Below are 113,367 nucleotides of genomic sequence, written 5' to 3' on the forward strand. Positions count from 1 at the left end.
GCCATCTCCACACAGTCGTCCCAGCGCCCCTCCAGCATGGCCTCGCGGAACTTCTTCGACCCGTTGGCGTTGGTACGCTCACCGATCGCCATGTACGCGGTGTCCTGACGGAACGGGACCGTCTGGTAGAGCGAGGCGGCACCCGGCTCGGGACGCGGGCTGCGCACGGCGGGCGTGACACCGTTGACCCGCTCGACCACCTGGCGCAGGTGCTCCGGGGTCGTACCGCAGCAGCCGCCGATCAGGGACAGGCCGTAGTCCCGTACGAAGGTCTCCTGGGCGTCGGCCAGGCCCTCGGCGTCGAGCGGGAAGTGGGCGCCGTCCTTCGTCAGGACCGGCAGACCGGCGTTCGGCATGCACAGCAGCGGGATGCGCGAGTGCCGGGTGAGGTAACGCAGGTGCTCGCTCATCTCGGCCGGGCCGGTCGAGCAGTTCAGGCCGATCATGTCGATGCCCAGCGGCTCCAGCGCGGTCAGCGCGGCACCGATCTCGGAACCCAGCAGCATGGTCCCGGTCGTCTCGAAGGCCATCGAGACCAGCAGCGGCACCCGGACGCCGGTCGCCTCCATCGCGCGGTGCGCGCCGAGGATCGAGGACTTCGTCTGCAGCAGGTCCTGGGTGGTCTCGACGATCAGCGCGTCGGCGCCGCCCGCGAGCAGGCCCTCGGCGTTGGCCTGGAAGCCGTCGCGCAGCGTGCCGTAGGAGACGTGGCCGAGGGTGGGCAGCTTCGTTCCCGGGCCGATCGAGCCCAGGACCCAGCGCTGGCGGCCGTCGCGGGCGCCGAACGCGTCGGCGACCTCGCGGGCGATCCGGGCCCCGGACTCGGAGAGCTCGTGGACGCGCTCCGCGATGTCGTACTCGGCCATCGCCGAGTGGTTCGCCCCGAAGGTGTTCGTCTCGACGCAGTCGACACCGACCTCGAAGTACGCCTCATGGACCGAGCGCACGATGTCGGGACGAGTGACGTTCAGGATCTCGTTGCAGCCCTCCAGCTGCTCGAAGTCCTCCAGCGTCGGGTCCTGCGCCTGAAGCATCGTGCCCATCGCACCGTCGGCGACCACGACACGGGTGGCGAGCGCTTCTCGGAGTGCGTCGGTTCGCCTGCGGCCCTCGGAGAGACCGGACGAAAGGGACGGGTTCGGCAACGAGGCCATGAAGGTGCTCCCTGGAGTGCGACGGCTGTCGGCTTTGCGCTTCCCATGGAAGGCGCACGCCGTCAGGGTAGCCCGGAGCACCGCGGATCAGTCGTGGGCGTCCACGAGCCGGACGGGCGTGGCGTGGGTGACGGCGCTGTGGAGACGGACGGAACGTGGGGCGACCACCCATTGGCGGGACCTCGGTGACGACCGGTAGTGTTCGGCATTACCGAACGGCAGCTGGCAGTCGCCGCCGGCGGTCCAAGGGGACGGAGGCAGCACGGCGATGGCACGGAACATCCAGTCGCTCGAACGGGCAGCGGCCATGCTGCGGCTGCTGGCGGGCGGCGAGCGACAGCTCGGCCTGTCGGACATCGCCTCCTCGCTGGGCCTGGCCAAGGGTACGGCCCACGGCATCCTGCGCACCCTCCAGCAGGAGGGGTTCGTCGAGCAGGACACGGCTTCCGGGCGCTACCAGCTGGGCGCCGAGCTGCTGCGCCTCGGCACCACCTATCTCGACGTGCACGAACTGCGGGCCCGCGCCCTGGTGTGGACCGACGACCTGGCCCGCTCCAGCGGCGAGAGCGTCTACCTGGGCGTGCTGCACCAGCAGGGCGTCCTGATCGTGCACCACGTCTTCCGGCCCGACGACAGCCGTCAGGTGCTGGAGGTGGGGGCTATGCAGCCGCTGCACTCCACAGCCCTGGGCAAGGTGCTGTCGGCGTACGACCCGGTGGCGCACAGCGAGGTCCTGGAGGTCGAGCGCAAGGCGTTCACCCCGCGGACGATCAGCGAACTGGACCAGTTCGAGGGTGTCCTGGACGTGACCCGCGCGCGGGGGTACGCGGACGACGTCGAGGAGACCTGGACGGGTGTCGCGTCGGTGGCCGCCCCGATCCACAACCGGCGGCGGATGCCGGTCGGCGCGGTGGGCATCACCGGGGCCGTGGAGCGGGTGTGCAAGGACGGTGAGCTGCGCCCGGACCTCATCGCCGCCGTACGGGACTGCGCCCGCGCGGTGTCGCGGGACCTGGGCGCCGGGCGGTTCTGACGCGAACACCGTTCGACGGGCCGCTCTGACGCGCACCCCGCTCGTCGGGCCGATCCGGGCGGCGCACACGACTCCTGGAGCCCTTCGGGGCGGGTCGGGAGTCCGCACCGGAAGAGGGCCGGGGTTCACAGGGTTCAAGGCCGGGAAGCCGCATGCTTCCCGGCCTTCGTCATGCCCTCGGACCAGCGACGACGCACCGATAGCACACAGCGATCAATAACGATCGTGTTTTCGATAACCCAACCCTTGACGAGTCGCCGACGCGAGAGCAAGACTCCCGTCCATCGGTCGACATTGTCGAACACCTACCGGTAATACGCGTTAGAGTGTGGCAATGCCAGGGCCGAGACCGCTCTCACTCCCCGAGAGCACGAACCACCGGTGGGACCCGGGGTTCGGCTTCCCCTGGACGAAGGACAAAGGAGTCGCGGGTGTCCAGCTCCGACATCTTCATCGGCGAGACCATCGGTACCGCCGTACTCATCCTGCTGGGCGGTGGCGTGTGCGCCGCCGTCACGCTGAAGGCCTCCAAGGCGCGGGGCGCCGGATGGCTCGCCATCGCCTTCGGGTGGGGCTTCGCGGTCATGACCGCGGTCTACATCTCGGCGCCGCTCTCCGGCGCGCACCTCAACCCGGCCGTGACACTCGCGCTCGCGATCAAGGACGACGACTACGGCAACCTCGCCACCTACTGGGGCGGGCAGCTGCTCGGCGCCATGATCGGCGCGGCGCTGGTCTGGGTCGTCTACTACGGCCAGTTCCTCGCGCACCTCACCGACCGCGAGATCGTCGGCGGTCCTGGTGCGCAGGCCACCAGGACCAAGGCCGTCGAGGCCCAGGAGACCGGCGCGGGCCCGGTGCTCGGCATCTTCTCCACCGGTCCCGAGATCCGGAACATCGCGCAGAACCTCGCCACCGAGATCATCGGCACCGTCGTCCTGATCCTCGCGATCCTCACGCAGGGCCTGAACGACAACGGCAACGGCCTGGGCACCCTGGGCGCCCTGATCACCGCCTTCGTCGTGGTGAGCATCGGTCTCTCGCTCGGCGGCCCCACCGGCTACGCGATCAACCCGGCCCGTGACCTCGGTCCGCGCATCGTGCACGCCCTGCTCCCCCTGCCCAACAAGGGTGGTTCGGACTGGAACTACGCCTGGATACCGGTCGTCGGTCCGCTCATCGGCGGCGCGATCGCGGCAGGCATATACAACGTCGCCTTCGCTTAGGAGCCCCCGCTCCAGCACGCTTGGAAGCCGCGCCCCAAGAGCCGCGAGCCGCACAGCACCGCTTTGAAGCACCGCGCCGTAAGCAGCCCCTTTCCGACGGACACCAGGAGCACACCGTGACCGACGCCCACACCGCCGGCCCCTTCATCGCCGCGATCGACCAGGGCACCACCTCGTCCCGCTGCATCGTCTTCGACCGCGACGGACGCATCGTCTCCGTCGACCAGAAGGAGCACGAGCAGATCTTCCCGAAGCCGGGCTGGGTCGAGCACGACGCCACCGAGATCTGGACCAACGTCCAGGAGGTCGTCGCCGGAGCCATCTCGAAGGCCGGCATCACCCGCGACGACATCAAGGCCATCGGCATCACCAACCAGCGTGAGACCACGCTGCTGTGGGACAAGAACACCGGCGAGCCTGTCCACAACGCCCTCGTCTGGCAGGACACCCGCACCGACGCCCTGTGCCGGGAACTCGGCCGCAACGTCGGCCAGGACCGCTTCCGCCGCGAGACCGGCCTGCCCCTCGCGTCGTACTTCGCCGGCCCGAAGGCCCGCTGGCTCCTCGACAACGTCGAGGGCCTGCGGGAGCGTGCCGAAGCGGGCGACATCCTCTTCGGCACCATGGACACCTGGGTCATCTGGAACCTGACCGGCGGTGTCGACGGCGGCAAGCACGTCACCGACGTCACCAACGCCTCCCGCACCATGCTGATGAACCTGCACACCCTGGCCTGGGACGAGAAGATCGCCGAGTCCATCGGCGTCCCGCTCGCGATGCTCCCCGAGATCCGCTCCTCCGCCGAGGTCTACGGCGAGGTCACCGGCGGCCCGCTCGGCGAGCTGCTCGGCGGCATCCCGGTCGCCTCCGCGCTCGGCGACCAGCAGGCGGCCCTGTTCGGCCAGACCTGTTTCTCCGAGGGCGAGGCCAAGTCCACGTACGGCACCGGCACCTTCATGCTGATGAACACCGGTGACAAGATCATCAACTCGTACTCGGGCCTGCTGACCACCGTCGGCTACCGGATCGGCGACCAGGAGCCGGTCTACGCCCTGGAAGGCTCCATCGCCGTCACCGGCTCACTGGTGCAGTGGATGCGCGACCAGATGGGCCTGATCAAGTCCGCCGCCGAGATCGAGACCCTCGCGTCCTCGGTCGAGGACAACGGCGGCGCGTACGTCGTGCCGGCCTTCTCCGGCCTGTTCGCCCCGTACTGGCGTCCCGACGCCCGCGGTGTGATCGCCGGCCTGACCCGGTACGTCACCAAGGCGCACATCGCGCGCGCCGTCCTGGAGGCCACCGCCTGGCAGACCCGTGAGATCAGCGACGCCATGACCAAGGACTCCGGCGTCGAGCTCACGGCGCTCAAGGTCGACGGCGGCATGACCTCCAACAACCTGCTGATGCAGACCCTGGCCGACGTCCTGGACGCCCCCGTGGTGCGCCCGATGGTCGCCGAGACCACCTGCCTCGGCGCCGCCTACGCCGCCGGCCTCGCCGTCGGCTTCTGGACCAACACCGAGGACCTGCGCGCCAACTGGCGCCGGGCCGCGGAATGGACCCCCAACATGGACGCGGACGTCCGCGACCGTGAGTACAAGAGCTGGCTCAAGGCCGTCGAACGGACCATGGGCTGGATCGAAGACGAGAACTGACGAGGAGTAAGAAACCGCAATGACCAGCCAGCCCACCCTGCAGTCCGTGCCTGCCCTCGGCACGCACCCGGCCTCCGGCTCCAACCCGAGCCGCGCCGAGGCCCGGGAGCAGCTCTCCAAGGCGACGTACGACCTCCTCGTCATCGGCGGCGGCATCCTGGGCATCTCCACCGCCTGGCACGCCGCGCAGTCCGGACTGCGGGTGGCGCTGGTCGACGCCGGCGACTTCGCCGGCGCCACCTCCTCCGCCTCCTCCAAGCTTCTCCACGGCGGTCTGCGCTACCTGCAGACCGGCGCGGTGAAGCTGGTGGCGGAGAACCACTTCGAGCGCCGTGCGGTCTCCCGCCAGGTGGCCCCCCACCTGGCGAACCCGCTCACGTTCTACCTCCCCGTGTACAAGGGCGGGCCGCACGGCGCGGCGAAGCTCGGAGCGGGCGTCTTCGCCTACTCCGCCCTGTCGGCCTTCGGCGACGGCGTGGGCCATCTGCTGAGCCCCTCGAAGGCCGCGCAGGACGTGCCCGAGCTGCGCACCGACAACCTCAAGGCCGTGGCCGTGTACGGCGACGACCAGATGAACGACTCCCGCATGGCCCTCATGACGGTCCGCGCGGCCGTCGAGTCCGGCGCCGCGGTCCTCAACCACGCCGAGGTCACGGGCCTGCGCTTCACCCGGGGCCGGGTGACGGGCGCGGAGCTGCGGGACCGGCTGTCCGGCGACGAGTTCGGCGTGAACGCCCGGCTCGTGCTGAACGCGACCGGCCCCTGGGTCGACCACCTGCGCAAGCTGGAGGATCCGAACGCGGCGCCCTCCATACGCCTGTCCAAGGGCGCGCACCTGGTCCTGAAGCGCACCTCCCCCTGGAAGGCCGCGCTGGCCACGCCGATCGACAAGTACCGCATCACCTTCGCGCTCCCGTGGGAGGACATGCTCCTGCTCGGTACCACCGACGAGGAGTACGAGGGCGACCCGGCGGACGTCTCGGTCACCGAGAAGGACACGGCCCAGATCCTCGACGAGGCCGCGTTCTCCATCCGCGACCAGCAGCTCTCGCGCGACCTGATCACCTACTCCTTCGCCGGTCTGCGGGTGCTGCCGGGCGGCCCCGGCAGCACGTCGAAGGCCAAGCGCGAGACGGTCGTCACGGAGGGCCGCGGCGGGATGCTGTCCGTCGCGGGCGGCAAGTGGACCACCTTCCGGCACATCGGCCGTACGGTCATGAAGAAGCTGGAGGCGCTGCCGGGCAGCCCGCTGGGCGAGGACTTCGAGCCGATCTCCGAGCTGCCGAGGAAGCTGCCGCTCCCCGGTGTCGCCAACCCGCGCGCGGTCGCGCACCGCCTGCTGGTGGACGGCCCGGCGCCCGGCCCCCGCATGGCCGCCGACACGGCCAGGCATCTGGCCACCCACTACGGCTCGCTCGCCTTCGACATCGCCCGGCTGGCCAACGAGAACCCGGCGCTCGGCGAGCGCGTCCACCCGGACGCCCCGGAGATCTGGGCGCAGGTCGTCTACGCCCGGGACAACGAGTGGGCCGAGACGGCGGACGACGTACTGCGGCGCCGTACGACGCTGACGATCCGCGGTCTCGCCACGGACGACGTGCGCGGCAAGGTGCAGGACCTGCTCGACGACAAGTAGGCGCGCACGGCCGGGTGAGGGGCGGCTCCCACGGGGGGTGCCGGCCCTCATCCCGTGTGCGGGCGCCGCGCGCTCGGTGGCCGCTTCCTCAGCGGCAACCCTCTCGGTTCCCCGGCGAGTTGACCGGGGACGGCCCGGACGCGCGGGCGGGGCGGGGTGACGGACACGCGTGTTTCCGGGTCCCCGATGGGGCAGTGATCCGTTCACTCCCCCGCGCAAGGGGGCTGCGGAGGTCCCCTCGGCACGCCGTAAGGTTGAGGCGTACGCGAGGGCACATCGGAAGGAGGCGCTGGGTGATCGAGCTGGAGGGGGTTCCCGAGCTGATCGACCCAGTCATGGTGGCCGCGTTCGAGGGCTGGAACGACGCCGGTGACGCCGCATCCGCCGCGGTCGCGCATCTGGATCGGGAATGGAAGGGCGAGGTGTTCGCGGCGCTGGACGCCGAGGACTACTACGACTTCCAGGTGAACCGTCCCACCGTGTGGCTGGACGGTGGCGTACGCAAGATCACCTGGCCGACCACACGTCTGTCGGTGGTCCGGATCGGCGGCGACAAACCGCGCGATCTCGTGCTGGTCCGGGGCATCGAGCCGTCGATGCGCTGGCGCTCGTTCTGCAACGAACTGCTCGGTTTCGCGCACGAACTGGGCGTGGAGCTGGTGGTGATCCTGGGCGCACTGCTCGGCGACACCCCGCACACCCGTCCGGTGCCGGTCAGCGGAGTCACCTCCGACTCGGACCTGGCCCGCACGATGGACCTGGAGGAGACCAAGTACGAGGGCCCCACGGGCATCGTCGGCGTCCTCCAGGAGGCGTGCACACACGCGGGCGTACCGGCCGTGTCGCTGTGGGCGGCCGTGCCGCACTACGTGTCGCAGCCGCCCAACCCGAAGGCGACGCTGGCACTGCTCAACCGCCTGGAGGACCTCATCGACCTGCGCATCCCACTGGGCGAGCTGCCCGAGGACTCGCGGGCCTGGCAGCTGGGCGTCGACCAGCTGGCCGCCGAGGACAGCGAGGTCGCCGAGTACGTGCAGACGCTGGAGGAGGCCCGGGACACCGCCGAGCTGCCGGAGGCGTCCGGCGAGGCGATCGCCCGCGAGTTCGAGCGTTATCTGCGCCGCAGGGACGGGGGCGGTCCGACAGCGGGGGCCGGCGGCCACGCGACGGAGGGCGGCGAGCCGGCCTCGTACCTCCGAGACACTCCCGGGGGCCGCACCCGGCCGCCGCTGACACAGCGCCCCGAGTCCGGCACCGGGCCCGACACCGGGTCGGACGAGCAGCCGGACGAGCCCGCCGACGGCACCGACACGGAGGCTCAGGACCGCGAGCCCGGCTCCAAGGGATCGAAGGGCCCCAAGGACTCTTCGGGTACGCCGAAGGACGCCTCGGCCTCGGGTACGCCGAAGGCACCGGGCGCGCCGGAGTCCGCGGGGACGCCGGATCCCTCGGACCCGGCGGATTCATCCGGTCCCTCGCATCCCTCCGACACATCGGACTCCTCCGAGGACTGAATTCCAGGACCTGGCCACGGGGACCGATTCAGGGGACCGGGCCACCCGGACCGATCCGGAAGGGGCGGCACGCTCGACGCGTGCCGCCCCTTCCGGCCGTCGGGGCCGACGTGGGACCCGGTCCACGACGCCCATCACGCCCACAGTGGTGCCGTCCGGTCGCACCCCCGGCCGTCAACGGCCGCTGTCGTCCCACCACATGACACCCGCCTCCGTAACCTTTGGCCTGAATTCGGCGTGACATCTCATTCAGGACGGATTGCACAGGTTGCCCAATTCAACTTGTCCTCAAACCAAGTTGGCGAAGACGGGGTGGACGGGACGCCGTGGGCGTGCCAGGTTGTGCCCCGAAGGCACCGCCCGGCAAAGGGACATGGCACTGGGCGCCGACCGGAGGACGGCGCACGGCACGACAACGACCCACGCATCGAACGGCACGGCACACGCATGGACCGGCACCCCCAGGGATCGAAGGGAGCGGTACGCGATGACCGACCAGGTACAGCCGGCGCAAGGCCCGGGAACTTCCGGGCCGGGGCCCGACGGAGCGGGATTCACCTACCGAGGAGCCGAGCAGGAGCTGATCGTCGTCGCACGTCCGGAGGCCCGGCTGCGCGCACGGGCCGAGGGCGTACGGTCGGCGGCGGGCGCGGACGTCTCGGCCCTCAACATGTTCCTCAGTGACGAACAGCTCGCCCTGGAGCCGCTGTTCGGCAGCGAGGAACGACTTCAGCAGTCCGCGGCGACGGGCACCGGGAGCGGGCCCGACCTCGCGCTCTTCTACCGGGTGCGCGGCGTGGAGAGCCGCGCCCAGGAACTGCGCGCGCGGATCGCCGCGCTGCCGGAGATCGACACGGCGTACGTGAAGCCCGGCGCCGTTCCCGCCACGCGGGGACCGGCACCGTGGACCGGCCAGAGCGACGACGACAGCCAGCGGCGGAAGGAAGGGGCGCCCGTCACCCCCGACTTCACCAGTCGGCAGGGTTACCTGCGCCCGGCGCCCGAGGGCGTCGACGCGTACTGGGCCTGGCAGCGTCCGGGAGGTTCGGGCCAGAACGTCACGGTGATCGATGTGGAGGGTGCCTGGCAGCTCGGGCACGAGGACCTTGCGTCGAAACTCGCCGGCGTCGTCGTCGGCACGCCTCACACGGACCTCGCCTGGCGCAACCACGGCACCGCCGTCATCGGCGTGATCGGTGGCGACCGCAACGAGCGCGGGATCACCGGGATCGTGCCGGACGCCGTGACCGCGGCCGCGTCCTTCCGGGGCATCGGAACGGCCGCCGCGATCCACGCGGCGGCGGAACGGCTGAGCCCCGGCGACCTCATCGTGGTCGAACTGCAGGCCCCGGGGCCCCGGTTCGACTTCGAGGAGCGCGACAGCCAGGCGGGCTACATCCCGCTCGAATGGTGGCCCGACAACTTCGCGGCCATCCAGTACGCGACCGCCCGGGGCATCCTCGTGGTGGCGGCCGCCGGCAACGGCGCCGAGTCGCTCGACGACGCGGTGTACGAACGCCGCCCCGCGGAGTTCCCCGAGTGGTGGCGCAACCCCTTCAACCCCTCCAACCAGTCCTCCGGGGCGATCCTGGTCGGCGCGGGCGCACCGCCGCCCGGCACGCACGGCCGCGACCACGGCCCGGACCGTTCACGGCTCGCGTTCTCCAACTACGGCGCCCGCGTGGACGCGCAGGGCTGGGGACGCGAGGTCACGACCACCGGCGGCTTCTGGGACCGGCCCGGCGATCTGCAGGGCGGCGCCGAGGAGATCGCCTGGTACACGGACACGTTCTCCGGGACCTCTTCCGCCTCCCCGGTGGTGGTCGGCGCCCTGGCCGCGCTGCAGGGCATGCTCAAGGCGGCCGGCCAGGAGCCGATGTCCTCGGAACGTGCGCGCGTCCTGCTGCGGGCCACGGGCTCCCCGCAGCAGGACGCGCCGGGCCGGCCCGCGTCCCAGCGGATCGGCAGCCGGCCGGACATCAAGGCGGCGGTCACCCGTCTGCTGCCGGAGGCGGTCGGCTCGGGCCAGGCGGAACGGTACTGGGACGAGCTGCTGCCGTATCCGCGCGAACTCCCGCCGAGGCTCCGGCTGTACGTGTCCGGGGCCTGGCGCAACCTGAACGACCCGTCCCCCGAGATGCGTCAGGCCGTGCACTCCGCCTTCGCGGGGGGACGGCCCGACGTACGGGTCTGGTTCTCGGACGACGAGATCGTCGGCCTGGTCGTCACGGGCTGAGGGTCTGGTCCTCCCGGACCGCAATGGACCACAACGGGCAGCGACAGACCGAAAAACGGAACGCAACCAACCATTGATGGAAGGTGGCACCCCGCATGAGCACGATCCCGCAGATGAGCCAGCAGGGACAGCAGCAGTACCCGAGCACATCGCCGTACCAGCAGCAGGGCATCGGCCAACAGCAGCCGTTCGGGCAGCAGCTGCCCGGTGCGCAGCAGATGCCGATCGGGCAGCAGACGCCGATCGGGCAGCAGACGCAGCAGCCGTTCGGCCAGCACGAGCTCGGCCAGCAGGCTGCGCAACACCCGCAGCAGCAGCTCGGCCAGCAGGCTCCGCAACAGCTGCAGCACCTGCAGCAGCAGCTCCAGCAGCTCGGCCAGCAGCAGCCGTTCCAGCAACTGCTCCAGCAACTCGGCGGTCAGCAGCAGCAGCACCAGCAGATCCAGCAGGGTGAACCGCTGATCCTGCAGAGCGCCGTCGAGACCCGGGCCCTGGCCATCGGCATGGCCCAGCACTTCCAGGACGTCGTCACCGCGCTCCCCGGCCAGCCGGGGGCCCTCTACCTGTTCATCGACAACGGCTGGCGCCGCCTGGTCGACCCCAACCAGGTGACCCGCGACATGGTCCAGAGGGCCTTCGCCTACGGGCAGCAGGTCCACGGGATCTACGACACCGGCACCGGTGCCGTCCAGTCCGTCATCGTGACCAGGTAGGAACGGGAGTTCCAGCGGCGTAGAGAGTGAGTGCCGGGCGGAGAACCTCCGCCCGGCACTCGTACGTCCCGCCGCTCAGGTGTCCCGCCGCCCGAGTGGAGCCCGCGGGACGGGGTATTACAGGGCGACCCCGAGGAGCGCGTCGACGGCCCGCGAGACGATGCCCGGGGCACCCTCGTCCGTGCCGCCGCTCTCGTGCTGGAGCGCGGCCCAGCGGTCGACCGCGGCGAGCGCGGCCGGTGCGTCGAGGTCCTCCGCGAGCGCCGCGCGGATCTCCTCGACGAGCGCGTCGGCGGACGGCCCGTCGGGCCGGGACACCGCGGCCCGCCAGTCCTCCAGGCGCGCGACGGCCTCTTCGAGGACGCCGTCCGTCCACTCCCAGTCGGACCGGTAGTGGTGGGCGAGCAGCGCGAGACGGATGGCGGCCGGGTCGACCCCGTCGCGCCGCAGCCGGGACACGAAGACGAGGTTGCCCTTGGACTTCGACATCTTCTCGCCGTGCAGCGCGACCATGCCGGCGTGGACGTACGCCTTGGCCATCGGGAACTCGCCGGTCAGCACCTGGGCGTGCGAGGCGCCCATCTCGTGGTGCGGGAAGGCGAGGTCGGAACCGCCGCCCTGGACGTCGAAGCCCATGCCCAGGTGGTCGAGGGCGATGGCGACGCACTCGATGTGCCAGCCGGGCCGGCCGCGGCCCAGTGAGCCGCCGTCCCAGCTCGGCTCACCCTCGCGGGCGGCCATCCACAGCATCGGGTCGAGGGGGTTCTTCTTGCCGGCCCGGTCCGGGTCGCCGCCGCGCTCCGCGGAGAGCAGGCGCATCGTCGCGGCGTCCAGGTTGGACACCTTGCCGAAGTCGGGGTCGGCCTCGACGGAGAAGTAGACATCGCCTTCGAGTTCGTACGCCGCTCCGGCGTCCCGCAGCCGCTCGACGAGCGGCACGATGCCGGGTATCGCCTCGACGGCGCCTATGTAGTGGCGGGGCGGCAGCATCCGCAGGGCGGTCATGTCCTCGCGGAAGAGGGCGGTCTCCTTCTCGGCGAGTCCCACCCAGTCGACGCCGTCGCGCTCGGCCCGCTCCAGCAGCGGGTCGTCGACGTCCGTCACGTTCTGGACATAGTGAACCTGCCGCTTGGTGTCGAGCCACACGCGCTGCACGAGGTCGAACGCGTTGTAGGTCGCCGCGTGTCCCATGTGGGTGGCGTCGTACGGCGTGATGCCGCACACGTAGATACGGGCGACGGGACCGGGGTCGAGGGTGACGAGCCCACCGGTCGCGGTGTCGTGGATCCGGAGGTCGCGGCCCTCACCAGGCAGGGCGGGGACCTCAGAAGCGGGCCAGGCATACATGTCATGAGACTAACCGGACGGGACTTCCGCATACGAACCGGGCACCACCGGATGGCCGGGAAGGCCCCCTTGCGCGGCTCCCACCCGGTGCGGACGGGCCGCCGGGCCGAATCGGGGGCCGCCGCGCCGCTACACCGGAGGCCAGGGAATCGCGGGCCATTCCCCGCTCGGTTCCGGGTGTCTGCCGGAGGCGAGCATCGCCCCGACCCGCGCGCGTGTGGCGTCGGTCTCGGCCACGGTGACCAGTTCGGCCAAGCGGGTGGCCAGTGGTGCGCCCGGCGCGAGAGCGTCGCGCAGGGAGGCGAGGACCTCCAGCGCCTCGGCCGTCAGCGGCTCCCCCGCCCAGCCCCACAGCAGCGTACGCAGCTTGTTCTCGGCGTTGAAGGTGACCCCGTGGTCGATCGCGTAGAGGCGGCCCTGCGGGGCGGGCAGCAGATGGCCGCCCTTGCGGTCGGCGTTGTTGATCACGGCGTCGAGGACGGCGAGCCGCCGCAGCCGGGCGTCGTCGGCGTGCACGAGCAGGGCCGTCTCGCCCTCGCCGACCTCGGCGAAGCCGATCGCCTTCCAGCCCTCGGCCGGTTCCTCGCCCTCGACGAGGGCGAGCAGTCCGTCCCCGTCGTTCCCGGCCGTCGCCTCGATCCACAGCTGGCACATGCCCTCGCCGTACGGCCCGTCACGCAGCACGGTGGTGGGAACCAGCCCCCATCCGGTCGCCTCGGAGACCTCGTACGCCGCGACCTCGCGCTGGGCGAGCGTGCCGTCGGGGAAGTCCCACAGCGGCCGCTCCCCGGCGACGGGTTTGTAGACGCAGAACGTCTCGCGGCCCTCGTACGACACGGAGCAGTAGAGCACCGCGTTCGAGGCCTCGCGGATCCGTCCGCGTACCTTCAGCTCGCCGAGGGCGAGCAGCTCGGCGGTCGTCACGCTCCGCGGCGGTATCCGTTCTGGCGCGGACATACGTGTCCTTCCGGGTCGAGCGGGAGGCTGCACAGCGGGCAGGGGGGCCGGCCGGCGTTGACGACGTCGAGTGCGCGCTTGGCGAAGGCCCTGGCCTGGGCGCCGGTCAGCCGGACCCGGAGCATCGGCGGGCCGTTCTCCTCGTCCTGGAGCAGCCGCTCCTCGGCCTCGGCGAGGTCCTCGTCGGACTCCGCCTCGACCTCCACGAGGGCCTGCGCCTCGACGATCATGCGCTGCTCGTCGCCGTCCCAGGCCAGCGCCATGGTGCCGACCCGGAACTCCTCCTCCACGGGCGTGTCGAGGGGCGCGGTGTCGGACACCTCGGTGGAGGCCATGGCCGGGACCGGTGCGCTGCCCCCGGTGCGGCGGACGACCTCGTCGAGCAACTCGTCCATCCGCTCGGCGAGCGCGGCGACCTGGGTCTTCTCCAGGGCAACACTCGTCACCCTGGGGCCGGAGGATGCCTGGAGGAAGAAGGTACGGCGTCCGGGCAACCCGACCGTACCGGCCACGAAACGGTCCGGGGGGTCGTAGAGGAACACCTGACGGGACACGTCCTGTCTCCATTGAATCGGCATGGGGCCGGCTGACCGCGGCGGCCCGCATCGGCTGAGAACGGGTTGACAACTACTGTGCTGGTTCGACCGCTTCACCCTACTGCGGCCGACGATCACGGTGCGCCCGCACCGCCCCCGACCGGAGCGTCGCCGCTCGGGGGTTCCTCGTGCGGCGCCAGGGACGCGAGATCACCGGTGTCCCCGAGACGCACGAGAAAGGGCCTCAGCCGGGTGTAACGGATCGCTGTGATGGAACACGGTTCGACAGAGATCCGCTGAAAGAGGTCGAGATGGAGTCCGAGTGCGTCGGCGACGAGCGACTTGATGATGTCGCCGTGCGAACACATGAGGTAGACGGCGTCGGCGCCGTGGTCGCGCTCCACGCGCGCGTTCCACTCGCGTACGGCCTCGGCGGCCCGGGTCTGCATGGCCCGCATCGATTCGCCGCCCGGGAACGCGGCCGCGGACGGATGTGCCTGGACGACGTCCATCAGGGGCTCGTCCTTGAGCTCGGCGAGCTTGCGGCCCGACCAGTCGCCGTAGTGGGCCTCCCCGATACGTTCCTCGGTGTGCGCCGGGACCTCGGGGCGGGCCTCCAACAGCGGCCGGACGGTCTCCTGGCAGCGCTGGAGCGGGCTCGTGACGATCTCGGCGATCGGCAGCCCCGCGAGCCGGCCGGGCAGGGCGGCGGCCTGCCGGGTGCCGCGCTCGTCGAGGGCGACGCCGGGCGTCCAGCCGGCGAGCAGTCCCGCGGTGTTGGCGGTGGAGCGTCCGTGCCGGACGAGGATCAGGGTGGGCATGCGGCCCAGCGTAAACGGACGGCCCGCGAAGCCGACGGGCCCTGTGGAAAGCGGTCCCCGCTGTGCGGCGGGACCCCATCGAAAGGAGAATGCGCTCCGTGATCGTCGACTGCGCCATCTACCGTGACGGCCGGCGGACGGAGGGCCCCGACGACCTCTCCGACGCCCTGGCGCGGTGCCGTGCCGGGGGCGACTCCTTCGTGTGGATCGGCCTCCACGAGCCCACGGAAAAGGAGTTCGACCTGGTCACGGAGGAGTTCGGGCTCCATCCGCTGGCGGTCGAGGACGCTCTCAAGGCCCATCAGCGCCCCAAGCTGGAGGTGTACGAGGACTCGCTCTTCGTGGTTCTCAAACCGGTGTCGTACGAGCCGGAGAGCGACACCGTCACGTCCGGTGAGGTCATGGTCTTCGTCGGCGACTCGTTCGTGGTGACCGTGCGGCACGGCGAGGAGTCGCCCCTCGCGTCGGTCCGGCGGCGTCTGGAGTCGGACCCCGAGATGCTGCGGCACGGGCCGACGGCGGTGCTCTACGCGATCGCGGACGCCGCGGTGGACCACTACCTGGAGGTGGCGACCGAGCTCGGCACCGACCTGGAGGAGTTGGAGGCGGAGGTCTTCTCGCCGCAGCTCGGCGGCTCGCGGAACACCGCGTCGCGGATCTACGCGTTCAAGCGGCAGGTGCAGGAGTTCCGCCGGGCGACGGTCCCGCTGGCGGTTCCGCTGACCCGGCTCTCGGGCTCGGGTCTCAAGGGAGCGGACGTGCCGTTCGTGGAGGGCAGGGCGCAGCCCTTCTTCCGCGACGTGAACGACCATCTGCTGCGGGTCAACGAGTCCGTGGAGGGCCTGGACCGGCTGGTTTCGGACATCCTCTCGGCGCATCTGGCGCAGATGAGCGTGCGGCAGAACGACGACATGCGGAAGATCTCCGCGTGGGCGGCCATGGCTGCGGTCCCCACGATGATCGCGGGGATCTACGGGATGAACTTCGACCACATGCCCGAGCTGCACTGGCTGTGGTCGTATCCGGCGGTGATCGTGTGCATGGTCGTCCTGGAGTTCGCGCTGTTCCGGCTCTTCAAGCGGCGGGGCTGGCTGTAGGCCCGCGTGCGGTTCAGGCGAATTCCGGTGCCGTCGTCACGGGGCCGTTCAGCGCGCCGCGCCGTTCGGGCATCTTCAGGGAGACCATCCGGCGCCAGCCCGCGGCCCGCTCGTACGCGTACACGGCGTGGATGCCCGCCACGAGGACGGTCGCCCTCGCCCCGGACCAGCCGAGGAGGCGCCCCATGTGGGCCATCACGGCGAGGCTGACGTCCCGGTAGACACGGATCTCGGCCAGGGCGCACTCGCGCAGGGCCCGCTGGATGGCGCGGCCGTGGCCTGCGTACGCGAGGCGCAGCAGTTCCTCGTGGCAGTAGGCGAGGTGGTTGTCCTCGTCGGCCGAGATCATCTTCACCGCGCGCCCGATATCAGGGTGGCCGGCGAAGTGCCGGCGCAGCAGGTCCATCTGCTCGGAGGCGCGCTGTTCGGTGACCCGGCTGTGGGCCAGATAGGTGAGGATGTCCGGCACGGTGAGCGGCTGGTCGCTCTTGAGCTTGTCGTGCGCCAGACCGATGCCGTGCCGCTCCAGGAGCCTCGTGTAGTCGGTGTCGGGCGGGACCTCGACGGGTTCGAGGCCGCGCTTCCTCATGAGGGCGTTGAAGATCCGCCCGTGCTTGTCCTCGTCGGCGCCGTGCCGGGCGATCTTGGGGGCGAGCCCGCGTTCGCCGACCGGGACCAGTGCGGCGATCCGGGCGTTCTCCCAGCCGCCCTGTGACTCCCCGCTGGCGGCGATGGAACAGAAGAGCCGGTACGACTCGTCGTTGCCGAGGATCTCCTGGAACAGACTCTTGGCGGACAGCATCATTGACACCCTCTCTGCAGAGTTGTGCAGAAAACGAGTCAAATAGGATGTTCGCGCCCCGGCAACCGATGTGTCGGACGAATCCGCCGAACGATGGACGACGAGGCGGGCCCCGGCGCGTAACCAAGGGGCCGTCGGCGCGTTGTTCCCCGTGACGGCCGTGGCGGGGAAGACCCCCGAGCCCCCACCACGGCCGCAGAACTTTCCCGGCGCCGTTCCGGCGTGGTTACGCGAGTCCGGCGCGCTCCAGGGCGTCGGAGCCGGCCCGCAGCGAGGCGATCCGGTCCTCCATCGTGAAGCCGGCGGGGGCCAGCGTGAGCGTGGTGACCCCGGCGGCGGCGTACGCCTTCATGCGGTCGGCGATGCGGTCCACCGAGCCGAGCAGCGTCGTCTGGTCGATCAGCGCGTGCGGGATGGCGGCGGCGGCGCCCTCCTTGTCGCCGGACAGGTACTTGTCCTGGATCTCCGCGGCTTCCTTCTCGTAGCCCATGCGCTGCGCGAGCTGGTTGTAGAAGTTCTGCTTGCGGCTTCCCATTCCGCCGACGTACAGCGCGGTGTACGGGCGGAACATGTCGGCGAGCGCGGGAACGTCCTTGTCGGCGCCGAGGGCGAGCGGAAGGGTCGGACACACGTCGAACCCCTCCATCGACTTCCCGGCCTTCTCGCGGCCCGCGCGCAGGTACTTGATCGCGGTGTCCTCGAGGTGCTCGGCGGAGGGGAAGATGAGCAGCGCGCCGTCCGCGATCTCGCCGGTCTGCTCCAGGTTCTTCGGGCCGATCGCGGCGATGTACAGCGGGATGTGCTCGCGCTCCGGGTGCACGGTCAGCTTGAGCGGCTTGCCCGGACCGCCCGGCAGCGGCAGGGTCCAGTGCTCGCCCTCGAACGACAGCCGCTCGCGCGTCATCGCCTTGCGCACGATCTCCACGTACTCGCGGGTGCGGGCCAGCGGCTTGTCGAACTTGACGCCGTACCAGCCCTCGGAGACCTGCGGCCCGGAGACACCGAGGCCGAGGCGGAAGCGGCCCCCCGACAGAGAGTCCAGCGTCGCTGCGGTCATCGCGGTCATCGCGGGCTGACGGGCCGGGATCTGGAAGATGGCCGAACCTACGTCGATGCGCTCGGTCTGGGCGGCGACCCAGCTGAGCACGGTGGCCGCGTCGGAGCCGTAGGCCTCGGCGGCCCAGCAGACGGCGTATCCGAGCCGGTCGGCCTCCTGGGCGACGGCGAGATTGTCCGCGTCCATTCCGGCGCCCCAGTAGCCGAGATTGATGCCGAGCTGCATGGCCGATTCCCCTTACCGATCAGTAACGTCCCTTGTGCCCGAGACCCTAGCGTGCGGGCGCCCCGGGCGGGGAGCGGCACGTTCGCGTTCTCGGCACGGGTGCGGAGGGCTGTCGCGCCGGCCGCCGCCGCCCTTCACCCACGACCGGCGCCGCCCCTCGCGCGGGCCCGCGTGCACGGGTGTCGGACCCCGGCCCGCGCCACCTGTCGTCACGTGCGGCGATCGGTGAGATTTCGGTTGTCCACAGGCCCCCACACGACCGGTGCCGGACAGTAATCTCGGCGTCCATGGAGCAGAGGCATCTCGGCCGTACCGGCCTGCGTGTTTCCCGGATCGGGCTCGGCACCCTCACGTGGGGGCGGGACACCGACGAGCATGACGCCGCGGACCTCTTGAAGACGTTCTGGGAAGCGGGCGGGACCCTCGTCGACACCGCGGACGTGTACGGGGACGGGGAGGCCGAGTACCTGCTCGGGCAGCTCATGGAGGGGCTCGTTCCGCGCCGGGACCTGGTCATCTCGACGAAGGCGGGGAGCGTACGCGACCCGGACCGCCGCTTCGACGGCTCGCGCAGTCATCTGCTGTCGGCCCTGGACGCCTCGCTCGCCCGCCTGGGCACGGACTACGTGGACCTGTGGCACGTCCACGCCTACGACCCCTGCACGCCGCTCGAAGAGACCCTCCAGGCTCTCGACCTGGCCGTCAGCAGCGGCCGCGCGCGCTACGCGGGCGTGTCCAACTTCTGCGGCTGGCAGCTCGCCAAGGCCGCCACCTGGCAGCTCGCGGCGCCCGGTATACGCACTCGGCTGGCCAGTACGCAGATGGAGTACTCCCTGCTCCAGCGCGGCATCGAGCGGGAGGTGCTGCCCGCAGCCCTCGACCTGGGCATCGGACTGCTGCCCTCCTCGCCGCTCGGGCGCGGCGTGCTCACCGGCAAGTACCGGGGCGGGACGCCGACCGACTCCCGGGGCGGCTCGGAGCACCTCGCGCCGTTCGTCGCGCCGTATCTCGACGACACGGCGAGCGGCATCGTGGAGGCGGTGACGACCGCGGCGGACGGGCTCGCGGTGACCGCGCTCCAGGTGGCGCTCGCCTGGGTCCGCGACCGGCCCGGGGTCGTCGCCCCCATCGTCGGCGCGCGCAACGCGCAGCAGCTCACGGCCGCGTTGTCAGTGGAGACCCTTAGTCTTCCTGACGAGATCTGCCGGGCGCTCGACGACGTGTCGGCCCCGGTGCACCACTATCCCGATCACGACTGGAGCACGCTGTGAGCACGGAGCCCGAGACCACGGAGGACGCGGAGCCGGGGACGCCGGGCGCGGACACGGCCGCCGACGCCCCGCAGACCACGGGCGAGGACGTGGACCACGCGGACACGCGCTCCGGAGACGGGGACGTCTCCGGGGGCGAGGGCACGGAGACGGGCGCTGACGCGGAGGCCGCCGACGGTACGCAGGCCGTCGCGGGGGCCGAAACCGCCGAGGGCGCCGCCCAGTTGTCCGAGGCCGCCGCCGAGCTGGCGGCCCAGCGTGTGGAGCGGGAGCGGATCGAGCGGCGGAAGGCCGAGAAGCAGGCGCCGATCGAGGCCGGGAGCAAGCTCAGCGGCTCGGCCGCGGACCTGCTCGCGGCGGTGCGGGCCGTGGAGAGCGGCGAGAAGCCCGTGGCCACCGCCTTCCGCGAACCGGAGCCCACACCGCGCAGGGCCGCGACCGAGCCCGTACGGCGGCCGCAGCCCGTGCCCGCACCGGCACCGGCCGCCGCGCCGGAGGCCGTCGGGGCCGTCCGTGCCGTGCTGGCCGGGGGCGGCGCCCCCGAAGCGCTCGCGGCACAGGTCGTCGCCGTCCTGGGCGAGGGCGCCGACGACCGGCTGCGCCAGGACCCCTGGCAGTTGCTGCGGGTCCCCGGAGTGCGGCCCGAGCAGGCCGACGGGTTCGCCCGGGCGCTGCTCGGCGCGGAGTGCGGCCCGGACGACGAGCGTCGTGGCATGGCACTGACCGTGTGGCTGCTGGAGCAGGCGGCCGTCGCCGGGCACACCGCGCTGGACGCCCCGGCCCTCACCGCAGCCCTCTCCCAGCGCTCGGTCCCGGACCCGGACGCCGCCGTGCAGGGCGCTCTCGCGGAGGGCGAGGCCCTGGTCTTCCAGGACGCGATGGACACGGCTCCCCCGGCCCCGGCGCCCGAGGACGACGCGGAGGAACCGCAGGAGCGCCCGGTGCGGATCCTGATCGGCCTGGAGCGGTACGCGCTGGCCGAGGAGAGCCTCGCCGACGGACTCGCCCGGGTGATGAACTCGGTGCCGAAGGAGGACGGTTCGGCCGCCGACTGGGAGCGGGCCGCGGCTGCGGCCCCCCGCTCCGCCGGGGAGCTGATCCGAGCGGTCGCCGCTCACGGTCTGGTGCTCCACACCGGTGGCGACGCCTCCCGGTCCGAGACGGCTGCGCTGCTGCACGCGATCCGTGGGCTCGGCCTGCGCGGCTGGGCCGCCACGCACACCGCGGACGGCCGCGACGGCTTCGCCGCCCGACTGGCCCGGCACGAATCGGCCGACGGCTCCGCGGACAGCCCCACGGACGGCGCGGCGACCGGTGTCGCCACCGTCGCCGGGCTGCTCTCCGGCACCGAGGGGCCGGGCCGGGACCCGGAGGGCGCCCTGGACCTGGACGTCCTGGTCGTCCTCGACGCACCGCAGCTCGACGTCGAGACGGCGGCGATGATCGCGGAGTCGCTGCCGGACGGGGCGCGCCTCGTGCTGAGCGGTGATCCGGCGGTGCTCTGGTCGGCGGGCCCCGGCCGGGTCTTCGCGGATCTGCTCGCCGCCCGCGCCTGCCCGCAGGTGGCCTCGCGGACGCCTGACCCGGGACCCATCGGCGAACTGGTCTCCGGGGTCGGCATCGGCGAGCTCAACCAGGTCGAGGCGCCCGGCAAGGAGGTCGTGATCGTCCCGGTGCGCGACGCAGGGGAAGCGGTGCACCGGACGGTTCAGCTGGTCGCGGACTCGGTGCCGCGCGCGATCGGCATCCCGGCCGAGCAGACGCAGGTGATCACCCCGGGGCACGGCGGCGCGGTGGGCACCCACGCGCTGAACATCGCGCTCAAGGAGCGGCTGAACCCCGGTCCGGGCCGTTTCGGCGGCTTCGACCCCGGCGACCGGATCGTCCACTCCCCCGCACCGGGTCGTACGCTGCCGGGCCGTGTGGTGAAGGCCGACGCCGAGGGGCTGCACCTGGAGTGCTCGGGCGTACCCGTCGTCGTACCGAAGGAGCGGGTCGAGCAGTCCGTGCGGCACGGCTGGGCGCTCACCGCGCACCAGGCGGTGGGCCTGCGCTGGCCCGCCGCGGTCGTGGTGCTCCCGGGCGACGCCGCGGCGGCCCTGACCCGGCCGTGGGTGTATACGGCCTTCGGGCGGGCCGAGCGTCACCTCTCCGTCGTGCACGGGGTGGAGCAGGCGCTGCCGCACGCGGTGGCGGAGGTTCCGCAGAAGCCGCGCACCACGCGGCTGCAGGCTCTGCTGAAGGCGCAGGCGCCGGCACCCGCCGCGGGCTGATCCGGCGCGGGGCCGGGTGGTCGCCGCGCTGTGCGACCGGTGCGCGGGAACAGGCGGGTGGGGGCCACCGTATTCCGGTGACCCCCACCCGTGTACGTCCTCGGTGCCGCGTCGGCCTCAGCGATCCGCGTCCAGCGGGTCCAGGGGGTCGGGCTCCCCGTCGGGACCGGGGTCGTCGTCCAGGTCGTCGTCCGACTCGTCGTCGAACACCGCGCTGACGTCGAAGCGGCAGACGACACGCTGCGGGTCGATCGACTCGAACGGTGCCTCCAGCCATTCACCGGGCTCGGCCGGTTCGTCCGCGGCGGTCACCCAGAGCGTGGAGTCGCCCTCCTCCAGCCCGAACTCCTTGTGCCGGGTCGCGATCTCGTCCGGCTCGAACTCTCCGAACAGGACCCCGAGCGCACCGTGAACAGTGCCGGCGGCCGCGTCGAAGCCCTCGGTGGCGGTGGCGCCGTCCTCCTCCACCGCCTCCACCCGCTGGGCCTGCGCCAGCAGTCGCTGCGGCTCCACCACCGCGTAGTCCCGGCGGATCACCACGCTCAGCGCGTTCGGCTCCTCTGGTCCGGTGTACGGAGGCAGCGTGTCGTCACTGCCGGGGATCTCGAAGGGCGTGACCTCGTCATAGCGGTCGTAGAGGAGCTCGTCGTACTCCTCGGCCGCCGCGGCGAGCTCGTTGAACGCCTCGTAGACGGCCGGGTCGTCATCGCCCGTCCTGCGCTCGACCGCGGCCAGGTGGCGGTCGAGCGCGGTCTTGACCGCCTCGGCGGCGGCACGTACCTCGGCAGCGGTGGGCTGCACAGCATCAGACATAGTGCAGACGCTATCCGTACAGGGCCTCTGCCCGCACAATAGATGCGATGCCGGAATACGAATTTGTCGACGTGTACGTACCTCGCGGGGTCTCCCGCAAGGAGACGACACGTCTGCTGACGGACCATGCGGAGTACGGACACTGGGAGTTGGACCGTCTGAGCCTGCTGCGTGACGGCAGCCGCAGAGTGCGGTTGCGTCGGCGGATCATCCGCCAGGTACGCGCCACGTGGTGACGGAAGGCCGCTGAACCGGCGCGGGCCCCGCCATCACGGGGCCCGCACCGTCGGCTACGCCGCGGGGGGCTGTGGAGTCTCGGCCACCCCACCGTGCCGCGCAGTGGTCACGCCTGCGCCGCGCCGCATCAGGCCACGTCCACGCTGTGGCGGGCGACGTCCGCGCCTTCACTCTCCGGTGTGATCACCGCATCGTCACCCCGCTACGCCGCCGAGCGCGCCCGGCGGTAGAGCACGGCGCCGGCCAGCAGCGCGGCGGCTCCCGCCGGCACGACCGCGCCGAGCGGAAGCCCATTGCCCGTATGGGCGAGCTGGGCCGCACCCTCCGAGGCGCCCCGCGCGACGGACGTCGAGCCCACGGGCCGGACCTGCGAGGCTCCACCGCGGTGCTTGCCGCCGCCCGAGGGAGCCGTGCCCGGCTGACCGGAGTGACCCGGGGTTCCCGGGTTGCCCGGCTGACCCGGGTGCCCGGGGGTTCCGGGGTGGCCGGGCGCACCGGGCATTCCAGGCTGACCGGGATGGCCCGGGTGGCCCGGCTGACCGGGATGGCCCGGGTGCTCGGAGTGACCCGGCTGACAAGGGTCGTCGGGGTGGCCCGGCCGACCTGGGTGCCCGGGGTGGCCCGGGTGGCCGGGCCGGGGCGTCTGGTGCCCGGTGGACGCTCCGTTCGCGCAGCTGTCGCCCGCCGCCGCGTTGCCGATCCCCACGACGTTCACGCTGTTGCCGCAGGCATTGACCGGGACATCGACCGGCGCCTGTACGTGGTTGCCGGAGCCCACCCCGGGCGAGTGAGCGGTGTGGCCGCCGGCCGATGAACCCCCGCCCGAGCGGGTCCCCCGGCCGCTGTGGCCGCCGTGGTTGACGCAGGTGTTGCCCATCGCCGGGTTGAGCAACCCGACGACGCTCACGGTGTTTCCGCAGACGTTGACCGGCACGTGCACCGGCGCCTGCACCGTGTTGCCCGACAGCACGCCGGGAGAGTTCGACGCGGAGCCGATCGCACCCGAGTCGGCGTGTGCGGAGACGCCGGTGACCGCGAGCACACCACTGGCCGCCGCCACTGTCATCAGGCCCTTGCGGGTGAACTGTCGCATAGCTGAATCCCTGCCTTCAGTCCTTGGGACGTGGACCATCAGTCCTTGGGACGTGGACCGTCCGGAACACGCGCACGCTCATGGACGTGGCGCGGAAAGCCGGTCGGCCCCGGAGCGCATGGCGCGCACTCCGGGGCCGACCAGCTCAGACCTTCACGAAGTGACCCTCATGAGGTGGCCCATGGGGTGCCCCCTCATGGGATGAGGCACGACGTCAGTCGTTGACGCAGGTGTTGCCGAAGGCGGGGTTCAGCAGCCCGATCACGGAGATCGTGTTGCCGCAAACGTTCACCGGGACGTGAACAGGCACCTGAATGACGTTGCCGGAGACGACACCCGGGGACTGCACGGCGGCACCCTGGGCACCCGAGTCGGCGACGGCCAGGCCCGCACCCGCGAGAACCAGACCACCAGTGGCAGCCGCGGCGGCGACGATCTTCTTGATCATTATTCCTCCTTGTAGGCAAATGCGATCCCAAGCAGCGGATCGCAACACCTGTAACGAGGAGGGAGTAGTAGAGCTATGGGCTTATGGTCACATTCACCCGTCCCGGGCGATCTCCGCACGCACGGGCGATTGTCGGCGTCAACACCCCGCAATCCACCCGTGCGGCGGCGGGGAAACCCATCGGCGGCGCGTCACGACAGCCCGTCCACCGCGCCTCACGACGCGTCGATGAATCGGTCCAGTACACGCACGCCGAACTGGAGAGCGTCCACCGGGACCCGCTCGTCGACTCCGTGGAACATGCCCGCGAAGTCCAGCTCCGGGGGCAGCTTCAGCGGGGCGAAGCCGAAGCAGCGGATGCCGAGATCGGCGAAGGACTTGGCGTCGGTGCCGGCCGAGAGCATGTACGGCACGGCGCGCGCGATCGGGTCCTCGGCCACGAGCGCGGTCTGCATGGCGTCGACGAGGGCGCCGTCGAAGCCGGTCTCCAGGGCCTTGTCCGCGTGCACGTCCTCGCGCTTCACCCGGGGACCGAGAATCCGGTCGAGGTCGGCGAGGAACTCCTCCTCGTAGCCCGGCAGATAGCGGCCGTCGACGTGCGCGGTGGCCTGACCCGGAATGACGTTGACCTTGTAACCGGCGCCCAGCTGGGTCGGGTTGGCGGTGTTCTGCAGGGAGGCGCCGATGAGCTTGGCGATGCCGCCGAGCCTGGCGAGCGTCTCGTCCATGTTCTCCGGGTCGAGCTCGGTGCCCAGCGCGTCGCCGAGTTCGTCGAGGAAGTGCCGCAGGGTCTTCGTCACGCGCACCGGGAACTTGTGCCGGCCGAGCCGCCCGACGGCCTCGGACAGTTCGGTGATCGCGTTGTCCTTGTGGATCATCGAACCGTGTCCGGCGGTGCCGTCGACGGTCAGCTTCATCCAGTGCATGCCCTTCTGCGCGGTCTCGACGAGGTACAGCCGCAGCTTCTCGTTGACCGTGAAGGAGAATCCGCCGACCTCGCCGATCGCCTCCGTGACGCCCTCGAAGAGCTCCGGGTGCTTGTCGACCAGATGCCGGGCACCGAACGTGCCGCCCGCCTCCTCGTCGGCGAGGAAGGCGAGGACGATGTCACGCGGAGGCTTGCGGCCGGTGCGCATCCGCTCCCGTACGACCGCCAGGGTCATGGCGTCCATGTCCTTCATGTCGACCGCGCCGCGGCCCCACACCATCCCGTCGGCGATCTCGCCGGAGAAGGGGTGATGGGTCCAGTCCACCGCGTTGGCCGGTACGACATCGGTGTGACCGTGGATGAGCAGCGCGGGCCGCGAGGGGTCCTCGCCCTCGATGCGGGCCACCGTGGAGGCGCGGCCCTTGTGCGACTCGAAGACGCGCGGCTCCAGTCCGACCTCGGCGAGCTTCTCGGCGACGTACTCCGCGGCCTTGCGCTCACCCGGGCCCGAGTGGTCGCCGTAGTTGCTGGTGTCGATCCGGATCAGCTCACGACAGAGGTCCACGACCTCGTCCTCGCCCGTGACGTTCCTGGTCGTGCCGCTCTCGCTCACGCTGCTTCCTCCCGCTGTCGCCGCTGGTGGTCCCCCTCATCCTCCCCCCGATCCCCTTCGCACCCCAAGGCCGGTCCCGGCCCGTCACACGCAGTTCACGCGACGACGGGGGGTGATCGAAGGCCCCCGAAAGCCTGGTAATGTTTCCTCTGTCGCCGCGAGGGAAACCCGCGCGACAAACACCTTGTCCGGGTGGCGGAATGGCAGACGCGCTAGCTTGAGGTGCTAGTGCCCTTTATCGGGCGTGGGGGTTCAAGTCCCCCCTCGGACACCAGCTGGGACCCCACTTCATGTGGGGTCTTTTGCGTATCCGGGCCGCGCCCGCATCCGTATCCGCCCTTCACGCGATCCCGGCCCCGGCCCTCCGCCAGGCGATCCGGAAATGTTTCGAAACTTTCGAAGAATCCACGGGCCGTCTTGATCTTGACGGGCGCACACCCGGCGACCTGTCGCCTCGACGGTGACCTCACACGCCCTCCCGTCAGGTGAAATGCCACTCCCGCCACCGTCGGCTCGGACGAATGTTTCGACTTCGACGTCGAAAGCATTGACAGTTGACAGGGCCAGATCAACACTGTTCGCGATTCACAGAGCACTGGTCCGGCCGTGTTGCGTGACGCCGACGCGCGGTCGCCGTCACTCCTGTTCCGCGACCCTCGCGAAGTCCTTCGCACAGCCCCTCGCACAGTCGTGTCACGTTGCCCGGCCCCCACCGGCCCCACGAGGACGAGGAGGAAACACGCACATGATCGACGCACCCGCACACCCGGCGAGCCGCAGCAGCGGTCGTTCAGGGGCGTTCCGTCACTTCAGGCTGCTCATCAGCGGCGTCTGCACCATGCTGCTGGTCACCGTGGCCGCGATGACCCTGCCCGGCACCGCCCAGGCCGACACGGTCGTCAGCTCGAACCAGACAGGCACCAACAACGGGTACTACTACTCGTTCTGGACCGACAGCCCCGGAACGGTGTCCATGAACCTGGGCTCCGGCGGCAACTACAGCACCTCGTGGAGCAACACCGGGAACTTCGTCGCCGGCAAGGGCTGGGCCAACGGCGGACGCAGGAGTGTCACCTACTCGGGGACCTTCAACCCGTCCGGGAACGGCTACCTGTCCCTCTACGGATGGACGTCGAACCCGCTCGTGGAGTACTACATCGTCGACAACTGGGGCACCTACCGGCCCACGGGGACGTTCAAGGGCACCGTCACCACCGACGGCGGCACGTACGACATCTACAAGACGACGCGGACCAACGCCCCCTCCGTCGAGGGAACGCGCACCTTCGACCAGTACTGGAGTGTCCGGCAGGCGAAGAGGACGGGTGGAACCATCACCACCGGCAACCACTTCGACGCCTGGGCCCGCGCCGGGATGAACCTGGGCAGCTTCAACTACTACATGATCCTCGCCACCGAGGGATACCAGAGCAGCGGGAACTCCAACATCACTCTGGGCGACAGCGGTTCGGGAGGTGGCTCCGGCGGTGGCGGTGGCGGTACCGGCGGCTGTGCCGCGGCCCTGTCCGCCGGCCAGCAGTGGAGCGACCGGTACAACCTCAACGTCGCGGTCACCGGCTCAAGCGCCTGGACCGTGACGATGAACGTGCCGTCCCCCGCGAAGATCCTCTCCACCTGGAACATCAGCGCGAGCTACCCGAGCGCCCAGGTCCTCACGGCCAAACCCAACGGCAGCGGGAACAACTTCGGCGTCACCATCCAGTCCAACGGCAACTGGACCTGGCCCACGGTCTCCTGCGCCACGAGCTGACCCCCGAACCCCCGAGACCGAAGGACCGCTTCACATGAGATCTCGCACGAGGTACGGACCACATCGCTCGTTACGCTCGCTGATCACCGGACTGGCCGTGGTCGCGACGGCCGCCGCGACCCCGCTCGCCCTCGACGCCGTACCGGCGCGGGCCGCCACCTGCAGCGGGTACGTCGGGCTCACCTTCGACGACGGGCCGTCCAGCACCACGCCCAACCTGCTCAACGCGCTCAAGCAGAACGGGCTGCGGGCCACGATGTTCAACGAGGGTCAGTACGCCGCGTCGAACCCCGCCCAGGTACGGGCCCAGGTCGACGCCGGCATGTGGGTGGGCAACCACAGTTACACCCACCCGCATCTGACCCAGCAGAGCCAGGCGCAGATCGACTCGGAGGTCTCCCGGACCCAGCAGGCCATCACCGCCGCCGGAGGCGGCACGCCGAAACTGTTCCGCCCGCCGTACGGGGAGACCAACGCGACGCTGAAGGCGGTCGAGGCCAAGTACGGCCTGACCGAGATCATCTGGGACGTCGACTCGCAGGACTGGAACGGCGCGAGCACCGACGCGATCGTCCAGGCCGCAGGGCGGCTCACCAACGGCCAGATCATCCTCATGCACGACTGGCCGGCCAACACGATCGCCGCGATCCCCCGCATCGCGCAGGGGCTCGCCGCGCGCGGCCTGTGCGCCGGGGCGATCTCTCCGCAGACCGGCCGCGCCGTGGCCCCCGACGGGGGCGGCACGGGTGGCGGCGGCGGCGGCGGGGGCGGCGGGTGCACCGCGACACTCTCCGCCGGCCAGCAGTGGAGCGACCGGTACAACCTCAACGTCGCGGTCACCGGCGCCGCCAACTGGACCGTGACGATGAACGTCCCCGCTCCCGAGAAGATCATCGCGACCTGGAACATCAGCGCGAGCTACCCCAGCGCCCAGGTCCTCACCGCCAGGCCCAACGGCAACGGCGACACCTTCGGCGTCACCGTTCAGACCAACGGCACCTGGACCTGGCCGACGGTCTCCTGCACCACGAGCTGACCCGGACGGAACACACCGAGGAACAGCGCACCCGTGGCGCGGCGGTCCGTGGCCGCCGCGCCGCCCGGCACCGCCTGCGAGCGAGGGCTCCGGTCATCGGACCGGGGCCCTCGCTCGGCGTGTTCGCGCTGTTACGGAAAGATGTGGGGCAGATCTCGTCACGCTGACATGTCCCCACGTCACAGCGCTGGAACCAGAGGTCCGGACACCCCCTGCGAGGGGTCTCGCATCGCTGATCTCCAGGTCCGAGGCTAGCGTCGTACTAAAATTGCAGGCTTGTTCGGAGCTGGACCGGAATATCCCCAGGCGTACCTGCGGGCCCACCGGCTCCCCGGAGTCTCCGGGAACAACACGTGAGGACCCGATGGCAGCCCTCCAGCAAGGCCCCGCACTCGCGTTGTCCGACGACGAGGTACGTGCGGAGCTCGGTGACCAGGCGCGGTTCTCCGCCGCTTCGGCCGCCTCGCCGCGCACGCTCGTCGACATCCTCGACGCCTCCGTACGGGCGTACCCCGAGGAGCCCGCTCTCGACGACGGCCGGCGCGCCCTCACCTACCGTGCCCTGGCCGCCGAGGTCGAGGTCGTGCGGTGGCGGCTCGCGGAGGCCGGGGTCGGGCTCGGCGACCGGGTCGGCGTGCGGGTCCCGTCCGGCACGAACGAGCTGTACGTGGCCATCCTGGGCGTCCTCGCGGCCGGTGCCGCCTATGTTCCGGTGGACGCCGAGGACCCCGACGAGCGGGCCGAGCTGGTCTTCGGCGAGGCCGAGGTGCGCGCGGTCATCGGGGCCGGGCACGAGCTGACCGTGCGCGGCCGCTCCGAGGTTCCCGCCGGACGGCCCGGCGTCGAGCACGACGCGTGGATCATCTTCACCTCCGGTTCCACCGGAAAGCCCAAGGGCGTGGCCGTGAGCCACCGCAGCGCCGCCGCCTTCGTCGACGCGGAGGCCGGCCTCTTCCTGTCCGAGGAGCCGATCGCCCCCGGCGACCGCGTCATGGCGGGCCTCTCCGTCGCCTTCGACGCCTCCTGCGAGGAGATGTGGCTGGCCTGGCGGTACGGGGCCTGTCTGGTACCCGTACCGCGCTCCCAGGTGCGCAGCGGCGCCGACCTCGGCCCCTGGCTGGTCGAGCAGGAGATCACCGTCGTCTCCACCGTGCCCACCCTGGCCGCCCTGTGGGAGCCCGAGACCCTCAACGAGGTCCGGCTGCTGATCTTCGGCGGCGAGGCCTGTCCGCCCGAGCTGACGCAGCGGCTGGTGACCGAGGGCCGGGAGGTCTGGAACACGTACGGGCCGACCGAGGCGACCGTCGTGGCCTGTGCCTCGCTGCTCACCGGCGACGAGCCGATCCGTATCGGGCTGCCGCTGAACGGCTGGGAGCTGGCGGTCGTCGACGAGGCGGGCGAGCTGGTGCCGATGGGCGGCAGCGGCCAGCTCGTGATCGGCGGGGTCGGGCTCGCCCGCTACCTCGACGCCGAGAAGGACGCCGAGAAGTACGCGCCGCTCGCGTCGCTGGGCTGGGAGCGGGCGTACCGCAGCGGTGACCTGGTCAAGGCCGAACCCGAGGGGCTCATCTTCCTCGGGCGGGCCGACGAGCAGATCAAGCTCGGCGGGCGCCGCATCGAACTCGGCGAGGTGGACGCGGCGCTCCAGGCACTTCCCGGTGTCGCGGGCGCCGCAGCGGCCGTGCGGACCGCGCGCGGCGGCAATCAGCTCCTCGTCGGCTACGTCGTCATCCAGGACGGCTGGGACCAGGCGGCCGCGGTCGAGAAGCTGCGCGCCGAACTTCCCGCCGCGCTGGTGCCGCTGATCGCGCCGGTCGAGGACCTGCCGACGCGGACGTCCGGCAAGGTCGACCGGAACGCGCTGCCCTGGCCGCTGGAGGGTCTGGAGACCGCCGGTGCCAAGGAGCAGCTGTACGGCACCGAGGCCTGGCTCGCCGAGCAGTGGAGCGAGGTGCTGGGCATCCCCGTCGGCGGCGCCGGCGACGACTTCTTCGCGATCGGCGGCAGCAGTCTCGCGGCCGCCCAGCTCACCACGCGGCTGCGTGCCCGCTACCCGAACGCAGCCGTGCTCGACATCTATCAGCAGCCCGTGCTGCGCAAGCTGGCCCGGCATCTGGAGAAGTCGGGCCAGGACGACGGTGGCGAGCGGATCATCGCGCCGGTCCCGCCGCGCGCCAAGCTGATCCAGCTCCTCGTGCTGATCCCGCTGTTCGGTCTGCTCGGGCTGCGCTGGACCGTTGCGCTGGCCGCGCTCGGCAACGTACTGCACTGGTTCGGTCCGTATCCGTGGGCGCCCAGCACCTCGTGGTGGCTGGTGGGCGCCGGTGCGCTCGTCCTCTACAGCCCGCCGGGACGGCTCGCCGTCGCCGCGGGCGGTGCGCGGCTGCTGCTGCGCGGGGTGAAGCCCGGCCGGTATCCGCGCGGAGGAAGCGTCCACCTGCGGCTCTGGACGGCCGAGCGGCTCGCCGGGTTCAGCGGCGCGGCCTCGCTGACCGGGTCGTGGCTGGAGCGGTACGGCCGTGCCCTGGGCGCCAGGATCGGCCCGGACGTGGATCTGCACTCGCTGCCGCCGGTGACCGGCATGCTCAAGCTGGGCCGGGGTGCCGCCGTCGAGTCCGAGGTGGACCTGTCGGGGTACTGGCTGGACGGTGACCGGCTGGAGATCGGCGCCGTGAAGGTGGGCGCCGGTGCCGTGGTCGGCACGCGCAGCATCCTCTTCCCGGGGGCCCGGGTCGGCAAGCGCGCCGAGGTGGCCCCGGGTTCCGCCGTGGTGGGGCAGATCCCGACCGGGCAGCGCTGGGCCGGCGCGCCGGCCGGCAAGCTCGGCAAGGCGAAGCGCGCGTGGCCCAAGGACCGGCCGCAGCGCGGCACGTACTGGCGGGCGATGTACGGCGCGACCGGGTTCGGGCTGAGCGCGCTGCCTGTACTGGCCGCCGTCGCCGCGCTGCTGGTGGCCCGGATGTTCGTGAGCGCGGACGCCGGGCTCGGTGCGGCGCTGCGCGGTGCCGGGATCGCCCTGGTGCCGGCGACGCTCGCCTTCGGTCTCGCGTACGCGCTGCTGCTCCTGGTCTCCGTGCGGCTGCTGAGCCTCGGGCTGCACGAGGGCACGCATCCCACGCACGGCCGGATCGGCTGGCAGGCCTGGACGGTCACGCAGCTGATGGACCGTTCCCGGGAGACGCTGTTCCCGCTGTACGCCGGACTGATCACGCCGATGTGGCTGCGGCTGCTGGGAATGCGCATCGGCCGGGGCGCCGAGGTGTCGACCGTGCTCGCGCTGCCGAGTCTGACGACGGTCGGCGAGGGCGCGTTCCTGGCCGACGACACGCTGACCGCGCCGTACGAGCTCGGTGGCGGCTGGATGCGGATCGGGCGGGCCGAGATCGGCCGCCGGGCGTTCCTCGGCAACTCGGGGATGACCGCTCCGGGGCGGAGTGTGCCGGACGGCGGTCTGGTCGGTGTGCTGTCGGCGACGCCGAAGAAGGCGAAGAAGGGCAGCTCGTATCTGGGGCTGCCGCCGATGAAGCTGCCGCGCGCGGCGCAGGGCGGCGACCAGAGCCGTACCTACGACCCGCCGGCCCGGCTGCTGTGGGCCCGCGCCCTGGTGGAGCTGTGCCGGCTGGTGCCGGTGTTCTGCTCGGCGGCGCTGGCCGTGCTGACGGTCGCCGCGCTGTGCGCGCTGGGGCCGTGGGCGTGGGCGTTCTCGGGGGCCGTGCTGCTCGCCGTGGGTGTGCTCGGCTGTCTGCTCTCCATCGTGGCGAAGTGGACGCTGGTCGGCCGGCACCGTGCCGGTGAGCATCCGCTGTGGAGCGGTTTCGTGTGGCGCAACGAACTGGCCGACACCTTCGTCGAGGTCGTCGCGGTGCCGTGGCTGGCGGGATCCGTGCCCGGGACGCCGCTGATGACCGCGTGGCTGCGGGGGCTCGGCGCCAGGATCGGCAGGGGCGCGTGGATCGAGAGCTACTGGCTGCCGGAGACCGACCTCGTGACGCTCGGGGACGCGACCACGGTCAACCGGGGCTGTGTGCTGCAGACCCACCTCTTCCACGACCGGATCTTGCGGACGGATACTGTGGTCCTCCGTGAGGGCGCCACCCTGGGTCCGGGCGGAATCGTCCTGCCCGGCAGCACCGTCGGGGCCCGTTCCACCCTGGGCCCCGCGTCGCTCGTGATGGCGGCGGAGTCCGTTCCCGACGACACCCGCTGGCTGGGCAATCCGATCGAGGCCTGGCGTTCGTAGCAGACTTGACCTGATCGGACACGAAGGGCGGTACAGCGGCACGTCGAGCACAGGGCAGGGAGCAGTCGCAGCAGTGAGCGTTCAGCAGACAGCGGGACCGGACCCCTATTTCCCGGCCAACGGAGATTCCCGTTACCGGGTGCACCGGTACGAGCTGGCGCTGGACTACCGCCCCGGCCCGAACCGGCTCTCCGGCACCGCGCGGATCAACGCCATAGCGGGCCGCTCCCCGCTGACCGAGTTCCAGCTCAACCTGGCCGACTTCCGGATCGGCCGGGTCCGTGTCGACGGCAAGGCGCCGCACTACACGCACCGGGGCGGCAGGCTGCGGGTCCGGCCGCCGAAGCCGATACGGTCCGGCGCCGCCTTCACCGTCGAGGTGCACTGGTCGGGCAACCCCAAGCCGGTGAGCAGTCCCTGGGGCGGGATCGGCTGGGAGGAGCTGGAGGACGGGGCGCTGGTGGCGAGCCAGCCGGTCGGCTCGCCGTCCTGGTACCCGTGCAACGACCGGCCGGCCGACAAGGCCGCGTACCAGATCTCGGTCACCACGCCCTCCGCGTACGCGGTGGTGGCGGGCGGGCGTCTGCTGACGCGGACGACGAAGGCGTCGACGACCACCTGGGTGTACGAACAGTCGGCGCCGACCTCCAGCTATCTGGTGGGCCTGTCGATCGGCAAGTACCAGACGGTGCTGCTCGGCGACCCGGGCCTCGGGGGCGTACCGCAGTCGGGGCATCTGCCCGCGCAGCTGCTCCCGGAGTTCTCCCGGGACTTCGCGCGGCAGCCCGCGATGATGGAGCTGTTCGAGGGCCTTTTCGGGCCGTACCCCTTCGGCGAGTACGCGGTGGTGGTGACCGAGGAGGAGCTCGACGTCCCGGTCGAGGCGCAGGGCCTTTCGCTGTTCGGCGCCAACCATCTGGACGGGGCGCGCGGTTCGGAGCGGCTGATCGCGCACGAGCTGGCGCACCAGTGGTTCGGCAACAGCGTGACGATCGCGGACTGGCGGCACATCTGGCTGAACGAGGGGCTCGCTAAGTACGCCGAGTGGCTGTGGTCGGAGCGCTCCGGCGGGCGCCCGGCGAGTCAGCTGGCCACCGCCGCGCACCGGAAGCTGTCCGCGCTGCCGCAAGTCCTGCTGCTGTCCGACCCGGGCCGCAAGCTGATGTTCGACGACCGGCTCTACGAGCGCGGCGGGCTCACGGTGCACGCGATCCGCTGCGCGATGGGCGACGAGGCCTTCTTCCGCATGCTGCGCGGCTGGGCGACCCTGCACCGGGGCGGCGCGGTCACCACGGCAGTCTTCACCTCGCACGTCTCGCGCTACGTGGCCGAGCCCCTGGACGACCTCTTCGATGCGTGGCTGTACGAGACGGCGCTGCCGCCGTTGCCCGCGCAGGCCCCGCCGCTGCCGGCCCCGCAGTTGCCGGCCCGGCCCACCTATCCGCCCACGAACGCGGACCCGGCGCGGGTCCGGGGAGAGTGACGCGATGACCAGCCGTTCCTGTCCTTGCGGGCTCGCCGAGCCGTACGCGCGCTGCTGCGGGCGCTTCCATCGGGGCGAGGCCGCGGCGCCGAGTGCCGAGGCGCTCATGCGGTCGCGCTACTGCGCCTTCGTCGAGGAGGACGAGGGGTACCTGCTGCGCACCTGGCATCCGCGCACGCGGCCGGCCCGGGTGGACTTCGACCCCGGGATGCGGTGGACCGGCCTGGAGATCCTGGACACGGGTCAGGGCTCGGCGTTCCACAGCACGGGGACCGTGACCTTCCGGGCCTCCTACCGGGGCGGCTCGCTGCACGAGCGGAGCCGGTTCGAGCGGGTGGACGGGGCCTGGGCGTACGTGGACGGGGAGTTCCTCGACTGACCGTCGCGTCAAGGTGCGGCGACCGTCAGGGGGCCAGGACGTCCAGTTCCTGGAGTGCGCCGGCCGTGATCTCGCGGGTGAGCCGCTCGGCGCGGGGCGCGTCGCCCTCGCGGACGGCCGCGGCGACCTTGACGTGCAGGGTGACGGCGGCGGGGTCGGGGTCCTCGAACATGACGTCGTGATGGGTGCGGCCTGACAGGACCTCCGCGACGACGTCGCCGAGGCGGGCGAACATCTCGTTGCCCGACGCGTCGAGGATCACCCGGTGGAAGGCGACGTCGTGGACGAGGTACGCCTCCAACCGCTGCCCGCGTGAGGTGGAGACCATGCCGAGCGCGCACTCGGTGAGCTGCGCGCACTGCTCGGCGGTGGCGTGCCTGGCGGCCAGCCCCGCGGCGACGGGTTCGATCGCCGAGCGCAGGACGGTGAGCGAACGCAGCTGGTGGGGACGGTCGGCGCCGGCCAGCCGCCAGCGGATGACCTGGGGGTCGTAGACGTTCCACTCGGACCTGGGGCGGACCGTCACGCCGACACGGCGACGGGACTCGACCAGGTACATGGACTCGAGTACCCGTACCGCCTCGCGCATCACTGAACGGGACACCTCGAAGCGCTGCGCGAGTTCGTCGGTGCGCAGCACGCTCCCCGGCGGGTAGTCGCCCGCCGTGATGGCCGGCCCGAGGGATTCCAGTACGTGTCCGTGCAGTCCCCGGCCCCGTGTGGTCATGAAGCCAGCGTACGAGCCCGACGTCACGAAGAAAAAGTCAGACTTATATGTCACAGGCTCTTGAATTAGTCGTACCTAATACGTTTCAGTGGCGTCGACATCAGATGTCGACGAGGACAGCGAGAGCCCGATGCAGCACAGTCCCATCCCCCATGTCGTCGTGGTCATGGGCGTCGCAGGTACCGGAAAGACCACCATCGGCCCGCTGCTCGCGGCTCGGCTCGGCGTTCCGTACGCCGAGGGCGACAACTTCCACCCGCGGGCCAACATCGCCAAGATGACGGCCGGGACACCGCTGACCGACGAGGACCGGTGGCCCTGGCTGGACGCCATCGGACGCTGGGCGCACGACCGGGCCGGGTTCGGCGGTGTGGTCAGCAGTTCGGCGCTCAAGCGCGGATACCGCGACCGGCTGCGGGCGGCGGCGCCCGGGGTCGTCTTCGTCCATCTCACCGGTGACCGCGCGCTCATCGAGGACCGGATGTCGCACCGCAAGGGGCACTTCATGCCCACGGCACTCCTGGACTCGCAGTTCGCCACGCTCCAGCCGCTGGCCGCGGACGAGGCCGGGGTCCAGGTGGATGTGTCCGGCGGCCCCACCGAGATCACCGAGCGGGCCGTGGCGGCGCTCGACGGCCTCGCCCCGCCCCAGCGGTAGCCGCCTCGCGGTGACGCCGTCCCCACGCGGTGCCGCCCGTCCGTCACCGCACCGAGCCGCTTTGCGCCGGGGCGCTGCCTTCACCACCCGTGCCTTCCGTCCGGAAGGCACTTCTTCGCGTACCACCTTCCCCGCGTCCGTTTCTCAAGCAAGGGAACAACCGTGACCAGACTCAGTGTCGAGATGCTGGCAGCGGACACCGTCGAACCGATCACCTCGGCGGGCCACGCTCAACTGGGCATAGCCGTGCTGGCGGGCATCGCCGTCATCGTCCTGCTCATCACCAGGTTCAAGCTGCACGCCTTCCTGGCCCTGACCATCGGCTCTCTGGCCCTCGGCGCGTTCGCCGGTGCCCCGCTCGACAAGGTCATCGTCAGCTTCACCACCGGACTCGGCTCGACCGTGGCCGGCGTGGGTGTCCTGATCGCCCTCGGCGCGATCCTCGGCAAACTGCTCGCCGACTCGGGAGGCGCCGACCAGATCGTCGACACGATCCTCGCCAAGGCGGGCGGGCGCGCCATGCCGTGGGCGATGGTGCTGATCGCCTCGGTGATCGGTCTGCCGCTGTTCTTCGAGGTCGGCATCGTGCTGCTGATCCCGGTGGTCCTGATGGTCGCCAAGCGCGGCAACTACTCGCTGATGCGCATCGGCATCCCGGCGCTCGCCGGTCTCTCGGTGATGCACGGTCTGATTCCGCCGCACCCCGGCCCGCTGGTCGCGATCGACGCGGTGCACGCGAACCTCGGCATCACCCTCGCCCTCGGTGTCCTGATCGCCGTCCCGACGGTGATCGTCGCCGGTCCGGTGTTCTCGCGGTACGCGGCCCGCTGGGTGGACGTCCAGGCCCCCGACCGCATGGTCCCGCAGCGCGCCTCGGAGGACCTGGAGAAGCGCCCGAGCTTCGGCGCGACCCTCGCCACCATGCTGCTGCCGGTGGTGCTGATGCTGGCCAAGGCACTGGTGGACATCGTCGTCGACGACCCGGCGAACATGACGCAGCGCGTCTTCGACGTCGTCGGAGCGCCTCTGATCGCCCTGCTCGCGGCCGTGATCGTGGGCATGTTCACCCTGGGCCGGGCGGCGGGCTTCACCAAGGACCGCATCTCGACGACCGTCGAGAAGTCCCTCGCGCCCATCGCCGGCATCCTGCTCATCGTCGGCGCGGGCGGCGGCTTCAAGCAGACACTGATCGACTCCGGCGTGGGCCGGATGATCCTGGAGATCTCGAAGGACTGGTCGATCCCCGCGCTGCTGCTGGCCTGGCTGATCGCGGTGGCGATCCGTCTGGCGACCGGTTCGGCGACCGTCGCCACCATCTCGGCGGCCGGTCTGGTCGCGCCCCTCGCGGCGGACATGTCGACCACGCACACCTCCCTGCTCGTCCTCGCGATCGGCGCGGGCTCACTCTTCTTCAGCCATGTCAACGACGCCGGCTTCTGGCTGGTGAAGGAGTACTTCGGCCTGAACGTCGGGCAGACCGTCAAGACCTGGTCAGTCATGGAGACGATCATCTCGGTGGTGGCCGGAGGACTGGTGCTGCTGCTGTCCCTGGTCATCTAGGGGGCGGTCGTCCAGGGCCGGACCAGCCGTGTCCGGCCAGGGCCGGACCGGATGTGATCGGGGCCCGACCGGCCGTGATCGGGGCCCGACCGGCCGTGGTCGGGCTGCGGGGAGGACCTTGTCGGGCTCTCCCCCGCAGCCCGGTCGTCGTCGTCAGCGCCTGCTCACGGCCGCCACAGCGGATGTTCGCGGTCGGCCCACCGCCTGCTCACCGATCCCGTGCGCAGCCCCCGCCGGGCCTCCGGGTCGCCCAGCGCCATGCCGACGTGGCCCGCGAGGACGATGCCGACGGTGAGGGCCAGCCAGTCGTGGACGAAGGTCGCCGAGGTGCGCCACATCAGCGGGGTGAGGTGGGTGAACCACATCAGCAGCCCCGTGCCCAGCATCACCAGCGTGGCCCCGGCGATCCAGGCGGCGTAGATCTTCTGTCCGGCGTTGAACTTGCCCGCCGGGCGCGACCGGTGGTCCTTGTCGCGGCGCAGCGCCGCCCTCAGCCACACCCGGTCGTGCGGGCCGAAACGGTTCAGGAAGCCCAGGTCGCGGCGGAACGCGCGGGAGGCCAGGCCTGCCAGGACCGGCACCGGAAGCATGACACCGGCCAGCTCGTGGACGCGGACGACCAGTTCGCGGCGGCCTACGAGTTCGGCGAACTGGGGGATGTAGAGGCAGGCGGCGGTGGCCACGCACACCCCCATCAGCAGGGCGGTGACCCGGTGCACCCAGTGCTCGGCCCGGGTGAAGCGCCGTACGTGGGAGGAGCGTTCGGACACGGCCGGGGTGTCCTCAACTCGTGGGTTCATCGTCGCGTCCGTTCGAACGGCCGACCCAGGCGTCGACGTCGTAGCCCCGGTTCTCCCAGTACCCGGGACGGACGTCCTCGGTGACGGTGATGCCGGAGAGCCACTTGGCGGATTTGTAGAAGTACATCGGCGCCACGTAGAGGCGGACGGGTCCGCCGTGGTTGTGGCCGACGGGCTTGTCCTGCATGCGCAGGGCCACCAGGACGTCCGGGCGGCGGGCCTGGCGCATGGTGAGGCTCTCCGTGTACGTCCCGTCGAAGCAGGTGAAGCGGATCGCCCCGGCCGAGTGGTGCACCCCGGCGGCGTCGAGGAGGTGGGACAGGCGTACGCCCTCGAAGGGAGTGCCGGGCACCCGCCAGCCGGTGACGCACTGGACGTCGTGCACCAGACGGGTCTGGGGCAGGGCGCGCAGGTCCGCGAGGGTGTAGCTGGTGGGGTGGTCGACCAGTCCGTCGACGGTGAGACGGTAGTTCGTCTCGTTCTTGTGGGGGACGGAGGAGGCCACCGAGTAGTAACGGAAGCCGCCGCCGTTGGGCAGCAGCCCCGTCAGACCGGTGGGGTCCTTCTCGGAGGCGCCGGCGAGGAAGGCTTCCATCCCGCGCTGGAGCGTGGGCGCGGTCAGTACGCCGAGGGCGCCGAGTCCGAGCGTGCCGAGCAGCACCCGGCGGCCGATGGGCCTGCCGCGCTCGGCGGGGTCCTCGTGCTCATCACGCTCTTCGCGTTCCCCGCTTGCGTCGCGTGCATCGCGTGCATCGCGTGCATCGCGTGCATCGCGTGCATCGCGTGCATCGCGTGCATCGCGTGCATCGCGTGCATCGCCTGCATCGGGAGCGTCGCGTGCGTCGGGAGCCAGTGGATCGGGGTGTTCCGGCTCGCGGGGCTCCGGCCGCTCCGGTTCACGCGACCTCGGTCGCTCCGGGTCCGGTTCCCCGGGCCTTTCAGTGTTCACCCCTTGATTCGAGCACCCGCGACCCCCAAAAAGCCAGCGGTGGCGGGTGCTCGTCAGCGTTCCGTCATCTCTTCCCGCGTACGGTCCGGGAACTTCGGCCCCGGAGAGGACGGCGGGGCCTCATCAGGAGGTCGACTCGGCCGCCTTGTCCAACTGGAACGCCTCGTTGCCGAGGCCGATCCGGGCGTGCGCCTCGGGCTTGCGGGAGCGCAGGACCAGACCCTGGACCAGTCCGACGGCCAGCGCGACCCCGATGACGGCGGGCAGCAGCACGTTCAGGACCGAGCCCGGCCCCGCGCCGACGAGCACGTCGAAGTCCTTGACCGTGTAGACCGCGATGACGAGCAGGGCTGTGCCCGCGATCGCGGAGGTGACCAGACGCCAGGACTGGGCGCGGGCCGCGCCGCGGCGGACGAAGAAGACGATGACCGAGGCCGAGGCGGCCGCCATCAGGAGGATGACGCCGAGCGCTCCGACGTTGCCGCCCCAGGTGAACAGCTGGAGCACGGGCGCGGTCGGGTCGCCCGTCGGCTTGTCGTCGGCCAGGGCGAACCCGCCGACCACGACGAGGGAGACGACGGTGTGCAGGAGTGAGCCGGTGCCGGGCGCGCCGCTGGACTCGGAGGTGCGGCCGAAGGCGCTGGGCAGCAGACCCTCGCGGCCCATGGCGAAGGCGTACCGCGCGACGACGTTGTGGAAGCTGAGCAGCGCCGCGAACATGCCGGTCACGAACAGCACGTGCAGGACGTCCGTGAAGGTGGAGCCGAGCCGCGACTCGGTGAGGAAGAACAGCAGCCCGGCGCTCTGCTTCTGGGACGCCGCCACGATGGCCGAGGGTCCGGTGGCGATGGTGAGCGCCCAGGAGCTGATCGCGAAGAAGACGGCGACGAAACCGATCGCCAGGAACATCACGCGCGGCACGAGGATGTGCGGGCGGCTGGTCTCCTCGGCGTACACCGGGGCCTGTTCGAAGCCGGTGAAGGCCGCGATGCAGAAGCACAGCGCGGTACCGACGCCCGCTCCCGTGAGCGTGTCCGGGTTGAACGCGTGCAGCGACAGGCCCGCCTTGGCGGGATCACCGACGGCGGCCACGTCGAAGACGACGACGAGCGCGACCTCGATGATCAGCAGTACGCCGAGCACCCAGGCGTTGACGTCGATCTTCAGCCAGGCCAGCGCGCCCACGACGAGCACGGCGGCCAACGCCGGTATCCACCAGACGACTTCGGTGTCGAGGTAGGTGGCGAACAGCCCGGAGACCTCGAAGCCGAAGAGGCCGTAGATACCGACCTGGAGCGCGCTGTAGGCGACCAGGGCGACCGCGGCGGCGCCGGCGCCCGGGGTGCCGCCGAGTCCGCGCGAGATGTACGCGTAGAAGGCGCCCGCGTTGTGGACGTGCCGGCTCATCTCGGCGTACCCGACGCTGAAGAGCACGAGGACGATGCCGAGGATGACGAAGAGCAGCGGCTGTCCGACGATGCCCATCACCGCGAATGTAGTGGGCATGACACCCGCAACCACCATGAGCGGGGCGGTCGCCGCGAGGACGGACAGCAGCAGACCCGCCGTGCCCAGCCGGCCGGCGCGCAGGGCCCGGTCCTGGCCCTTGAAGGTACTGATGCCGGCGCCGTCGGCGTCCGGTTCTCCCGTGCTCGACGTACTCGATGTGCTCGAACTGCCCGTCGTCATCGCGGGGTCGTCCTTTCGGATCGGTCTTCGGAGGCGTTCACACCGTGCCGAGCACGCTGTCGCGCGCGGCACGGAAGGCTTGGTACCCGTCGCGGTCCGGGTACGACCACGGAGCGGGGGTCGCGTGCTCCGCGACGCGGTGGAACAGTGCGGCGGCCTCGCCGTCCCGGCCCTCGCACACCTTGGCGTGGGCAAGGAAGTTGAGGTCGACGAGCCGGCGCGGATGGTCTCCGTGCTGCCACTCCAGCCACCGGTCGAAGGCGGCTTTCATCACCTGGCGGGCCCGGCGCCCGGCCCAGTGTCCGGAGGCGACCGGGTCGGCGGGCTCGCTCCCGGCTCCGGCGAGCACACGGAAGCGCTCGGCGTGCGCGACGACCGGAAGGATCGCGAGCGGCGAGTCGGCGGGCGCCTGTTCGGCCGACCAGTTGGCGAAGTCGTACACCTCGTGCAGGGGGTCCTGGCCCGCGGCGGCGCGGCGCTCGGCGAGCCGGGCCACCACGAGGTGGTGCGCGTGGTGATGGACGGCGTGCCGGTGGCGCACCTCGTCGAAGAGGCGGACCACCTCGTCCTCGGCGCCGAGGACGCGCTCCAGGAGGAGCAGACCGAGCCAGGGGGTGGGATCGTCGGGGGCGAGGCCCGCCGCCCGGTGGCAGGCCTCGCGGGCATCCTCCGGGCGTTCCTTGCCGTGCAGGGCTCGCTCCACGGTGGCGCAGCCGAGAAGCACGGCGGCGTCGGGGGACTCCGGTTCGGCCAGCTGCCAGTCGCGGGCCCAGGCGAGCGTCGCGGACTCCTGCGCGAGGACCGTGACGCGGTGCCCGCGGCGGTCCCAGTCGTCGCCCGTGGCGGCGAGCAGCGCGCGGACGTCGGTCCACCGCCCCTGGTTCAACGAGGTGCGTGCGGCGACGAGTTCGGCGTCGTCGAGAGCGGCGTCGAAGCCCTGGGACGCCCGCTTGCGGCCGCGACCCAGCGGAGGTGGGGGTGGTGACACCGCTGCTCAACCTCACATGCGCGGTTCGTCAAAGAGTGATCACGCACAGCAAAGCCGGAGCCACGGGTTCAAGTCAAGCTCCGGCCAAGTCGCTACACGTGTCAACTGCCTTTACTTGCGCCGTAGTTGACCGCACGTCGCCCCCGACGTCCTGAACGGCCGCCTTTCCCCCGTGACGTGAACAGCCATCTTGTCTCCACGACTCGAACGGCCGCGTTGCGTCGACGTGCCGAGCGGCCGCCCAGAACCGATGGCTTGAACAGCCTCCCTCTCACACGCCGAACGGCCGCCCAGGACCGATGCCTTGGGCGGCCGCCACGACCTCACGCACTCGACAACCGCCCCGGACCGGCGGCTCGGACGACTGCCTCGGGCTTGATCAGTCCACCGCCTCGGCCGCCGCCCGGCCCGCAGTCCGGCCGGAGAAGAGGCAGCCGCCGAGGAAGGTGCCCTCCAGCGACCGGTATCCATGGACTCCGCCGCCGCCGAATCCAGCGGCCTCACCGGCGGCGTACACACCCTCCAGCGGTTCGCCGCCCTCGGTCAGCACCCGCGAGGAGAGGTCCGTCTCCAGTCCGCCGAGGGTCTTGCGGGTCAGGATGTTGAGGCGCACCGCGATCAGCGGGCCGGCCTTGGGGTCGAGGATGCGGTGCATCGGCGCGGTGCGGATCAGCTTGTCGCCGAGGTAGTTGCGGGCCCCGCGGATGGACATGACCTGGAGGTCCTTGGTGAAGGGGTTGGCGATCTCCCGGTCGCGCGCGACGATCTCGTTGCGCAGTGCCGCCTCGTCGATGAGCGGCTTCTCGGTGAGCGCGTTCATCCCGCGCACCAGCGCGCCGAGGTCGTCCTCGACGACGAAGTCGACGCCGTTGTCCATGAACGCCTTGACCGGACCGGGCACATCGGCGCGGGCCCGCCCGATGACGCCCCTGATCGACTTGCCGGTCAGATCGGGGTTCTGCTCCGAACCGGAGAGCGCGAACTCCTTGCCGATGATCTTCTGGTCGAGCACGAACCAGGTGTAGTCGTACCCGGTGCGCATGATGTGTTCGAGGGTGCCGAGGGTGTCGAAGCCCGGGAAGAGCGGTACCGGAAGCCGGTTGCCGCGCGCGTCCAGCCAGAGGGAGGAGGGGCCCGGCAGGATGCGGATGCCGTGCTTGTCCCAGATGGGGTTCCAGTTCTGGATGCCCTCGGTGTAGTGCCACATGCGGTCGCGGTTGATCAGGCGGGCGCCGGCCTCCTCGGCGATCCCGAGCATGGCGCCGTCGACATGGGCCGGGACACCGGAGATCATCCGCTCGGGCGGGGTACCGAGCCGCTCGGGCCAGTTGGCGCGCACGAGGTCGTGATTGCCGCCGATGCCGCCGGAGGTGACGATCACGGCCTGGGCCCTGAGTTCGAAGGCGCCGGTGACCGTACGGCTGCTGGCCTGGCCGCGCTCGATGCCGGACGGCTCCAGGATCTCCCCGGTGACGGTGTCGACGGAGCCCGCGCTGCGGGACAGACCGGTGACCCGGTGGCGGAACCTCAGCTCGACCAGGCCGCGCGCGACCCCCTCCCGTACCCGTCGCTCGAAGGGGGCGACGAGACCGGGTCCGGTTCCCCAGGTGATGTGGAAGCGCGGCACGGAGTTGCCGTGCCCGTTGGCGTCGTAGCCGCCGCGCTCGGCCCAGCCCACGACGGGGAAGAAGCGCACGCCCTGCCGGTGCAGCCAGGGCCGCTTCTCGCCGGCCGCGAAGTCGACGTACGCCTCGGCCCACTGGCGCGGCCAGTGGTCCTCGGGCCGGTCGAAACCGGCCGTGCCCATCCAGTCCTGGAGGGCGAGCGCGTGGTTGTCCTTGATCCGCATACGGCGCTGCTCGGGCGAGTCGACGAAGAAGAGCCCGCCGAAGGACCAGTGCGCCTGGCCGCCGATCGACTGCTCGGGCTCCTGGTCGAGGAGGATCACCTTGCGGCCCGCGTCGACGAGCTCCGCGGTCGCCGCGAGCCCCGCGAGGCCCGCTCCGATGACGATCACATCTGCGTCGTAGGCCATGGGCCCGTCCTCTCGACATTCCGACTGGTCGGATCGGGCCCGCGCCAAAATGGCGCTTTGATGACATTTGTCACGAACCGATCGACAGCGTGCTGGTTGGTGAGACATTGGTGGTGGTCAGCCGTACGGCCGACCACCACTTGTTACTGATCGGTCAGATCCTCGGCAAGAAAGGTGACCGAGTCAACTGCCTGGTTCCTGGTACTCCCGGGGGCAGGCCTCCGGCTCATGGCACTACAGTCGGCGGGATACGCAACACTGGCCCGCCCCGACTCCCGATGTTTCGAGGTACCCAGCGTGTCGGTACTGGTTCTGGTCCTCGCCGTGAGCGCGGCCTGCTGTCTCGGCTTCGGCTTCGTGCTCCAGCAGAACGCCGCCTCGCACGCCCCGCTCAGCGACTTCCTCTCCCCCCGTCTGCTGCTCGACCTCATCCGGGTCCCGCGCTGGCTGGGCGGCATCGGGCTCATGGTGTGCGGCATGGTGCTCGGCGCGATCGCGCTCGGCAACGGCGAGGTCTCGCTGGTCGAACCTCTCCTCGCGACCAATCTGCTCTTCGCGCTCGCGCTCTCCCGGCATCAGACCAAACAGCCGCTCGGCAAACAGGGCTGGTCCGGGCTGCTGCTGCTCGCGGGCGGTGTCTCGGCGTTCATCGTGGCCGGGCAGCCGCAGGGCGGTGACGCCGTCAGCGACCCGCTGAGGCACTGGCTGATCATCGGGATCGTGGTGGGGCTCGCCCTGCTGCTCACCACCTACGCGAAACGGTCCCGGCTGAGCGCCGGACCCGTGCTGCTCGCCACCGCCGCCGGGCTGCTGTACGGCCTGCAGGACGCGCTCACCCGGGTCAGCGGCCAGCGGTTCAGCGCCGGCGGCTGGACCGAGCTGATCACCGGCTGGCAGCCGTACGCGGTGCTCGTCCTCGGCGTGACCGGTCTGATCCTCGTCCAGAGCGCCTTCGAGACCGCACCCCTGCGGATGTCGCTGCCCGCGCTCACCGCCGCCCAGCCGCTGGCCGGCATCGCCTGCGGCGTGGGCTTCCTCGGGGACCAGCTGCGCACCGACGCCGGCGCCCTGGCCTGGCAGGCGGCGGGGCTCGCGGGCGTCGTGGCGGGGATCGTCCTGCTGGGCATGCACCCGGCGATGCCCTCGGGCACGGCGGAACCGGAACGCTCGCGGGACCTTCAGCCGCACTGAGGAAGATCCCCGTCCTCGGACAGCGCACGCCGGATCCTGAACTGCTTGGATGGATCCATGAGCGCCGCTGACGAGATCCTCGACATCGTTGACGAGAACGACCAGGTCATCGGGCAGTCCCCGCGCGGGGAGGCCTACGCGCGCGGGCTGCGCCACCGGTGCGTGTTCATCGAGGCCCGGGACGCCGAGGGCCGGCTGTTCGTCCATCGGCGCACCCCGACCAAACTGGTGTTCCCCTCCTTCTACGACATGTTCGTCGGCGGAGTGGTCGGCGCGGGCGAGTCCTACGACGACGCCGCCCTCCGCGAGGCCGAGGAAGAGCTCGGCGTCTCCGGGCTCCCCCGGCCGACTCCCCTTTTCAAGTTCCTGTACGACGACGGGGCCGGGGCGACCTGGTGGTCGGCCGTGTACGAGGTCCGCTGCGAGCTTCCGGTGAACCCGCAGGTGGAGGAGGTGGCCTGGCACGCCTTCCTCACAGACGACGAGGTGGAACGGCGGCTGTCCGAGTGGACCTGGGTGCCGGACGGACTGGCGGGCTACGAGCGGCTCACCGACTACCGGGCGATGGACTGAGCGTCCGGGAGCGCCCCGAACGGAGACCGGCGGCACCGACGGCGTCCCGCTCCAGGCCCCCCGGTAGGGTCCTGGACGTGATCGAACTCGTGCGCAATGTCCGGTTGTGGTTCGCGCCGCAGGAGATCCGGGGCGAGGGCAAGACCCCGGACTACCGGTTCTCGCTGGCCAATGAGCGGACCTTTCTGGCCTGGCTGCGCACCGCGCTCGCACTGATCGGCGGGGGCTTCGCCGTGGACCAGTTCCTGCCGGACCTGCGCTGGGCCTGGCGGGCGGGCCTCGCCCTGGCGCTGCTGGCGGCGGGCGTGCTCTGCGCGCTGCGGGCCGTCAACCACTGGGTGCGCTGCGAGCGGGCGATGCGGCACGGCGAGGACCTGCCGGTGTCGCGCTTCCCGGCGCTGCTGGGCATCGTCGTCGCGGTCGTCGCGGTCGCGATGGTCGTCGTCGTGCTCGTCGGCTGGGCGGGATGACCACGCCCGCCCCGGAGGAACGGGACCCGGGCCTCCAGCCGGAACGTACGCGGCTGGCCTGGCGCCGTACGACCCTCTCCAGCACCGTCGTGGCCGTGCTCGCCGCGAAGGCGGCCCTGCACGACAGGGACTCGGCCGCCGGGATCGTGGCGTGCGCGTTCTGCTGCGTTCTCTGGCTGGCCTTCCTCGGCCTCGCCCACCGTCGCATCCGGACGCTGGCGGCCGCGGGCCCGGCGGGTCCGGCCACGCTCGCCCCGCGACAGGCGACGGCGACGGCCCTGTGCGCGGTGGCACTGGCGGTGTGCGCGGTCGCGTTGGTGTTCTAGGGCCGACCACTGCCGGGGTCGGCGCTCCGTCGGTGGCTGCGGTGGCACGGAGGCGACCGCGGCATCGGCGCGGTGGCATCGGCGGTTGTCGCGGTGGTACCGACGATTCGGCGGTGTCAGCGGCGTTCTCCGGGCACCCGGGCGCCACGCGCCCGGAATAGTCTGAATCAGGACAGTTCGCGGCGATAGCCTGAGTCGCCGCCTCACCCCGCATCGCACAGGGAACGCGCCATGCGGGCAACGCGTCACGCGGGGCACCCCACTTCACGCCACAGCCGAAGGTGAGCACGATGACCACCCTTCACCAGGAGCACCCCACCCACCAGCACGTCCACGGTCCGGACTGCGGTCACACCGAGGTGCGGCACGGCGACCACGTCGACTACGCGCACGACGGGCATCTGCACCGTGAGCACGAAGGCCACTGGGACGAGTGCGAGCCGAGCGGTCACGCGGCGCACGACCGGCACGCCCATCAGCACGGCGAGGGCTGCGGTCATCCCGCCGTGACGCACGGCGACCACGTCGACTATCTGCACGACGGCCACCGGCACGCCGAGCACGAAGGTCACTGGGACGACCACTGATCCCTCGGCACCCACCTCCCGGAACCGACGGCGTCTCCCCCGGGCTCGCGCGCCCCGGGGGAGACGCCGATCACGTTTCGCGCAGCCGCTGGACGACATACCGACTGGTCGGCATCATGGTCACGTCCCGTTCCCGTGTGCTGAGGAGCAATGATGAGCCCGGACCACCCGCCAGGTCTCGATCTCGACCGGTTGCGCGCCCTGCTCGACCATGAGCGGCCCGGACTGGTGAGCGGCCCGCTGACCGGCCGGCTGATCGAGGGCGGACGGTCGAACCTCACCTACGCGGTCTCCGACGGCACCGCCCGGTGGGTCGTACGACGGCCTCCGCTCGGCCATGTGCTGGCCACGGCGCACGACATGAAGCGCGAGCACCGGGTGATCAGCGCGCTGCACCCGACGGCCGTGCCGGTCCCGAACCCCGTGCTGCTGTGCGAGGACGACTCGGTGCTCGGCGCCCCGTTCTACGTCATGGAGTTCGTGGAGGGCACCCCCTTCCGCACGGCCGACCAGCTCGCCCCGCTCGGCCCGCAGCGCACCCGTGACGCGGTACTCGGCCTGGTCGACACACTGGTCGAACTGCACGCGGTGGATCCCGCCGAGGTGGGTCTCGCCGACTTCGGCCGCCCCGAAGGCTTCCTGGACCGGCAACTGCGCCGCTGGGGAAAGCAGTTGGACGCGTCCCGGAACCGCGAGCTGGCCGGCATCGACGAGCTGCACGCCGCCCTGGGACGCGAACTGCCCACTTCCCCCGCGCCGACCGTCGTCCACGGCGACTACCGGCTCGACAACGTACTGATCGGGCCCGACGACCGGATCAGGGCGATCCTGGACTGGGAGATGTCCACGCTCGGTGATCCGCTCACCGACCTGGGGCTGCTCGTCATGTACAGCACGCCCCTGGAGCTGCCCGACTCGCCCATCAGCACGACCGCTTCGGCCGCCGGGCACCCGGCGGCGGCCGAGCTCGTCGAGCGGTACGCCGCGCGCTCGGGGCGCGACGTCTCCGCGGTCTCCTGGTACACGGCGTTCGCCTGGTTCAAGCTCGCCGTGATCCTGGAGGGCATCCACTACCGCTACACCAAGGGCCAGACGGTCGGCGGCGGCTTCGACCGCATCGGCGAACTGGTCCCCGTCTTCATCGAGCACGGCCTGACCACCCTTCAGGAAGGCTGATCCGCCATGGACTTCGGATTCGACGCGCGCACCGAGGAGCTGCGCCAGAAGCTGCTCGCCTTCATGGACGAGTACGTCTATCCGGCGGAGGCCGTCGCGGAGGAGCAGCGCGCCCTGCTGGCCTCACCGTGGGACACGCCCGCCGTGGTGGGCGAGTTGAAGGCCGAGGCCCGCAGGCAGGGTCTGTGGAACCTCTTCCTGCCGGACTCCGAGTACGGCGCCGGGCTGACCAATCTCCAGTACGCGCCGCTCGCCGAAATCACCGGCCGCAGCCCACACTTGGCGCCCACCGCGCTGAACTGCGCGGCCCCCGACACCGGCAACATGGAGGTGCTCACCCAGTTCGGCGACGAGCGCCAGAAGAAGCAGTGGCTGGAGCCGCTGCTCGCCGGGGAGATCCGCTCCGCGTTCGCGATGACGGAGCCCGAGGTCGCCTCCTCCGACGCCACCAACATCACCACGCTCATCGAGCGGGACGGCGACACGTACGTCATCACGGGCCGCAAGTGGTACATCTCCGGAGCGATGAACCCCGACTGCAAGATCTTCATCGTGATGGGCAAGACGGACCCGGACGGCGCCGACATCCGCCGCCAGCAGTCGATGGTCCTGGTCCCGCGCGACACACCCGGCCTCGTCGTCCGGCGCGCGATGCAGGTGTACGGCTACGAGGACCACTCCCACGGCGGGCACGCGGAGGTCGTCTTCGACCACGTCCGGGTCCCGGCGAGCAACCTGATCGGCGAGGAGGGCGGCGGTTTCGCCATCGCGCAGGCGCGGCTCGGTCCGGGCCGGATCCACCACTGCATGCGGCTGATCGGCATGGCCGAACGGGCCATCGAGCTGATGTGCAGGCGGGCGGTGTCCCGTACCGCGTTCGGCAAGCCGCTGGCCCAGCAGGGCGTCGTCCAGAACTGGATCGCCGACGCGCGGGTCGCCGTCGAGCAGCTGCGTCTGCTGGTCCTGAAGACCGCCTGGATGATGGACACGGTCGGCAACAAGGGCGCCCACACGGAGATCCAGGCCATCAAGATCGCCACTCCGCGCGCGGTGGTCGACATCCTCGACAAGGCCGTCCAGCTCCACGGCGCGGGTGGCGTCAGCCAGGACTTCCCGCTGGCCGAACTGTGGGCCGCCGCGCGGACCCTGAAGCTCGCCGACGGGCCCGACGAGGTCCACCAGCGCTCACTGGCCCGCCAGGAGATCAAGAAGTACGTTTGATCAGCGCGTATGTGCGATGACAGGGCCGAGGCCCCACCGTTCGGTGGGGCCTCGGCGCGTTGCGGGTCCGGCCGCTACGGGCGCAGCGCGCGCAGCAGCAGGTCCGCCAGGTGGTCGGCGACCTGCTGGGGGGCGAGGGGGCCGTCGGGGCGGTACCACGTCGACAGGTGGTGCACCGAGCCGAAGTGGTAGTCGACGACCAGGTCGGCGGGGGTGGCCGTGGAGAAGACGCCCTTCTTCTGGCCCTCCTCGATCAGGGCGCGGAAGCGCTCGTGGTAGCGGCGCCGCTCGGAGCGCACCTGCTTGAGCTTCTCGGGGCCGAGGTGGTGCATCGACCGGAAGAAGATCGAGGCGTCGTCGAGGTTGTCGATGGTCGTGACGACCACGTCGGCCGCCGCCCTGCGCAGCCTCTCCTCCACCGGCGCGTCCGCGTCCGCGAACGCGTCCAGCCGTTCCTGCTGGAGGCGCAGCACGCGCGCGTAGACCTCGTGCAGGAGGTCGTCCTTGGAGCCGAAATAGTGGTAGAGCGCCCCTTTGGTGACGCCCGCCGCCTCGACGATCTCCTGCACCGAGGTGCGGTCGTAGCCCTGCTCGGCGAAGAGCCGGGTGGCGGCGGCAAGGAGCCGCTGCGGGACGGGCGTACCGTCACCGTCCGTCGTCCTGGGCACTGCCGCCACCAGCCTTCCGTGCGTTCACATCGACGACCCGTCGTCCGCGACGGGTCCTGGGGACCACTGACCGTCCCGGGAGCTACTGGGAGTCCCGGGACCGGGAACGCAGTTCCCGACGGAGGATCTTCCCACTCGCCGTCTTCGGCAGTTCGGGCAGGATCTCCACCTGCCGCGGATATTTGTAGGCGGCCAGTCTCTCCTTGCAGTACGCGGCCAGCGCGGCGGGGTCCTCGGAAGCACCCGGGCGCAGGCTGATGTACGCCATGACGGTCTCCCCGCGGTAGCCGTCGGGGATCCCCACGACGGCCGCCTCGCGGACCGCCGGGTGGGTGTACAGGACGTCCTCGACCTCGCGCGGCCACACCTTGAAGCCGGACGCGTTGATCATGTCCTTCTTCCGGTCGACCACGTAGAGCCAGCCGTTCTCGTCCATGAAGCCGATGTCGCCGGTGTGCAGCTCGCCGTCCGGGAACGTCTCGGCGGTCGCTTCGGGACGGCGCCAGTAGCCGGGCACGACCTGCGGACCGGTGACGAGGATCTCGCCCTGCGCTCCGAAGGGGACCTCCTCGCCCAGGTCGTCGACGATGCGTACGACCGATTCCGGGCCCGGCACGCCGACGGCCAGGGTCCCGGAGACCGGGTCCACCGGTGCCTCCAGACCCGGCGGCACGGAGGCGCACGGCGCGGTGCACTCGGTGAGCCCGTAGCCGTTGCGGATGTACGGCCCGAAGCCGGCCCGGAACTTCTCGACGAGCGCGGGCGGCAGCGGGGCGCCGCCGGAGGAGATGTTCAGGAAGGAGGAGAAGTGGTCCGGCGTGACCGCCGGGTGGGCGGCCAGCGCCATGAAGGCGGTCGAGGGACCCACCGTGTAGAGCGGCCGGTGCTCGGCGAAGGCGTCGAGGACCACCCCGGCCTCGAAGCGGTACGCGAGGACCAGTGTGCCCGCGCTGTTCACGCAGGCCGCGAGCTGGCAGACCATCCCGGTGATGTGGAACAGCGGCGCCAGCGCGAAGTACACGGGCGCCTCGGGCAGAGCGAGGCCGGTCCGCTGCCGCTCGGCGTTGTACATGATGTTGCCGTGCGTGTTGGTGGCTCCCTTGGGGGTGCCGCTGGTGCCCGAGGTGTAGCTGATCAGCGCGATGTCGGACGGGCCGAGGGCGCGGTCGCCGGGCGCCTTGTGCCCCTGCCGGGCGACGGCGAGGAGATCGTCCGCCGCCGCGTCCTGGGGCAGCCGCTCGAAGGCCAGCACGCGCGGGTCGTCGCGACTCTGGAGATCCCGTTCACAGGCCGTCAGGACGACCCGTACGGGCGAGTCGGCGGCGGTCTCGCGCAGATACGTGTCCCAGGCGCGGTCGGAGCAGACGAGGGCGCTGACCCCGGCGTCGTGCAGGACGTGCCGGACCTCGCCCGACTTGTACATCGGGTTGACCGGCACGACCGTCGCGCCGGCCTTCCAGGCGCCGAGCAGGGCGAGCACGAAGTGCGGGGAGTTCTGGAGCATGATCGCCACGCGGTCGCCCAGCCGCACACCGCCGGTGGCGAGGTGCCCGGCCACGGAGTCGCTCAGCTCGTCGACGTCGCGGTAGCTCAGCCGCCCGTCGAAGTAGGCGAGCGCGGTGCGGTCCGGGGTGTGCGCGACCGCATCCCGGAGGGCGTGCACCAGGGTGTCGGCGGGGCTCACCGGGCCGCGCTGCGCCTCGCTCAGGAGCGCCACCCAGGGCCGGTCGGCGTAGCGGGTCACTCGGCGGCCTCCCACTTCTGCTGGAGGTGGTTCATGTTCGTCATCCAGCGGTCGGGGCCGGCGGCCCGCGCCTGGTAGTACCCGGCGACCTCGGGGTGCGGCAGGATCAGGAAGCGGTCCTCCTCGATCCCCTTCATGAGCGCGTCGGCGACGGCCTCGGGCTCGATGGCGGTCGGCTGGAGCACCAGGTCACCGGCGCTGCCGGTGGCGTCGAGCATGTCGGTGCGCACGCCCTGCGGACAGATCGCGTGCACCTTCAGCCCGCGGTGACGGTACGTCAGCGACAGCCACTCGGCGAACGCGTACGCGCCGTGCTTGGTGACGCTGTACGGCGCGGCGCCGATCATGGTGAGCAGTCCGGCGGCCGAGACGGTCGAGACGAATCGGCCGTCGCCGCGCTCCAGCCAGTCCGGCAGCAGGGCCTCGGCGGCGCGCACGTGCGCCATCACGTTGACGTCCCAGGCCAGGGCCCATATGTTCTCGCCCGCCGCTTCCGAGCCGCCCGAGGCCACTCCGGCGTTCGCGCAGTAGACGTCGACCGTGCCGCCGAGGGCCTCGCGGGCCTCGGCCACGATCAGGGAGGCGTCGCCCACGACCGCGATGCCGCCGATCTCGTCGGCCACCGCCTTCACCTTGTCCGCGTCGAGGTCGTTGACCACGACGCGTGCTCCCTCGGCGGCGAAACGGCGGGCCAGCGCGGCCCCGATGCCGCCCCCCGCTCCGGTGACGACGACTCCCGCACCCTGCATGGCTTCCACCACGGGTCTCCTTCGACGCGACGTGACACGGCTCTGCTGCGACGCCAGACTAACCAGTCGGTATGTAACAAGGGAAGGGCTCCCTCCGCGTCGCGGGCGGCCGCGTGACGAGCCACGACAGGCCGATGGGATCCGGGGCCCTACGAACTTCCCCCGGGAGCCCTTAGCGTGCCTGTGCCAACCTTCCGCGGTCACGGAGGTCCCACCATGCGCATGTCCCGACGGTCACTGCTCGCGGCCGGCACCGCCGCGGCGGCCCTGACGCCTCTGCCCGCGGGGGCGGCGGAGAGGGCCGGGAACCCCGGCCCCCGGCTCCGCACCGGCTTCGAGCGTCTCGCCGGGGGCGGATACTCCCAACTCGGCGGCGGGCGCGTCGGCGTGGTCACCAACCCCACGGGCGTCACCCGCGACGTGCGGCACATCGTGGACGTCATGCACGCCGACGACGACGTGCACCTGGCCGCCGTCTTCGGCCCCGAGCACGGCTTCCGGGGCACCGCGCAGGCGGGCGGCTCCGAGGGCCGCTACGACGACCCGGCGACCGGACTGCCCGTCTACGACACCTACTTGAAGAGCGGTCAGGCCCTCGCCGACATCTTCACCGCCTCCGGCGTGGACACCGTCGTCTTCGACATCCAGGACGTGGGAGCGCGCTTCTACACGTACATCTGGACGCTGTACGACTGCATGGAGGCCGCGCAGCTCGCCGGCAAGCGGTTCGTGGTGCTCGACCGGCCGAACCCGGTCACCGGCCGCTCGGCCCAAGGGCCGGTCCTGCACAAGGAGTTCGCCACGTTCGTCGGGCGCCAGCCGATCGCGCAGGCGCACGGGATGACGGTGGCGGAGCTGGCCCGGTTGTTCAACGGGGAGTTCCTGGCGGCGCCCGTGGAGCTGGACACCGTGCTGATGTCGGGCTGGCGGCGCGGGGAGTTCTACGACACCTCGGGGCTGCCCTGGGTGCCGCCGAGCCCGAACATGCCGACGGCGGACACCGCGCTGGTGTACTCGGGGACCTGCCTCTTCGAGGGCACGAACCTGTCGGAGGGGCGGGGCACGACGCGGCCGTTCGAACTGCTCGGCGCGGAGGGTGTCGACGGGCGCTGGGCCGCGGCGGCCGGTGAACTGGGGCTGCCCGGCGCCCACTTCAGAGAGGCGTACTTCGCTCCCACGTTCTCCAAGTTCCAGGGCAAGACCATCGGGGGCGTACAGATCCATGTGCACGACCGGGCCGCGTACGACCCCGTCCGCACCGCGGTCGCCCTGCTGGTGACCGCGAAGAAGGCATGGAGCGGGTTCGCCTGGCGCTCCGACAACTGGATCGACAAGCTGACGGGCTCGACGCTGGTGCGCACGATGATCGACGCGGGCGCGGGCACCGGCGAGATCGTCGCGGCCTGGCAGGACGAGCTGGAGGCGTTCCGCACGGTCCGGAGGCACTACCTCATCTACAAGTGATCCGGGGTCCTCTTCCACGGACGAGTGACGGATACGCGATGGATAGGCCGTGATGTATGGCCAACTTTCCCCGCCGGGTGGACGATGCGCCCATATCGCACCGCCCGCGGGGTCAGGGGGCCTGACATGACGGAACCGGCAGTGAGTGTTTCTCCGTACTGGGAGCTGACGTTCGACGCGGACGGGGACGCGGACGGCCGTGAACAGGACCGGTTGATCCAGGAGGTGCCGCGGCGCAAGGTCCGTGACCTGATCGTCTTCACGCACGGCTGGAACAACGACCGTTCGGCGGCCACCCGCCTCTTCAGCCAGTTCTTCGAACCCGTCCCGGAGCTCGCGCCGACAGCGCGCCTCGGGTACGTGGGGGTGATCTGGCCCTCGATGCGTTTCTCGGACGAACCGATCCCCGGCTTCCCCCCGTCGGTGGCAGCCGAGCTCACCCCGGACACCGCTTCCCCGCTCGGCAAGAACACCCGGCACGCCCTTCTGGAGGTGTTCCCCGGCCGCGCCACCGTGGTCGAGCAGATCGCCCGATTGCTCGACCAACAGTCCGACGAGGGAGCCTCGCTGGAGGAGTTCGGCCGTCTCGTACGATTGCTCGTCGAGGTCCGGCCGCAGGGGCCGCAGACCTCCTTCGCGGCGGACACCCTGGCGGAGGGCGTACCGCAGAGCGATCCCGAGATGCTCTTCGGGGACACCGCGACGGTCTGTAACGAGTTCGCGCAGGCGCTCGCCGGGGCCGAGGCCCCCGGTGCCACCGAGTTCGCGTTGCCCCGGCTGTGGGACGGCGCCCTCGAACTGCTGCGCCAGGCCACGTACTACGCGATGAAGCGGCGCGCGGGCACGGTCGGCGAGCGCGGGCTCGGGCGGGCGATAGGCCGGCTCGCGGCGGCGGCACCGGACGTGCGCGTGCATCTGGTCGGGCACAGCTTCGGCGGCCGGCTGGTCTCCTTCGCGCTGCGCGGGCTGCCTCCCGGAGTGCACACGGTGAAGTCGGTGACGCTGCTCCAAGGCGCCTTCTCGCACTACGCGTTCGCGGCTCGGCTGCCGCACGACGCGCGGTCGAGCGGTGTGCTGGACGGGCAGTACAACCGGATCGACGGCCCGTTGGTGTGCTGTTACTCCCGCTTCGACGCGGCGCTCGGCACGATCTACCCGCTGGCCTCGCGGATGGCGGGAGACGAACGGTCCGCCATGGCGGACTTCGGCATCGGGAGCGTTCTGGGCGCGCAGTGGGGCGCGATGGGCCATGACGGGGTGCAGGCGGTACCGGGGACCAGATCGTTCACGCTCGCCGAGGCCCTGCGCACCCGGCTGCCGGTCTCGGGGTGCGTGAACGTCGACGCCGCCTCGGTGGTGTGCCGGGGCGGCGCCCCGGCGGGCGCGCACAGCGACATCTGTCATCGCGAACTGGCCCAGGTGGTGCTGGCGGCGGGTCGCGTCCGCTGACCCGACCGGTGTTGGCGGCGGGCCGCGTCCGCCGACCCGCCGCCACTCCGGTGCCGATCGTGCCTAGAAGCTGTCCTGTCGGCGCCGTTCCGTGCTCATCGGTGCGAGGTGTACTCGACGACCTGCTGGAAGGTCGGCCGGTTCTGCCAGGTGATCTTGCCGTGCTTGATGCCGCCGAGCGTCCGCTGGACGATCGAGTCGGCGCACCACTGGTCGCCCGCCGAGCACTGGTCGTCGCCGGGGTAGACGGCCGACGCGGTCTTGCCCGCCGCCTCCTTCAGCGAGCTGATCAGGGCGTCCCTGCAGGCGGTGAGGCTGCCGGCGCCGCAGTACTTCTGCGAAAGGCCGCCCTGCACGGACTCTCCGAGCACCGACCGGATGTCCTTGTCGACATAGCTCCACCAGCCGTACTGGAAGGAGCTTCCGGCGTGCGAGCCGGTCGGTCCGTGCCCGGCGGACGGCGCCTCGTCGACGGGGAGGTTGTTCCCGAACGCGGAGTACAGGTCGCTGCCGAGCCCCGGCTGGAACTCCGCCTTCACCAGCAGCGGCCACCAGGCGTCCAGGATGCGGATCGCGTCGGCGTCGGCGTAGGTGTGCGAACCCGCGGAGGTCTCCTTGCGCTTCGCGCCCGCCGTCACCCACGCGGACAGCTTGCTCACCGCCGCGGCGGCCGTGGAGTCGGTGACCGGGGAGCTGTTGACGACCTTGAGCAGGTTCGGGAGCACGTCCTCGGCCCGCAGATCGGCCAGTGACGCGTCGGCCATGGCCTTCACCAACGCGGATCTGGTCACTCCGCCCGCGGCGACCAGCTTGGAGACCCGATCCTCCAGCAGGTCGCCGCGGTGCACCGAGCCGTCGCCCCAGGAGGCCGTCGTGTAGTCCTTGGCCTGCTTGTTGTTCCAGGAGATGTAGTAGTCCTGGTCCACCGAGTTGGGGTGCGCGGACGCCGGGGTGTAGGAGGCGGTGTTCGTGGCCGGGTCCCAGTTCTGCCACTCGTACGCGGCCTGCGCCCACACGGGGAACTCCGCGTCGACCCCGCTCGCCCGCACCGGGTTGTCACCGCTGTTGTAGTACGCGGTGTGCGCCGAGTCGGCGTAGAACCAGTTGAAGGTGTAGTTGATGTGCTGCGCCGCGCTCTGGAAGGTCGCCGGACTGTTCACGTAGTCCGGGTCGTTGAGCATCTGGAAGCCGATGATCGAGTCGGCCTCGTGCATGAAGGAGGAGCGCAGGGTGGTGTACGCGACCTTCTTGCCGCCCACGGTCGCGCGGTACTCCACGGGCCCGTACTCGGTCCGGTAGACCTGCATCCGGTACGAGCCGGCCGCGGTGCCGTCGGCGGTGGTCGGCTTCCAGGAGTTGGTCCGCTCGACCTTGTCCATCGCCGTGCAGGTGCCGTGGAACAGGTAGTGGTAGTCGTCCTGGCACAGCTCGACGGCGTAGGTGTCGATGATGTCCTGGCCGGAGGTCGTCGCGCTCCAGGAGTAGTCCTGGCCGCGGCCGAGTTCGACGTACATGCTCAGGCCCGCGAAGGAGGCGCCGCGGGCGCTGAGCCCCGGGCCCTGGATCTCCTGGAGCATGAGCAGCTGTGGCGCGAAATAGCCGGTCTGCGGGCCGAAGACGGCGATCGGATGCCCGCCGGCGGTGTACTTGCCGCTGACCACGAGGGCGTTGGACATTCCGCGCTTGGCGGAGGTGAGCGAGGTCCTGGCCGCCGTGGCCGAGGCACTGGTGGCGCTCGCGGTGGCCGCGCTGCCGGTGCGGTCGTAGACCAGTTGCTCCTGGGTCACCGAGCCGGCGTCGGGCAGCGCCTCGCCCTGCGGGGTGTCCGGCCTCGCGGCGTACGGGAAGCTCTCGCCGTTGTGCACCGTGAGCGCGGCTTCCGGGTCGTTTCGCTCGCGGAAGGACTCCCAGACCTTGGTGCCCTCGGTCACTCCGTACTGGGACTGCGCGGCGAGCAGCGACAGGGCGTTGTTGACCTCGCCGCCGCCTCCGGAACCGAACAGGGAGCCGATGACGGAGGCCAGCGCGACCAGGTCGGTGAGCTTGAAGTGGTCGATGGTGCCGGCGTTGGTGACGGAGTCCTTGTGGCCGGTCAGGACGTACTCACCGGGGAAGTAGCGGCCGCTGTCGGAGGCGTCGATGTAGGCGTTGATGCCGTCGATGTAGGCGTTCGCGTCCGCGAGTGCCTGGGTGCCACGGGCTCCGGCCTTGCTGGTGGCGCTGTCTATCTGGGCCTGCAGATCGGCCTCGGTGTAGGGCGCGTTGCGCCAGAACTCCTGTTCCAGGCCCTGGTTGGAGGCTGCGCCGCCGGCGAAGGAGGTGAGCTGGCCGCGTCCGACGTGACGGAAGACGTCCATCAGCCACAGCCGGTCCTGGGCGGCGGCGAACCCGGCGCCGTACTCGGTGCCGTAGCGGGTGGTGCCGGTGATGTGCGGGACGCCCGTCTTCTTGTCGCGGACGATCGTCACGTCGGTGCGTCCGCCGGGCTTGGTGGTCGACTCGACCTGGTTGGAGGCGACGCCGAAGGAGGCGTCGTTGAAGAAGTCGTTGATCTTGGCGTCGGTGAGCGTGGAGGAGCCGGAGGCCAGGTTGCCGTAGGGGCCGAGCTGGTCCTCGGCATGACTGGGCTGGGTACCGAAGGCCTGGTTGAGCAGGATCTGGGCGAGCGTCGCGTTGCCGTTCTCACCGGGCGGCAGGATGTCCGAGCACTGGCCGCCGCAGTAGTCGTTCGCGGCGGCCGCGGTCGAGGTGTCGGCGGCGGCCGCCTGGGAAAGCGGCGATAAAAGACCGGCAATGAGCACGCATAGGGATGCCGCCTTGAGGAACTTGGGGAATCTGCGGGGAGTTCTCAGTCTGTCCAAGGTGGTGCGTGGGGTGCTCGGTGGCATGTCAGCTCCTACCGACGGGGGTGGGCCGGACGTTACCGCCGGTATCCCCGAGTTTGAAGATGAACATGCGTCAGTTTTTGGGATTCATGGCGAGCGAGGGCGTGTCGGACGACCGGCGGACAGCCGGCCGGCAGCAACGGGAGGTAGGTCCAGGGCACTCGGCGGTTGGGCTTGTGGGGGTCGTCGAAAAATTCGATGGAGCCGAATCGCTTGTCGATACGTCTACTCGACGACGTCCGTACGAGACGGCGCCGAAGTGACCGGAGTACAGGTGCAGGTGTGACGGAGGTGCAGGGCGATGGCCGGTTTCCGGAGTCTGGCGAGACAGGTGCGAGATCCGAGGAGTGATCTGGCACTGCGGCGGTACTCACTGCGCAAGTGCCTGGAGAGGTTCGCCCCTTACGGGCATCGGGCGACCTGGGACCATCTGTGTTCCCGGGCCGGGTTCGGTCCCGAGGACCGTTCCCCCGATCCGGCGCGGCTCGTGGCCGCACTGGACGAACTGGAGGAGGCCCGCTCCGTCTGGCTCGCCTACGAGGTCGAGTTCGCGCAGCGCCGCAAGAAGGAGAAGCACGACGGGCTGCGCAGGCCGGGCAGTGTCGACGACTGGCACCGGCTGACCTGGGGCGGGTTCGGTGTCGCCTGGTGCGACAACCCCCGTGTCCACCCCCATGAACCACTCGCCGAGGTGCTGCGCCGGCTGATCGCCGCACTGGAGCGCGAACCGGGCGCCGTCTGTCCGGCCTGTGCCGGTGAGCGCCTTGTCTGGATGTACGACCTGGCCCACGAACCGTCGTCGGGTCCCGTCTGCACGAGCTGCGGAATCGTGGTGCCGCGGCCCGTCCTGACCCCGGAGGCGCTGGCCGGCGCCAGGCGCGGCCGGCTGCTCGTGTCCGCGTGAGCGCCCCGCCGGGCCGGGCGGCCGGGACGCCGCCGGACTGAACGGCACCGGCGGAGGAACCGCGGGTGAGCCGTCGGCCGCGGAAGGTCCGTGGCCGGGCGCGCGGTTCCCGGCGCCGAGCTGTCAGGGTGTCCGGCACCATCGGGGACAGGGTGCCGGCCCTTCCGTACAGAGCGCCCGTGTCGGCACGACGGCGCCGTCGTGCCGATGCCGCCCTGGCCGACGACCCGACGCGCGGACGCGCGTAGCAGCCATGAATTCGGTGGTTCCAGGGGTTTCCGCCCCGGACACTTGGGGGCGATGTAACACGGCTGAGCCACCCGAGGAGTCCCCTGTGTCGACGCTGCGCGTCACCGCCGAAGTGCTGACCGTCCACGAACACCCGAACGCCGACGCGCTCGAACTGGCCCAGGTGGGCCTGTACCGGGCGGTGGTCGCCAAGGGCGCGTACCGCACCGGCGAGTGGGCCGTCTACATCCCGGAGCAGTCCGTGCTTCCGGCCGGGCTGATCGAGGAGCTGGGACTGACCGGGCGGCTCGCGGGCAGCGCGTCGGACCGGGTCAGGGCGGTGCGGCTGCGCGGCGAACTGTCGCAGGGCATCGTGTGCCGCCCGAAGGCGCTGGCGGACGTGGACCTGGCGCGGGCCGCCGAGGAGGGCACGGACTTCGCCGAGCTGCTCGGCATCGTGAAATGGGTCCCGCCGGTTCCGCCCACCATGAACGGCGAGGTGGAGTCGGCGCCCGATCTGCTGCCCTGGGTCGACATCGAGAACATCCAGCGGTACCCGGACATCTTCACCCCGGGCGAGCCCGTCGTCCTGACGGAGAAGCTGCACGGTTCGGCCTGTCTGCTGACCTACCTCGCCGACGAGGACCGCGTCCACGTCTCCTCGAAGGGCTTCGGCGCCAAGTACATGGCCCTGAAGGAGGATCCGCGCAATCTGTACTGGCGCGCGGTGCGCGGGCACGGGGTCGCGGAGGCCGCCGCCCGGATCGCCGGACGCCTCGGCGCGCGCCGTGTCGGCATCTTCGGCGAGGTGTACGGGGCGGGTGTGCAGGACCTGTCGTACGGCGCCGACGGCCGCCGCGAGACGATCGGCTACGCCGTGTTCGACGTGTCCGCGGAGATCGACGGCGAGATCCGCTGGCTGGACGCGCAGGGGCTGCTGACGGGTGAACTGCCGCTGGTGCCAAGGCTGTACGAGGGGCCGTACGACATCGAGCGCGTCCTGGAGATCGCCTCGGGCCGGGAGACGGTGTCCGGCCGCGAGCTGCACCTGCGCGAGGGCGTCGTGATCCGCCCCGGAGCTCCCGCTCCCGCCGGTCCGGAGGGGACCTACGTGGCCGCCGAGCGGTACAGCCCGGTGACGGGCGGACGCGCCATAGCGAAGGCGGTCAGCCCGGCCTACCTGACCCGCAAGGGCGGCACGGAGTACGAGTAAGGGCCCGTTTCCCCGCACGACCCGGCCTGCCGAACGGCGCGAGGTCAGCCCGTACTACCGCGCGCGAGCCGCCCGACGCGGGTGCTCACCCCGGCAGCTCGGCAGTGCGGCGCCTCTGGGCGTCGCACTGCCCTGTCCGGGGCTCCCCACCACGCGTCGAGTCACGGATGGAACCGCCACCGGCCTTCAGAAAGGACATCCACCTTGCCGTCCCTGACGCGAACGGCCGTCTCGTCGTCGATGAAGTAGATCGGGAAGTCCGCCCGCGCAGCGATGCGATCGGCCCAGGCGTCGTCCCGCTCGGGGAAATCCGGCGAGTACAGGTGGGGCTTGAGATACCAGTCGAAGAGGCCGAACGGCGGCTCCACGGTCGTCGCGCCGAGCACGTGGAGGTCCGTGGTGTCCCCGATGACGTCGGCGGAGTGTCCGGTGAGATGACGGCTGAAGATCATCGATCCGGCGCTGACCCCCACATAGACCCGGCTCTCCAGCGCCTCCAGGAAGCCGTCGGCCAGGTCGTTGCCGGTGATGCTGCGCGCGAGGTGGTAGTGGCTGCCGCCCTCGACATGGATGACGTCGGCGTGGAGCAACCGGTCGAGCACCATCCGCCGGGGCAGGCCGTTCAGCTCCAGGACGTCGAACTCCCGCCAGCCGAGGCCGTGCACCCGGTTCATGTCCTCGACGAACCACCCGTGGTCCCCGGGCTCGGCGACTGACGCCGTGGGCACGTACACGATGTTCGCCGATCCGAACGGCTTTCCCAGCATGTCCCGCAGCGCATTCCGCAGTGTCTCGTTGCGCAGGCCACTCGCCGTCAGCAGAAGGTTCACCGGGCGAGCCAAGCACAGCTGACGGGCGCGCGCAACGACCCGGGATCCACCCCTGCCGTCATGGCACGGCCGCATCGGGAACAGGCACTGAAGGCGAAAGAGCGGGCGGTCGGGGGCGCGTCAGCGGCAGTCCCCCACCGCCGGTTCCTGACGCGGCCCGGGGTCGCACATCCCCGCCCGGCCGCGCTGCCGTTCCCCCGCCTTCGGCGTCGGCTCCGCGCCGGCCGGCTCCACCATGAGCCGGGAGCCGGCCCGGCGTTCGCCGAGGACGTCGTCGGGGTTGGAGAGCACACAGGTCTCCAGGGAGAGACAGCCGCAGCCGATGCAGTCCGTGAGGTGGTCGCGCAGCCGACCGAGCTGCTTGATCCGCTCGTCGAGTTCGGAGCGCCAGGCCTGGGACAGCCGGGCCCAGTCCTCCCGCGTCGGAGTGCGCTCCTCGGGGAGTTCGGCCAGCGCCTCCCGGATGGTGGCCAGCGGGATGCCGACGCGCTGGGCGGCCCGGACGAACGCGACCCGGCGCAGCGCGTCGCGGTGATAGCGGCGCTGGTTGCCCGAGGTACGGCGACTGCTGATCAGGCCCTTGGACTCGTAGAAGTGCAGAGCGGAGACGGCCGCGCCGCTGCGGGCCGACAGCTGTCCGACGGTCAGCTCGTGGATCGTCTCAGGGATCTGGGGCACTCCTCCAACCTACCCACCGCGTCACACGTACGGTCCGTTGACATGCGCCTTCCGGCCGACCATGCTAAGCAGTCGCTTAGACTATGAGATGCGGGAGGCCAGGGACATGGCAGAGCCGAGGACGTTCGCGACGGTCGACGAACTGCGGGGCGCCGTGGGCGAACAGCTGGGATACACGGACTGGGTCGAGATCGAGCAGAAGCGGATCGACCTCTTCGCGGAGGCGACCGGCGATCACCAGTGGATCCACGTCGATCCCGAGAAGGCCGCGACGGGCCCGTTCGGCACCACGATCGCGCACGGCTATCTGACCCTGTCGCTGCTGCCGCTCTTCGGCCCGCAGCTGATCAGCGTCGAGGGCGTGAAGATGGGCGTCAACTACGGGACGAACAAGGTCCGTTTCCCCGCCCCCGTGCCGGTCGGCTCGCGGCTGCGCGCCACCGCGACGATCACCGCGGTGGACGACGTGCCGGGCGGTGTCCAGGTCTCCGTGGCCTTCACCGTGGAGCGCGAGGGCGGCGACAAGCCGGTCTGCGTCGCGGAGTCGGTCTCGCGCTACTACCTCTGACCAGATCCCGGTCCCGGTCCCGACGCCACAGGCTCCGGCTCCGGGAGGGACCGGTGCCGTCCGCCTGCGTGCGGACCGGACCGGAGTAGGCCCCGGACCGGACCGGGACCTACTCCTTGTAGCCCACCATCCGCCGGACGAGGTCGGCGTAGAGCGCGCCGACCTCGTCCGGCGTGCGGGGGCCGTCGACGTTGAACCAGCGGGCCACGTCGATACACAGGGACAGCACGGCGACGGTGGTGCCGGGGACGTCCGGGACGTCGAAGTCGCCCGTCGCGACGCCGTCCTGGATGATGCCGCGGACCTCCGCGTTCACCTGGCGGCGCAGCGCGATGATCTCGGCGCGCGCTTCGGGCCCGAGGGCGTCGAGTTCGTACTGAACGACGCGGGCCGTGGTGTGCTGGCCCGCGTGCCACCGTACGAAGGACCGTACGGCGTCGGAGAGCCGCCCGGCGGCCGTACCCTCGCCGGCGGCCGCGGTGCGCACGATGTCCAGCGCCTTGTCGTGGCCGATCCGGCTGATCCGGTGGAGCAGCTCTTCCTTGGTCTTGTAGTGGATGTACAGCGCGGCCGGGCTCATGCCCGCGCGGCCCGCGATGTCCCGGGTCGTCGTCGCGTGGTACCCGCGCTCGGCGAAGGCCTCCACCGCGGCGACGAGCAGTCGCCGCGCCGCGTCCGGGGTCACCTCGGCCCAGGGCTGCATCTCGCCGCCGGGCGTCTCCTGCGCCGCACTCATCGCTGTTCGCCCCTTCTCGACTGACAGGGTGAACACCATACCCCCGAACCTGAGCGAGCGCTTAGCACCTTCGGCCAGGTCATGGCCGCGCGAGGATCAGAGCTTCTCGAAGGGGTCGTACACACGGCCACCGGGGCGGACGCCGTCCTGCCGGTCGCGGATCACCTTGGCCAGCGTGAACGAGGACGTCACCAGATAGAGAACGGCAATGGCGAGGAACGCCCGGACCCATGCGTCGGCCTGGAGCTTGAAGATGCCGATCGCGGTGGCGGCCATCGCCACGGAGAAGGACGCCACGGCCTGGCCGTAGAAGGCGGCCGTGTTCTGCTGTTTGACAGGTGTCTCACTCATGGGACAAGGATGGGCGGATGTGGCCGACGCCACATCCGCCGTCGTACTCAGGTACTCGTACGCATACTCAGGGTCAGGACGCCGGAGTCGGTCAGAACGCCGAGACACCCGTCAGGGCGCGCCCGATGACCAGCTTCTGGATCTGGCTGGTGCCTTCGTAGAGGGTCATCACGCGGGCGTCGCGCAGCAGTTTGCCGACCGGGTACTCGTCGATGTAGCCGTAACCGCCGAAGACCTGGAGGGCGTTGTTCGCGGCGCGCACGGCGGCCTCGGAGGCGAAGAGCTTGGCCTTCGAGGACTCGGTGGCGAACGGCAGCCCGCGGTCTATGAGGTCGGCGACCCGCCAGGTCAGCAGGCGCGCCGCGTCCACGTCGACGGCGATGTCGCTGAGCAGTTCCTGGACGAGCTGGTGGTGCGCGATCGTCCTGCCGAACTGCTCCCGCTCGGTCGCGTACGTCACCGCCGCGTCCAGCGCGGCCTGGGCGATGCCGACACAGCCCGCGGCCACCGACATCCGTCCCTTGGCCAGCGCCGACATGGCCACCGCGAAGCCCTTGCCCTCGGGCGCCAGCATGGCGTCGGCCGGCACGCGCACGTCCTCGAAGCTCAGTTCGGCGGTGGCCTGGCCACGCAGCCCGAGCTTGCCGTGGATGGTGCGGCGGGTCAGACCGGGAGTGTCCGTCGGCACCAGGAAGGCGGAGACGCCCTTGTGGCCCGGGGCGTCGGTGGAGCGGGCGAAGAGCAGCACGACATCGGCCCAGGTGCCGTTCGTGATGAACATCTTGGAACCGTTGATGACGTAGTCGTCGCCGTCGCGCACGGCCCTGGTCGACAACTGGCCCGCGTCGGAACCGGTGCCCGGCTCGGTGAGCCCGAAGCAGCCGACGTACTCGCCGGAGGTCAGCCCCGGCAGCCACCGCCGCTTCTGCTCCTCGCTCCCCCAGTGCGCGATCGTCTTGGCGACGAGCCCGAGCGAGACGGAGACGATCCCGCGCACGGAGGAGTCGCCGCGTCCCAGTTCCTCGGTGACCAGGCAGTACGCGAGGTGGTCGCCGCCGCTGCCGCCGTACACCTCGTCGATGGTCAGGCCGAGGAAGCCGACCTCGCCGAGCTTCTTCACGATGGACCGGTCGACGTCCTCCGCGCGGTCCCATTCGACGACGTGCGGGGCGATCTCGCGGTGCACGAAGTCCTGGGCGAGCTGCCGGACGGCGGTCTGCTCATCACTGAGCCCAAGGTTCATGCCGGGTCACCCCACAGATAGCTGACAGCGAAAGCCGTACATCGAAAGCCGTACCTTTAAATTAGCACTGCTAGTTTACCGGTGCAGCCCTACTATGTGCGCCATGGCCCGACCGCGCAAGCCCCTCCTCAGCACCGACCGCATCGTCGAAACGGCACGGGCCCTGGTGGACGCCGAGGGCCTCGCGGCCGTCTCGACTCGCAGGCTCGCCGCGGAACTCGGGGTCAGCGGGCCCTCCCTCTACAACCACTTCCGTACCAAGGACCAGATCCTGGAGGCGGTCGCGGACTCGGTGAGCGCACAGGTCGACCTGTCGATGTTCGAGGGCGGCCGGGACTGGCGGACCGCACTGCGCGAATGGGCCGTCTCCTACCGCGCCGCCCTGCGCGACCACCCGAACATCGTCCCGGTCCTCGCGCGCGGGCCGGGCCGCAGGCCGGCCGGACTGCGGCTCGCCGACGCCGTCTTCGGAGCCATGGTCGACGCGGGCTGGCCGCCCTCCCAGGCCACCTCGATCGGGGCGCTGATGCGGTACTTCATCATGGGGTCCGCGCTGGGGTCGTTCGCCGGGGGCTTCGTGGACGACGAGAGCGCGTACGACCCCGCCGACTATCCGCACCTGGGGCAGGCGCACCTCCTCGCCGAACAGCAGGAGAAGATCGACGAGCGGGCCTTCGACACGGGGCTCGTCGCACTGCTGGACGGCCTCGCGGTGCAGTACGCGGGGCTGGTGCGGGAGGCCTGAACGCGGTCGGCCCCGGAAGCCTGGACGGAACGGGGCTGGTCCGGGCAGCCGGAGCGGACCGGCGCGGCCGCTCGCGATCCTTCGGTGAGCGCCGAAGTGTCCGTGGCGCACGCTGGGCGGCACGACAAGGCCCGAGGATCCCGTAGGACCGGGGCTCGCGGCAGCACTGGCCGGGCTGCCGGCGGACGAGGCGCGGGCCGGTCGTGGCAACGACTACCCGGCCAGGACCGCGTGACCGCTCAGGACCGCGTGACCGCCCAGGACCGCGTGACCGCACCTGGGCGAGTCGGCCGGCGCATGGATCACCAGCCCCGGGGGGAGCCCCGTCCACTGTCCGGGACGGGGCTCGATCTGGGCTTCACGGTCACCGGGCAGGAGTTCCACAGCTCCACCCCGGCCGTGAGCAGCTCCAGTACCGCGTGCCGCTCGCCGGGAGTCCACGCGTCACTCTCGTCTCCGAACAGCTTCTCGTAGGCGCTGTTGTGCAGCGCTCCCTGCCGGGGCAGCCGGTGGACCTCGCCGAGTCCTCGGGCCAGGTCCTCGAAGAAGTTCCACGCGTCCAGCACCGCGCCCGGGGAGACGTGCCGGCGCACCGGATCCGCCAGCCAGTGCTGGACACGGGTGAGTTCCAGCACGCCGGCCTCGGAAACAGCCAGTTTCCGACCGTGCCGGCTCACATACACCCGTGCCTGCCGAACCGTCACGAACACCGGCACGCGTCGGTGGCCGGCGTCCGGCAGCGCCAGCACCTGGTCGGGTTCGTCACCCGCGCCACCGATCCACAGAACCACCGCGCTGCGGCCGAGCCCGCGCACCCGATACGCGTAGGGACTTCCGCCTCCACCGCGGCGTCCGGCCGCGCACACCTCTGTCGTCCCGATCTCTGACACGCCCTCACACTGGCACGACCCGCGCGAACCGTCACGGAATTTCTCCGCGGCGTGTGACGGCATCGGGAAACCGGAAGAGGTCCGCTGTCCGCCGGCGACGGGAGCGGAGCCGCTAGAACACCACCAGCGCCCGGCCCCCCTTGCCCGCGATCATGTTGTCGAAGGCCGCCGGGATGCCGTCCAGGGCGATGCGGTCGGTGACCAGGCCGCCGAGGTCGAGGCGGCCCGCGCGGACGTGCTCCGCGAGCACCGGGAGATCGCGGGCCGGGTCGGAGTTGCCGTACACACAGCCCGCGAGGGTCCTGCCCCAGTGGAAGATCTCCAGGGCGTTGAAGGTGACCTGCTGGTCCTTGCCGCCGATGCCGACGACCGTGGTGCGGCCGCCGCGCCGGGTCGACTCCCAGGCCGTACGGATGGTGACGGCGCGGCCGACGCACTCGACGGCGACGTCGACGCCCTGTTTGCCGGTCAGGGCGCGGATCTCGCGGGCGGTGGTGTCGGAGGCGACGACGTAGTCGGTGGCACCGGCCTCGCGGGCGAGCGACTCCTTCTCGGGCGAGACGTCGATCGCGACGATCTTCGAGGCGCCCGCGATCCGGGCGGCCTGCAGGGCGGCGAGCCCGACCCCGCCGGCCCCGAACACGGCGACGGTCTCGCCGGGCCGGACCTTCGCGGAGTTGTGGACCGCGCCGTATCCGGTGAGGACCGCGCAGCCGAGCAGGGCGGCCTCGGTGAGCGGGATGCCGTCCGGGGCGGGCAGCAGGCAGGACACCGGCACCATCGTCTCCTCGGCGAACGCGGCGACGTTCAGGCCGGGATACAGATCGCTGCCGTCGGAGGCGCGGCGGGCGTACACGTTCCCCGCGCCGGTCAGCGCGTCGGCGCACAGCCACACCTCGCCCAACGAACAGGCGTGACAACTCCCGCAGGAGGGAGCCCAGTTGAGGACGACCCGGGAGCCGGGCGCGACCTGGGTGACACCCTCGCCGACCGCGACGACGGTACCGGCGCCCTCGTGGCCGAGCACGGCGGGCACCGGCACCCGCATGGTGCCGTTGGACAGGGACAGGTCGGAGTGGCAGACCCCGGCGGCGGCCAGTCTCACCCGGACCTGGCCCGGTCCGGGGTCGGGGAGTTCGATCTCGGCGATCTCCAGCGGGGCACCCACGGCGGGCAGGACAGCGGCGCGAACCACGTGAACGCTCCTAGAACTGGAGGGACTTGGTCTGGAGGTACTCGGACATGCCGTGGGCACCGAGTTCGCGCCCCACGCCCGACTGCTTGTAACCCCCGAAGGGAGCAAGGGGATTGAAGCGTCCCCCGTTGATGTCGACCTGTCCGGTGTCGAGCCGCCGCGCGAAGGCGACCGCCTCGGACTCCTCGCCGGCCCACACCGCGCCCGCGAGCCCGTACACGGTGCCGTTGGCGATCCGCAGGGCGTCCTCCTCGTCCTCGTAGCGCAGGATCGAAAGGACCGGGCCGAAGATCTCCTCCTGCGCGATCGTCATCTGCGGCGTGACGTCGGCGAAGACGGTGGGGCTGATGAAGTAGCCCTGCTCGCGCGGTGATTCGGGGCCGCCCGCGACGATCCGCGCGCCCTCGGCGACGCCTTTCTCGATGTAACCGCGCACCCGGTCCCGCTGCTTGGCGTTGACGACGGGGCCGATGCGGTCGCCGTACTTCGCGGCGGCTGTCGCGGCCAGCTCGACCGCCTCGTCGTAGCGGTCGGCGGGGACCAGCATGCGGGTCCAGGCGCTGCACGTCTGGCCGGAGTTGGACATCACGTTGGCGACGCCGACGTTCACGGCCTTGGCCAGGTCCGCGCTCGGCAGGATGACGTTGGCGGACTTGCCGCCGAGTTCGAGGGCGACGCGCTTGACGGCGGCACCCGCGGTCGCGCCGATCCGCCGGCCGACCGCCGTGGAGCCGGTGAAGGAGACGAGGTCGACGTCCGGGTGCTCGGCGAGGGCCTGGCCCGCGACCGGTCCGAGGCCGGTGACCAGGTTGAAGACACCGGCCGGGACGCCCGCCTCGGCCACGGCCTCGGCGAAGAGCTGGGCGGTGAGCGGGGTGTCCTCGGCGGGCTTCAGGACGACCGTGCAGCCCGCGGCGAGCGCGGGGGCGACCTTGGCGACGATCTGGTGGAGCGGGTAGTTCCAGGGGGTGATCGCGCCGACGACGCCGACGGGCTCCTGGTAGACGGTCGAGTTGCCGACCTTCTCCTCGAAGGCGTACGTCGCGGCCAGCTCGGCGTAGGAACCGGCGACCAGCACCGGGACGCCCGCGTGGACCGCCTGGGAGAACGCGAGCGGCGATCCGAGCTCGGCGGTGACGGTCTCGGCGATCTCGTCCTTGCGGGCGGCCAGGACGTCCCTCAGGGCGGCCAGGCGGGCGGCCCGTTCGGCGGGCGCGGTCGCGGCCCAGCCGGGGAACGCGGCGCGGGCGGCCCGTACGGCGGCGTCGACATCCTCGGCGGTGCCCGCCGGGACGTGGCCGATCACCCGCTCGTCGACCGGGTTCACGACCTCGATGGCGTCCCGTCCGGTGGCGGGGCGCCAGGCCCCGTCGATGTACATGCCGTCATGTGCCTTCATCGTTTTCCTCCGGGGCCGGGGCGGCGTCGTCCGCGCCCTAAACTAGCGATGATAGTTTTGCGGCGCCAGGGGGACCCGCCAGCCGGGAGGACCGGGATTCACTCCTCCAGGTCCGGCAGCCGCTCCGGCGCCGGACAGATCCGTTCGCCGCTCCGGTCGAAGACGAACAGGTGGGCGATGTCCACGAGGAGCGGGATCTGCATGCCGTGGCGGAGTTCGATGTCGGGCGTGGTGCGTACGACGAGATCGCCGGGCAGCCGGCCGTCGGGCGGTGCCTGCCCGGGGAGGTCGGCCTCGGCGTCCGAGGGGTGGTCGAGGACGACGACGGGTCCGGCCTGCGGCGTCCCCTCCCGCAGTGCCCCGGCGCGCCCCAGCAGCCTGTCCAGGACGGTGCCGTCACGACGCCGCCGGCGCGTCCCGCGGGCCGGGCGCGGCGACTCCAGCTCCGGTACGTAGGCGGGCCGCGAGCCCGTATTGAAGTGGACGAGGACCTCGTGCCCCTGGAACTCCACATGCTCGACCAGACCGCTGATCGCGACCTCGCCCGGCCGGGCGTCGGACGGTCTGGCGAGCCGTACGGCCTCGGAGCGCAGCCCGACGATCACCTCGCGGCCCTGCTGCACCCGGAGCAACTGGTGGTCCAGACAGAGGGGTTCGGGGAGACGCAGGTACTGCTTGCCGAGGCTGATCGTCATGGCGCCGTCGAGCGGGGCCCGGACGAGCCCGCGCAGCAGGTTGATCCGCGGGGTGCCGATGAAGGCGGCGACGAAGACGTTCGCGGGCAGCCCGTAGACCGTGCGGGGCGTGCCCAGTTGCTGGAGGACTCCGCCGCGCAGTACGGCGACCCGGTCGCCGAGTGACATGGCCTCGGCCTGGTCGTGAGTGACGTAGACCGTCGTCGCGCCCAGTTCCCTGGTGAGCCGGGAGATCTCGGCCCGCAGGTGGTTGCGGAGCTTGGCGTCGAGGTTGGACAGCGGCTCGTCCATCAGGAAGGCGGAGGGGTGGCGCGCTATGGCCCGCCCCATCGCGACGCGCTGCCGCTCGCCGCCGGAGAGCTGGTTGGGGAAGCGGTCGAGCAGGTCCTGGATGCCGAGCATGCGGGCGGTGGCGTCCACGCGCGCCCGGGGGTCCTCGCCGGGTGTCTCGATGCGCAGCGGGAAGCCGATGTTGTCGCGGCCGGTCATGCTCGGGTAGAGGGCGAAGTTCTGGAACACCATCGCCATGTTCCGCTCGGACGGCGGCAGATCGTTGGCGTACTCCCCGTCGAGCCGCACCTCGCCCTCGGTGACCTCCTCCAGCCCCGCGATCATCCTCAGCACGGTCGACTTGCCGCAGCCGGAGGGGCCGAGCAGAACGAGGAATTCGCCGGGCCGGATGTCCAGCGACAGGCGTTCCACCACCCGGGCCCCACGGGTGTACGACTTGCTGACGTGGTGCAGGGAGATGGCGCGTGTCATGACAGGTGCCCCCGGGGGCGTGCAAGGCGCTGGTGCTCCGCGGCCGGTCGTCCCGCACGGGTCGTACGGGACCTTGAGTCACGGAAGCTAACGGACCGCACATGCCCGGGGGAAGAGACATGGCGGTTTCGGACGGGCCGGTTCGGTACGGGCGGAAACGGACGATCGGATACCGGTCGCGCCGGGCCGGACGCGGGCGAGCGCCGCCGCCCCGGCTCGGCGCCCGACGGCTCCCGTCAGGAGGTGCCGGCCCGCTCCCTGACCGCCGTGAGATGGGCGAAGGCGATGACGTTCGCGGCGTATCCGGCCTTCCGGTCGTAGGCACCGCCACAGGTGATCAGGCGCAGTTCGGGGCGCCCACGGTCGCCGTACACCTCCTGGTCGGGGAAGTGCGCCTTCGAGTACGTACGGACGGCGTCGACCGTGTAGACGGCGGTCCGCCCGTCCACGCGCCGGGCTTCGACGCGTGCGCCGGGCCGGATCCGTTCGAGCGGGGCGAAGACGGCGGGCCCCGTCCGGGTGTCGCGATGGCCGACGACGAGGGCCGTGCCGCGTTCGCCCGGAGTGGGGCCGTCCGTGTACCAGCCGACGAGTTTCGGATCGTCCACGGGCGGCGCGGTGAGCCGCCGCCCGCCGTCCAGCCGGAGGCCGACGACCGGCGCGTCGAGGCCGAGGGAGGGAATGCGCAGGGAGGCGGCCCGGGAGCGCGGCAGCGGTGCGGTCGGGGCCCCGGGCCGGGCCGGGCGGGCGGCCGGGGCGGGGTGCCGCCGCGGGCCGCGCGCGTCGCCGGCGGGATGGGCGTCCGGCCCGCGGCCGGTCGCTCCCGCCCCCGCCGGAGCGGGGGCGGGAGCGGGGGCGGCGGCGCCGTCGTCGCGCACGGCGCCGGACGCCACCGTGCCGGCGGGCTCGCCGTCCCCCGCCCACCAGACGCCGCCCACCACCAGCGCGACGGTGACCACCAGGGTCCGCGTCAGGCGGTAGGCGCGCGTCCGGTACCAGGGCCTCCGTCGCCTACGCGGCGCCATCGGGGCGTCGGCGCAGCCGCAGGAACACGACTCCCCCGGCCACGACGAGACCCGCGGCCGCCGCACCGGCCACCGGCGAGAAGTTCTGCGGATGGGCGAGACCGCCGCCGCCCGCCGGGGGTCCTCCGTTGGGACCGCCCGGGCCGCCCTGGGGTCCGCCGGAGCCGCCGCCCGGGCCGGTGGGCGTCACGGACGGCGAGGCGCTCGGGCTCGGACCGCCGGAGGGGCAGTCGACCTTGAAGACCTTGCTCTTGCCCGCGCCGTTCTCGCCCGCGAACCGCCAGGTCAGCTTGTACTGGCCGTCGGGCAGCGTCAGGTTGGGCAGGGGCGTCCGGCCCTGACCGGTCGGCAGGTCCAGGCTGCCGCTGAGGTTGGCGCCCCCGGCGACCTGGGGCTGGGTCACGATGAACCAGGTGATCCGCTGCCCCGGGTCGAAGTTGAAGCCGTCGAGGTAGAAGCGGCAGACCTTCGGATCGTCCCGCTGGTTGTCGACCGCGGTGTTCGCGTCGTGGATCTTGACGTCGCCGTTGTCACCGGGGGCGGCGACGGCGGCCGGAGCGCCGAGGAGGACGGTGCCCGCGACGGCGAGGGCCGCGAGGGCGCCGGCACCGCGACGTGGCACGGAGCGGTGCGAGAGGGACGAGGTGGACATGCGAGTTCCTCCGAGTCAGGTGATTGTCATACAAATCTCACTTCATCTGACTACTTCTCACATATGCCCACGAAAGATCCGCAACGGCGCCCGGTACCCCGTCAGGTACCGCTCTTCCGGCGCAAAGAACTACCCGGCCGCGGCGGCTCATCGCGCACCCGCCGCGGCCGGGCCACGGTGACGGCTCAGAGGCAGGCCGCCAGGTCGACCGGCACCCCGTTGAGGACCGCCGTTCCCGACAGCGGGTCGAGCAGCGAGCCGTCGAGGAGCTGGTTGACGTTGACGCCGGGATCCAGGGCCGCGTGGCTCAGCCGGGTGCCGGGGCGGTCGTGCCCCCAGCCGTGCGGAAGGCTCACCACGCCGCGCCTTACGGTGTCGGTGACCTCCACCGGGGCGATCACCTCTCCTCCGGCGCCCCTGACGCGTACGGCCGACCCGTCGGCGAGCCCGAGGCGGGTCGCGTCGTCGGGGTGGATGTGCAGGGTGCAGCGGTTGGAACCGCCGGTGAGCGCGGGGACGTTGTGCATCCAGCTGTTGTTGGAGCGCAGATGGCGGCGTCCGACGAGGACCATGGCCGCCGGGCGTTCGCGCAGCGCCTCCCGCAGGCGCGGCAGATCGCCGGCGATCGGCTCCGGCAGCAGCTCGATCTTCCCGCTGCGGGTCTTCAGCCGCTGCGGCAGGCAGGGGGCGAGCGGTCCGAGGTCGATGCCGTGCGGGTGCGCGAGCAGCTTGTCGAGGGTCAGGCCGTCGGGGCGCGCGCCGAAGCCCTCGCCGTACGGGCCGAGGCGCAGCATCATGTCGAGCCGGCGCTCGGGGCCGTTCTCGCCGGTGAGGGCGGCGGCGAGTTCGCGCGGATCGCGCCCGTGCACCGGTGACGCGGTGTCCCCGACCGCCTTGCCGAGGGTGCCCTCGATGACCATCGTGTCGACGGCGGACGGGTCGGCGCCGTGCATGCCGGTCGCTGCGAGGACGAGCCGGGCGAGGATCTCGGTCTCCGCCATCCGGCCCTCCTCCAGGGGGACGGCGGGGCGGTTGTAGCGGACCTGGTTGCGGACGGCGAGGGTGTTGAACGCGAAGTCGTGGTGTGCGCTCCGGGAGGGCGGGGGCGGCGGCAGCACGACGTGGGCGTGGCGCGAGGTCTCGTTCAGGTACGGGTCGACGCTGACCATGAAGTCCAGCGATTCGAGCGCCTTGTCGAGACGGAGGCCGTCGGGTGCGGACAGGACGGGGTTGGCGGCGACGGCGATGACGGCGCGGACCGGGCTGCCGTCCGGGGTGGCGGTGTCGATCTCCTCCGCCAGGGCGGCCAGCGGCAGTTCGCCCTTGGCCTCCGGGTGCCGGCTCACCCGGCTGTGCCAGCGGCCGAGCGCGAAGCCGTGACCGGGGCCCGCCGGACGGGGGGTGCGGTCGGTGGCGGCAGTCGGGAAGAGGGCGCCGCCGGGCCGGTCGAGGTTGCCGGTGAGGATGTTGAGGACGTCCACGAGCCAGCTGGCCAGGGTGCCGTGCGGGACGGTGCAGCTGCCGATGCGGCCGTAGACGGCGGCGGTCGGCGCGGCGGCCAGCTCGCGCGCCAGCTCCCGGATGACCCCGGCGTCCACGTCGCAGGCCGCGCTCGCCGCCTCCGGGGTGAAGTCCCGCAGCGCGTCCGGGAGTTCGTCGACACCCTGGACGTGCGGGGCGAGCGCGCCGAGGTCGACGAGCTTCTCCTCGAAGAGGACGTACGCCATCGCCGCGAGGAGGGTGGCGTCGGTGCCGGGGCGGACGGCCACGTGGCGGTCGGCGAGTTTGGCCGTGCGGGTGCGGCGCGGGTCGATGACGGTCAGGGTGCCGCCGCGGGCCCGAAGTGCCCGGAGTCTGCCGGGGAAGTCGGGGGCGGTGCACAGACTCCCGTTGGATTCCAGCGGGTTGGCGCCGATGAGCAGCAGGTGGTCGGTGTGGTCAAGGTCCGGCACGGGGATCGCGTTGGCGTCGCCGAACAGCAGGCCGCTCGACACGTGCTTGGGCATCTGGTCGACCGTGGAGGCGGTGAAGACGCTGTGCGTGCGCAGGGCGCCGAGCAGGACCTGCGGGTAGAGGGCGCCGGCCATGGTGTGCACGTTCGGGTTGCCGAGGACGACACCGAGGGCGTGCGGTCCGTACCGCTCGACGACTCCGCGCAGCCCGGCGGCGACCGCGTCGAAGGCCTCCTCCCAGGTGGCCTCGCGCAGTTCGCCGTCCTCGCGGACGAGGGGGGTGCGCAGTCGGTCGGGGTCGCCGTCGGCCGCCCCGAAGGAGGCGCCCTTCGGGCAGATGAACCCCTTGCTGAACACGTCGTCGCGGTCACCGCGGGCGCCGGTCACCCGGGTGCCCTCGATGGTCAGCGTCAGCCCGCAGGTGGCTTCGCACAGGGGGCAGACGCGCAGCGCGGTTCGGGAGTCGGGGGTGGTGCCGGAGGTGCGGGACACGGGGTCCTCCCGGAGGGCGGTGGCTACGGTGGCACACGGACGCGACCGAGCATACCGACCGGTACGCATGACGGGGAGGCTCCGCCGGGGGTCAGGTCGGAATTCCGCGCGCGTCCCGGGCGACCGGTCAGTCGAGAACCCTGGCCAGATAGGCCCGCAGCAGTTCGCGTGTCTCCTCGATGATCCGCTCGTCCCCTTCGGGGTCGACCCGGAAGGCCAGGTGGACCAGGGTGTCCGCGGTCTCCACCGCCACCAGGAAACAGCGGCGGAGATCCTCGTCCGGGGCGCGGTCGAGATAGCCGGAGAGCAGGTCGGTGAGACGGTCGGCGACCCGGGTGTTGGGCTCGGCGTAGCGCGCGCCGACGGGTATCTGGTTGCCGAAGTCGACGAGGGAGAAGCCCGGCGCGGTGCGCTTCATGGCGAGGTACTCGTCGAGCACCGCGTCCATCGCGGCCCGCCAGCCTCCCCCTTCCGTCTCCCGCAGGCTCCGGGTGACGCGCTCGGCGTAGAGCTCCAGATTGCGCTGGGCGAGCGCGTCGGCCATCGCGCGCTTGTTGCCGAAGAAGCGGTAGACGGAGCCGATGGGCACACCGGCCCGCTGGGCCACGGCCCGCGTGCTCAGTCCGTCGTAGCCCACCTCGTCGAGGAGGTCGGCGCAGGCGTCGAGGATCCTGGTCAGTCGTTCTGCGCTGCGCTTCTGTACGGGCGCTCGGCGCAGCGAGGTCGCATGGGGCACGGTCTTCATGATGCCTTTCCGCCGGGGTCCGGTGAACCTCCCCCATCAGTACGCACCTGTGTGCCGTGACCACTCATCTCGACTGCGGGACCACCGCCGACCGTGTGGCCTGCGACGCGATCGGTGGGACCGGCGATGTCGAGCCCCGCGGGGGCGGCGCGGCCGAGGCCGCCGCGCCCGGGGCCGGCATCTCCCGTGGCGCCTGTTCCGGACCGGGCGCCGAACCGGAATCCGACGCCGTGATGTCGGCGGTGCTCTCGACGGGCTCGCCGTGGACGGCCCACACGGTGCCGTCGTCGGCGTAGAGCCGCGCGGTGACGTGGTGGGTGCCGCGCGGCACGAGGTGCCCGGCCAGGTGGTACTCGGCGGTGCGCAGCCGGGCGACCGTCCGGCCGTCGACGTAGAGACGGGCCGTGCCGCGCCCGGCGGCCGGCACGGTTCGCGCGCCGACGGGCGAGAAGCGGAAGTTGCGGACGGTCAGCCGCACGTCCCAGTTGTCGGCGGAGTCCGGCTGGATCTCGATCGCGACCTCGGGCGCCCCCTTCTTGCCCACCTCACGGTAGAGCCGCCCTTCGTCGTCCGTCTCGTCGAGCAATGTGCCCACGGGCGAGGCCGTGACCCCCCGCTCGTGCGCTTCACCGGCTCCGCAGCCCGCGGCTCCGCCGAGCGGGGCGCAGAGCGCGAGCGCGACGAGCAGTCCACGCGTCCATCGCATGTCCGGGAGCGTAGAACAGGGCCCCTTGTGGCCGGATCCCCCTGAAGTCGGCTTCCTGGGCCGTGCGGACAACCTTGAGTACTACTCCTGCGGGAATTCCGGCCATCCCCGAGCCGCCGCCGGACGGCCGCCACCGCTACGGGCCCGCCCCCCGCACCGGCCCACGGGCCGGCCCGGCGAAGATCCGCGCATGACTCGTGGCCGATCCCGTTCGGTGCGCTCGGGCGGCCCCTTGCGCGGGACGCCGTCGAATCCTACGGTGATGCATAGGAATCAGGCGCGAGGGAGCGATCATGAACGGGGACGCGAGGAAGACGGCCGAAGGGCTGGCCTACCTCTCCGGATTCGGCAACGAACACAGCTCGGAGGCGGTCCCGGGGGCCCTGCCGCACGGTCGCAACGCGCCTCAGCGCGCCCCGCTCGGCCTGTACGCCGAGCAGCTCAGCGGCTCGGCGTTCACCGAGCCGAGGGCGTCCAACCGGCGGTCGTGGCTGTACCGGATCCGGCCGTCGGCCGCGCACCCCGCGTTCACCCGCGCCGACAACGGCACCCTGCGGACGGCGCCCTTCACGGAGTCGGCGCCCGACCCGAACCGGCTGCGCTGGAACCCCCTGCCCGAGCCGCCCGCCGGAACGGACTTCCTCGCGGGCCTGTGGACCCTCGGCGGCAACGGTGACGCGGCCCAGCGCACCGGGATCGCGGTGCACCTGTATCACGCGAATTCCTCGATGGACCGGGTGTTCAGCGACGCCGACGGCGAACTGCTCATCGTCCCGGAGCGCGGCGGCCTGCTGCTGCGCACCGAGTTCGGGCTGCTGCACGCGGAGCCGGGCCAGGTGGCGCTGATCCCCCGCGGGGTGCGCTTCCGGGTGGAGCTGCTGGACGTGGCGCCGGAAGGCGGCCGGAGCCGCGGCGCCCGGGGCTATGTGTGCGAGAACTACGGGGCGCCGTTCCAGCTGCCCGACCTCGGCCCGATCGGCGCCAACGGCCTCGCCAACGCCCGTGACTTCCTCGCCCCGGTCGCGGCCTACGAGGACGTCGAGGGCCCGGTCGAGGTGGTGAACAAGTTCTGCGGCAACCTCTGGACGGCGACCTACGACCACTCGCCGCTGGACGTGGTCGCCTGGCACGGCAACCATGTGCCGTACATCTACGACCTGCACCGTTTCAATGTGATCGGCTCCATCAGCTACGACCACCCGGACCCCTCGATCTTCACGGTGCTGACCTCGCCGTCCGACACCCCGGGTCTGGCCGGTGTCGACTTCGTCGTGTTCGCGCCGCGCTGGCTGGTGGGCGAGGACACGTTCCGGCCGCCGTACTTCCACCGGAACGTGATGAGCGAGTACATGGGGCTCATCGAGGGCGCGTACGACGCGAAGGCGGAGGGCTTCGTGCCGGGCGGCGGTTCGCTGCACAACATGATGTCGGCGCACGGACCGGACCAGGAGACCTTCGCCCGCGCCAGTGCCGCCGAGCTGAGGCCGCAGAAGATCGACGACGGGCTCGCCTTCATGTTCGAGACGCGTTGGCCGGTGACCGCGACGGCCCAGGCGGCACGGGCGGAGCATCTCCAGAGCGGCTACGACGACGTGTGGCAGGGCCTTGGCCGGCACTTCCGCGCGGCCGGCTGAGGGTTCACCGGCCGTTGCCTTCCACGCCTGCGACCTGTACGGATACCTCGTGACCTCCTTTGCTCCGGACTCGATCGTCCTGAACCGCAAGCTGCCGCTCTGGTATCAGGTGTCGCAGTCCCTGCGCGCCTCGATACTCGGCCGCTCCTCCCAGGACCCGCTGCGGCTGCCCACCGAGGAGCAGCTCGCCGGGCACTACGGGGTGAGCGTGCTGACCATGCGGCAGGCGCTCAAGGAGCTGGAGGTCGAGGGGCTCATCACCCGGCACCGCCGGCGGGGCACGTTCATCGAGCCGAGCGCCCAGCGGGGCGCGCCCGTGCGGCTGCTCGGCTCGGTGGACGCGATCGTGGCCCAGCAGTCGGGCATGACGACCGAGCTGCTGGACCAGGGGAAGGCGCCCGTTTCCGGTGAACTGGCGGAATTCTTCCCGGACGTGGACGAGGTGGCGACGTACCACCGGCTGCGCAGCGACGAGAGCACGGGCGAGCCGACGAACCACGCGCGCAACTACCTCCGGCCGGAGCTGGCCGACCGCATCGACCGGGAGGATCTGATCCGCTGGCCGATGACCAAGGTGCTGCGGGACGTGCTCGGAGTCGGCATCAGCCGGATCACCGACACGGTGGAGGCCCGGCTCGCCGACCCGGAGACGGCGCGCCTGCTCCAAGTGCCGCTGCTCAGCCCGATCCTGCGCTACACGGGCATCATCTACGGCAAGGACGGGCAGGCGCTGGACGTGGCCGTCATCCACTACCGGGGCGACCGCTTCTCGTTCACGGTCACCCTCGACGCCCACTGACGATGCCGTACGGGGACGGTGCGCGGCGCCCGCGTCGTACGATGCCGAGCGTGACGCCCGACGCCGCTCCGCTGCTCGCGGACCTCATGCCGTGGTCCGTCGCACCGCCGAGGCTGGGCCGGAGGTGGCCGACGGCCCCCGACGCGGCATCCCTGAAGGCACGCTGGGACACCCTCGTCCGGACCGAAGGGGTGGACCGCGAGACGCTGTTCCGCCCGACACGGGCGCGCACGACACACTCCTCGGTCGCCCAGCTGCCCGGTCAGTCCAGCGGGACGGGCCGCCTCGCGCGGGCGTCGGACCCCTGCCCGGACCCGGTACGCGTGCTGAACGCCCCCTTCGACGAGCAGTGGCTGATTCCCGACCACCGGCTGATCGACGCGGCCCGGCCCGAGTTGTGGCGGGTGGCGGGCCAGGAGCAGGTGTTCGTGGTCGAGCAGGCCTCGGGGCCCGAGGCCTGCGGTCCGGTCCTGCTGGCCGCGTCCGTGCTGCCGCTGAGCGCCGGCCGCGGCGGCCGGGTGCGCCCCCTCTACCGCCGCCCCGGCGGCCGTGAACCGAACCTGGCACCGGGCCTGTTGGAGTACCTCGACACCCGCCTCGGCCACTCCCCCGCCCCCGTGGACGTCCTCGCCTGGACGATGGCGGTCGCGCGGCACACCCGGGACGGCTGCGCGGTCCCGCTCACCTCCGATCCTGAAGTGTGGTCGTACGGCGTCGGGCTGGGCCGCCGGATGCTGTGGCTCATGCGCCGCGACGGCGAGCGCCCCAAACTCCCCGGCGGGCGGCGCCCGTACGTCCGCGCGCCGCTGACCGCCCTCCCCCACGGCCCCCGCCCGTCCGCGGACCACCTCCTCACCGACCCGTACTACGACCGCCCCGAGGAAACCCTGCATCTCGGCGACGGCAGGATCTCGCCCGTGCCGCCCGAGGCCTGGGACTTCGAGGTCGGCGGTGTGCGCGTGCTCGAACAGTGGTTCGCGGCCAGAACCGGGGCACCCGAGCCGGGGACTCTGGAGGCGATCGGCCCCGCGGGCTGGCCGCAGACGTGGACGTCCGAACTCCTCGAACTCATCACCGTGCTCGCACTGCTCGCGGAACTGCGTCCCCAACAGGCCGAGTTGGAGCTTCGGTCGCCGATCACCCGGACCGAACTGCGCACGGCCGGGGTGCTTCCCGTCCCGGACACGGCACGCCGTCCGGCCTCGGTGCTCGACCACCACGAAGAAGGCCCGGAAGGCCAGTTCGCGCTGATCTGAGGACGCGCATCCGCCCAAGGCGCACCTCCCCCTGCCGGGCTGCCCTGCCCTGCCCTGCCCTCACAGTGAAGACCGCGACCGCCCCGGACCGCCCCTAGCCCTTCGGCTCGAACGCGTCCAGCACCCGGCCCAGCATCCGCTCGAACACCGCCTCCAGATCGATCGGACCGGCGTCCTCCATGAAGGCGGCGGCCATCCGCGGATACTCGCCGGACGCCACCCGGCTGCCCAGATAGGCGGTCCGGGCCGGTCGCCGGGTCGCTGGCCTGGTGCGGTGTAATGCTCGCGGTGTTCCTGCCGCTCGCCGTCCGCCGGTACGCGAGCGGAGGCCGGTGAGCGGAGGAATCGACCGCGAACACCCGGCCACCCCACCACATCGCCCCGTCCGACATACATGCATGACAAAAGTATTGCCGAGGGGCCATGATCCACGGCATGCAGCCACAGCCTCTGCCACTCGAAGGCATCACCGTCGTCGCCGTCGAACAAGCCGTCGCCGCGCCCTTCGCCACCCGGCAGCTCGCCGATCTCGGTGCGCGGGTCGTCAAGGTCGAGCGGATCGACGGCGGGGACTTCGCCCGTGGCTACGACACCGCGACCGGCGGCCTGGCCTCGCATTTCGTGTGGTGCAACCGGGGCAAGGAGTCCGTCGCCCTCGACCTGAAGGACCCTCGCGGGCTGGACGTCGTGCGGCGGCTCGTCGCGGACGCGGACGTGTTCGTGCAGAACCTCGCCCACGGAGCGGCGGCCCGGCTGGGCCTGGACGCGGTGACTCTGTGCGCCGAGCATCCGCGACTGATCGCCGTGGACATCTCGGGGTACGGGCCGTCCGGGCCGTACGCCGGCAAACGCGCGTACGACATGCTCGTACAGTGCGAGGCGGGACTCGTGTCGGTGACGGGGACGCCCGAACAGCCGGTGAAGGCGGGCATTCCGGCCGCGGACATCGCGGCGGCCATGTACGCGTTCTCGGGGGTCCTCGCGGCGCTGGTCCGGCGCGGCACGACCGGCCGCGGGGGCCCGGTCGAGGTGTCGATGCTGGACGCGCTCGCGGAGTGGATGGGGCATCCGCTGCACCATGCGATGGACGGCGGGACACCACCGCCGCGCACCGGCCTCGCCCATGCCGTCATCGTTCCCTACGACGTCTATTCGACGGCGGACGGCGGGCGCGTCCTGTTGTCGGTGCAGAACGACCGGGAGTGGCGGCGACTCGCCCAACAGGTACTGGGGCGTGCCGAGTTGGCGGACGATCCGGAGCTCGCGACGAACCCGGCGCGGGTGGCGAACCGGGGGCGCGTGGACACGCTGGTGGGGAAGGCGCTGGGCGCGCTGGGCGCCGACGAGGCGGTCGCCCGGCTGGAGGCCGCGGGCATCGCGTGCGCCCGGCTGCGGGACGTGCGGGAGGTGGCGGAGCATCCGCAGCTGGCGGCCAGAAACCGCTGGCGCGAGGTGGGATCGCCGGTCGGGCCGCTGCGGGCGCTGCTGCCTCCGATCACGCTGCCGGGCGGGGAGGAGGCGCGCATGGGGGCCGTCCCGCGGCTCGGCGAGCACACAGGGGTGGTGTTGCGGGCGCTGGGCATGACGGACGCGGACGTCGCCGAGCTGCGGCGGGACGGAGTGGTGCGCTGAGCCTCACGGCTCGGCGAAGGGGGTGACCCGCGCTCCGGCCGTGGTGACCACCGGGCGCCACTGCCCGCCGTGGGGATGACGGACGCGGAAGGGCAGCGTTGCGCCGGGTCGGTTCAGTCACCGGAGCGCGGGTCGGGAAAGGCCGGTGCGACAGCCGCTCAGCGGTCGCCGAACAGCGAACGGCGCAGCCGCCTGAGCGGCGCGAAGAGCGAGACCCGCCGCACGCGCGCACCCCTGGAGCCGCTGTCGTGCGCGGTGTCACGCGCCGTGAGCTCACGCATCAGTGACGTCGCCTCGACCGTCTCGCGCTGCGGTATGGCAGGGCCACCGAGCACCGCGAGATGACGGTCGAGGCGCGAACTGGTCGCGCTGCTCCCGCACGTGATCGCAGGGACGCGTGCCCTGCTGCGCACTGTTATCTGTTCCATGTCACTCCCCACCCGTACAAGTCCACCCGGCCCGGGCAGACTAACCCTATCGCCCCCTCGTGGCGCTCGTGTATCTCGGACAAAGGATTCACCTTCCCCGTAAGGGGGTTGACGATTACTCTCCGAATCCAACCGTTTCCAGGGCGAGTTGGACAACCGGCGTGGTAGTGGGCTGCTCTGAGCCACCGTGAGGCTCGACGGTCACTGCGAGTGACGTCGCTTTCGTATTCAGCCCGTCGGCGACGAGGGGCGTGTCGCCCTCGAAGAGGCCCAGGGAACGCGGTTTCTCGTTGGGGCGCATGAGCCACAGCTGATGGACACGCCCGCCCGGAGGAGTGCCGAGTCCGCTGAGTGTCACGACGGCACTCCGCTCCGACGCGGAGGCCACCACTCCGATTCCACGCCCTTGCGCGTCCCGGTCACCGGTCGCCCGCGCGTCGGGCGCCGCGAGAACGTGGGCGATCTCACGCGCCTGGGCGCGCTCCCGGTCCAGGTCGTCCCGCGCCTGGGTCGCCTGCACCGCGAACAGCGAGGCGACGACGAGGGCCGCGGCGGCCGTGGTGGTGGCGAGCGGGGCGAACAGCGGGCGGAGTCGGGGGGCACGCGCCCGCGCGGGCTGATGGGCCGCTCGTGCGCGGGGCAGGTCCCGGGCGGCCGGTTCCTGCGGTGTCGTCCGCACGGCGGTCAGCACCCGCTCGCGCAGCGCGGCCGGCGGGGACGCCGCCGTGGACCAGGCGAGCCGTACCGCGTCCTCGGTCAACGCCCGTACCTCGTCGGCACAGCGGTCACAGCCCTTCAGATGACGTTCGAATCGGCGCCGCTCGTCGCTTTCCAGCGCGTCGAGGGCATAGGGAGCGGCGAGGGAGTGCAGATCGCGGCCCAGCAGTCGGTCGAGGACGCTCATACGGCACCCCTCTCTCTTCCGTGCGGATCTCTTCCGTGCGGATCGTGGCCGGGCGGGCGGTCGTCGACGTTCACGCGACCCCTCCCAGGCATTCACGCAGGCGGGTGAGCCCGTCGCGCATACGGGTCTTGACGGTGCCGAGGGGCAGGGAGAGCCGCTCCGCGACCTCACGGTAGGTGTAGCCGTCGTAGTAGGCGAGGGTGACGGACTGGCGCTGCAGCGCGGTGAGCCGGTCCAGGCAGCGGCGGACCCACTCGCGTTCGAGACCGGCCTCGACCTCTTCGGCGACCTGGTCGAAAGCGGGGTGGTGGTTGCGCTGCCCCTCGCGCTGCTCACGTTCGGTGGCCGCGCGGGCGCTGCGCACCCGGTCGACGGCACGGCGGTGCGCGAGGGTGAGGACCCAGGACAGGGCGCTGCCGCGTCCGGGGTCGAACCGCGCGGCGGAGCGCCAGAGTTCGAGCAGGACCTCCTGCGACACCTCCTCCGACTGCGCGGGGTCCCGCACCACGCGGCGCACCAGTCCGAACACCGGCCCGGACACCAGTCCGTACAGCTCCTCGAACGCCTTCTGGTCCCCTCCGGCCACCAGTACCAGTAGTTCGTCAGCCTCCACCCGTCCCCCTCTCCGGCCGTGCACGGCCCGTCCTTTCCCCTACGTCTTCGCAGCGAACCTGTCTACGGATGGGTTACGGATCAGCGAGCCGAAAACGCGTGTCCACCGCCGACCGGTTCGCGAGCCGTCGCAGAAGAATCGGGCCCGCCGATGAAACAAGCTGAGGCAGCCGCCGTAAACACGTTTGGGATTCGACCAATCCACCCCGGCGACCGCTCCGAATGGCGTGCGTCAGGCAAGTTGGACAGAGGACGGACGGCATGACACCTATCTCCAGGAGCGGCGCGGGGCGCAGGACTCTTGCGACCCTCGTATGTGGTGCGCTGGCCGCCGGGGGGCTCGCAGCCGCCGGCGTGACCGCGCTGGTACCGGGGGCGGCCTCCGCCTCCAGCCACCGGGAGGCCCCGCTGATCTCGGGCACTCCCCAGTACGACAACACGGACGTGTACGCGTTCGTCAGCCCGGACAAGCCCGACACGACGACGATCGTGGCGAACTGGATTCCCTTCGAGGAGCCCGCCGGCGGCCCGAACTTCTACACGTTCGCCGACGACGCCCAGTACGACATCCACATCGACAACGACGGTGACGCACAGGGTGAGTTGATCTACCGCTACACCTTCAAGACGCACCGCAAGAACGGCAACACCTTCCTCTACAACACGGGTCCGGTCACCAGTCTCGACGACCCCGACCTGAACATCACGCAGACGTACGACATCGATCTGCTGCGACTGCACGACCAGAGGCTCGTCTCGCGGACCAAGGTCGCGAAGAACGTTCCGGTCGCGCCTTCCGACGTCGGCAAGGCGTCGATGCCGGACTACGCCAAGCTGCGCTACCAGGCGGTGTCCAAGATCGCGGGCGGCACGGCGACGTTCGCCGGCCAGGCGGACGACCCGTTCTTCCTGGACCTGCGCGTCTTCGACCTGCTGTACGGCGGGAACCTGACCGAGGTCGGGCGGGACACCCTCAAGGGCTACAACGTCAACTCCATAGCCCTGCAGGTCCCGAACCGCATGATCCGGGAGTCGGCCGGACAGCCGATCGTCGGCATCTGGTCCACCACGCAGCGCAAGGACGCCCGCGGCCACTACCGGCAGGTCTCCCGCCTCGGCATGCCGCTGGTCAACGAGGTCGTCAACCCGCAGAAGGACAAGGACAAGTTCAACGCGTCCGCGCCTTGGGACGACGGCCAGTTCCTCAAGAACGTGACCAACCCGGAGCTGCCGAAGCTCATCGAGGGCATCTACAAGATCAAGGCCCCGGCCGAGCCCCGCAACGACCTGGTCGACGTGTTCCTGAAGGGCGTGAAGGGCCTCAACCAGCCGCCCAACGTGCGCCCGGCGGAGGAACTGCGCCTCAACACCTCGATCAAGCCGTCCATGCACCCCAAGCGGCTCGGTGTGCTCGACGGCGACAACGCGGGCTTCCCGAACGGACGCCGGCTCACCGACGACGTGATCGACGCCTCTCTCCAGGTCGTCGAGGGTGAACTGGTCGGTTCCAAGAACGACTTGGGCGACGCCGTCGACAAGAACGACAAGAGCTTCGAGAAGTCGTTCCCGTACGTGGCCGAGCCGACCTCGGGTTCGCGCGGCGCGCTGGCCAAGGGCACGACCAGTGGGACCGATGTGCGCAGCCAGCTCGGCGACGCGCTGCAGCCCGCCGGGACCTCCGGCGGCGGGACCGACACCGTGCTGATCGCGGGCTCCGCCGCGGCGGGCGCCGCCGGCATCCTGCTCATCGGCTCCGGTCTGCTGTGGTGGCGCCGACGGATGTACAACCGGGCCTACTGACCCGGCTCACCGACTGGCGCGGCCCGCACGCTTTCACAACCCCCCACGGTGCGGGCCGCGCCGCCCCACCCCCACAACGACCGTTCCGCCCAGGACTTTGAGGAGAGGGCATGTCCCCGCGTACGAACGAGAACGCGACGCCGGACGCCGAGAAGGCCACGCCCGACGAAAGCACCGTGGGGGCCACACCCGACGAGGACACCGTGCGGGCCGTGCCCGACGAGGACACCGTGCGGGCCGTGCCCGACGAGGACACCGTGCGGGCCGTGCCCGACGAGGACACCGCTCCGGTCGGCACCGGCGAGGACACCGCGGGCGTCGCGGAGACGGCCGATGAGCGGGTGGCCGCCGTGCGCCGGCTGTCGCAGTCGCAGCGTCGCTGGCGAGCCGCCCAACTCGGCTTCTGTGCTGCCGCGTTGGCCGTCGCCATGACGGCGGGCGCGGTGGTGCTCGGAGCCCTGAGGGACGGTACGACGACTCCCGCCGTCGCGGCCGTGTCCAACGGCGTGTCACCGCAGTTGCTCGCGAGCGGCGACCTCGACGCGAGCATCCTCTCCCTCCAGAACCATCTGCGCACTCAGCCCAAGGACTTCGGCGGCTGGGCGACGCTCGGCCTCGCCTACGTCGAACAGGCCCGCACCAAGGGCGATCCCTCGCGGTATCCGCAGGCGCAGGAAGCACTCAACCGATCCCTGAGACTGCGCCCCGACTACGACCCCGCGCTCGCCGGGCGGGCCGCCCTGGCCGCCGCCCGGCACGACTTCGCCGACGCCCTGAAGTACGCGGACCTCGCACTGAAGCAGAACCCCTACAGCGAGCGCGCGCTGTCCTCCCGTATCGACGCACTGGTCGAACTCGGCCGCTACGACGAGGCGTCGAAGGCGGCCGACCTGGCGGACTCCCGGCGGCCGGGCGTCCCCGTCTTCACCCGGTACGCCTACGTCCACGAGCTGCGGGGCGACGTGAAGACCGCACGCAGGGTCCTGCAGCAGGCGCTCGCGACGGCGACCAGCCGCGGTGACATCTCGTACGTGACGACCGCGCTCGGCCAACTCGCCTGGAGCCAGGGCGAGTACAAGTCCGCCCTCACGTACTACGCGCGGGCGCTCGCCGCCGACGACAGCTATCTCCCCGCCCTCGAAGGCCGGGCCCGCACCCAGGCCGCGCTGGGTGACCGCGCGGCGGCGATCGAAGGGATGGAGCAGGTCGTGCAGCGCTACCCGCTTCCGCAACCCCTGGTCGAGCTGGGCGAGTTGTACGAGGACCGTGGCGGGGCGGGCGACGCTCAGAAGGCCCGCGACCAGTACACGCTGGTGAACGCCTGGATCTCCCTCGCCCACGCCTACGGCGTGAACGCCGACCTCGACACCGCGCTGGCCGCCGCCGACCACGGCGACCACAAGGCCGCGCTGCAGGCGGCCCGCGCCGAGTGGGCCCGGCGGCACACCGTCCACACCGCGGACGCGCTCGGCTGGGCACTGCACGTGTCGGGCCACGACGCGGAAGCCCTGCCGTACGCGCTCAGGGCCACGGATACGGGCTACCGCAACGCGTCCTTCCTCTACCACCTCGGCGTCATCGAGCAGGCCACCGGTCACACCGACAAGGCCCGCACCGCGCTGAAGGCGGCCCTGGACCTGAACCCGGGATTCTCACCGCTGGGCGCCCGCAAGGCCCGTACGGCACTGGCGGCCGCGCAGTGAGGGCGCAGCGGCTCCTCGCCGTCTGCGGCACGATCCTGACGGCGGCCTGCGCACTCGTGCTGGTCCCCTCCGGGCAGGCGAGCGCGCATCCGCTCGGCAACTTCACCGTCAACCGGTACGACGGACTCGTCGCCGCCCCGGGGCAGTTGCGCGTCGATCACGTCGAGGACCTGGCCGAGATCCCCGCCACCCAGGCCAAGCCGGACATCAAGCGGCTGGGTATGACCGACTGGGCCCGGCAGCGGTGCGAGACCGCCGCGCACGGCAGCGAGGTCACCGTCGGCGGGCGGACGGTCACGCTCACCGCGGGCGCGAGCCGGGCACACCTGCGGCCGGGGCAGGCCGGACTCAACACCCTGCGCGTGGAGTGCCGGCTGACGGCACCCCTGCCGAGCAAGGGCACGGTCACCGTGGGGTTCCACAGCGCGGGCGCCGACCGGGGCCCCGGCTGGCGCGAGATCACCGCCCGCGGTGACCGGATGACACTGACCTCCTCGGACGTGCCGAAGAAGTCGGTGTCGGCGGAGCTGACCGTGTACCCCAAGGCGCTGCTCTCCTCGCCCGCCGACACCGCCACCGCGTCGCTGCGGATCCGCCCCGGCGGCCCCGCCCTCGTCGAGGCGCGGCGCGACGCTCCGGGGGCCTCCGTGCTCCCGCGCGGCGCCGACCGCTGGACACAGGCCCTGAACAACCTGGTGGCCCGGCATGACCTCACGTTCGGCTTCGCCGCGCTGGCCCTGGTCATCGCCGTCGGCCTGGGCGCGATGCACGCGCTCGCGCCGGGCCACGGCAAGACCCTGATGGCCGCGACGGCGGCGGCGCGTGGGGGCAGGGCCCGGCTGAAGGACGTGCTGCCGCTGGCCGCCTCGGTGACGGTGACCCACACCCTCGGGGTCGTCGCGCTCGGTCTGCTGGTCACCGCGGGCTCGGCGGCGACGCCCTCCGTGATCGCCTGGCTGGGTGTGTCCAGCGGCGTCCTGGTCACCGCGGCGGGCACCACGCTCCTGCGGCGGGCCTGGCGCAACCGGCCCGCGGGACACGGCCAGGGGCACGCCCACGGACATTCGCACGACCGGGGCCACACCCACGACCACGACCACTCCCACGAATCCGCTCACGGGCACGGCCACGCGCACGAGCACGGCCGGGACCGGGCTCCGGCCCATGACCACACGCACGAGCACGGACCGGGCCACACGCACGACCACGAGCACGCTCCCGCCCCCACGCGCACACACGATCACGGGCACGATCACGGGCATGACCACGCGCACGATGGCGAGCACGCGGACGCTCCGCACCGGCACGCCGACCACCCCGTACGCCCCCTGGTGCTCGCTCACGCCACCGCGTCCGTCACGACCAGCGCCCCCGCTACGACGCAAACCACAACCACAACCACACCCCAACGCCACGACCACCCGCACCCGCACCCGCACCCGCACCCGCACGACCGTGATCACGGCCACGAGCACGAGCACGACCACGACCACCGTTCGGGCAACACCCCCCACTCCCCCGCCCTCGAACACACTCACGGCGGTTTCACCCACACCCACGAGATCGCCCCCACGGTCCGCGGAACGATCCTGCTCGGCTTCGCCGGCGGACTGGTCCCCAGTCCGTCGGCGGTCGTCGTGCTCGTGGGCGCCATGGCCCTCGGACAGGCGTGGTTCGGCCTTCTTCTCGTCCTGGCGTACGGCGTCGGGCTCGCCCTGACGCTGACGGCGGCCGGATTCGCCGTCGTCAAGCTCGGCGCCGGGGTCGACCGGGCCCTGGCCGGGCGCCGGCGGTGGGCCGAAGGGCGCGTCGTACTCCTGGTCCGCAGGACCGCACCCCTGGGATCGGCGTTGATCGTCGTAGCCCTTGGGGCCGGATTGGTGCTCAAGGGGGCGGCATCCGTACTCGGCTGAGCTACTTTTGGGGAGAAATCGCGCGGATGCGAATGGGGGACGCACGTGTCCGAAGATCCGGGCAGTGAACGTGTGATCGCGGGGCGCTACCGGCTGCTCTCGCCCTTGGGCGAAGGCGGTATGGGAACGGTGTGGCGCGCCCGCGACGAAGTACTGCAACGCGAGGTCGCCGTGAAGGAGGTCCGCGCCCCGGCCGGGCTTTTGGCGTCCGAGGTCGAGCGGATGTACGCGCGCCTGGAGCGGGAGGCGTGGGCGGCCGCCCGTATCTCCAACCGCAACGTGGTGACGGTGTACGACGTGGCCATGGAGGAAGGCCGGCCCTGGATCGTGATGGAGCTGATCCGCGGCATCGCCCTCTCCGATCTGCTGGACGCCGAGGGGCCGTTGGCGCCGCAGCGCGCCGCCCACATCGGCGCCGAGGTGCTCGCCGCGCTGCGTGCCGCGCACGAGGCGGGAGTCCTGCACCGGGACGTGAAGCCGGGCAACGTCCTGATGGCGAACGACGGCCGGGTCGTCCTGACGGACTTCGGGATCGCGACGGTCGAGGGCAGCTCCGCGCTCACCATGACGGGCGAGGTCATCGGTTCGCCCGAATTCCTGGCCCCGGAGCGGGCGTTGGGGCGCACCCCCGGGCCCGAGTCGGATCTGTGGTCGCTCGGGGTGCTGCTGTACGCGGCGGCCGAGGGCAACTCGCCCTTCCGGCAGAACACTCCGCTCAGCACACTGCGGGCCATCGTCGACGAACCGCTGCCGGTGCCCCGTCGCGCCGGTCCGCTCGCCCCCGTCATCGAGGGGCTGCTCGCCAAGGACCCGGCCGAGCGGACGAGCGCGGAGTCGGCCGAGCATCAGCTGCGCGTGGTCGCGGCGGGTGGTACGGCGCCCACGCGGCCGATGGGCGCCGCGCCTCCGACCTCCTCCGGCGCGCCCACGGTCGTGGCGTTCAACCAGCCGCCGCCGGCCTCGCCGACACCGCCCCGGGGGTTCGGTCCGCCTCCCGCGACCATGCCCTCGGCCACCTCCACGGCGGAGCCCGACCGCAGTCGCCGCGCCGCCGTCGCCCTGATCGCGGGCGTGGTCGCGCTGGCGCTCGCCCTGGGCGGGCTGACGTACGCCCTGCTGAACCACGACAACGGGAACGCCGGAAACAGCGGGCAGGGGAACAGCAGCGGCGGGGGCACCGGCAACACCACTGACGGCGGTGGGACCTCGGGCGGGAAGAGCGAGAGTGCCGCCGCCGGTGCGACCGGCGGCGGGAGCCCCTCCAGCAGCGCTCCCGGGGGCGGTGGTTCGACGACCGCTCCGCCCGCACAGTCCGTGCAGGTGACGGTGTCGGGTCACCACACGGACTACAAGGGCACCTGTCCGCCGCCCGGCACGGAGGCTCCCTCGTTCACGGTGACCTTCACGGTGGGCCGCGTTCCGGTGGATGTCGAGTACCGCTGGGTGACGAAGACCGGTGACGTGACCGATCCGAACTGGAAGACGCTCTCGTTCCCGGCGGGTGGCGGCAGAACGCAGCAGAAGACGGTAGTGGCGACGACGTACGACACGAGCGGGGAGTTCGCCAACGCGATCAGTGTGGAGGTGCGCAGCCCGGTCCGCGCGACCTCCAACTCCGTTCCTTTCACCATCACTTGTGCGACGGAGACCCCGACGGACGGGGCCTCCGCATCCGTATCCGCATCCCCTTGACGGGGCTGGCGACGTCCCTCGGCGGGGCCGACGTTCTCCCTCGGCGGGACGGGTGCTTTCTCGAAGGGTTCCGGGAGTGGGGCCCGGAGGTCAGACGGCTCCGGAGAACGCCGGCAGATAGCCACCGGAGTGGCCGGCCGCGGTCGGGTGGTACGACTCGCCGATGTCCAGCCAGTTCAGGCTGTGCAGCCAGGCGTCACCGGAGCAGATCTCGTGGCCGGTGAAGTTGCCCCTGACATCGGCGAAGGTGAAGCCGTGGGCGCCCGCGCGCTTGGCGATCGCGCTGTCCAGATAGTCGGCCGCGCCGTTGATCGCGGACCGTTCGGTGTCCGAGAGTCCGGTCAGGCAGCTGCCGTTGAGCTTGTAGAAGCGGGGGTAGCCGATGACGACCACATGGGCGGCCGGGGCCTTCGCGCTGATCGCCGAGTAGACGGAGTCGAGGTTGCCGGGGAGTGTGGAGTCGACGTACGCCTTCGCCGTGGCGATGCGTGCGAGGCAGGTGCTCTCGGACTGCAGGACACAGGTCGTCATGACGTCGGAGAAGCCGGCGTCGTTGCCGCCGATGGTGATCGAGACGAGGCCCGTGGAGGAGCTGAGCGGGCCGAGCTGATTCGCCGTGACATCACCCGTACGAGCACCCGAGCAAGCGGTGAAGTCGAATGACGAGGGTGAATGCGCGGCGTTCCACAGATAGGGGTACGCCTTCGTGCTGCGGTCGCAGGAGCCGCTGGAACTGATGTAGCTCCCGGCGCCGACACCGGAGGAATAGGAGTCACCGAGGGCCACATAGCCGGTGGCCGCCGCGGTTTGCGCCTGCGCCGCGGCTGCCCCGGTGAGGGCGAGGCCGAGGGCGAGGAGGAGTGAGGTCACGTGTGCCGAAATTCTGGGACGTCTCATGGAACCTCCCTTTAGCAGGATCTCTGCCACAACTTTGGTAGCAGCTACGCATGTTGACAGGAAGTGTCCATGCCAAGACTCTTAGGCATCAACCGCCGGATACGACCCCGTTCATCACATATTCCGCTACATGTCCATGACAGTTTGATGACAGCCGGATGACGCGGGACGTCTGCCCGTCGACTCCCCCAGGGGGCGTCCCGCGTCATGCGCGTGGCGCTGCGAGGCCGTTCGCGGCCCTCAACTCTCTTGATCGGCAGAGTCGTTACCGAAGGCCGACGGCAACTCCGCAAGCGCGTGTCCAGGCCCGCAACGCGACGGAGGGAAATACACCGGAAGAGCGGGACCGCGCGCGACACACGCGACGCACCGTGGAAACCGGGTGCACGGGGCGCCCTTGTGACAGATCATGGCGGCATGTCTGCGAACCCACACGACGCTCTGCCGATCAGGCTCAACGTCGACGACAGCGACTCACCGTCGGACGTCGTCGACGCGCTGTTCCTCGGTCGCTTCGCGACGGGCGAGCAGCCGCACTCGCACGCGGCGAACATCGACCGCGTACGGTCCGGGGCCACCCTGCTCCCCCCGGGCGCCCGGGTGCTGCGCTCCGCGCGCGACGACGACCGCAGCGCCACCCTGGCGGAGGGCGACGGCTGGACCCTGCTGGTGTCCCGCTGGAACCGGGGTGCCGACATCACGGTGACCGCGACCAGCGTCGAGCTGGCCGAGAAGGTGCTGAAGCAGGCCACGGACGGCGCGGCGGACGAGCCGGAGCCCCAGCCGGAGAACGTGACGATGGGCTTCTGGTACGTGTCGCCGCGCCGGGGACCGCACCGCACGACCCGGCAGATCTCGGCGGGTACGTGGGAGGAGGTCCGGGCCAACTACACGGCACCGGTGGCCGAAGCCATGGACCGGCTGATGAAGACCACCCCGGAGGACATCGCGGGCCGGCTGCTGCTGCTCCACGGTCCGCCCGGCACCGGCAAGACCTCCGCCCTGCGCACGCTGGCCCGTTCCTGGCGCGACTGGTGCCAGGTGGACTGCGTGCTGGACCCCGAGCGGCTCTTCTCCGACGTCGGCTATCTGATGGACATCGCGATCGGCGAGGAGGACGGCACCGGCAAGGGGCGCTGGCGGCTCCTGCTTCTCGAGGACTGCGACGAACTGATCCGCGGCGAGGCGAAGCACACCGCGGGCCAGGCACTCTCCCGGCTGCTCAACCTCACCGACGGCCTGCTCGGCCAGGGCCGCAACGTCCTCGTGGGCGTCACGACGAACGAGGACCTGGAGCGCCTCCACCCCGCCGTCGTCCGCCCCGGCCGCTGCCTCGCCCGGATCGAGGTCGGGCCGCTCACCCGCCGCGAGTCGGTGGGCTGGCTGGGCACCGAGGAAGGCGTCTCACGCGAGGGCGCGACCCTCGCGGAGCTGTACGCACTGCGCCGCGGGACGACCCCCACCTCGGTACCGGACCAACGCGAGGGCGCGGACGCGGGACTGTACCTGTAGGCGACCGGCCGGTGCCCCGGGTGGGCGCCGGGTGGTGCCGGGGGCGGGCGCCGGCTGGTCTCGGAAGCGGGCGGCCACGGGCGCCGGGAACGGGCCGCGGCTGATGCCCCGAGGGGCGCCCGGCTGATGCCGGGAACGGACGGCCACCGGTGCCGGGGGCGGGTCCCTCGGGCCAGGCCAAGCCCCGGCGGGTGGGCCGGTGCCGGCGGCCCCGGCTGGTGCCCGGGGTGGCTAGGCGCCGTCCTCGTAGGCCGCCCTCAGTGCGTCCCGTACGGCGTCCAGGGCCGCGTTCTCGGCCAGGCCGAGTCGTCGCACGCGCTCGGCGTAGGCCTGCGCGGCGGACGCGGCCTCGCGTGACGCGGCGTCCCCGGCGGCGGCCACGAACGTACCGTTACGGCCCCGCGTCTCGATCACCCCGTCCGACTCGAGGGCACGGTAGGCCTTGGCGACGGTGTTGGCCGCGAGGCCGAGCGACTCGGCCAGCCCCCGTACCGTGGGCAGCTTGTAGCCGACCGGCAGCGCGCCGGACCGGGCCTGCTCGGAAACCTGGGCGCGCACCTGCTCGTACGGCGCGGCCCCCTCTGCGATGCGGATCTTCAGGGTCACGGGGCGATTGTCCCGTACCCGCGGAAAGCGATCCTTCCGTACCCGCCGGAAAATGAGAGGCATCCGCACGCGGCCCCCGCGTAGCGTGCGATGCCATGACCGTGATCGTTCGCGAACTGCGGCGCGGGGACCCGGCGGACGCCGCGGGCTTCGCCCGCCTCCGTCACCAGGCTCTCCCATTCATGCTCTTCACCGCCGAGTCCGTCGCCTACGACCTGGAGAGGGCCCATCCCGACTCCCACTACAGGCCGTTGCTGGCCGAGGAGCACGGCGCGCTGATCGGCACCGCGCAGGTGGGCCTCGTGCACGACAGCCCGGAGCCCGGCCAGGCAGAGGTCAACATCTATGTGCACCCGGAGCGCACGGGACGCGGCGCGGGTTCGCTGCTGGCCCGCGCCGCCGAGGAACAGCTCGTCGCCCTGGGCGCGACCCGGCTGCACTCCTGGGTGCTGGACTCGCCCGCGAACCGCGCCTTCGCGGAGCAGCGGGGCTACCGCGCGGTCCGCTCCGCGCACTTCCTCCGTCTCGACCTGGCGAACGGCACTCTGCCACCCCTCCAACCCCAGCCGCCCGGCGTGGAGTTGCGCACGGGAGCGGACTTCGCGGATGCCCCTCGGCCACTGTTCAGACTGGACGCGGCGACGCTCCTCGACGAACCGAGTGACATCGACCGCGAGTTCACGGACTACGAGGCCTGGCTGACGGAGACCTGGCGCCACCCGCTCCTGAGCCATGAGCTCACCTCCGTCGCACTCGTCGACGGCCGCCCGGCGGCCTTCAGCGCGGCCCGTACCGACAGCGGCACCCGCTACGCCACGGTGATGACGGGCACCGACCGCGCCTTCCGGGGCCGGGGCCTCGCCAAACTCGCCAAGAACCATTCGCTGCACCGGGCCCGCGCGGCCGGGTTCACGGACGCGTTCACGGGCAACGACGCCGGCAACGAGCCGATGCTGGCGATCAACAAATGGTTCGGCTATGAAATCTGCGCGACGGAGGTGAAGTATGTCCGTGACCTCGGCTGACCGGCCTGGCTCGTTGGAGATCGTACTCGTCAAGGCAGGCCGCACGAAGATCAGTTATCCGGCCGAGCTGCTCGCCGACGACGGCATCCGGGTGGTCGTGCGCGCACCCTGGGCGGGCGACAGCGTCCGCGACTTCGGCTTCGTACGGTTCGAGAAGGGCGATGTCTTCACCGAGTACTACTGGCGGGACCGCTGGTACGCGGTGAAGGAGGTCCGGGACGCCGCGGGCGTACGCAAGGGCTGGTACTGCGACATCACCCGCCCGGCCACCGTCTCCGCGGGACGGCTGGTCGTCGAGGATCTCGACCTGGACCTGTGGCTCTCGGCCGACGGCACGGACGTACTGCGCCTGGACGAGGACGAGTTCGCGCAGAGCGGTCTCGCGGCCACCGACCCGGTCGCCGCGGCCGCCGCCGAAAAGGCCCTGGACGACCTCGAACACCTGGCCCGCGAGGGCGGCTTCGAAGAACTGCTGGTGTAGGCGGGTGCCGGCAGGACGAGGGGGCGGCGACCATCACTGCGCAGGGACGGCGTCGGCCCGTGCGGCACGCCGGGCGGCGTCGGCCCGTGCGGCACGCCGGGCAGCGTCGGCCCGTGGTGCCGCCTGTTCTGAGCAGCCCCTCGGAGCAGCCCTTCGGAGCATCCCACCGGAGCACCCGCTCAGGGGGCACCACTGTCAGGGGCGCGTCCCCTCCCCGAAGCGTTCCCTCCCCGAAGCGCCCCTGAGGGTGGCACCTCTCAGAATCGGGCCACCACGGCGTACCGCTCGTCTTCGACGTCCCGCCCCCACAGCCGTGCGTCGGCCGACAGCGGCTCGACGCGCAGGTCGGCGGCGTCGGGCACCAGAGGCCGGAGCAGGGTGGTCATCCGCTCGGCGGATATACCGACCGGACTCAGGTTCCCCACACGCCCTCGACGAGCACCAGCCGCCCTTCCGGGCGCAGAAGTCCGCGCCAGTGCCGCAGCACGCGCTCGGGATCGGGCAGCGCCCACAGCACATGGCGACCGAGCAGGACGTCGAAGCGCTGCTCGCCGACGGGCGGTGCCACCGCGTCACCGACGAGGAACACCGCGTCACGTCCGGCCGGCTCGGCGCGGGCGAGGCCGATCATGCGCGGCGAGAGGTCGACCCCGGTGACCCGGTGCCCGCGCTCGGACGCGATGAGCGACAGGCTGCCGGTTCCGCAGCCCACGTCGAGCACATCGCCGGCCCGCCCGGGCAGCCAGTCCCGCAGCCGCTCCACCCAGGCACCGCGGACCACGGGGTCGCGCAGACCGTGGTCGGGCTCTTCGTCGAAGGTGCCGGATTCCGCGTCCCAGTCGACGCCCGCCCCTGGATTCATGCCACTGTTACTCATCACGCGCTCCAGGGTGACACCCGCCACCGACAGTCGACGGGTGTCCACCACGACGGACGATGGGTGACCGCCACCACAGACAGATCGCGACCGATGAGGAACTCTCCCCGAAAGGGTCTACCTCCGTACAACCGCGGAATCCGGTAGACGCCAAGGAGGCAGCCATGCGCCGTGTGACCGTGCAGAAGCCCCTGAGGAAGTCGGACTCCCGCCGTGTGAGGGACGAGCCCGACGAGCGCCCCGCCGAGCGCCCGGAGGTCCGGAAGGACATCGCGCGCACCTGGTGGCCGGACGGCTGAGCCGCCGCGCCCCACGGCCTACGGGCACGTACCGTCGGATCACCGGCTTGCCGTGCACAGCCGTCGACGGCTTGCGGTCAACAGGTGCCGGTGCGGGCCGCTCACGACGGTCGGGCGTCAGACCAGCCGCTTGCGGTAGTGGATCCGGTCGTACGGTCCGTCCGCGCGCCGCTCGAACGCCTCGTACCCGAACTTCGGGTAGAGCTTCTGGTTCTCCCACATCATCGCGTTCGTGCAGAGCCTGATCTCGTCCAGCCCGAGCGCCCGCGCGCAGGCGTCCACGAAACGCAGGAGCCGTCCCCCGATGCCCTGGCCATGGGCATCGGGGCGGACCGCGATGATGTCGAGGTACAGATGGTCCGCGCGCTCCTCGAGAACCACGAGTCCCGTCACCGGCTCCCCCGTGACGAACACCCGCCCCGCCGCCGCATTCGCCGCGTGGTCCGCATGCATGGGCAGCGGAACGAGCCCGATGCGCTCCACGTAGGGCTGGAACGCGGCGTCGATCACGGCCTTCACGACGGGCACGTCGGCGGCGACGGCAACCCGCACTCCGAACCTCTCGGACAGCTCCCCGAACCCCTCGGACATGTCTTCCATGCCCCGCACGCTACCTACCTGATCGCAGCCTCAGCACTCCCTTAACGGCGCCATAAGGATCTCCGTCACCCGCCTCCAGCAGGCGATTCCACGGCTTCCTGGGGCTAGCTTTCTGATCACCCCCCCACGGGATCCCGCACGGAACGCCGTGCGGACTCACCCCACGCACCAGGACCGTTCGAGGAGTTCCCCCATGTCCGCACGCCGCAAGGCCGCCGGCGTCGCCGTCCTCGGCATCGCCCCGCTCGCCCTGTCCGCGCTGGCCGCCGCGCCCGCCTCGGCGCACGGCTCGATGGGGGACCCGGTGAGCCGCGTGGCCCAGTGTTACGCGGAGGGTCCGGAGAACCCCGGGTCCGATGCCTGCAAGGCGGCCGTCGCGGCGGGCGGCACCCAGGCGCTCTACGACTGGAACGGCATCCGCATCGGCGACGCGAGCGGGCGGCACCAGGCGCTGATCCCGGACGGCAAGCTGTGCAGCGCCGGCAATACCGAGTTCAAGGGACTCGACCTGGCGCGCTCCGACTGGCCGGCGACGAGCGTGAGCAGCGGCTCGTACACCTTCAAGTACCGGGTGACCGCCCCGCACAAGGGCACGTTCAAGGTCTACATCACGAAGGCGGGTTACGACCCTTCGCAGCCGCTGGCCTGGGGCGACCTGGACCTGGCCCACCCGGTCGCGACGGTCACCGACCCGGCGGCCTCGGGCGGCTTCTACACGTTCTCCGGCACGCTCCCGGAGCGCTCCGGCAAGCAGCTCCTGTACGCGGTCTGGCAGCGCTCGGACAGCCCGGAGGCCTTCTACTCCTGCTCCGACGTCGCGTTCGGCGGCAGCGGCGCCGACGCGGGCGGCGGCAGGAGCACCGGCGGTGGAGCGTCTCCCGCGCCGAGCGCCTCCGCGCCGTCCGAGCAGCAGATCGAGGACGGCAGCCACAAGTCGACCGTGGAGCACCACGGCCACGGTGACGACGACGCCGGTACGTCGGCGGCTCCGGCCGCGAGCGCGGCCGGAGCCGCCGAGGACACCGGGACCACCGCGGACGCCAAGACGGCCGAGGACGCCCAGGCCGCCGCGAACTCCGCGGACCCCGCGGACTCCGCGGGGAACGTGCCGGAGGCCGCCGGTTCCTCCCGGAGCCTCGCCGAGACCGGCGGCGACTCCTCCACCTCGTACGTCGCGATCGGCGGTGCCGCCGCCCTGGCGCTCGGTGCCGCGGCCCTGTTCGCCTCGGTGCGACGGCGCGCGACGCCGGACGGCCGGCGCGGCCGCTAGGGGACGACTCCGGGGGCTGACCGGCGGCTCAGGCCGGACAGCCCCCGGCGGCGTGATCGGCCGTCCGCGTTCCGCATACGTTCGGAACGCGGACGGACCGACGATCACGCCGGTATGCCCGGGCGGACCACCATGGACGAGTGGTCCGCCGAGCCGGTCAGCTGAACACGGACGCGCAGGTGGTGGCGGAGGCGTGTGCCGGGTCGAGCGCGTTCGCCACCTCGTGGTACGCGATCCGGTCGAAGATCCCGATGGCCACGTGCTCGGAGAGGTCGAGCCCGCACAGGTTCTGCAACAGGACGTTGTGGACGTCGGATCCGCTCAGGAACCCGGAGTCGTACGGCGTGACCACCTCGTCGTGGCTGGTGGCGATGACCGTGTAGTGGACGCCGGGGACGGTGTCGCCACCCGCGTTGAGCTTGGTCAGGAAGGCGGAGCCGGCGATCTGGTCCGCGAGTCCCGGGGTCGCCGTGGACAGCAGGTCCTCCGCGCCCGGGAAGTACGGGAGCAGCTTGGTGAGTCCGTTGAGGCTCGTGCCGTGGTTGTCGGGGGCGAGAGCGACGAGGGCGTTCACCTTGGCGGCTCCGCCGAGGAACTTGAGGTAGTAGCGGGGCATCATGCCGCCCTGCGAGTGGCCCACCAGGTCGGCCTTGGCGGCGCCGGTCGCGGCGAGCACCTTGTCGACGAAGACCTGGAGCTGTGCGGCCGACTGGTCGATGGGGCCGAGGCCGTTGAAGAGGGGGACCCCGGGCAGCTGTCCGTAGTCGAGGGAGAAGACGCAGTACCCGCGGCTGGTCAGGTAGGGCGCGAGGGCCAGCCAGTTGTCGATGGAGTTCCCGAAGGTTCCGTGGACGAGGACGACGGGGCGGGGATGCGCGGCGGACGGCTTGCAGGAGTAGTTGTTCCAGCCACTGCTGGGGGCGGAATCAGCTTGTGCTGTGGCGGCGGGGACGACCGCGACCGTGGCGGTCAGGATCAGCGCGGCCAGGGGTCTGAGCACTCGCTTCCAGGGCAGCATCGAGTGATCTCCTTGCGGCTCAAGGGAGTTGTGGGGGTGTACGCCCTGTGATCCGGATCACGAGCATGCTGTTCACCCGTCAAGTTACGGGCGAGTAGCAGTCGTGTGAAGTTACGCGTCAGTAAAAACTTCCAGTGATAACCGGATCGATCGCCCTGGTCGACCGACCGTCACCAGGCGGGCCTGATGGGACCGTACGGCGCGATGCTCACCAAACGCGTATACAACGCGCGCATTTCGCCCTCCCCCAGCACATCGGCCCACACCCGCACGGCATCCGCGGCGGCCTCCTCCGCCGCTCGGGTGCACGCCCACCCGAGCTCGGTGAGCACGACGAGCCTGGCCCGCGCGTCGCCGGGATGCGGCCGCCGCTCGACATACCGTTCCTAGAGACTGAGCGGGAGTGAGTCCTGCTGCCAGAACCCGTGCTCGGCCGAACGCCCCGGACGGTGCTGGGCGTCCTGGTCGCCCGCGTTCGCTCCGCGTCCGGGCGGCACGGATCGTGTCCGTGGTCCGGGGATGCGGGGGCGGGTTTCCTCACGCCCCAGGACTTCCGGTCGGGCCTGGACGGTCCGATACGACTACGAGGAGGCCGACGAGCCCCCGATGGAGTTCTTGAAGTTCCTGGACCCTGTGTGGCCGGACGACAAGGAGTCGGTCGAAGCACTGCAGGAGTGGTTCGGCTACGTGCTTTCGGGTCAGACTGACCTTCAGAAGGCGCTGATGCTGATCGGTCCGCCCCGGTCCGGAAAAGGCAGCATCGCCGCCGTGCTCGAAGCGCTGGTCGGCTACCAGAACATGGCGGGCCCGACCCTGTCGAGCCTGTCCCAGAATTTCGGCCTTCAGTCGCTGATCGGCAAGTCGATCGCGGTTATCGACGACGCCCGTTCTCCCAGCCGGGATCGCGACATCATCCTTGAGCGTCTGCTGTCTGTGATCGGTCAGGGCGTGCCGACCGATGACCGCGAGAATCGTGAGCCGTGGATCGGCCGGATTCCGGCGCGAGTGATGTTGATGTCGAACGAACTTCCCTCATTCGAGGCAGGCGGCCAGCACCTGGACCTCACGCATCAAGCCGAGGTGCTCGGCCTGCTGGACGTGCGCGTCACCATCACGGGCCCGATCCCGAAGCCCCGGCTTGGCAAGCCGTGCTCGCTGGCCCAGTGGTTCAAGGACAACGACCGGTTGGTGCCTGATGAGCTGACCGACGAGGCTTACGCGCTGATCGAGCCGGTCATCAAGGCATGGGAGCCGCCGAACCACCGCTTCAACGACCACCGCGCGATGGTGAACGGCATCCTCTACAAGGCGCGCACGGGGACGCTGTGGTTCGACCTGCCCAAGCGCTTCGGCACCCGGGGCGGTCTGCACAGCCGCTACAAGCGGTGGGCCGAGGTGGGCGTCTGGAATCAGATCATGGCGGCCCTTCCCAACACGGGCCAGCCGGTGTGGACGCCCCCGCCCCTGGTGCCGCCGTTCCGGGTCGAGGGCCGAGTCGATCCGCGCATGATGACCGCCGATATCCAGGCCGAAACGGTGCCCAGAGAGACAGGTGTCCCCGGTCCGGTCACATGCGGGCCGGACTTCGCCCGCGCCCGGTCCGGCCGTCGGAACGGCCGTCGCCACGACCGACCCCCGCGGGCCGACCGACCCTCGCAGGCCGACGGACTACTCGGGCGCGGCCGACCGCTCGGGCGCGGCCTCCTGTTGAGGATCGGCCGGCTCCTGAGGCACGGCCGCCGGTTGAGGCACCGCCGCCTGTTGAAGATCGGGCGCCCGCTCGGGCACAGTCGGCTGCTGGGCCCGTTCCAGGAATCGCAGCAACTCCACCGGGAAGGGCAGGACGAGTGTGGAGTTCTTCTCGGCCGCGACGGCCACCACCGTCTGCAGCAGGCGCAGTTGGAGCGCCGCCGGCTGCTCCGACATCACCTCGGCGGCCTCCGCGAGCTTCTTGGACGCCTGCAGCTCCGCGTCCGCGTTGATGATCCGGGCCCTGCGCTCACGGTCGGCCTCGGCCTGCCGGGCCATGGACCGTTTCATGGTCTCCGGCAGCGACACGTCCTTGATCTCGACCCGGTCGATCTGCACACCCCAGCCGATCGCCGGACTGTCGATCATCAACTCCAGTCCCTGGTTGAGCTTTTCGCGGTTGGACAGCAGATCGTCCAGGTCGCTCTTGCCGATGATCGACCGGAGCGAGGTCTGTGCCATCTGGGAGACCGCGAAGCGGTAGTCCTCGACCTGGATGATCGCGTTCGCCGCGTCCACCACCCGGAAGTACACGACCGCGTCGACGCGGACCGTGACGTTGTCCCGGGTGATGCCCTCCTGGGCCGGGACGGGCAGGGTCACGATCTGCATGTTGACCTTGCGCAGCCGATCCACGAACGGCACGACCATGGTGAACCCGGGGCCGCGCACCTCGGAGCGCAGCTTGCCCAGCCGCAGCACCACGCCCCGTTCGTACTGTTTGACGACCCGGGCGGCGGCCATCGTGTAGACCAGCCCCACGGACACGACGGAGACTCCCGCCGCCACCAGTTCTTCGACCATCACGGCCCCCCAGGGTCCGGCGTGGGCGCATCGGGCGTGTACAGCGTGCGCTTCGAAGGTAACCCCGGCACCGGAACAAGAGCGAGCCCCCGCACGCCGGTTGGGTGCGGGGGCTCGCCTGCCTGCCTGCTGCGTGTCCGGTCGCGCGGAATCCTGTGGGGGGTGCCGGCCCCGTGGGTCGACGAGTCGACGAACGGCCGGTCCGTCGCGCGACCGGTCGGTCAGCCGACGCTCACGCCGTAGTAGCTCAGCGCCTCGGTGACCGGCTGGAAGAAGGTCGTACCGCCGGAGGTGCAGTTGCCGCTGCCGCCGGAGGTCAGGCCGTAGGCGACGCTGCCGCCGTACAGCGGACCGCCGCTGTCCCCGCCCTCGGCGCAGACCGTGGTCTGGATCATGCCGTAGACGACGTCACCACTGCCGTAGTTGACCGTGGCGTTCAGGGCGGTGACCCGGCCGCTGTGCGTACCGGTGGTCGAGCCGCGCCGGTAGACCGTCGTGCCCACGCTGGGCGTGGCCGCGCTGCTGATCGTCTGGCTGCCGACCGCGCTCGGGTGCGCGACCGAGGTGTTGGTGTAGCGGACCAGCGCGAAGTCGTTGGTCGGGAAGCTGTAGCTGACGTTGGTGCCCAGCGTCGTGCTCTGGCCCGAGTTGGAGTACCAGGTGGAGGCGACCTCACCGCAGTGGCCGGCGGTCAGGAAGTAGTAGGTGCTGCCGCTGTGCACGTTGAAGCCGAGCGAACAGCGGTAGCCTCCGCCGTAGATGGCGTCGCCGCCGGTGATCAGCTTCTTGAAGGTGCCCGGGGTGTGCTTGATGGTGAGCGCGGCCGCGTTGCCGCCCGCTTCCTGCTTGATCTTCGCGATCTCCGCCTTCGAGACCGTGCTGTCGACGGTGACGACCACGCGGTTCGTCTTGGCGTCGACCGCCCAAGCGGTGCCCGCGACGTCGGACTTGAGTACCGACTGCTTGACACTGCTCAGCTGGGTGGCGCTGAAAGTCTGGGCGTCGGACGCGTTCGCGCTGGGGACCGCGAACGCTGCGGCGGCGACGAGTCCGGTGGTCACGGCGATCAGCCGGCTCCGTCTCGCCATGCCACTGCGGGGGGTGGTGCGCTTGATCCTCACGTTTCGTTCCTCCGAAGGGAAGTAAGGGGCCCTCGTGTTGTGGGGTCGGGGCCCGTGAGGCGCAGCCGGGAGCCGCTCGTCCGGATTCCGAACAAGCCATGCCCCTGACAAGCGCTGAGGGGGAGTATTCGGCGGCACGGCCGACGGGCACAAGGGCGCCTTTCGGCCGTGCAGCGTTCAACTTGCGTACGTACGAAGGAGGTTGATCATCGGACCACTGGAGACTTCAGATTTCCCCCGCGCCTTCGGGCGCCCCGGAGGCCTCAGCCCAATCGGCGCTCCCCCGCGGCTACGGCCACGCCCAGCGTATTTCCGGGCGGCGGGAACGGGCAGACGAAATGGTCGGCGAACGCACAGGGCGGAAGCACGGCCCGATTGAAATCCACCGTCGTGCGCCCCTCGGCGTCGGGCGCCTCCGGGCGCAGGAAACGGAAGCGGTAACTGCTGTACCCGCTGGTGGTGTCGGCGAAGACGGCCCACAGCGAGCCGTCGCTCTCGACCGACACCTGGAGGGTGAGGTCCTGTCCGTCCAGGGTGAAGGCGAGGACGCCACCGAGCGCGAGCCCCCGGGCGACTCCGTCGGCGTTCTCGACGCGCACGGTGCGGCCCTCGCCGTACGGGGTGAAGTGTCCGGGCACCGACCAGCGCGCGTCGTAGGGGGTCGCCTCGATGCCCGCGAAGGCCTGCCGGGCCGGTGCGGCGGGATCGTAACGGCGTACGCCCCAGATCCCCTCGCGCACCAGGACGACGAACCGCCGCTCCCCGTGCCCGACCCGGGCTCCGCCGGGCGGCCCGTAGTCGGCGTCCAGCACGATGTCGCCGGTGAAGGGCTCGCCGTCGACCGCGATCCCTTCCTCGGCGACCGCCGTCAGGGCCACTCCGTCGCCCTTGACGGCCCATTGCCCGGGGATGTCCGGAAGTCGCCCGTCCGGATAGTCCTCGATCCAGTGGGTTCCGGTGAGCGCGAGCGGGCCGTACGGCGCGGACACCGTCGCGACACGGTGCTCCTGCCAGTGCTTCCAGTCCTCGGGTGCGTCCGTCGTCATGTGATCAACCCTTCCATACGGGCTCGGCCAGGCCGAGGTGCGAGCGCAACGTGGTGTCCGTGTATTCGGTGCGGAACGCGCCGCGCTCCTGGAGCAGCGGCACCACCCGGTCCACGAACTCGTCGAGTCCGCCGGGTGTCGCGGGGGGTACGAGGACGAAGCCGTCGGCGGCACCGGTCCGCACGCCCTCGTCGAGCTCGGCGGCGATCGCCTCCGGTGTGCCGACGATCGGCCGGCGCCCGGACATCTCGATGGCGGCCTGCCGGACGGACAGGCCCTTCTCGCGCGCGAGGGCCCACCACTTCTCCGCGACGGTCGCTACGTCGGTCGCCCTCGCCCGGTCGAGCGCCCGGTCCTGTGCCCGGCCCTGTGCCCGGCCCTGTGCCCGGCCCTGTGCCCGGTCCTGTGACGGACTCGGGTCCGGCTCCCGGTCCGGGTTCGGGTCCCGGTCCAGGTCCAGGTCCAGGTCCAGGCCCAGGTCCGGGGCGATGTCGGGAAGCGGCCCGTCCGGGTCGTACGAGGAGAGGTCGACGCCCCGGATCCGCTCCAGGGCACTGATCGCGTCCCGCGCCGAGAACTGCCGCCGGTGGATGTCGGCGGCCCGCTCCCGCGCCTCGGCCGCCGTGTCGCCGAGCACGAAGGCGACCACGGGCATGATCTTCAGCTCCCCGGGCGACCGGCCGTACGCGGCGAGCCGCCCCTTCATCTCGGCGCGGAGCGACCGGCCCGCCTCCAGCGCGCCGTGCCGGGACACGCGTCGGTCCGGAAAACCGTCTCCGGACCCCCAGTCGGCGAGGAGGACGTCGGCCGCGCGGGCCGCGAGCTCCCGTCCCGCGGACGAGTCCCCCGCGTGGATGACCACGGGGTGCCCCTGCGGCGGGCGCGGCACGGTGAACTCGCCCTCGATGTCGAAGTACCGGCCCCGGTGCGCGAACGGGCGGGACGCGCCGTCGGGTGTCCAGGAGTCCCACAACTCCCGTGACGTCTGGACGAATTCGGCGGCGAGCGGGTAGCGGCCCGCCGCGTCCGGACAGCCGCCCCGGCGGAGGTTCTCCGCGGCGGAGGCATCCGAGGAGGTCACCACGTTCCAGGCGGCCCGGCCCCCGCTGAGATGGTCCAGCGTGGCGAGTCTGCGGGCGAGTTCGTACGGCTCTTCGAAGATCGCGTCGGCGGTGGCGGCGAGCCCGAGCCGTTCGGTGACGGCGGCGAGCGCGTTGAGGACCGTGATCGCCTCGGGCCGGCCCACCACGTCCTGGTCATGGACGCGCCCCTCGTGTTCGGGCGACGACCGTCCCCCGTCGAGGAGCAGGAAGTCGAACAGACCGCGCTCGGCGGTGCGCGCCAGGCGCTCGAAGGAGGCGAAGTCGGCGGGGGACGCGGAACGCCGGCCGGTCGTCAGGACGGTGGTGTCGTCGGCGCCCGGAAGGCGGACGGCGAGGTGCATCCGTGTGCGTACGGTCATGAGGCTCCCCCCGCCACGGCGTACCGGTTGGCGGGCCGGGCGAGCCCCAGATGTTCCCTGAGGGTGCTGCCCGGATAGAAGGTGCGGAACAGCCCGCGGTGCTGGAGCAGCGCGACCGTTCCGTTGACGAGCCGCTCCAGGTCGCGGCGCGGCTCCACGGGCGTGAGGTGGAAGCCGTCGGCGGCGTCCGCCCGGTGCCAGGCGGCGATCAGTTCGGCGAGTCCGACGGGACCGCCGCGGTACAGCGGACCCTGCGCGGTCTGCCGGGGCCCGCCTCCACCGTGGCCGGGCTCCGCCGCGCGCTCCCCGTCACCGAGGTCGACGCCGAGCCCGGCGAGGACGCGCAGACCGTCGGGGTCACGCCCGAACCCGGCCGCCGTTTGGCGCAGTTCGGTGCGCACGGCACGCGCCTGGGCCGGGCCCGCGACCCGCACCAGCGCCACATCGGCGTACCGGGCCGCGGTCCGCCGGGCAGGCGCCTCGGTCGCGTCGACGACCCGGACGGGGTGGCCCTGCGGAGGCCGCGGCACCGACGAGGGTCCCTTCACGGAGAAGGTGCCGCCCTCGAAGTCGACCTGGTGCAGTTTGTTCCGGTCGACGCGGAGGCCGGTGGCCTCGTCGCGTGTCTCGGCGCCGTCCTCCCGGCTGTCCCAGAGCCGCGCGGCCACGTCGGCGACCTCTCCGGCTTCCCGCCAGAGCGCCTCGGAGGGCGGCAGGGACGTCATACGGCCTGACGGAGCCGGGAGTTCGGAGCTACGGCGGCCGAACAGCCGGGCCTCCGTCCCGGTCCTGGACACCTCGATCTGCCAGCCGGCCCGGCCTCGGCTGACCCAGTCGAGGGTCGCGACCGCCGCCTGGACGTGGAAGGGCTCGGTGTGTGTGGTGGTGACGGTCGGCACCAGACCGATGCGGCGGGTGACGGGCGCGACCCGGGAGAGCACGGCGAGCGCGTCGAGTCCCGGCCGCGCGAAGGTGTCCCCGAGGGTGACGAAGTCGAGGGCGCCGCGCTCCGCGAGCTGCGCCTGCTCCACGAAGGTGGCGGCGTCGTGGGCCGCTCGCTGGTCGAGGGCCGCGGCCAGATGCAGGAGCGCCCGGCCGTGCGGTGCGGTCATCGGATAGGGCCTTTCGGGTGGGGGGTGGGTCCGGGAGACCGGCGGGGGGTCCGGGAGACCGGCGGGGGGGTCCGGTCCGCGGCGGCGGTCCCGGGTGAACCGCGCTCCCTTCGCCACCGGTTGGCCGTTGACCGTCGCGGAGAGGAAGGGACTGGAATCGGGAGACGGAGAAGCAGCGGAGAGCCGAGACGGAAGCAGGGCCGGTTTCACAGAACCTTGGAAAGGAACGCGCGGGTTCGCTCGTGCTCCGGCCGGTCGAGTACGTCACCGGGGGCGCCCTGCTCGACGATGCGGCCGTCGTCCATGAAGACCACGGTGTCGGCGACCTCGCGGGCGAACCCGATCTCATGGGTGACGACGATCATCGTGGTGCCCTGGTGGGCCAAGTCCTCGATGACGTCGAGGACTTCACCGACCAGCTCGGGGTCGAGCGCCGAGGTCGGCTCGTCGAAGAGCAGCAGCCTCGGCTCCAGGGCGAGGGCACGGGCGATGGCCACCCGCTGCTGCTGCCCGCCCGAGAGCTGCTTCGGGTAGGCGTCGGCCTTGTCGGCGAGCCCGACCCGGTCGAGCAGCTCGCGCGCGGTCCGGGTGGCGTCCTTGCGGGAGCGCTTCAGCGCGGAGACCGGGGCCTCGACGATGTTCTCCACCACCGTGAGATGCGGGAAGAGGTTGAAGCTCTGGAACACGAAGCCGATCCGGGTGCGCTGCTTGAGGATCTCGCGTTCGGGCAGCTCGTACAGCTTGTCGCCGGAGCGCCGGTAACCGACGAGCTCGCCGTCGACGCTGATCCGGCCCCGGTCGACCTTCTCCAGGTGGTTGATGGTCCGCAGCAGCGTCGACTTGCCGGATCCGGACGGGCCCAGGATCACGGTTACTTCTCCGGCCCGCACGGCGAGGTCGACCCCTTTGAGCACCTCCAGCGAACCGAAGCTCTTGTGGACGGACTTGATGTCGACCATGACCGGTGGGCCGGCCGTGGATGTGCTCATGGGGTGATTCCCTTCGCGAAGTGTCGTTCTGCGGGATACCGGAGGGGCGTCAGGCCGCGACGCGACAGGACGGCGCCCGCAGGAACGTGAGCACGGCGCGCGCCGTCGCGTCGTTCTGCCGGAAGGCCGGGCCACCGGTACGCGGCCGGGTGAAGGCGCCCGAGCCCCGGGCGTCGGTGTGCGGGCCGAGTGCGAAGCGCCGGGGGTGCGGGGTGCCGGAGCGCTCCAGGACGCGCCCGTCGGCGGGGTCGACGGCGAGCAGTCCCTCGGGCGTCGCGGCGGCCCCGTCCGCGTACAGCTCGCGCAGCAGCGCGTCCCGGGTGCGCTCGACGGTGGGGTGCGGCAGCCGTGCCTCGACCAGCGCACGGGCCTCGACCGTCGCGCCGGGCACGGTGCCGCCGCCCGCCCGGAAGACCCCGTCCTCGGCGGTGACGGTCATCTCCGCGCCGAGGAACCGCAGGATTCCGGACCGCGACAAGGCGAGCATCCGGCGCAGCCGCGGGCCGGGCGGCCCCGACGCCACACAGCTGAAGAAGCCGTGCCACCACGGGCCGATGTCACCGAGCCGGACCAACTGCCCGTAGACCGAGAGCAACCCGAGGAACACGGCCAGGTCCGGGCTGCGCGAGGCATCATGACGCCTCCTCAGATCCTCTTCGATGTACGCCCGCAGTCCGTCCTGGAGATCGTCGTACGAGGCATGGCGCACCCCGTCCAGCGGACGGTCGAGCGCGGCGAGGTCGAGGTGGTCGGCCGGGTCGGGCACGGCGGACGCCACCAGGGCCTGGACCTCGGCGCCGGAACCGGCGGCGTACTTCTCCTCGAAGTCGCTCCAGGCGATCCGGGTGCGCTCGGGATGTGCCGTGAACAGACGGTGGTAGTGCGCGAACCCCAGCTCCTTCTCGATCAGCGGCCACACGTCCCGCCGGAAGTCGAACCTCTCGGGGCGCGCAAGAAGCGCGTCGACCTCGGCGGGCCCGAAGAACCGCGGAAGCGGGGGCCGTTCGCCCTCCAGGCCGTAACCGATCTTGGAGTGGTAGGGGACCCCGCGCCGGGAACCGACGTACAGGATCGGCTCCCGCCCGGACGGCAGGTAGCTGTCGCCCTCGAACCGTCCGCCGCGCCCCTCGGTGAGCAGCACCATCAGGTCGACGAAGGCGAGCCCGAAGCCGCGGACCAGGACGGGTTCGCCGGGCGCGAGGGCCGAGAGGTCGCTGTCGGCGGTGAAGTCCGGCGGCAGATGGACCAGCCCGTGCTTCGTCGCGTACGCGGCCAACCTGCTCTGCTCGGCGTCGAGTTCGGCGTCGAGGTGGCCGATGGTCAGCACGACGAGGTCGGCGAGGAGCGGGCGGGGACGGTTCTCCAGCCACACCTGCTGGCGGCCCTCGCGGGGTCCGCTCACCCGCAGCGCGCGGGTCGCGTGACGGTACACCCGGACGCCCGGCGGCAGGGCGGCCACGGCACGCTCGTACACCCACCGCAGGTAGGCGCCCTGTCGGGGCCGGTCCGCGAAGGTACGCCCGTCGAGGCCCGCCCACGTGTCGAGCGTGGGCCCTTCGAGCACGGGCCCGGCCATGTCGACCGTCTCGTCCGTGAACATCGTGACGTCCTGCGCCTCGGAGTTCATCCACAGCAGCGGCGACTGTTCCTCCCGCCAGAGTCGTCCGGCGCCCGGTGGATACGGGTCCACGACATGGATGTCGAGCTCCGAACCGTCGTACAGCTCGGACGCGTTGGCCGCGATCCGCTCCAGGAGACCGGTCCCCCGCGGCCCGGCCCCGACGATCACCAGCGACGGGCGTCCGGCGCTCATCGGGTGCGCTCCGAACCGCGCGCGTAGTGCTTCTCGACGTAGTACTGGCCGACGCCGAGGACCGAGGTGACCATGACGTACCAGAGAGTGGCCACCATCAGGAGCGGCATGACCTGGTAAGTGCGGTGATAGACGAGCTGCACCGAGTAGAGCAGGTCCTGCACGGCGATGACGCTGACGATGGAGGTGCCCTTGAGGGTGCCGATCAGCATGTTCCCGGCCGGCGGCACGATGGAGCGCATCGCCTGCGGCAGGACGATCCGCCACCAGCGGCGCCACCGGCTCAGGCCCAGCGCCTGCGCGGCCTCGATCTGCCCGCGGTCGACGGAGAGGATGCCGCCGCGCACCACCTCGGCGGCATAGGCGGCCTCGTGCAGGGTGAGGCCGACGACGGCGACGGTCACGGGACCGAGCAGGTCGACCGTGCGCACACCGAGGATCTGCGGGTACAGGACCCCGATGTTGAACCAGAACAGCAGCTGGACCAGGATCGGCATCGACCTGAAGAGCCAGACGTATCCCCAACTCACCGCTTTCAGAACGGGGTTGGTGGACAGTCGGCACGCGGCGAGCAGGGTGCCGAGCGCGAAGCCGAGCGCCGTCACGACGGCGGTCAGCCAGAGAGTGAGCCACAGGCCGCGCAGCACGGAGGCGGAGGTGAAGTAGTCGCCGACGACGTCCCACTGGAACGCGTCATTGCGTACTACGGAGTTGAGGGCGAGCCCGAGCAGGACCAGCACGCCGACGGCGGCGGTCCACAGGCCGGGACGGCGCCGCGGGACGATACGCAGGGAGGCCGCTTCGTCCGGTGCGGCGGCGACCTCGGTGAGGGTGTCGGAGGACATGCGAAGGCTCCGTGATGCGTCGGGTCGAACACGGGTGCCTTCACACAGGCCACGCTGGGCGCCCGGGAGCGCCGTACGGCCGAGCCCCTCAGCAGGGCCGTGACACGAGAGTACGTGGGCGTTTCCCCCCGATGTCAAGGCTGTCCATACTGTGAGCCTTACGTCTCAAGTGAGTTGACGCACAAACGGATGCCTGTTCCACTTGGCGCATGCATTCGCAGCAGTGGCTGGTCAAGCGCTCCCACATCGACTTCGGTCGAGTGTGGTCCTCTTCCTGTTGAGCTGACCCCTCTGCGCGCCCGTCCGAGACGGGCGCCTTCCGCTTTTCTGCTCTTCCCCACGCCTTCACACGCGCACCCTCCCCTCCCCTTGCGCCCTTTCACTCCCTGCCCTCAGGAGACCGCACACCATGCGTACGTTCTCGCGTACCCGAAACAGGCATTTCGCCTCATTCGCGCTGCTCACCTCCGCGACCCTGCTGGTCACCGCATGCGGCTCCGGTACGGACGACGCGGTCGGCGGAAGTACCGCGCGGACCGGGGCGCGGGCCGACAAGATTCCCACCACGGACGTCGTCTCGCCGATCCACAAAGACGCCTCCGCCGCCAAGCTGCTGCCGCCCGGCACCCGTTCACTGACCGTGGCGATCAGCGTGTCCGGCTCACCGCCCGGCACCTCCTACCTGGCGGACGGCAAGACGCTGACCGGGCAGGACGTCGATTTCGCGGACGCCGTGGCCAAGACCCTCGGCATCGAGCTGAAGCACGAGTCCGCGAGCTTCGAGGCGATCCTGCCGGCCCTCGACAGCGGCAAATACGACTTCGGGGCCAGCAACTTCGGTGTCACCGACGAGCGCCGCAAGATCATCGACTTCGTCACCTACGTCAACGACGGCCAGGGCTTCGCCGCGCGTGCGGACAGCAAGCTCTCGAAGATCACCGATCTCCGGCAGCTGTGCGGGCTGAACGTCGCGACCGCGGCCGGTACGACGTTCGAGGCGACCCTGGAGGCGAACAAGAAGGTCTGCTCGGAGGCCGGCAAGAAGGCGTACAAGGTGCAGACGTACAGCGAGCAGGGCGCCATCTGGTCCTCGCTGCAACAGGGCCGCAGCGACGTCGTGATGAGCACCATCAACGGCCTGCGCTACGCCGTCGCCCACCAGCAAGGGGTCAAGTTCCTCAACGAGTTCCACCGCCTCGACGTTGGCTTCGCCTTCAAGAAGGGCAGCGCGCTGGCGCCCGCTTTCCGCGCCGCGGTGAACAAGCTCATCGCCGACGGGACGTACGGGAAGATCCTCGACAAGTGGGGCACGAAGGGATCCGCGATCACGACGTCCCGGATCTCCCCACCGGAACTGAAGGACTGAGCTGGACCCAGCCACCGCGCTCGGAGCGCCCGGACCGGAGCGCTCCGAGCGCGGGCATCCCGTGCGGGGCGCTCAGTCACAGCCTCCGGTCGCACCCACGATCAGGGCACGCGGCCACAACCCACGGCCGTGGTCCCTGGCCACAACGCACCCGAGCCACCGTGGCCATGACGCACAGTCACATACGATGTCACAAACCGCAGTCGCAACACGAGCAGCACTCACAGCACTCGCAGCACTCACACGCCTCGCAGCAACCGCAGTCGCAGTCACAGTCGTTCAGGCATCCTTCGCGCCTCTTGCGCGACCACGGCCCCTCGTACTCACCGGCGCAGCACATCTTGCAGGTGCAGCACAGCCCGATGGCGGTGGCGCAGCCGGCCCAGAACCCGCGCCTGCCGGGGGTCGGGGGCTGGACGGAGGGCCCGCCGCCGAAGGGGTCGCCGTTGCCGACGTACGGATTGCCGCCGTGCTGAGGCGGCGGCCCGAAGGAGCTCTCGGGCCCGAGCGGAACCGCCGCGTCCGGCGAGCCGAGGGAATCGAACGAACCGAGGGAGCCATCCGTTCCGTGCGACGCGCCCGCCGGATGTCCGCACCCCGACGTCCCGAACGCGCGGTCCACCGACCGGCCCAGTTCATGGGCGAGCAGCACATGCGCCAGCCTGCTGTCGGTGAACTCGGCCTCCCGCAGGGCGAGCCGTATACCGTGCAGGGCGTCGTCGGCGAGCCGACGGGCCTCGGTGAGCGAGGTCCCGGTGGCCGTGAGCGGGTTCCAGACACCCGACGCGGCGTCGGTTTCCCTGTCCTCCACGGCGTCCAGCAGATGCGCGAGCCGCCCGAAGAGCCGCCCGGCCTCGGCCAGTGGAGCCGCGTTGCCGGGGCGGCCTGTGAGGACGGCGGTGTGAGCGAAGGCCGCGGCGGTGGCGGTCTCGGTGGGTTCGGTGACGGTCAGCAACGGCGTTCCGGGCCCGGCCAGCGACTCGATCCCGATCTGCCGGTCCACCGCGTCGACGAGCACGGCCGTGTCGAAGCCGACGTCGGATCCCGTACGCGCCCCGGCCCTGCCCCAGCTCGCGGCCACCCGGCGCGCGGCGATCGCGACCGGCCTGCGTGCCAGGAGGCCGTCCCCGTCGGCGACGTGGTCACGCACCTTCGCCGAGGCGAGCACCAGCGAGACGGCGGCGGCGAGCCGGGCGCCCTCGCCCTGCGCGACGGAGGCGGTCCGCATGCCGCGCAGCGGACAGGGCCCGGCGGTGCGCCGCCATCCCGTCGCACGCTCGGCCTGAGCCTCCGTCAGAACCGATATCAGCAGGCCGTCGTAGTTGGTGACCACCCGCGCGAACTGGCCGTGGTCCCCGCGCAGCGCGAGACACAGCCCGCACAAATGCGCCATCCACTGCGTCTTGAGCCCTTCGCCGAGGCGGTGGCTGCATGGCCTCACGATTCCGAACACGACACTCCCCCGTGACACGTAGGACGTTGGAGTGCGGCATCGTATCGAGCACTCCGTTCACCCGAACGCACCGCTCGTCACCCGGTCGCCGCGAGAAATCATATTTCACTCTCAGTCAGCAGCCTTACCCCGTACGA

At 71.3% G+C, this 113,367-nt stretch carries 97 protein-coding genes, 1 tRNA gene and 7 pseudogenes; 49 read left to right on the forward strand and 56 right to left on the reverse strand.

The window, feature by feature from the left end:
- Positions 1-1,154: homocysteine S-methyltransferase family protein (locus ACFYW8_RS28095; RefSeq protein ID WP_389082130.1), on the reverse strand; the 1,154-nt coding region annotated here is incomplete at its 3' end.
- A 268-nt stretch (positions 1,155-1,422) separates the two neighbouring features.
- Here ACFYW8_RS28095 and ACFYW8_RS28100 point away from each other — a divergent pair.
- The 7 genes from ACFYW8_RS28100 (at position 1,423) to ACFYW8_RS28130 (ending at position 11,167) form a co-directional block, all read left to right on the forward strand.
- Entirely contained in the window at positions 1,423-2,187 is a 765-nt protein-coding gene (locus ACFYW8_RS28100; RefSeq protein WP_365875134.1) for an IclR family transcriptional regulator, read from the forward strand.
- Between the two features lie 431 nt (positions 2,188-2,618).
- Positions 2,619-3,413: an MIP/aquaporin family protein gene (locus ACFYW8_RS28105; RefSeq protein WP_389082138.1), complete on the forward strand. Its 795-nt coding sequence runs from the start codon at positions 2,619-2,621 to the stop codon at positions 3,411-3,413.
- A gap of 116 nt (positions 3,414-3,529) precedes the next feature.
- Positions 3,530-5,068, forward strand: coding sequence for a glycerol kinase GlpK (glpK, locus tag ACFYW8_RS28110; RefSeq protein WP_328454239.1), 1,539 nt, complete (start codon positions 3,530-3,532; stop codon positions 5,066-5,068).
- 19 nt (positions 5,069-5,087) lie between these two features.
- The gene (locus ACFYW8_RS28115) at positions 5,088-6,704 is read left to right on the forward strand and encodes an FAD-dependent oxidoreductase (RefSeq protein ID WP_389082145.1); all 1,617 of its coding nucleotides are present in this window, start codon (positions 5,088-5,090) and stop codon (positions 6,702-6,704) included.
- A gap of 293 nt (positions 6,705-6,997) precedes the next feature.
- Positions 6,998-8,218, forward strand: a complete 1,221-nt coding sequence (locus ACFYW8_RS28120) for a PAC2 family protein (RefSeq protein ID WP_389082149.1) — start codon at positions 6,998-7,000, stop codon at positions 8,216-8,218.
- Between the two features lie 487 nt (positions 8,219-8,705).
- Positions 8,706-10,454, forward strand: a complete 1,749-nt coding sequence (locus tag ACFYW8_RS28125) for a S8 family peptidase (RefSeq protein WP_389082154.1) — start codon at positions 8,706-8,708, stop codon at positions 10,452-10,454.
- 95 nt (positions 10,455-10,549) lie between these two features.
- On the forward strand, positions 10,550-11,167 hold the full coding sequence (locus ACFYW8_RS28130) for a hypothetical protein (protein ID WP_389082159.1): 618 nt from the start codon (positions 10,550-10,552) through the stop codon (positions 11,165-11,167).
- Between the two features lie 117 nt (positions 11,168-11,284).
- Here the strand turns inward: ACFYW8_RS28130 and mshC are convergent, their stop codons facing one another.
- The 4 genes from mshC to ACFYW8_RS28150 all read right to left on the reverse strand — a co-directional run bounded on the left by mshC (position 11,285) and on the right by ACFYW8_RS28150 (position 14,828).
- A complete protein-coding gene (gene mshC, locus ACFYW8_RS28135; RefSeq protein ID WP_365875120.1) occupies positions 11,285-12,514 on the reverse strand; it encodes a cysteine--1-D-myo-inosityl 2-amino-2-deoxy-alpha-D-glucopyranoside ligase in 1,230 nt (409 codons plus the stop codon).
- Between the two features lie 129 nt (positions 12,515-12,643).
- Positions 12,644-13,471 (reverse strand): SCO1664 family protein, encoded by an 828-nt coding sequence (locus ACFYW8_RS28140; RefSeq protein ID WP_389082165.1) that lies wholly within the window; start codon positions 13,469-13,471, stop codon positions 12,644-12,646.
- The gene (locus tag ACFYW8_RS28145; protein ID WP_365875116.1) at positions 13,435-14,025 is read right to left on the reverse strand and encodes a DUF3090 domain-containing protein; all 591 of its coding nucleotides are present in this window, start codon (positions 14,023-14,025) and stop codon (positions 13,435-13,437) included. The genes ACFYW8_RS28140 and ACFYW8_RS28145 overlap by 37 nt, the downstream gene beginning before the upstream one ends.
- A 116-nt stretch (positions 14,026-14,141) precedes the next feature.
- Positions 14,142-14,828: a histidine phosphatase family protein gene (locus tag ACFYW8_RS28150; RefSeq protein WP_389082172.1), complete on the reverse strand. Its 687-nt coding sequence runs from the start codon at positions 14,826-14,828 to the stop codon at positions 14,142-14,144.
- 98 nt (positions 14,829-14,926) lie between these two features.
- On the opposite strand from ACFYW8_RS28150, the gene corA reads away from it, so the two are divergent.
- Positions 14,927-15,925, forward strand: coding sequence for a magnesium/cobalt transporter CorA (corA, locus tag ACFYW8_RS28155; protein WP_365875338.1), 999 nt, complete (start codon positions 14,927-14,929; stop codon positions 15,923-15,925).
- A 13-nt stretch (positions 15,926-15,938) separates the two neighbouring features.
- On the opposite strand, the gene ACFYW8_RS28160 is transcribed toward corA, so the two are convergent.
- Positions 15,939-16,727 carry a ferritin-like domain-containing protein gene (locus tag ACFYW8_RS28160; protein WP_389082180.1) on the reverse strand — a complete coding sequence of 263 codons (789 nt, stop codon included), beginning with the start codon at positions 16,725-16,727 and terminating at the stop codon, positions 15,939-15,941.
- Positions 16,728-16,953: 226 nt separating this feature from the next.
- Complete coding sequence (locus tag ACFYW8_RS28165) at positions 16,954-18,009, reverse strand: LLM class F420-dependent oxidoreductase (RefSeq protein WP_389082185.1); 1,056 nt, start codon at positions 18,007-18,009, stop codon at positions 16,954-16,956.
- 287 nt (positions 18,010-18,296) lie between these two features.
- On the opposite strand from ACFYW8_RS28165, the gene ACFYW8_RS28170 reads away from it, so the two are divergent.
- Positions 18,297-19,280 (forward strand): aldo/keto reductase, encoded by a 984-nt coding sequence (locus ACFYW8_RS28170; protein ID WP_389082190.1) that lies wholly within the window; start codon positions 18,297-18,299, stop codon positions 19,278-19,280.
- Positions 19,277-21,553, forward strand: a complete 2,277-nt coding sequence (locus ACFYW8_RS28175) for a helix-hairpin-helix domain-containing protein (protein WP_389082195.1) — start codon at positions 19,277-19,279, stop codon at positions 21,551-21,553. Before ACFYW8_RS28170 ends, ACFYW8_RS28175 begins: the two co-directional genes overlap by 4 nt.
- 117 nt (positions 21,554-21,670) lie before the next feature.
- On the opposite strand, the gene ACFYW8_RS28180 is transcribed toward ACFYW8_RS28175, so the two are convergent.
- Positions 21,671-22,366 carry a hypothetical protein gene (locus ACFYW8_RS28180; protein ID WP_389082201.1) on the reverse strand — a complete coding sequence of 232 codons (696 nt, stop codon included), beginning with the start codon at positions 22,364-22,366 and terminating at the stop codon, positions 21,671-21,673.
- Positions 22,367-22,413: 47 nt separating this feature from the next.
- On the opposite strand from ACFYW8_RS28180, the gene ACFYW8_RS28185 reads away from it, so the two are divergent.
- The gene (locus ACFYW8_RS28185; protein ID WP_081223519.1) at positions 22,414-22,602 is read left to right on the forward strand and encodes a DUF5703 family protein; all 189 of its coding nucleotides are present in this window, start codon (positions 22,414-22,416) and stop codon (positions 22,600-22,602) included.
- 203 nt (positions 22,603-22,805) lie between these two features.
- Here the strand turns inward: ACFYW8_RS28185 and ACFYW8_RS28190 are convergent, their stop codons facing one another.
- From ACFYW8_RS28190 to ACFYW8_RS28200, 3 genes are all read right to left on the reverse strand, one after another.
- Entirely contained in the window at positions 22,806-23,696 is an 891-nt protein-coding gene (locus ACFYW8_RS28190; protein ID WP_389082209.1) for a chaplin family protein, read from the reverse strand.
- Between the two features lie 214 nt (positions 23,697-23,910).
- Complete coding sequence (gene chpH, locus ACFYW8_RS28195; RefSeq protein ID WP_365875102.1) at positions 23,911-24,144, reverse strand: chaplin ChpH; 234 nt, start codon at positions 24,142-24,144, stop codon at positions 23,911-23,913.
- Between the two features lie 215 nt (positions 24,145-24,359).
- Positions 24,360-25,685, reverse strand: coding sequence for a M20/M25/M40 family metallo-hydrolase (locus ACFYW8_RS28200; RefSeq protein WP_365875100.1), 1,326 nt, complete (start codon positions 25,683-25,685; stop codon positions 24,360-24,362).
- Between the two features lie 186 nt (positions 25,686-25,871).
- Between ACFYW8_RS28200 and ACFYW8_RS28205 the strand changes: the two genes are divergently transcribed.
- The 6 genes from ACFYW8_RS28205 (at position 25,872) to ACFYW8_RS28230 (ending at position 34,594) form a co-directional block, all read left to right on the forward strand.
- Positions 25,872-25,959 (forward strand) — tRNA-Leu (locus ACFYW8_RS28205).
- A gap of 564 nt (positions 25,960-26,523) precedes the next feature.
- Positions 26,524-27,456, forward strand: a complete 933-nt coding sequence (locus ACFYW8_RS28210) for a glycoside hydrolase family 11 protein (protein ID WP_389082723.1) — start codon at positions 26,524-26,526, stop codon at positions 27,454-27,456.
- A gap of 34 nt (positions 27,457-27,490) precedes the next feature.
- A complete protein-coding gene (locus ACFYW8_RS28215; RefSeq protein WP_389082220.1) occupies positions 27,491-28,492 on the forward strand; it encodes a polysaccharide deacetylase family protein in 1,002 nt (333 codons plus the stop codon).
- Positions 28,493-28,856: 364 nt separating this feature from the next.
- A complete protein-coding gene (locus ACFYW8_RS28220; RefSeq protein WP_389082225.1) occupies positions 28,857-32,732 on the forward strand; it encodes a Pls/PosA family non-ribosomal peptide synthetase in 3,876 nt (1,291 codons plus the stop codon).
- Between the two features lie 73 nt (positions 32,733-32,805).
- Positions 32,806-34,215: a M1 family metallopeptidase gene (locus ACFYW8_RS28225; RefSeq protein ID WP_389082228.1), complete on the forward strand. Its 1,410-nt coding sequence runs from the start codon at positions 32,806-32,808 to the stop codon at positions 34,213-34,215.
- Between the two features lie 4 nt (positions 34,216-34,219).
- Positions 34,220-34,594 carry a YchJ family metal-binding protein gene (locus ACFYW8_RS28230; protein ID WP_365876700.1) on the forward strand — a complete coding sequence of 125 codons (375 nt, stop codon included), beginning with the start codon at positions 34,220-34,222 and terminating at the stop codon, positions 34,592-34,594.
- Positions 34,595-34,619: 25 nt separating this feature from the next.
- On the opposite strand, the gene ACFYW8_RS28235 is transcribed toward ACFYW8_RS28230, so the two are convergent.
- Entirely contained in the window at positions 34,620-35,321 is a 702-nt protein-coding gene (locus ACFYW8_RS28235) for a FadR/GntR family transcriptional regulator (protein WP_389082235.1), read from the reverse strand.
- A gap of 130 nt (positions 35,322-35,451) precedes the next feature.
- Between ACFYW8_RS28235 and ACFYW8_RS28240 the strand changes: the two genes are divergently transcribed.
- Positions 35,452-35,979: a gluconokinase gene (locus ACFYW8_RS28240; RefSeq protein WP_389082240.1), complete on the forward strand. Its 528-nt coding sequence runs from the start codon at positions 35,452-35,454 to the stop codon at positions 35,977-35,979.
- A gap of 162 nt (positions 35,980-36,141) precedes the next feature.
- Positions 36,142-37,539: a gluconate:H+ symporter gene (locus tag ACFYW8_RS28245; RefSeq protein ID WP_389082245.1), complete on the forward strand. Its 1,398-nt coding sequence runs from the start codon at positions 36,142-36,144 to the stop codon at positions 37,537-37,539.
- Between the two features lie 164 nt (positions 37,540-37,703).
- On the opposite strand, the gene ACFYW8_RS28250 is transcribed toward ACFYW8_RS28245, so the two are convergent.
- The 5 genes from ACFYW8_RS28250 to ACFYW8_RS28270 form a co-directional block, all read right to left on the reverse strand.
- Complete coding sequence (locus ACFYW8_RS28250) at positions 37,704-38,339, reverse strand: cytochrome b/b6 domain-containing protein (RefSeq protein ID WP_365876706.1); 636 nt, start codon at positions 38,337-38,339, stop codon at positions 37,704-37,706.
- A complete protein-coding gene (locus ACFYW8_RS28255; protein WP_365876948.1) occupies positions 38,323-39,012 on the reverse strand; it encodes a molybdopterin-dependent oxidoreductase in 690 nt (229 codons plus the stop codon). Before ACFYW8_RS28255 ends, ACFYW8_RS28250 begins: the two co-directional genes overlap by 17 nt.
- Positions 39,013-39,411: 399 nt before the next feature.
- Positions 39,412-40,977, reverse strand: a complete 1,566-nt coding sequence (locus ACFYW8_RS28260) for an APC family permease (RefSeq protein ID WP_389082253.1) — start codon at positions 40,975-40,977, stop codon at positions 39,412-39,414.
- 37 nt (positions 40,978-41,014) lie between these two features.
- Positions 41,015-41,965, reverse strand: a complete 951-nt coding sequence (locus tag ACFYW8_RS28265) for a hypothetical protein (RefSeq protein ID WP_389082258.1) — start codon at positions 41,963-41,965, stop codon at positions 41,015-41,017.
- Positions 41,966-42,344: 379 nt separating this feature from the next.
- Positions 42,345-44,000, reverse strand: a complete 1,656-nt coding sequence (locus ACFYW8_RS28270; RefSeq protein ID WP_389082264.1) for an FAD-binding dehydrogenase — start codon at positions 43,998-44,000, stop codon at positions 42,345-42,347.
- Positions 44,001-44,297: 297 nt separating this feature from the next.
- Here ACFYW8_RS28270 and ACFYW8_RS28275 point away from each other — a divergent pair, with 297 nt between their 5' ends.
- The 7 genes from ACFYW8_RS28275 (at position 44,298) to ACFYW8_RS28305 (ending at position 49,544) form a co-directional block, all read left to right on the forward strand.
- Positions 44,298-45,191: a DMT family transporter gene (locus ACFYW8_RS28275; RefSeq protein ID WP_365876713.1), complete on the forward strand. Its 894-nt coding sequence runs from the start codon at positions 44,298-44,300 to the stop codon at positions 45,189-45,191.
- A 57-nt stretch (positions 45,192-45,248) separates the two neighbouring features.
- Entirely contained in the window at positions 45,249-45,764 is a 516-nt protein-coding gene (locus ACFYW8_RS28280) for an NUDIX hydrolase (RefSeq protein ID WP_389082269.1), read from the forward strand.
- A 77-nt stretch (positions 45,765-45,841) separates the two neighbouring features.
- Entirely contained in the window at positions 45,842-46,234 is a 393-nt protein-coding gene (locus ACFYW8_RS28285; protein ID WP_389082274.1) for a YidH family protein, read from the forward strand.
- Complete coding sequence (locus tag ACFYW8_RS28290) at positions 46,231-46,560, forward strand: DUF202 domain-containing protein (protein ID WP_365876719.1); 330 nt, start codon at positions 46,231-46,233, stop codon at positions 46,558-46,560. The genes ACFYW8_RS28285 and ACFYW8_RS28290 overlap by 4 nt, the downstream gene beginning before the upstream one ends.
- A gap of 290 nt (positions 46,561-46,850) precedes the next feature.
- Entirely contained in the window at positions 46,851-47,147 is a 297-nt protein-coding gene (locus ACFYW8_RS28295; RefSeq protein ID WP_389082280.1) for a hypothetical protein, read from the forward strand.
- 153 nt (positions 47,148-47,300) lie between these two features.
- A complete protein-coding gene (locus ACFYW8_RS28300; RefSeq protein ID WP_365876723.1) occupies positions 47,301-48,323 on the forward strand; it encodes a phosphotransferase family protein in 1,023 nt (340 codons plus the stop codon).
- 6 nt (positions 48,324-48,329) lie between these two features.
- On the forward strand, positions 48,330-49,544 hold the full coding sequence (locus ACFYW8_RS28305) for an acyl-CoA dehydrogenase family protein (protein WP_389082287.1): 1,215 nt from the start codon (positions 48,330-48,332) through the stop codon (positions 49,542-49,544).
- Positions 49,545-49,618: 74 nt separating this feature from the next.
- On the opposite strand, the gene ACFYW8_RS28310 is transcribed toward ACFYW8_RS28305, so the two are convergent.
- From ACFYW8_RS28310 to ACFYW8_RS28320, 3 genes are all read right to left on the reverse strand, one after another.
- Positions 49,619-50,212 (reverse strand): TetR/AcrR family transcriptional regulator, encoded by a 594-nt coding sequence (locus ACFYW8_RS28310; RefSeq protein WP_365876727.1) that lies wholly within the window; start codon positions 50,210-50,212, stop codon positions 49,619-49,621.
- 82 nt (positions 50,213-50,294) lie between these two features.
- The gene (locus tag ACFYW8_RS28315) at positions 50,295-51,956 is read right to left on the reverse strand and encodes an AMP-binding protein (RefSeq protein WP_365876729.1); all 1,662 of its coding nucleotides are present in this window, start codon (positions 51,954-51,956) and stop codon (positions 50,295-50,297) included.
- Entirely contained in the window at positions 51,953-52,717 is a 765-nt protein-coding gene (locus ACFYW8_RS28320) for an SDR family oxidoreductase (protein WP_365876731.1), read from the reverse strand. Before ACFYW8_RS28320 ends, ACFYW8_RS28315 begins: the two co-directional genes overlap by 4 nt.
- 204 nt (positions 52,718-52,921) lie before the next feature.
- Here ACFYW8_RS28320 and ACFYW8_RS28325 point away from each other — a divergent pair, with 204 nt between their 5' ends.
- Both ACFYW8_RS28325 and ACFYW8_RS28330 read left to right on the forward strand, forming a co-directional pair.
- Positions 52,922-54,169, forward strand: coding sequence for an exo-beta-N-acetylmuramidase NamZ domain-containing protein (locus tag ACFYW8_RS28325; RefSeq protein WP_389082298.1), 1,248 nt, complete (start codon positions 52,922-52,924; stop codon positions 54,167-54,169).
- Positions 54,170-54,295: 126 nt separating this feature from the next.
- Positions 54,296-55,618, forward strand: a complete 1,323-nt coding sequence (locus tag ACFYW8_RS28330; RefSeq protein ID WP_389082302.1) for a serine-threonine protein kinase — start codon at positions 54,296-54,298, stop codon at positions 55,616-55,618.
- A 95-nt stretch (positions 55,619-55,713) separates the two neighbouring features.
- On the opposite strand, the gene ACFYW8_RS28335 is transcribed toward ACFYW8_RS28330, so the two are convergent.
- Positions 55,714-58,506, reverse strand: coding sequence for a penicillin acylase family protein (locus ACFYW8_RS28335; RefSeq protein WP_365876737.1), 2,793 nt, complete (start codon positions 58,504-58,506; stop codon positions 55,714-55,716).
- Between the two features lie 298 nt (positions 58,507-58,804).
- On the opposite strand from ACFYW8_RS28335, the gene ACFYW8_RS28340 reads away from it, so the two are divergent.
- Positions 58,805-59,407: a hypothetical protein gene (locus tag ACFYW8_RS28340; RefSeq protein WP_365876739.1), complete on the forward strand. Its 603-nt coding sequence runs from the start codon at positions 58,805-58,807 to the stop codon at positions 59,405-59,407.
- 334 nt (positions 59,408-59,741) lie between these two features.
- Positions 59,742-60,848, forward strand: a complete 1,107-nt coding sequence (locus tag ACFYW8_RS28345; RefSeq protein ID WP_365876741.1) for an RNA ligase (ATP) — start codon at positions 59,742-59,744, stop codon at positions 60,846-60,848.
- 161 nt (positions 60,849-61,009) lie between these two features.
- Here ACFYW8_RS28345 and ACFYW8_RS28350 read toward each other — a convergent pair whose 3' ends face one another.
- Positions 61,010-61,678, reverse strand: coding sequence for a Type 1 glutamine amidotransferase-like domain-containing protein (locus ACFYW8_RS28350; RefSeq protein WP_365876743.1), 669 nt, complete (start codon positions 61,676-61,678; stop codon positions 61,010-61,012).
- Positions 61,679-61,798: 120 nt separating this feature from the next.
- Complete coding sequence (soxR, locus tag ACFYW8_RS28355) at positions 61,799-62,356, reverse strand: redox-sensitive transcriptional activator SoxR (protein WP_389082316.1); 558 nt, start codon at positions 62,354-62,356, stop codon at positions 61,799-61,801.
- Positions 62,357-62,462: 106 nt separating this feature from the next.
- Here soxR and ACFYW8_RS28360 point away from each other — a divergent pair, with 106 nt between their 5' ends.
- The gene (locus ACFYW8_RS28360; RefSeq protein WP_389082321.1) at positions 62,463-62,924 is read left to right on the forward strand and encodes a MaoC family dehydratase; all 462 of its coding nucleotides are present in this window, start codon (positions 62,463-62,465) and stop codon (positions 62,922-62,924) included.
- Positions 62,925-63,033: 109 nt separating this feature from the next.
- On the opposite strand, the gene ACFYW8_RS28365 is transcribed toward ACFYW8_RS28360, so the two are convergent.
- The 3 genes from ACFYW8_RS28365 to ACFYW8_RS28375 form a co-directional block, all read right to left on the reverse strand.
- Entirely contained in the window at positions 63,034-63,660 is a 627-nt protein-coding gene (locus ACFYW8_RS28365) for a TetR/AcrR family transcriptional regulator (RefSeq protein WP_389082324.1), read from the reverse strand.
- A gap of 96 nt (positions 63,661-63,756) precedes the next feature.
- A complete protein-coding gene (locus ACFYW8_RS28370) occupies positions 63,757-64,011 on the reverse strand; it encodes a YiaA/YiaB family inner membrane protein (protein WP_365876751.1) in 255 nt (84 codons plus the stop codon).
- Between the two features lie 91 nt (positions 64,012-64,102).
- On the reverse strand, positions 64,103-65,254 hold the full coding sequence (locus tag ACFYW8_RS28375) for an acyl-CoA dehydrogenase family protein (RefSeq protein ID WP_389082329.1): 1,152 nt from the start codon (positions 65,252-65,254) through the stop codon (positions 64,103-64,105).
- Between the two features lie 103 nt (positions 65,255-65,357).
- On the opposite strand from ACFYW8_RS28375, the gene ACFYW8_RS28380 reads away from it, so the two are divergent.
- Entirely contained in the window at positions 65,358-65,999 is a 642-nt protein-coding gene (locus ACFYW8_RS28380) for a TetR/AcrR family transcriptional regulator (protein ID WP_365876755.1), read from the forward strand.
- A gap of 302 nt (positions 66,000-66,301) precedes the next feature.
- On the opposite strand, the gene ACFYW8_RS28385 is transcribed toward ACFYW8_RS28380, so the two are convergent.
- The 9 genes from ACFYW8_RS28385 to ACFYW8_RS28425 all read right to left on the reverse strand — a co-directional run bounded on the left by ACFYW8_RS28385 (position 66,302) and on the right by ACFYW8_RS28425 (position 76,512).
- A complete protein-coding gene (locus ACFYW8_RS28385) occupies positions 66,302-66,889 on the reverse strand; it encodes a hypothetical protein (protein WP_389082337.1) in 588 nt (195 codons plus the stop codon).
- Between the two features lie 112 nt (positions 66,890-67,001).
- Positions 67,002-68,084: a Zn-dependent alcohol dehydrogenase gene (locus ACFYW8_RS28390; protein WP_389082342.1), complete on the reverse strand. Its 1,083-nt coding sequence runs from the start codon at positions 68,082-68,084 to the stop codon at positions 67,002-67,004.
- Positions 68,085-68,094: 10 nt separating this feature from the next.
- Positions 68,095-69,483: an aldehyde dehydrogenase family protein gene (locus ACFYW8_RS28395; protein WP_389082346.1), complete on the reverse strand. Its 1,389-nt coding sequence runs from the start codon at positions 69,481-69,483 to the stop codon at positions 68,095-68,097.
- A 98-nt stretch (positions 69,484-69,581) separates the two neighbouring features.
- A complete protein-coding gene (locus tag ACFYW8_RS28400) occupies positions 69,582-70,940 on the reverse strand; it encodes an ABC transporter ATP-binding protein (protein WP_389082350.1) in 1,359 nt (452 codons plus the stop codon).
- 236 nt (positions 70,941-71,176) lie between these two features.
- Positions 71,177-71,965, reverse strand: coding sequence for a class F sortase (locus tag ACFYW8_RS28405; RefSeq protein ID WP_389082354.1), 789 nt, complete (start codon positions 71,963-71,965; stop codon positions 71,177-71,179).
- Positions 71,952-72,617 carry a hypothetical protein gene (locus ACFYW8_RS28410; protein ID WP_389082357.1) on the reverse strand — a complete coding sequence of 222 codons (666 nt, stop codon included), beginning with the start codon at positions 72,615-72,617 and terminating at the stop codon, positions 71,952-71,954. The genes ACFYW8_RS28405 and ACFYW8_RS28410 overlap by 14 nt, the downstream gene beginning before the upstream one ends.
- Before the next feature lie 185 nt (positions 72,618-72,802).
- Complete coding sequence (locus ACFYW8_RS28415) at positions 72,803-75,061, reverse strand: molybdopterin oxidoreductase family protein (protein ID WP_389082361.1); 2,259 nt, start codon at positions 75,059-75,061, stop codon at positions 72,803-72,805.
- A gap of 127 nt (positions 75,062-75,188) precedes the next feature.
- On the reverse strand, positions 75,189-75,806 hold the full coding sequence (locus ACFYW8_RS28420) for a TetR/AcrR family transcriptional regulator (RefSeq protein WP_365876769.1): 618 nt from the start codon (positions 75,804-75,806) through the stop codon (positions 75,189-75,191).
- A gap of 64 nt (positions 75,807-75,870) precedes the next feature.
- On the reverse strand, positions 75,871-76,512 hold the full coding sequence (locus ACFYW8_RS28425) for a nuclear transport factor 2 family protein (protein ID WP_389082368.1): 642 nt from the start codon (positions 76,510-76,512) through the stop codon (positions 75,871-75,873).
- 293 nt (positions 76,513-76,805) lie between these two features.
- Here ACFYW8_RS28425 and hmgA point away from each other — a divergent pair, with 293 nt between their 5' ends.
- From hmgA to ACFYW8_RS28440, 3 genes are read left to right on the forward strand one after another with little or no spacing between them, the layout of a single operon-like run.
- Entirely contained in the window at positions 76,806-78,146 is a 1,341-nt protein-coding gene (gene hmgA, locus ACFYW8_RS28430) for a homogentisate 1,2-dioxygenase (protein WP_389082373.1), read from the forward strand.
- Between the two features lie 49 nt (positions 78,147-78,195).
- The gene (locus ACFYW8_RS28435; RefSeq protein WP_389082378.1) at positions 78,196-78,945 is read left to right on the forward strand and encodes a GntR family transcriptional regulator; all 750 of its coding nucleotides are present in this window, start codon (positions 78,196-78,198) and stop codon (positions 78,943-78,945) included.
- Positions 78,946-78,986: 41 nt separating this feature from the next.
- On the forward strand, positions 78,987-80,201 hold the full coding sequence (locus ACFYW8_RS28440) for a type ISP restriction/modification enzyme (protein WP_389082383.1): 1,215 nt from the start codon (positions 78,987-78,989) through the stop codon (positions 80,199-80,201).
- 94 nt (positions 80,202-80,295) lie between these two features.
- On the opposite strand, the pseudogene ACFYW8_RS28445 reads toward ACFYW8_RS28440, so the two are convergent.
- Positions 80,296-80,445 (reverse strand): annotated as a pseudogene (locus ACFYW8_RS28445) (TetR/AcrR family transcriptional regulator); the annotation flags it as partial.
- Between ACFYW8_RS28445 and ACFYW8_RS28450 the strand changes: the two are divergent.
- Positions 80,445-80,537, forward strand: a pseudogene (locus ACFYW8_RS28450) (ABC transporter permease); the annotation flags it as partial. The pseudogenes ACFYW8_RS28445 and ACFYW8_RS28450 sit on opposite strands and share 1 nt — an antisense overlap.
- A gap of 87 nt (positions 80,538-80,624) precedes the next feature.
- The gene (locus tag ACFYW8_RS28455; RefSeq protein ID WP_389082388.1) at positions 80,625-81,833 is read left to right on the forward strand and encodes a CaiB/BaiF CoA transferase family protein; all 1,209 of its coding nucleotides are present in this window, start codon (positions 80,625-80,627) and stop codon (positions 81,831-81,833) included.
- A gap of 158 nt (positions 81,834-81,991) precedes the next feature.
- Here the strand turns inward: ACFYW8_RS28455 and ACFYW8_RS28460 are convergent, their stop codons facing one another.
- From ACFYW8_RS28460 to ACFYW8_RS28470, 3 genes are all read right to left on the reverse strand, one after another.
- The gene (locus tag ACFYW8_RS28460; RefSeq protein ID WP_261708223.1) at positions 81,992-82,261 is read right to left on the reverse strand and encodes a hypothetical protein; all 270 of its coding nucleotides are present in this window, start codon (positions 82,259-82,261) and stop codon (positions 81,992-81,994) included.
- A 115-nt stretch (positions 82,262-82,376) separates the two neighbouring features.
- Entirely contained in the window at positions 82,377-83,165 is a 789-nt protein-coding gene (locus ACFYW8_RS28465; protein WP_389082395.1) for an anti-sigma factor domain-containing protein, read from the reverse strand.
- 70 nt (positions 83,166-83,235) lie between these two features.
- On the reverse strand, positions 83,236-83,778 hold the full coding sequence (locus ACFYW8_RS28470; protein WP_365876791.1) for a sigma-70 family RNA polymerase sigma factor: 543 nt from the start codon (positions 83,776-83,778) through the stop codon (positions 83,236-83,238).
- Positions 83,779-84,038: 260 nt separating this feature from the next.
- On the opposite strand from ACFYW8_RS28470, the gene ACFYW8_RS28475 reads away from it, so the two are divergent.
- The 4 genes from ACFYW8_RS28475 to ACFYW8_RS28490 all read left to right on the forward strand — a co-directional run bounded on the left by ACFYW8_RS28475 (position 84,039) and on the right by ACFYW8_RS28490 (position 90,885).
- Positions 84,039-85,577 carry a DUF4331 domain-containing protein gene (locus ACFYW8_RS28475; protein WP_389082402.1) on the forward strand — a complete coding sequence of 513 codons (1,539 nt, stop codon included), beginning with the start codon at positions 84,039-84,041 and terminating at the stop codon, positions 85,575-85,577.
- Positions 85,578-85,687: 110 nt separating this feature from the next.
- Positions 85,688-87,280, forward strand: coding sequence for a tetratricopeptide repeat protein (locus ACFYW8_RS28480; protein WP_389082408.1), 1,593 nt, complete (start codon positions 85,688-85,690; stop codon positions 87,278-87,280).
- Positions 87,277-89,193, forward strand: coding sequence for a sulfite exporter TauE/SafE family protein (locus ACFYW8_RS28485; RefSeq protein ID WP_389082413.1), 1,917 nt, complete (start codon positions 87,277-87,279; stop codon positions 89,191-89,193). Before ACFYW8_RS28480 ends, ACFYW8_RS28485 begins: the two co-directional genes overlap by 4 nt.
- Before the next feature lie 45 nt (positions 89,194-89,238).
- Positions 89,239-90,885 carry a serine/threonine-protein kinase gene (locus ACFYW8_RS28490; RefSeq protein WP_389082419.1) on the forward strand — a complete coding sequence of 549 codons (1,647 nt, stop codon included), beginning with the start codon at positions 89,239-89,241 and terminating at the stop codon, positions 90,883-90,885.
- Between the two features lie 90 nt (positions 90,886-90,975).
- Here the strand turns inward: ACFYW8_RS28490 and ACFYW8_RS28495 are convergent, their stop codons facing one another.
- On the reverse strand, positions 90,976-91,782 hold the full coding sequence (locus tag ACFYW8_RS28495; protein ID WP_365876801.1) for an SGNH/GDSL hydrolase family protein: 807 nt from the start codon (positions 91,780-91,782) through the stop codon (positions 90,976-90,978).
- A gap of 417 nt (positions 91,783-92,199) precedes the next feature.
- On the opposite strand from ACFYW8_RS28495, the gene ACFYW8_RS28500 reads away from it, so the two are divergent.
- Positions 92,200-93,294: a DUF5925 domain-containing protein gene (locus ACFYW8_RS28500; RefSeq protein ID WP_389082426.1), complete on the forward strand. Its 1,095-nt coding sequence runs from the start codon at positions 92,200-92,202 to the stop codon at positions 93,292-93,294.
- Between the two features lie 231 nt (positions 93,295-93,525).
- Here ACFYW8_RS28500 and ACFYW8_RS28505 read toward each other — a convergent pair whose 3' ends face one another.
- Positions 93,526-93,900, reverse strand: a complete 375-nt coding sequence (locus ACFYW8_RS28505) for a GntR family transcriptional regulator (RefSeq protein ID WP_365876805.1) — start codon at positions 93,898-93,900, stop codon at positions 93,526-93,528.
- A 95-nt stretch (positions 93,901-93,995) separates the two neighbouring features.
- Here ACFYW8_RS28505 and ACFYW8_RS28510 point away from each other — a divergent pair, with 95 nt between their 5' ends.
- Positions 93,996-94,925, forward strand: a complete 930-nt coding sequence (locus ACFYW8_RS28510; RefSeq protein ID WP_389082434.1) for a GNAT family N-acetyltransferase — start codon at positions 93,996-93,998, stop codon at positions 94,923-94,925.
- Positions 94,906-95,406, forward strand: a complete 501-nt coding sequence (locus ACFYW8_RS28515; protein WP_389082439.1) for a DUF402 domain-containing protein — start codon at positions 94,906-94,908, stop codon at positions 95,404-95,406. The genes ACFYW8_RS28510 and ACFYW8_RS28515 overlap by 20 nt, the downstream gene beginning before the upstream one ends.
- Before the next feature lie 257 nt (positions 95,407-95,663).
- Here ACFYW8_RS28515 and ACFYW8_RS28520 read toward each other — a convergent pair.
- Positions 95,664-96,283: pseudogene (locus ACFYW8_RS28520) on the reverse strand (class I SAM-dependent methyltransferase).
- A gap of 164 nt (positions 96,284-96,447) precedes the next feature.
- Between ACFYW8_RS28520 and ACFYW8_RS28525 the strand changes: the two are divergent.
- The gene (locus tag ACFYW8_RS28525; RefSeq protein ID WP_263974428.1) at positions 96,448-96,582 is read left to right on the forward strand and encodes a hypothetical protein; all 135 of its coding nucleotides are present in this window, start codon (positions 96,448-96,450) and stop codon (positions 96,580-96,582) included.
- Between the two features lie 117 nt (positions 96,583-96,699).
- Here ACFYW8_RS28525 and ACFYW8_RS28530 read toward each other — a convergent pair whose 3' ends face one another.
- Positions 96,700-97,182 (reverse strand): GNAT family N-acetyltransferase, encoded by a 483-nt coding sequence (locus tag ACFYW8_RS28530; RefSeq protein WP_365876812.1) that lies wholly within the window; start codon positions 97,180-97,182, stop codon positions 96,700-96,702.
- A gap of 193 nt (positions 97,183-97,375) precedes the next feature.
- Between ACFYW8_RS28530 and ACFYW8_RS28535 the strand changes: the two genes are divergently transcribed.
- Positions 97,376-98,452 (forward strand): lytic polysaccharide monooxygenase, encoded by a 1,077-nt coding sequence (locus ACFYW8_RS28535; RefSeq protein ID WP_389082450.1) that lies wholly within the window; start codon positions 97,376-97,378, stop codon positions 98,450-98,452.
- A gap of 157 nt (positions 98,453-98,609) precedes the next feature.
- Here the strand turns inward: ACFYW8_RS28535 and ACFYW8_RS28540 are convergent, their stop codons facing one another.
- The 3 genes and pseudogenes from ACFYW8_RS28540 to ACFYW8_RS28550 form a co-directional block, all read right to left on the reverse strand.
- Positions 98,610-99,470: an alpha/beta fold hydrolase gene (locus tag ACFYW8_RS28540; protein ID WP_365876816.1), complete on the reverse strand. Its 861-nt coding sequence runs from the start codon at positions 99,468-99,470 to the stop codon at positions 98,610-98,612.
- A 170-nt stretch (positions 99,471-99,640) separates the two neighbouring features.
- Positions 99,641-99,850: pseudogene (locus ACFYW8_RS28545) on the reverse strand (MarR family transcriptional regulator); the annotation flags it as partial.
- A gap of 6 nt (positions 99,851-99,856) precedes the next feature.
- Positions 99,857-100,048 (reverse strand): annotated as a pseudogene (locus ACFYW8_RS28550) (IS200/IS605 family accessory protein TnpB-related protein); the annotation flags it as partial.
- Between the two features lie 145 nt (positions 100,049-100,193).
- Between ACFYW8_RS28550 and ACFYW8_RS28555 the strand changes: the two are divergent.
- Positions 100,194-100,448: pseudogene (locus ACFYW8_RS28555) on the forward strand (DUF5906 domain-containing protein); the annotation flags it as partial.
- A gap of 54 nt (positions 100,449-100,502) precedes the next feature.
- On the opposite strand, the gene ACFYW8_RS28560 reads toward ACFYW8_RS28555, so the two are convergent.
- Positions 100,503-100,748, reverse strand: coding sequence for a hypothetical protein (locus ACFYW8_RS28560; RefSeq protein ID WP_389082458.1), 246 nt, complete (start codon positions 100,746-100,748; stop codon positions 100,503-100,505).
- Here ACFYW8_RS28560 and ACFYW8_RS28565 point away from each other — a divergent pair.
- A pseudogene (locus ACFYW8_RS28565) lies at positions 100,707-100,829 on the forward strand (transposase); the annotation flags it as partial. The gene ACFYW8_RS28560 and the pseudogene ACFYW8_RS28565 sit on opposite strands and share 42 nt — an antisense overlap.
- Positions 100,830-101,138: 309 nt before the next feature.
- Here ACFYW8_RS28565 and ACFYW8_RS28570 read toward each other — a convergent pair.
- The 8 genes from ACFYW8_RS28570 to ACFYW8_RS28605 form a co-directional block, all read right to left on the reverse strand.
- Positions 101,139-102,023: a slipin family protein gene (locus ACFYW8_RS28570; protein WP_389082731.1), complete on the reverse strand. Its 885-nt coding sequence runs from the start codon at positions 102,021-102,023 to the stop codon at positions 101,139-101,141.
- Between the two features lie 221 nt (positions 102,024-102,244).
- Complete coding sequence (locus ACFYW8_RS28575; protein WP_389082461.1) at positions 102,245-103,144, reverse strand: S1 family peptidase; 900 nt, start codon at positions 103,142-103,144, stop codon at positions 102,245-102,247.
- A 263-nt stretch (positions 103,145-103,407) separates the two neighbouring features.
- On the reverse strand, positions 103,408-104,190 hold the full coding sequence (locus ACFYW8_RS28580) for a DUF1684 domain-containing protein (RefSeq protein WP_365876826.1): 783 nt from the start codon (positions 104,188-104,190) through the stop codon (positions 103,408-103,410).
- A 4-nt stretch (positions 104,191-104,194) separates the two neighbouring features.
- Positions 104,195-105,652, reverse strand: a complete 1,458-nt coding sequence (locus ACFYW8_RS28585; protein ID WP_389082466.1) for an LLM class flavin-dependent oxidoreductase — start codon at positions 105,650-105,652, stop codon at positions 104,195-104,197.
- Positions 105,649-106,764, reverse strand: coding sequence for an LLM class flavin-dependent oxidoreductase (locus ACFYW8_RS28590; protein ID WP_389082471.1), 1,116 nt, complete (start codon positions 106,762-106,764; stop codon positions 105,649-105,651). Before ACFYW8_RS28590 ends, ACFYW8_RS28585 begins: the two co-directional genes overlap by 4 nt.
- A 206-nt stretch (positions 106,765-106,970) precedes the next feature.
- Positions 106,971-107,753 carry an amino acid ABC transporter ATP-binding protein gene (locus tag ACFYW8_RS28595; protein WP_389082476.1) on the reverse strand — a complete coding sequence of 261 codons (783 nt, stop codon included), beginning with the start codon at positions 107,751-107,753 and terminating at the stop codon, positions 106,971-106,973.
- Between the two features lie 49 nt (positions 107,754-107,802).
- The gene (locus ACFYW8_RS28600) at positions 107,803-109,566 is read right to left on the reverse strand and encodes an FAD/NAD(P)-binding protein (RefSeq protein WP_389082482.1); all 1,764 of its coding nucleotides are present in this window, start codon (positions 109,564-109,566) and stop codon (positions 107,803-107,805) included.
- The gene (locus tag ACFYW8_RS28605; protein ID WP_389082488.1) at positions 109,563-110,411 is read right to left on the reverse strand and encodes an amino acid ABC transporter permease; all 849 of its coding nucleotides are present in this window, start codon (positions 110,409-110,411) and stop codon (positions 109,563-109,565) included. Before ACFYW8_RS28605 ends, ACFYW8_RS28600 begins: the two co-directional genes overlap by 4 nt.
- Before the next feature lie 409 nt (positions 110,412-110,820).
- On the opposite strand from ACFYW8_RS28605, the gene ACFYW8_RS28610 reads away from it, so the two are divergent.
- Entirely contained in the window at positions 110,821-111,777 is a 957-nt protein-coding gene (locus ACFYW8_RS28610; protein WP_389082493.1) for an ABC transporter substrate-binding protein, read from the forward strand.
- A 190-nt stretch (positions 111,778-111,967) separates the two neighbouring features.
- Here the strand turns inward: ACFYW8_RS28610 and ACFYW8_RS28615 are convergent, their stop codons facing one another.
- The gene (locus tag ACFYW8_RS28615; RefSeq protein ID WP_389082498.1) at positions 111,968-113,230 is read right to left on the reverse strand and encodes a DUF5685 family protein; all 1,263 of its coding nucleotides are present in this window, start codon (positions 113,228-113,230) and stop codon (positions 111,968-111,970) included.
- Between the last annotated feature and the right edge of the window lie 137 nt (positions 113,231-113,367).

It is taken from the genome of Streptomyces sp. NPDC002742, assembly GCF_042888885.1.
Lineage (GTDB): Bacteria > Actinomycetota > Actinomycetes > Streptomycetales > Streptomycetaceae > Streptomyces.

What these genes read in the sequence shown, in the direction of transcription:
- ACFYW8_RS28335 (WP_365876737.1), bottom strand. Translation starts at nt 58,506, where the DNA reads ATGCCACCGAGCACCCCACGCACCACCTTGGACAGACTGAGAACTCCC.
- ACFYW8_RS28375 (WP_389082329.1), bottom strand. Translation starts at nt 65,254, where the DNA reads ATGAACCTTGGGCTCAGTGATGAGCAGACCGCCGTCCGGCAGCTCGCC.
- ACFYW8_RS28150 (WP_389082172.1), bottom strand. Translation starts at nt 14,828, where the DNA reads ATGCCCACCCTGATCCTCGTCCGGCACGGACGCTCCACCGCCAACACC.
- ACFYW8_RS28125 (WP_389082154.1), top strand. Translation starts at nt 8,706, where the DNA reads ATGACCGACCAGGTACAGCCGGCGCAAGGCCCGGGAACTTCCGGGCCG.
- ACFYW8_RS28360 (WP_389082321.1), top strand. Translation starts at nt 62,463, where the DNA reads ATGGCAGAGCCGAGGACGTTCGCGACGGTCGACGAACTGCGGGGCGCC.
- ACFYW8_RS28160 (WP_389082180.1), bottom strand. Translation starts at nt 16,727, where the DNA reads ATGCTGTCCGCCAAGAGTCTGTTCCAGGAGATCCTCGGCAACGACGAG.
- ACFYW8_RS28270 (WP_389082264.1), bottom strand. Translation starts at nt 44,000, where the DNA reads ATGGCCTACGACGCAGATGTGATCGTCATCGGAGCGGGCCTCGCGGGG.
- ACFYW8_RS28295 (WP_389082280.1), top strand. Translation starts at nt 46,851, where the DNA reads ATGACCACCCTTCACCAGGAGCACCCCACCCACCAGCACGTCCACGGT.
- chpH (WP_365875102.1), bottom strand. Translation starts at nt 24,144, where the DNA reads ATGATCAAGAAGATCGTCGCCGCCGCGGCTGCCACTGGTGGTCTGGTT.
- ACFYW8_RS28395 (WP_389082346.1), bottom strand. Translation starts at nt 69,483, where the DNA reads ATGAAGGCACATGACGGCATGTACATCGACGGGGCCTGGCGCCCCGCC.
- ACFYW8_RS28210 (WP_389082723.1), top strand. Translation starts at nt 26,524, where the DNA reads ATGCTGCTGGTCACCGTGGCCGCGATGACCCTGCCCGGCACCGCCCAG.
- ACFYW8_RS28250 (WP_365876706.1), bottom strand. Translation starts at nt 38,339, where the DNA reads ATGAACCCACGAGTTGAGGACACCCCGGCCGTGTCCGAACGCTCCTCC.
- ACFYW8_RS28515 (WP_389082439.1), top strand. Translation starts at nt 94,906, where the DNA reads ATGTCCGTGACCTCGGCTGACCGGCCTGGCTCGTTGGAGATCGTACTC.
- ACFYW8_RS28240 (WP_389082240.1), top strand. Translation starts at nt 35,452, where the DNA reads ATGCAGCACAGTCCCATCCCCCATGTCGTCGTGGTCATGGGCGTCGCA.
- ACFYW8_RS28460 (WP_261708223.1), bottom strand. Translation starts at nt 82,261, where the DNA reads ATGGAACAGATAACAGTGCGCAGCAGGGCACGCGTCCCTGCGATCACG.
- ACFYW8_RS28495 (WP_365876801.1), bottom strand. Translation starts at nt 91,782, where the DNA reads ATGAGACGTCCCAGAATTTCGGCACACGTGACCTCACTCCTCCTCGCC.
- ACFYW8_RS28100 (WP_365875134.1), top strand. Translation starts at nt 1,423, where the DNA reads ATGGCACGGAACATCCAGTCGCTCGAACGGGCAGCGGCCATGCTGCGG.
- ACFYW8_RS28540 (WP_365876816.1), bottom strand. Translation starts at nt 99,470, where the DNA reads ATGCTGCCCTGGAAGCGAGTGCTCAGACCCCTGGCCGCGCTGATCCTG.
- ACFYW8_RS28410 (WP_389082357.1), bottom strand. Translation starts at nt 72,617, where the DNA reads ATGTCCACCTCGTCCCTCTCGCACCGCTCCGTGCCACGTCGCGGTGCC.
- ACFYW8_RS28440 (WP_389082383.1), top strand. Translation starts at nt 78,987, where the DNA reads ATGCCGAGCGTGACGCCCGACGCCGCTCCGCTGCTCGCGGACCTCATG.
- ACFYW8_RS28365 (WP_389082324.1), bottom strand. Translation starts at nt 63,660, where the DNA reads ATGAGTGCGGCGCAGGAGACGCCCGGCGGCGAGATGCAGCCCTGGGCC.
- ACFYW8_RS28260 (WP_389082253.1), bottom strand. Translation starts at nt 40,977, where the DNA reads ATGACGACGGGCAGTTCGAGCACATCGAGTACGTCGAGCACGGGAGAA.
- ACFYW8_RS28170 (WP_389082190.1), top strand. Translation starts at nt 18,297, where the DNA reads ATGGAGCAGAGGCATCTCGGCCGTACCGGCCTGCGTGTTTCCCGGATC.
- ACFYW8_RS28290 (WP_365876719.1), top strand. Translation starts at nt 46,231, where the DNA reads ATGACCACGCCCGCCCCGGAGGAACGGGACCCGGGCCTCCAGCCGGAA.
- ACFYW8_RS28215 (WP_389082220.1), top strand. Translation starts at nt 27,491, where the DNA reads ATGAGATCTCGCACGAGGTACGGACCACATCGCTCGTTACGCTCGCTG.
- mshC (WP_365875120.1), bottom strand. Translation starts at nt 12,514, where the DNA reads ATGTATGCCTGGCCCGCTTCTGAGGTCCCCGCCCTGCCTGGTGAGGGC.
- ACFYW8_RS28380 (WP_365876755.1), top strand. Translation starts at nt 65,358, where the DNA reads ATGGCCCGACCGCGCAAGCCCCTCCTCAGCACCGACCGCATCGTCGAA.
- ACFYW8_RS28425 (WP_389082368.1), bottom strand. Translation starts at nt 76,512, where the DNA reads ATGCGATGGACGCGTGGACTGCTCGTCGCGCTCGCGCTCTGCGCCCCG.
- hmgA (WP_389082373.1), top strand. Translation starts at nt 76,806, where the DNA reads ATGAACGGGGACGCGAGGAAGACGGCCGAAGGGCTGGCCTACCTCTCC.
- ACFYW8_RS28130 (WP_389082159.1), top strand. Translation starts at nt 10,550, where the DNA reads ATGAGCACGATCCCGCAGATGAGCCAGCAGGGACAGCAGCAGTACCCG.
- ACFYW8_RS28595 (WP_389082476.1), bottom strand. Translation starts at nt 107,753, where the DNA reads ATGAGCACATCCACGGCCGGCCCACCGGTCATGGTCGACATCAAGTCC.
- ACFYW8_RS28140 (WP_389082165.1), bottom strand. Translation starts at nt 13,471, where the DNA reads ATGTCCGCGCCAGAACGGATACCGCCGCGGAGCGTGACGACCGCCGAG.
- ACFYW8_RS28580 (WP_365876826.1), bottom strand. Translation starts at nt 104,190, where the DNA reads ATGACGACGGACGCACCCGAGGACTGGAAGCACTGGCAGGAGCACCGT.
- ACFYW8_RS28220 (WP_389082225.1), top strand. Translation starts at nt 28,857, where the DNA reads ATGGCAGCCCTCCAGCAAGGCCCCGCACTCGCGTTGTCCGACGACGAG.
- ACFYW8_RS28235 (WP_389082235.1), bottom strand. Translation starts at nt 35,321, where the DNA reads ATGACCACACGGGGCCGGGGACTGCACGGACACGTACTGGAATCCCTC.
- ACFYW8_RS28370 (WP_365876751.1), bottom strand. Translation starts at nt 64,011, where the DNA reads ATGAGTGAGACACCTGTCAAACAGCAGAACACGGCCGCCTTCTACGGC.
- ACFYW8_RS28570 (WP_389082731.1), bottom strand. Translation starts at nt 102,023, where the DNA reads ATGGTCGAAGAACTGGTGGCGGCGGGAGTCTCCGTCGTGTCCGTGGGG.
- ACFYW8_RS28535 (WP_389082450.1), top strand. Translation starts at nt 97,376, where the DNA reads ATGTCCGCACGCCGCAAGGCCGCCGGCGTCGCCGTCCTCGGCATCGCC.
- ACFYW8_RS28405 (WP_389082354.1), bottom strand. Translation starts at nt 71,965, where the DNA reads ATGGCGCCGCGTAGGCGACGGAGGCCCTGGTACCGGACGCGCGCCTAC.
- ACFYW8_RS28230 (WP_365876700.1), top strand. Translation starts at nt 34,220, where the DNA reads ATGACCAGCCGTTCCTGTCCTTGCGGGCTCGCCGAGCCGTACGCGCGC.
- ACFYW8_RS28500 (WP_389082426.1), top strand. Translation starts at nt 92,200, where the DNA reads ATGTCTGCGAACCCACACGACGCTCTGCCGATCAGGCTCAACGTCGAC.
- ACFYW8_RS28465 (WP_389082395.1), bottom strand. Translation starts at nt 83,165, where the DNA reads ATGAGCGTCCTCGACCGACTGCTGGGCCGCGATCTGCACTCCCTCGCC.
- ACFYW8_RS28400 (WP_389082350.1), bottom strand. Translation starts at nt 70,940, where the DNA reads ATGACACGCGCCATCTCCCTGCACCACGTCAGCAAGTCGTACACCCGT.
- ACFYW8_RS28525 (WP_263974428.1), top strand. Translation starts at nt 96,448, where the DNA reads ATGCGCCGTGTGACCGTGCAGAAGCCCCTGAGGAAGTCGGACTCCCGC.
- ACFYW8_RS28115 (WP_389082145.1), top strand. Translation starts at nt 5,088, where the DNA reads ATGACCAGCCAGCCCACCCTGCAGTCCGTGCCTGCCCTCGGCACGCAC.
- ACFYW8_RS28180 (WP_389082201.1), bottom strand. Translation starts at nt 22,366, where the DNA reads ATGTCTGATGCTGTGCAGCCCACCGCTGCCGAGGTACGTGCCGCCGCC.
- ACFYW8_RS28300 (WP_365876723.1), top strand. Translation starts at nt 47,301, where the DNA reads ATGAGCCCGGACCACCCGCCAGGTCTCGATCTCGACCGGTTGCGCGCC.
- ACFYW8_RS28165 (WP_389082185.1), bottom strand. Translation starts at nt 18,009, where the DNA reads ATGCAGCTCGGCATCAATCTCGGCTACTGGGGCGCCGGAATGGACGCG.
- ACFYW8_RS28455 (WP_389082388.1), top strand. Translation starts at nt 80,625, where the DNA reads ATGATCCACGGCATGCAGCCACAGCCTCTGCCACTCGAAGGCATCACC.
- ACFYW8_RS28330 (WP_389082302.1), top strand. Translation starts at nt 54,296, where the DNA reads ATGACGGAACCGGCAGTGAGTGTTTCTCCGTACTGGGAGCTGACGTTC.
- ACFYW8_RS28510 (WP_389082434.1), top strand. Translation starts at nt 93,996, where the DNA reads ATGACCGTGATCGTTCGCGAACTGCGGCGCGGGGACCCGGCGGACGCC.
- ACFYW8_RS28480 (WP_389082408.1), top strand. Translation starts at nt 85,688, where the DNA reads ATGTCCCCGCGTACGAACGAGAACGCGACGCCGGACGCCGAGAAGGCC.
- ACFYW8_RS28610 (WP_389082493.1), top strand. Translation starts at nt 110,821, where the DNA reads ATGCGTACGTTCTCGCGTACCCGAAACAGGCATTTCGCCTCATTCGCG.
- ACFYW8_RS28185 (WP_081223519.1), top strand. Translation starts at nt 22,414, where the DNA reads ATGCCGGAATACGAATTTGTCGACGTGTACGTACCTCGCGGGGTCTCC.
- ACFYW8_RS28280 (WP_389082269.1), top strand. Translation starts at nt 45,249, where the DNA reads ATGAGCGCCGCTGACGAGATCCTCGACATCGTTGACGAGAACGACCAG.
- ACFYW8_RS28340 (WP_365876739.1), top strand. Translation starts at nt 58,805, where the DNA reads ATGGCCGGTTTCCGGAGTCTGGCGAGACAGGTGCGAGATCCGAGGAGT.
- ACFYW8_RS28605 (WP_389082488.1), bottom strand. Translation starts at nt 110,411, where the DNA reads ATGTCCTCCGACACCCTCACCGAGGTCGCCGCCGCACCGGACGAAGCG.
- ACFYW8_RS28475 (WP_389082402.1), top strand. Translation starts at nt 84,039, where the DNA reads ATGACACCTATCTCCAGGAGCGGCGCGGGGCGCAGGACTCTTGCGACC.
- ACFYW8_RS28190 (WP_389082209.1), bottom strand. Translation starts at nt 23,696, where the DNA reads ATGCGACAGTTCACCCGCAAGGGCCTGATGACAGTGGCGGCGGCCAGT.
- ACFYW8_RS28325 (WP_389082298.1), top strand. Translation starts at nt 52,922, where the DNA reads ATGCGCATGTCCCGACGGTCACTGCTCGCGGCCGGCACCGCCGCGGCG.
- ACFYW8_RS28530 (WP_365876812.1), bottom strand. Translation starts at nt 97,182, where the DNA reads ATGGAAGACATGTCCGAGGGGTTCGGGGAGCTGTCCGAGAGGTTCGGA.
- ACFYW8_RS28600 (WP_389082482.1), bottom strand. Translation starts at nt 109,566, where the DNA reads ATGAGCGCCGGACGCCCGTCGCTGGTGATCGTCGGGGCCGGGCCGCGG.
- ACFYW8_RS28305 (WP_389082287.1), top strand. Translation starts at nt 48,330, where the DNA reads ATGGACTTCGGATTCGACGCGCGCACCGAGGAGCTGCGCCAGAAGCTG.
- ACFYW8_RS28420 (WP_365876769.1), bottom strand. Translation starts at nt 75,806, where the DNA reads ATGAAGACCGTGCCCCATGCGACCTCGCTGCGCCGAGCGCCCGTACAG.
- ACFYW8_RS28585 (WP_389082466.1), bottom strand. Translation starts at nt 105,652, where the DNA reads ATGACCGTACGCACACGGATGCACCTCGCCGTCCGCCTTCCGGGCGCC.
- ACFYW8_RS28590 (WP_389082471.1), bottom strand. Translation starts at nt 106,764, where the DNA reads ATGACCGCACCGCACGGCCGGGCGCTCCTGCATCTGGCCGCGGCCCTC.